Below are 115,343 nucleotides of genomic sequence, written 5' to 3'. Positions count from 1 at the left end.
TATTAAAATTTTTAGCATAAAAATTGACTGCCAAAAAGGCAGCCAATTCTTTAATCTCCATATGATAAAACATTCCGACTGTGTAAATGTGTTCGCCGAACCGATTTCCACATCCAATAATAAACAGTTGGAATAACTAAAAGACTTGCAAGGGTGGAAGTAATCATTCCGCCAACCACTACCAGTCCAAGAGATTGGGATATGAGCGTATCCGACTGTCCTGAGAATGCTAACGGTAAAAGAGTCAGGATAGTCGTTGCAGCTGTCATAAGTACTGGTCTCACACGGCTTGCAGTACCTTCAATGATGAAACTTTTTAATGGTTCTCCCTCCTCTCGCAGCCTCTCCAATCGATCGACAAGTACGATTCCATTTGTTGTGACAATACCGATCAGCATTACCATTCCTACTAATGCACCTAGATTCCATGATTGCCTAAAAATAAACAGGAATAAAACCGATCCGATTAAGGCAAAAGGCAAAGAGGATAATACCGCAACTGGACCTCTAATCCCCTTAAAAATACATGAGATAATGAACAGAACCAGAATAATAGACACAACTCCAGCTAAACCAATACTCCAAATCATTTGCTGAACCTGCTGAGGGATGCCTCCAAATTCAATCTGTATTCCTTTTGGCAGCTCAACTTTGTTTATTGTATCTTTAATCTGTTTCGTTACCCCTCCGATATCAGTGGTCAAAATATTCCCAGTTACAACTGCAATCGGCTGGCCATCTTTTTCACTCGTTAATAGTGGTGAATCCACATTCAGCTTTGCAAATTCCTGTAGTTTGACTGTTTCCCCATTCTTATTTTGGAAGGACAAGTGGCCCAATTGTGTAAGCCATTCCTGCTCAGAATCGGATCCTTGTGAATAGGAAAGTGAAACAGCAGAAGGCTTGCGAAGTTCCACTTGATAGGAAGACGCAGAATTCGCAACTTGAATATCAGTGCGCTTATCCAAAAAAGATTCCAACTTCACTAGTATCGCTTGCTTATCTAACCCTGAATCATTTATTTTGTCTTCGTTAAGTTCAATCGTAAACCTTTCCTGATCAGATTGTTCCGCGTCCCCATATATCTGTAAACCTTTAATTGTCTGCAATTTCCCTCTTAAGAGAGCTGCAGTTTTTGCCAGTTTGCTGGGATTATCCCCCGTTAACATCAAGTTCACTCTGGAATCATCCCCGGCAATTTTCTGATTTGTAATGGTATACTTGGAGCTTGTGGAAAGATTTTTGATATCCTGTCTTAATATACTGGTTAATTGAGCGATATCAACTCCTTTTTGGGGTGTCACATATACATTTGCAATGTTTGGCTGCTGGATCCATCCTCCCCCTTGATCGAACACGTCATCGAATGCTGGTGCAAATATGGATCCAACGGACGACGAATAAGCAGCTATCTCCTTATGTTTTTGCAATAAAGCTTCCAATGCCCTAACATCGGCATCAACCTGTTCAAGTGTGGCTCCTTCTTTCGCTTCGACTTGAATGTTAAGATCTTGTGCATGTGTCCGTGGAAGAACATTTACAGGTATAAAGAAAGCGCTGATGATAGCTAAGATAAGAACAACCGTCAACCCGCTAATCCATTTTCCTCGATGTACCCAAACCTTTTCCAGCAGGACTATAGCCGACTTTTCTGTTTTTGGTGCTTTTGCATAAAAACGCCCCCTCCAAGTATTTGCGACATAAGGCGGCAAAATAAGGATAGAGACTACTAATGAACAAAGAAGCGAAATGGTCACCGCCCAACCCAGTCCGTAAAATGCTTGACCGATCATGTTTTTTGTCATGGTTAATGGTAAATGGTAAATACACAGCAATGGTGGTCAAGGTCGAAGAAACAACAGCTGGAACCATTTCCTTTACAGCAGAAGCTAATAAATCTAATGAATAACTGCCATTCTTTTCAAGTCTGCGATAGATATTGTCTAGCACCACAATGGAGTCATCTACCACCCTACCCATAGAAACAATCAACCCGGATACGGTTAATAGATTCAAAGTGATTCCCATTGCTTGTAAAATGGATACCGCAACAAGAAAACATATTGGCAATGTCAGGGCAATTACAGCAGTAGACCTCCATTCACGAAAAAAGAAGAAAACACATAGCATCGAAAATAAACAGCCAAGTGCGCCCTCCTTCCACAATCCATTAATCGCATGGGATACTGTTTGTCCCTGATTAGATAGAATCGTAAATGTATCATCAGGATTAGACTGCTTAATCTTAGCCAGCTTTGTCATTACATCCTTGCTTACTTTTGTGACATCCGCTGAGTTCTTTTTATACAAATCTAGTATGACACTCAGTTTCCCATTTGTTCTTACCTTCGTTTGGACATTTATTGTTCCCTTCTCAATCTTGGCAATATCCTTTAATAAAACCTGTTTATTATTTGCTGTTTTAATAATCCTATTTTCAAGGTCCGCCTTTTGGTCTGCCGTCCCTTCTACCTTCAGCATCATCTGGAGATTTTTCGTCGCAACCGTTCCTTCAGGCCAAATATTCTTGTCATTCTGAAGCACATTTTGGACATCCTCAAAACGAAGGCCATTTTCAAGCAGCTTTTTATTGTCCAAATTAATGATTAATCCTTTTTGACCGTTCCCGGTTACATTTATTTTTTTTACGCCTTTTATTTCGTTTAATTGTTTTGCAAAACTTGCGGACGATGCGCTGATTTCTATAAAAGGAAAGGCATCTGAGCTTATCCTTTGGATCTCGGGCTTGTTAACATTTGCCGGAAAATTCACTTGCTGAATGGCGGCTTGGATATTTCTTTCTGCTTGTTCCACATCGAAGTTTTGTGAAAAGGTTAAACTTGCAAACAATCCCTGCGAGTAAATCGTTGATTGAATAGATTGCAGTCCATCCACTTCTTTTAATGAACGAACAAGATTATTATTCATTTGGTCAGTAGTGACACCATCAGTTTCGGCGGGTGATTTCCAAGTAACCATTAAAATCGGGTTATTAATTTGCGGAAGATACTCGGTTTTCATTTGGGAAGCGGAATAAATCCCCCATACAAATAACAACACCACCATAACGGAAAGAAGTACTAATCGCCTGGAAAAGAAACGAATGAACTTTTTCATAAATTTCTCCTCTCTATGTACGGATAGAGCCCCCGAGACAGGAGGCTCCCTACTAGATTATTTATGTTTGTTTTTCGGATACGGTTTGCCTTTCATTGTCTTTTCCCACAATACTTGGTTTAACTGATCCTCATTGGCGTGGTCTGCTCCGGAGAAATCCAGTTTGGCGGAAATTTGTGCTCCCGGTGTGTTGCTTCCGTTCTTTTCCTCCAATGAAGTACGCGGTTCTTCATATTGATAAGCAGTAAAATCAGGCTTATGTGTAAAGGCATTGTACATTGGAATACTTGATGCATCGTATTGGGACATCGGCTTCATTCCAAGGATTAATTCCATCGTACGAATCATCGAAGTTGTATCATAGAATGTACTATCTAATTTACCTGTTTGCGTATAAGGGCTAATGACCAACGCTTCCGTACGGTGAGCGTCAACATGATCCCAGCCGTTTTGTGCGTCGTCCTCGGTAATGAAAATAGCTGTGTCTTTCCAATATTTCGAGTGACTGACCGCATCCACAAGCTTTCCGACAGCAGCGTCATTTTGGGCAACCATCGCTTCCGGTGTTAATTTCCCGACTTTCGTTCCCTGTGTATGGTCATTGCCTAGTCGAACAATCTGCAGCTGTGGCAGGTTATCATTTTTCACAAATTCGTTGAATTCCCTTTTCCACTCTGCTTGTCGATCCAAATCGGAGATATCTAGATTATATCCGGGAAAGGCTGGATCAAAGTTGTCACCAATACTAGGATCTGTTGCCACCCATTGATTTTTTGCCTTGTCGAAGTTAATGAATTCACCATAATCGCGGAACGATACACCTGAACGCTGTGCATTATTCCATAGGAACCCAGCTTTCGGATAAGCAGCTTCATTGTCCCCTTCAAAATCATATGCCCGTTTTCGGCTGGAGTAGTTCGCCATCCAGTTCTTTTCTGTATAATCATTTGCTTTTGCAGCTGTAGCCCAGTTATGACCTTGAGCACTGATCTCGGCATCTGCATAAAAATTGTCGAACGTCACAAATTGATTTGCGAGCTTATGAAGATTTGGAGTAATTTTTTCACCGAAACTAGTTAAGCTAGGATCCCCATTTCCCTTTCCTAAATCACCAAACACCTGGTCATATGTACGATTCTCTTTGATGATATATATCACGTGTTTAATTGGTGATTTTCCTTCTGGGTTCATCGGAATGGGATTATTACCTGTTCTTTTCCCTTCTCCTTTATCCGTTAAGTTACTATATACCTGTTTTGTATATTGATTTAACTCATGCTCATTTGGTGAGTCGAAAACAGACAGTGTCCCTTCGATCATACTGCCGATATACTGACCTTGATCATTTGGTCCTGCCCCTAATCCTTTTGCATTCGTAACCATTACTTTATCCTTGTTCAGGTAAACGCCTGTAGGATACCATGCGGTTGGAATAAGTCCTTTTATTTTTGCTTTTTTCGAAAACAGATCAATCATAACTACATCATTGTTGCCTGCATTGGCGACATATAAGGTTTTTCCGTCTTTTGAAACCGTTAAGGCATCTGGCTGACTTCCAGTAGGAGATTGATTAAATGGCTTAACGGAAAGGGTCTGTACAACTTGTAGCGATTTTGAATCAATGATAGAGATGGAATCATCATCTGAATTAGAAATGTAAATATCCCCTGTTACCGGATTTTCCGCAATGGCATTCGGATGCAGCTCAGTCGGAATTGTTTTCTTTACTTCCATTGTTTCAGGATTCAGGAGTGTAACACTGCTTTCCCCCCAATTGCTGACGTACAATGACTTTCCATCCTTTGATAGAAAAGCAGTATATGGGTTCTTTCCAATGGAAACCGTTTGAACAATTTTTTGAGTTCCAAGATCAATTTTGGAAACGGAATGGTCTAAATTATTCGCTACATACAGATATGCACCATCCGGTGATACGGAAAGTCCAGCAGGATAGAAATTGCTATTTTTACTGTCTTTTAACAGGATGGCTGGTTTTTCGGATAATTGCCCATCCGTAAAAGTAAATTGACGGATCTTATTATTTCCTCCGGCTGACGCATACAATGTTTTCCCATCAGGACTAAATGCAACCCCCAAATATAAAGCCTCCGGAGATTTATATTCGATTGTCTGAACCACTTTATTCGTATTGGTATCGATTACCTGAAGAGATTGTGTTCCTTGACCATCATTTGAAATAACTAAATACCTTCCATCTGGGCTTAAAGCTCCACCCATTGGAAAATTTCCTAATGTAATTTGCTGGCCGGCGGGTGTCAGGGCGGTATTATACGGAGTAAAACCAGTATTCTCACCCACGGGTCCGGCTGTTCTGTTCAAGTTCATTGCAGCATAAGTAGAACCAGTTGTAATCATAAGAGCAGCAACAGCAGCAGTAATTGCAGTTTTTCTTTTCATTCCAACTCTCCCCTTCATTTATTTTTGTCTTACAAATAAAATGTTAGGAGAAATATATGAATATAATGTTTTGTTAAAGTTAAGAAAATAATAAGAATTTTGCGAAAATAGTCCTGTTCCTTTTGGCTTTTATTTTGTCTGTGTTTTAACAAAAATAAGAGAAAAGGAGGATTTACTTCACTAGATTTTAAGCGTTTTTTTATTATTCTATGATTATGTTCTTAGAAGGAGTTGAAATGGATGATTGTGGTCAAAATATGTAGAGAGTAATTAGTCCTAAAGCACAATAAATAATGTTTAAAAAATATTCCATACCAAGAGAGCAGGAATATAGTGAGTTTTACAGAATAAAATAATAAAATCCTATAAGGGGAGGTTCGGATTTGGGATATTTTTTTATACTAATCATTATTGTGGTAATTGGGGTTGTTTGCTTTCGATTTTTCAAAAGAAAATCAGCACCTTCCAACCAGTATACCCCTTACGATGATATAACTGTCGGGAAAAAGATAGAGATTAAAAGAGATAGCCCGCTTCATGACACCAAACACCAAATCGAATATGAAGAGAAAGATGTTTGAACTGTATTAACAAAGGGATTACAAAAAGATAAGAAGGATGATGAAAAATGAACAATCTTACCAAAATGAAAATTTTAAAACCTGCACATGATGTATTCGAGGCTTTCGCAGATCCTTCGAAAATCAAAAATTTCTGGTGGTCATCCAGCTCCGAAAGATGGGAACAGGGAAAAGCCATCACGCTTACATACGATGAGTACGATGCACAATTGGAAATAAAAATTGCAGAGGTAGATCCAGATAAAAAAATTGTTTTCTTATGGGGTGCACCAGGAGCCGAAAATGTGGTTACGATTTCGCTCAAAGAGCTAGATAGCTCTACTACTATTATTGAAGTGAACGAGGATGGTTTTAAGAGCGATGATCCTGAGCTACTTTATAAAATGATCGACAATAAAGAGGGCTGGGTTTACATGCTTACCTGTTTAAAAGGGTATTTAGAGCATGGTATAAATACATTGCGTGGCGGTTTAGTGAAGGATTAATCATTAAAAAAGCAGGGGATTTTGCTAAGTAGTTCGGTTCAGAGGTAATAGCAAGCAAATTAGCATATAAATCTGCTTGCTTTTTTTACTAAGTTTTAATATTGAAAATAGCATCAGATTTAGCACTGGATTTAACAAGTGGGCAATAGCCATTGGTCACACTATAAAATATGTCTTAAAAGCATTGCAAACTGTGTAATCAATTTATTAGATGTATCTAGTGAAATGAGGGTTTCTGTTAGGGGCAGGTCAAGTACATGATCTAATAAATAGACGGAAAAATTCCGCTTAATTCGTAATTATTATTATAAAAGGCATAAATAGACGGAGAGATTCCGCTTATTGTCTCGAAAAATGTATAATTAGGAGATTTTGCTTTGCATAATCGGAAAATCTCCCCTTATTTACCCCAAAAAGAGCTCCATTCTTCATTTAACGGAAGTATCTCCGCTTATTTTACTTTGTCTTGTTGCTCGTTTAAGAACAAGACATCTTATTTAAAAATAAGTGAGGTTTTTAACAGTGACGTTCTTTAGCAAAAATTGATTTGTCTTTGTGTTAGTTGAAAACTAGTCATTTGATTAAAAAAACATTGAATATTAAACCATATATTTCGGAGTTACAGGAACGGAAAAAATATTTTTTTGCACTTTTGACGATAGATGAATTATTAGAAATTCAGGAAAACTATTAAGAATAATGGCCCTTACGTTTTCTATTAATCATGTAATTTTTGCAGAGGAAGGGCCATATATGGATCCTTAACTTATTTCATAAAACAACCACGGAGAGATTTCCCCGCCCATCTTATTATATAGCGACTGCGCTGCCACATTATCCTTTGCCGTCTCCCAAGTCATAGAGCAAAAGCCATTTTCACGTATGTAATCAAGGCAATGTTGAAATAACTTTTCCCCCACCTTTTTCCCTCTGATATCCGTGTTTACAAACAAATCGTTTAATACTGCTTGCCTCTTTACCCTTAATGTACTAAATGTAAAATACAAAGTGGCAAATCCGACTAACCCGCCATCCAGCTCTGCAACAAATTGCTGCCCGCTGGCAGGATTTTTTAACAAATGCTCTATTAAACCTTTAAGTTCGCCTTCATCTGGTCTCGGCTGTTTATAGAAATCTACAATATATTCGATCATTAATTGGTAGAGTTCAGGAATGTCTTGATGGGTGGCTTTTCTGATTAATACTTCTTGGCTCAATGTTTTTTCCCCCTTAAATTAAAAATCAATCATTGCTCCTCTTTCGTCAAAAACAGCGGTTGGATTCCAAGCAACCTCCCAAAGATTATTTTCGGGATCGGCAAAATAAGCAGTCCTGCCTCCCCAGAAGGCATCACTTGGTTCTCTTAGAATTTCCCCATTGGATTGTCTAATATTACTTATTACCTCATCAACTTGATCGGGCTTATCTACATTAATAGCAAGAGCAGCCCGAGAGTATGCCTGTGATGCTGAAATATTGACACCTGCATCTTTCGCCAGCTCCTCGATTGGGAATAACGAAAGTAAAACCCCTGCTGTTTTAAATACAGCATAATCATCCGAACTTACACTGGTTTCTTCCCAGCCCAAGCTCTTATAAAAAGCACGCAAATTCGGCAAATCAATAGCACCAATTGTAATTAAGCTAACACGTTGTGGAATCATATTATATCCTCCTCCCAATGCTCTTATTGTGGTTCATTTTGTATTCATATCATTCAGCACAACCCTAATGCATGCTGAATCGCCCAGCTTTGATGTTCATGAATAAGCCTTTCTATTGCCACTTCTATTTCTACCATTTCATAAACATGATCTTCTTCAATTGGTTCCATTATTTTTTCACCTAATTGGCATGTATAGAAATGTCCGATGCTTAAGTAATAGTCATTGTAGTGTTGAGAATAAAAATATCTCTGTGCTTTTCCGATGAATTCATTAACTTGAACATCACATCCCATTTCTTCTAATACCTCTCTTTTAAGGCAATCCACATCACTTTCATTGCCTTCCTTTCCTCCCCCAGGAAGAAAATAGCGGTCATGAATATTCACAACACCTACCTTTGTTCTATCCTCGTTAAAAATAATTCCGTAGCACCCTACTCTTGGTTGATACTCAATCGATTCTTCTTTTTCGCCAAACGTTAACATTGCAGGCATCTCATCACCTCGCTTTTAAAATATTGTTTCCGCTTAAGACCCTAAAAATTCTGTTTGTAATTCTCTTTCCACCACTGTGTTTTCAAGCAATACTTGATATGCTTTTGCGTTCGGTCTTGAACTGACAATTTTAGCAATATCCTGTTCGACAAAATGAATCGCTACTCCATCGTCCGCCGCTATCCCCGGTTTAATTTGAGTTGTTTCTATAAGTCTATGATAAGCCGGTCTTCTTTCCAGTTCTGCATCGTAATGAGGGCAATGACTTCCTTTCAGGAATCCAAGCGCTTCAATAGGTTCAAGCTCATCGCCATAGGAATCCGTTACTCCTTCTTCAAACCAGCAGATAGACCCTGCACTAATTCCTGCAAGTACAACCCCTTGATCCCACGCCTTTTTTAACATTTGATTTAAGCCCCATTCTTGCCAAAGAATCAACAAGTTCTTTGTATTCCCGCCGCCTACATAAATAATATCCTTAGACAATATAAAATCCTCCAAATCTCTTGTTGGCGGCTTGAATAGCGATAGATGGGAAGGCTTGCAATTATGCTGATTAAAAGCATCATAAAACCTATTAATATAGTTTTCTGCATCTCCACTCGCTGTCGGCAAAAAGCAGATAGAAGGAGTGGCTTTTCTCGATTGTTGTAAAACATATAAGTCTAGTAACGGATTTTCCGGTTCCATTGAAAACCCGCCACCGCCTAGTCCGATGATTTGTCTCATCGTGTTATCCCCTCTTCTTCTTTTATTATCTCGCTTATTTCCATTAAATCATCAATGATGAAATCAGCATGGGCAAGCTCATCCTCCTGGGCAAAATCAAACCGGCAGCCAATAGCATATAGACCATTGGATTTTGCTGCTTTTATATCCGATAACCGATCTCCCACGACGGCTCCTCTTTGAATCTTGTATTTTTCCAAAATCATCTGAACAAGATCTGATTTATCCTTCGATTTAATTTGTTGAATACTGAAAACTTCTTGAACCCAGTTATCCAGGTGATAGTATTTAACAATGGATTCCAAATAATTTGGCAACCCATTGCTGGCGATAAAAGTAGGGATATTTCTATTTTTTAAATAGGTAAATAACTCCTCCACACGGGGATACAAATCGCCGTTGCCGTTTTGTATGTTATAGATTAATTGATCGTGAAAAAACTCATTTGCCATTGTGCGAATTTCAGATGGATGGGTTGGTAAAAGGGTTTCCCAGACTACGGACAATGGGACACCCATAATCTGACGGTATTTTTCAATTGGAGTTTCCTTTTCCCATAGACCCTTTTGCCGCAGCTCTTGGAATGTTTCTTCCAGACTTATTTCTAAAATCTTATCCGTTTGAAAGAGAGTTCCATCCATATCAAATATCATAGAAAAATTCATCGTTCTGACCTCATTTATTTTGTAATATACGTTATGTTTATTTTATTCCAAATGGACTTCCAGTTCTTCTTCTTAATCCGTTCCTCGTATATCCATGCACGTTCCTTTGTTACCGTAAAAAATGGTGAAGGTTTCACTTGTAAATGAAGCACATCCTCCAGTCCACAAGGAGCAGTTAAAATAAGCTGATCCTCTTCATCTAATTTTAGCCCCAATGCCGTTGCCGTTTCGGGAAATTTCGATATTGCGTCAACGGAGGAGGAATACGGCGGGATATTATTCTTCACATGCATTCTCGCTTCATTTTTTACAGACCATGGAACATTAGGATGTAAATGTCTCAAACTTTCTTCTAATCCCTTTTCCTCGGATTCGTCCGTGTTTTTTTCATCGAAATAGATGACATCAACATCCGGAATTGGTGTTCTTTCCTCGAATCCATGGAGGGTATCCCAAATTTTCGAACGAACAAAGCCTGCACACACCCACCAATCTGGCAGATTCAGTGTTTTAGCAGTCCGCAGAATATCCATCATCCATTTATCTTCTCTTACAAGCTGCAGAATATCATTTTCAGTCTGAATCATTTTTTTACTCCCTTTGCATGATAAATTTAGTCCTTCTGTGTCCACGAGTGGTGTTAAACACCAGATTATCATTACTCTAATCCGGTACCTAACACACGTGCTTTTATGATCATGAAGTGTGGATTTTTCATGAGCTTTTCATACGTTTCGGGATTCTTCTTTTCGAACTCCTTTGTTGGTTGGGGCTCTATCAATTTCTCCAGTGAAAAATGGGCAAGTGTTTCATTTAATATAAGGTGCAGGGGACGGCGATAGAAAGTCACCTCAATGAACTTCCCTTGTCTTTTCCACTGATCGACAATGAATTCGGTAGAAAAATAGTCTTGGTTTTGCGACATATTGATATCCATAAATGGGTGGTGGACTGAAAATAGCAGGATTCCATCCGGTTTTAATATCCTTTTAAATTCTTGAAATGTCGGTCCCCAATCCTTCACATAATGAAGAACAAGCGAGCTGACGATAAAATCAAATGTATTGTCTTTAAAAGGAAGCTTATCTGCAAGATCCAGACAGAGAACTTCCGCTTGATCTCCAACTCTCCTTTTGGTGGCTGCGACCATTTCCGGGCTGAGATCGATTGCGGTAACGCTTGCACCTAGTTTAATAAATTGCTCCGTATACCACCCGGCTGCACAACCGGCATCGAGAATCATTTTCCCCTTAAGGTCTTGTGGCAGAAGGTTCATCATCGCTGGCCGCTCATAGTCAATATTGTACAATGCATGCTTATCCACACGATGCTCATAGTCGTAGGAAAGCTCATCATATGCTTTTTGTACTCGATTCATCATCATCCACCTTTCATAAAAACATAATCTTCACAATCTATAAAAACATTCTTTAGAAAAGGGCAATAATCCTTTTTTATTTAGATTATTATCTGATATGATCGGTAACCAGACAAATACAAGAAAGATCAAGAAGATAAGCCTTGTTTTTATACACACGCTCTATTCCGCCATTTTATCCAATATTTTTTGCTTGTTTGTCTATGTCGAAAAATCAGATATCAACATTTACTAATAGATGTAATCGTTATTCTATATAGCTTCATCCACATAATTAGAATTTTAAAGGAGGACATATCATGGATAAAGGTACTCATGATAAATTCAAAGCTTTCACTATAAAATTTTTTGAAACAAATAAGATTACGGACTCTTATAAGGACGTTCAATGGGGAAGTACAGAAAGCCAAAACATTAGATTTCAATATTTATGTAAATTGTTTGAGGAGGACCAAACGAAGGAAATTACTTTACTCGATGTTGGCTGTGGATTAGGGCACTTATATGATTTTATTTTAGAAAAAAATTACGATAATATTCGATACTCAGGATTAGACATTCAAAGGGATTTTATCGAATTTGCTAAGAAAAAGCACCCTGATGGTCATTTCATGAACAAATCTCTTTTTGAGCTCGAAACGGACCAACAATACGATTATCTAGTCGCTTCCGGAACTTTTAGTGTTACCGTTCCGAATGAGGACATGAAAAAGTTTCTAGAAGAAAGCGTAGAAAAAATGTTTACATTATGCAATAAAGGGATTGCCTTTAATTTACTAACCACTAAAATGCCCAGCGAATATATAGGAACAACGGAAACACATTTTGATCCAGTAGAAATTCTCGATATGTGTTTTAAACTCACTAACCGAATTAATGTATATCATTCCTACAAACCTAACGATTTCACCATATTGATGTATAAATAAAGCAGAACTTATGAAGGAAGTATGCCAAAATATATCATCAAAAAGTGCCTAATTTTAAAAGAATGATAGAAGTTTCCCCCTTGCTCTTTAAAAACCTATAAAAAGACTTTACTTTATTGAAGGTGATATAAGTGCAAAAAACGATTACATTTAATTCGGAAGTTTCGGGTATGGCAGTTAACGGAAAGTTTCCAGCAAAAGTGGTGTTCGAAGCAGCCGAACCCGACACAGGAATCGTTTTTATTCGCGATGATTTACCAGATAAACCTGAAATAGAATGTCGCTTTGAATATGCGGTAATGAATAAACGATGGTCGTCTTTAGAAAAGAATGGAATACGTATCGAACATACAGAGCATATTTTAGCAGCAATTTCTGGATTAGGAATTACGAATATACGTATTCACTTAAATAGCCCATATATACCAGTAGTATCAACATTTAGCAGCTGGGAATTTATAGTTGCCCTTCTAAAAGCTGCTCCCATTGCTCAATCTGTTCCTTTACAATATAAAGTGGTGAAAGAACCACTTTGGGTGCTGGACGATTTCGAAACAATGAACGGCAAACGATATGACTCCTTCCTTCTTGGACTTCCATCAGACCATTTTTCCATCACCTATTTTCTCCAATATCCGGAGGAACAAATCCCAACTCAAGTTGCTCATTTTTCCACCATCAATGATGAAAACTTTATTTCAGAGTTGGCAATAGCACGGTCTTTTATTTTGGATGAGGATTATGACCTTATGCTTCAATATTTCGGCAAAAATATCGACAATTGTTTATCCGTCCCCAGCGGTAATGCAACTTTGCGGTGGAGCAATGAAATTGCAAGACATAAAGTGTTGGATCTAGTAGGAGATTTGATGTTGATCGGGCAGCAAATAAAAGGGCATTTTATCGGTTTTCGAAGCGGACACAACATGAATATTAAGATGGTACGCTTATTAAGCAAAGCTTGATCTCCGTTGTTTTTAGTAAAGGAAGTGTTATTCATCCATGATTGTAGGAATTCATCAGCCAAATTATATCCCCTGGTTTGGCTTTTTTCATAAAATGCTCTCCAGTGATATCTTTGTCATTTTAGATGATGTATTGTGTTCCAATAAAGAAGAAAGAAGAAATGTAATAAAGGGCTCGAATGGAATGATTTCGTTAGCTATTCCTATATTAAATAAAAAAGCGCAAATAAAAGATATTGAGATGAATAATCAATTAGATTGGAAACATAGACATATTTACACTCTGCAAGGTTGCTATCAAAAAGCAGATTATTGGGAAAGTCTTTCTCCTTCTTTCATTGATATATACCAACACTCCGGCAATAAATTAATAGATTTCAACTTAGCGCTAATCGAATTAATCCGGGAGCACTTAGATATAAAGACACCAATGATACGCTCATCCGAAATGAGTGGAGTATACGGGGAGAAGAATACAAAAATTATTAGTATCTGTAAATCTCTAGGTGCTGAAATTTATTTATCAGGTTCAGGTGCAAAATCATACATGAACGAGGAGGCTTTTGAAGACAATCATATAAAAGTGGTTTATCAGCATTTTAACCATCCTGTCTATCCCCAACGGTGGGGAACGTTCATCCATAATTTATCTATAGTAGATTTATTATTTAATTGTGGTCCTAATGCAAAACAATATCTAGAAAAACAAATTATTGTGTGAAATGGTGGTAATTTGGCTTAGACGGCAACTTTTCATAAATAATGTCTATCCTACACCACTGCCATGAAAAATTACTCCATTTCCGTAAAAAAGACTAATCAAAAAATTAGTCTTTTACATAGCTTTCATTTTCCTTTAAGTTAATCGCTTAATAAATAAAACCCTGCTTCCTCCACGTCCATCATAGTCAGAATGAATGGAAACCCCCTCTATTATTGAATCACCCTCCTCTACTTCAAAACCCAAGCGCGTATGAAAATCGATAGAGGTTTTATTGATAGGAGAAGTTACACAGCGCACTGTATCACACCCCTTTTGTTTTACCGTTTCAAAAAATACCTCGTACAATTTCCTCGCAACCCCTGCTTTTCTGTAGTTCGGATGAACTCCTATGAAATGAATATAAGCTTCATTTCCATGTGTTTGGGAAAGGAAACCTACTAGAAATCCAATGATATTTCCATCTTCCTCCGCTATAAAACTAGTAGACTGAAAATGCACAAAAAATAATTTAGGAAGCATATCAGACATTTGTCTGCCGCCCCACCATTCATCAATAACGGAAATAACATTTTTATAATCTGAAGCTTGGAGCTTCCTTATTAGCATAATAAGTAACCTGCCTTTTTTATTTTTATTATATAAGGATTCTTTAAAATAAAGGAATTTCCTTCTATTTCATCCATTTATAAAGTATTTGGGATAAAAAATGTTTGACAATAAATCGACTCCTCCCCATAATTGTCTTAGTAACTAAGATAATTAGTAACTAAATCTTTTCAAAGTTGTTTTATCTTAAATCGAAAGATGGGATTTATGTGACAGAGGAATCATTACTTAAGGAGGAATTTATCCCTTCCCTGATTCAGGAATTGAGAAAATTTAGTACGGTAAATCTGTTCTTTATTGAAGGGATTGCTGCTAAGCTTCATCTAAATGCCACAGATTTGAAATGCAGAGACCTTCTTAATTATACAGGGCCTATTTCCGCTGGAAAGCTTGCTAAATTAACAAATTTGACTACAGGAGCGATTACAGGAGTGATAGATCGTTTGGAGAAAGTAGATCTTGTGGAGCGCAGGGAAGATCCCAATGATCGAAGACGTGTGATTATTCACCCACTAACACACCGTGCTTCCGAAATTCGCGAATTATTCAAACCGTTATCCAATTCTCTTTCCGAATTATTTAAGAAATACAATGAAGAAGAATTAAAACTAATACTAGATATTTTAGTTCAGTTCAATGAGATATATCCGCAAGAGACAAGAAAATTAACAAACGATGAATAAGAAAAGTGAAAGCGCCTTGCCCATCTGCGTACGGATTTCGTAGTCTTCGACTGAGATAAAGGAAACACGGTGAGGTAGTTCACGAGCCGATGTTGACTTATCGTAGGGAGAAGACGTAGAAATCCGCTAGCCGATAGGCGCTGTAGCTAGACCAAGACCAAACTGGTGAAATAATTTAAGTGCTAAAAACTTATAAAAGTTTATAGCATAAAAAGGGGGATTTCTATGGTTTCAAATGAAAGCAAAATAGGCTTTGTGGTAGCAGGCCTGCTTTTAGGAATATTAATGGGAGCAATGGACAATACGATTGTGGCAGCTTCCATGCCAACCATTGTTGGAGAGCTTGGCGGACTCGATAAGTTTATCTGGGTTACTTCCGCTTATTTAGTGGCAACCATGGCGAGTATGCCGATTTTCGGTAAATTATCCGATATGTATGGCAGAAAGCGATTTTTCATTTTCGGACTTATTATTTTTCTAGTAGGTTCTGCACTTTGCGGAACAGCGCAAAGCATTACTCAGCTAAGTATTTACCGTGCCATTCAAGGGATTGGCGGAGGTTCTTTAATGCCAATCGCATTTACCATTATTTTTGATATCTTTCCACCTGAAAAGCGCGGAAAAATGACTGGTTTATTCGGAGCTGTGTTTGGTCTGTCCAGTGTTGTAGGTCCATTACTAGGCGCGTATATTACAGATCAAATTGATTGGCGCTGGATCTTTTATATCAACTTGCCTTTAGGTGTCATTTCGTTATTTTTTATTATTCAATTTTATAAAGAAAATCTCAATCTTAAGAAGCTTAAAATCGATTGGATCGGAGCGATTACGCTTATTGGTGCCGTTGTCAGCTTAATGTTTGCGCTTGAGCTTGGCGGAAATCAATATGCATGGGGCTCTACTATGATAATTTCTCTATTTGTCATTTTTGCTGTCCTATTTGTCATTTTTCTTATTGTGGAGAGAAAAGTGGCGGAGCCAATCATTTCTTTTAGCCTCTTTAAAAGCCAATTATTTGCTGCAACACAAGGGGCCGCGTTTTTCTATGGTGCCGCTTTTATCATTACAACGGTAATGATTCCGATATTTGTTCAGTCGGTTTATGGCGGTTCCGCTACGAACTCAGGAGTTATTTTGATTCCAATGATGATTGGATCTGTTATAGGAAGCCAAGCGGGAGGACAATCCGTGAGGCGCTTTAGTTATCGTGGCATTATGCTTGTTTCCGTTGTTTTATTTTTTGCAGGGATGTTCCTCTTGAGTACAATCGATGTGAATACACCACGATATCTTCTGACCATTTTCATGGTTCTTACTGGTCTTGGAATGGGATTTAATTTCTCTTTATTGAGCATGGCTACACAGCATAATATTGAACCGCAAAGACGCGGCATTGCAACATCAACGAATAACTTTTTTAGAACGCTTGGCATGACTCTTGGTGTTACAATATTTGGGACGATTCAAAATCATCTTTTAAACAGCAAATTGCAGGATGCATTTGGTCAAATGAAAGGATTTGCTGGACATATGGATTCACGTGCTTTGCTATCTACGGATGCAAGAGCAAAAATTCCACCGGAAATCCTTCATAAAATCACCGGTGCAATGGCCCACTCCGTCTCTACCACTTTCGGTTGGGCACTAATTCCGATTGGCCTGGGGTTTGTCGCTATTCTATTAATGGGTAAAGAACGGCTGATGGCTCCCGGTAAAGGAAAAGGCGCAGCATAGGGTGTCAGGCACCACTCGTGGACATTTGGACGTTTTGTCCTTGAGTGGCGGACACAACTTAATTGAAAAGCTCTAGTATATACAAAAGTAGTCGAGTGCTTAAACTCGACTACTTTTTTTGACTTTTAGTACAATTTGTAAATTTTTACGTTAAAATGTAATTATTCTTGCAAAAATTAGAGAGGTAAAGTAAATGAAGGAAGGAATAAATTACAAGTTTTGGACGGTTTGCATGGTACAAGATGGAGATTCCGTACTGCTATTGAATAGACAACATGATAATTTTAAAGGATACATTCCCCCTGGCGGAAAAGTAAAGTTTCCTGAAAGCTTTACAGAAGCCGCAATAAGAGAAGTGAAGGAAGAAACTGGGCTAGAGGTAAGCAACCTAATTTATAAAGGACTTTATGAATACGTTAATCCTGAAAAAAATGATCGATATATGATTTTTAACTATATTACGAATTGCTTTACCGGAACGTTGTTAGAAGATGCACCCGAAGGAAAACCTGTTTGGGTCCAATAAAAGAAGTCCCAAATCTTCCTATGCAGACTTCTATAAGAAGATTCCCATTGTTTTTTGAAGAAGGAACTTTTGAAATTCAGGTTGAATGGAACAATGAGAAAAACCAGGAAGGAAAAGTTACTATAAGGAAAACGTAAGAGTATAAATTAATATCAAAGAATGATTATAGAAAGCCCGCATCCACGCTGTCAGGCTTTCTTTTCTTTTATGTTATCCCCAAAGTTAGTACAATAAAAGTATCCCAAAATCAAAAGTGTCCATGAAGAAAAGACAAAACCACTGGTTCGGGAAAATACATAGGTGGTGGACCTTTTGAAACCATTAAGGTTATGTAAAAATGATAGCAAGGGGTTGAAGGCGTTGTTTAACGATTTTAAGCCTGTGGACGGTCGTCCTGTTTATATTCAGCTAAAAGAATATTTGAAGAAAATGATTACAAATGGGCATCTGCTTGAGCATCAGAAGTTGCCTTCCACCCGTGAACTAAGTACTTTATTATCCGTCAGCCGGAATACAGTTCTCACTGCTTATGCAGATTTGGAACAGGAAGGGCTCATTTACGCGATAAAAGGAAAAGGAAATTTTGTTGGGCGTGTTGAGACTTCAAAAGCTCCTTCCATTCAACTTAATTGGGAAGAAAAAGTTAGCGAGGTCACCTTGCTTGCTGAGGAAATGGACCTGATGAAGCACGGTGTTCGCTGGAACAAAGGAATGATTGCATTCAATAGCATTGCACCCGATGAAAAGCTTTTTGATGTCGAAAACTTTAAAAGAGCTTTTCTGACGAGAATGTCGATTGAAGGAGACATCGTCCTTAACTATGGATATGCAAAAGGCTTCAAGCCCCTAATCGATTACCTTTTACAGTATATGGAAATCAAAGGCGTGGATATTTCAAACAAGGATATTCTGATTACCAATGGTTTTACGGAGGGGCTGGATATTTTATTATCCTCACTTGCCAAAAAATCAGGTCGGATCCTTTGCGAGAATCCTACTCATCATTCTGCCCTTAAGCTTTTCCGTTTGCATGGGTTTGAAATCCATGGAATTGAAATGGAGGATGATGGAATAAACATTCCGCAACTAGAAAAATCCTTGTCTGAATCCAATTTTGATTTTTCCTATTTAATTCCGTCCTATCATAATCCAACCGGGATTGTCACCTCCTCTGAAAAAAGAATGGAAATGATGAGACTGATGTCGAAATATCAAATTCCAATTTTGGAGGATGGGTTTAACGAGGAATTGCGCTATTCAGGTTCCCACTTAGCCCCTTTTGCAGCCTTTGCCGGGAATGGCAATAATGTCATCTATTTAAGCAGCTTCTCCAAAATTCTTTTTCCAGGTTTGCGTGTCGGCTGGATTTTGGCAGACAAAGAACTGATCTATTATCTAGAGAGCATGAAGCGGGCACGAACTATTCACACTTCTACGCTAGATCAGGCTGTTTTGTATCAATATCTGCATGACGGACATTTTGAAAAATATTTAAAAAGGGCCAGAACTGTTTATAAGAAGAAATATGAATTAGCGGTTCATGCTTGTGAACAATACCTGCCTTTTAAAAGAATAACTGGTGATGGCGGCCTTCATCTTTTTATAGAATTAGAAAAACATATAAATGTGCGAGAGTTATTAAAAAAATGCTATCAAATGGGAGTCGTCTTTTCACCCGGAGATATTTTTTATACAAATGGAGGAGGAAGTAATACCTTCCGTTTGGGATTTTCAAGATTAAAAGAAGAAGAAATTGTGCGCGGCATAAAAATAATTGGTGATATATTAAAACGAGAATTTGGAGGTTCATAAAATGAAAGTTGGCGTTATCATGGGAGGTGTATCCTCCGAAAAGCAAGTATCCCTTATGACCGGGGGAGAAATGATTGCACATTTGGATAAAAGTAAATATGAGGTTATACCTGTTGAACTTAATAATAAGGAAGATTTGGTCGAAAAAGCGAAAAATCTTGATATCGCACTTCTAGCCCTTCACGGAAAATACGGAGAAGACGGAACCATCCAAGGTACGCTTGAAACCCTTGGCATCCCATATACCGGAAGCGGCATGTTATCCAGCAGTATTTGTATGGATAAAAATATCTCGAAAAAAATTATCCGTTATGAGGGTATTCCAACAGCAGATTGGATTTGCCTTTCAAATCTGGAAGAGCTTCATATGGATGAAATAGACAAAATGGGTTACCCTGTTGTGGTAAAACCTAATTCCGGCGGTTCAAGTGTGGGAGTAAAACTCGTGTATGATCAGGATTCCTTACTTTCCGCTGTTGCTGAAGTGTTCGAATGGGATACAGAAGTCCTAATTGAAAAGTATATAAAAGGTGAGGAGATTACCTGCGCGATTTTTGACGGTAAGCTTTTACCTATTATTTCGATTCGACATGCTGCTGAGTTTTTTGACTATAATGCAAAATACGACGATGTTGCTACCATCGAAGAGGTGGTGGAACTGCCTCCAGAATTAAATGAACGCGTTGCCGCTGCTGCATTGGCCTGCTACAAAGCACTTAAATGCAGTGTTTACGCAAGAATTGACATGATGGTCAAGGATGGAATCCCATATGTCATGGAGGTTAATACATTGCCAGGCATGACAAAAAATAGCCTACTCCCAAAGAGCGCCCAAGCGGTTGGCATCTCCTACAGCGAACTCTTGGATATGATTATTGAAACCTCGTTAAAGGTTAGGAAAATGGAAGGATTTTAATTGAAGCCTTTATAGAAAAAGAAGTATTCTAGTTCCTTAAAGTGGATTAGAATACTTCTTTATTTGGTTAAGCAAATGTTGTAGGGGTTCTATTTCAACAATAGTGGTCCTTTATTGTTTTGATGAAGGACACTTTTGGTTTCTGGCACACCCGGTTTGGACTTCATTGCCTTCATGAAGGACGCTTTTCGATTCTGGTACACCTAGTTTGGCCTTCATTGCTTTGATGAAGGACACTTTCCGATTTTGGTACACCTAGTTTGGACTTCATTATTGCGATGAAGGACACTTTCCGATTTTGGTACACCTAGTTTGGACTTCATTACCTTCATGAAGGACGCTTTCCGATTCTGGTACACCTAGTTTGGACTTCATTACCTTCATGAAGGACACTTTTGGTTTCTGGCACACCCGGTTTGAACTTCATTACCTTCATGAAGGACACTTTTCGATTTTGGTCCATCTAGTTTGAACTTCATTACCTTCATGAAGGACACTTCTCGATTTTGGTCCATCTAGTTTGGACTTCATTACCTTCATGAAGGACACTTTTGGTTTCTGGCACACCCGGTTTGGACTTCATTGCCTTCATGAAGGACACTTTCCGATTTTGGTACACCTAGTTTGGCCTTCATTACCTTCATGAAGGACACTTTTGGTTTCTGGCACACCCGGTTTGAACTTCATTACCTTCATGAAGGACACTTTTCGATTTTGGTCCATCTAGTTTGGTCTTCATTACCTTCATGAAGGACACTTTCCAATTCTGGTTCAACCATTTTGTCCTTCATTACCTTCATGAAGGACATTTTATGATTCTAGTTCATCCATTTTGTCCTTCATCGTTTTGATTATGAGTGGTGCCTGACAATAGGTCTAAATAATATTTGACCAGCTCCGGGTATTCTTTTATTTCTGTATTTCCTTTTTCCGTGAGCGTGTAAATTCCTCTGCTAACTTTTTCGAACCACCCGTAATAATTTTGGGTCAGGATGGATAAGGTTTTGTCGCCTGTGCCCATTTTACGGAGATTTTTTGGAGATAGCGGTCCTTCTCGCTCCATATAACAGGCAATCTGTATGCAATTTTCCTTATATGCGGTCATGATTTTTGTTTTGTTGCTGCCCCCGATATTATAATCCGCACTCCGTCCTTCTATTTCCTTCAGCAGATTCAGCCTTTTTTTCTTATTCATCTGCATGCTTCTCTTCCGATCAAAAGGAGCAGGTGAAAGAATGATTTCTGCCTTTGCCCCACTTTTCAAAAAAGATACTATGATTAATCCTAGCTCCAGTCTTTTAATCAAATGACACATATCATGCCATTTTTTGGAGTACATTTTATACTTCGGCTTCGGGATGGCAATATAGACAAGATCTGTTAAACGCTGTCTTTTCGCAGCTTGTATCAAAAGCTCCACCGTCAAATTCTTTTTCATTTCAACGATGATAAGCTCTTCTCCTTTAACAGCTGTTAAATCACAGTCCTTTACCTCGCCGTTCACCTCATATCCTTCCCGAACAAAAAGCTTCCTGATCGGCTCATATAAATCCGACTCATATAGTTTATCTTTTCCCATGAAAATCCTCTTCTCATTCGGCTTGCTCTTGTTTAATCAAACAAATGCTTAAACACACTTCTTCTTTTTTCCCGATTTATTCATAGTTGCTTAACCTGCTGGATTCCTCTAGTTAGTTAGAAACTAGAACTAATTTTTCTTTCCTATTGGTCTTTTGAAACCCCATAAAGACCTTTTCGATCTACTTTTTCCTTCCCCTTGGTCTTTTGAATCCCTATAAAGACCATCTCGACCTGATTTTACCTTCCTCTTGGTCTTTTGAAACCCCATAAAGACCTTCTCGACCTACTTTTTCCTTCCCCTTGGTCTTTTGAATCCCAATAAAGACCATCTCGACCTGATTTTTCCTTCCTCTTGGTCTTTTGAACACCCATAAAGGACAACTAGATCACAATTTTCCCTTCCCCTCGGTCTTTTGAATCCCTATAAAGACCATCTCGACCTGATTTTACCTTCCTCTTGGTCTTTTGAACACCCATAAAGGACAACTAGATCACAATTTTCCCTTCCCCTCGGTCTTTTGAACACCCATAAAGGACAACTAGATCACAATTTTTCTTCCCGTTGACCTTGAACCCCTATAAGGACCATCTCGACCTGCTGTTTCCTTTCCTTTAACCATTTGAATTCCCTAAAGGACAACTGACTCGGGCTTTCCATCATTTTTTATTTGTTTTACCCACTATTGTATTTTTCCGTTCCTCTAGTTTCCTCTTTATCTCTTTTATTTTATCTAAGTTCACCTCTTCTTGACCATATAATTCAACAAGCTCCATTTCTAGCAGGGATATTTCATTCTCTATTCCTTGGTTTTCAGGAGTCAGTTGATGGCTTTCCTCCCAATCCACATAGCTGCCTTTGTAATGAGAGATGTTGCCCGCCTCTATTTCCATAACCCGATTCGCAACCTTTCTGAGCAAATAAGGATCATGCGATACAATTACGACGGAACCGGGATACACCGCTAAAGCCTCTTCTATTTGTTCGCGTGTACTGATATCCAAATAGTTCGTCGGCTCATCCAACACAAGCAGATTCGCATCGGAAAAGTAGAGCTTTACAAACGCAACGCGGCATTTTTCTCCCATACTCAAGTCCTTAATTTTTTTAAAAACATCCTCACGGCGGAATAAGAAACACGCCAAAATCGTCCTTGCCTCTTCCTGAGTTAAATGGTCTAGCTCAAGCAGCTCATCAAGAATCGTATTTTCCATATTTAATTGATCCAGTTCCTGCATAAAATATCCGATTTTCAGCTGTGGATTCCGTCGAACCTCACCTTCCACTGGTAAAATAGTGCCTGTTAAAAGCTTTAATAAAGTTGTTTTACCAGAGCCATTTTTCCCTATAACCGCCAGACGATCTCCACGAGAAATCTCCATCTCCAGATTTTGAATAAAAGGAAAGTCCGGATTGTACGAAAAAGATACATTTTTCATTCCTATCATCCGTTTTCCTTCAAAAGCCTCCGCATCGAAAATGGCTTCAATCCCCTTATTCTCTTTGGGCCTTTCGATTTTCTTGTTTTCCAATCGTTCTAATGCCTTCTCCTTCACCTTCACTTGTTTCGCATGCCTGCCCGCTTGCTTTTTAGCAAACGGATTTCGTTCGCTCGCTGAATTCGACGCCTTCTGATACCACTGTTTATACGTTTGAATAACTTCTAGTAGCTTTTTTCGTTCCTGATTGTATTTTTTATATAATTCCTCTGCTGCATGCTGTTCCTGGTCATGCACCTCTTTATAAAAAGAATATCCTCCAGTGTACCGCTTAGTGCCTTTATCCGTTAATGCATAGGTAATAGAAGCAACTTTATCGATAAAATCACGTTCATGCGAAGTGAAAAGCACGGTCCCTTTATATTGCCGCAGCCAGCTAACCAACCACTCTACCGATTCGATATCCATATGATTCGTTGGTTCATCCAAAACGAGCATCTGCGGATCTTTAATGAGCAGCCTTGCCAGCTTCACACGAGTTTTTTGCCCTCCGCTTAACTCGGAAAAAGAAATATTCCACCATTCTTGGTTAATCCCGAGCTCTTTGGCAACACGCTCAATCTTCGCTTCCCATTCGTAGCCTTGGAGATCCATATATTGCTGTAAGGTATCGTTGTAATCCTCAACAAAACCAGTATCCTCGTTCCAAAGCTCCTGCATTTGCTCCAATCTATTTTTTAATTCATAACACTGTTCATTTCCCATGTAGATGTATTTAATCGTTGTGAGATCAGCGTTCACCTGTTCATCCATCATCCAGCCAATTTCATCGCGACCCAGACCAAACTCTAACTTTCCGCCTGTCTGCGAAATCTGCCCGCATAATACTTTTAACAATGTTGTTTTTCCAACCCCATTGTTTCCTATTAAAGCAACATGATCTCCCCGTTGAATGTCGAGGTTCACACCTTGAATAATGGTAATTCCGTTCAATTCCACACTTAGATTATCTGTTTTTAATACATGCATATTGATCCCTCCACCTAAAAAAATAAAACAAAAAAGCACAGACGACTGCCTGTGCTAAAATAGATGGATCAATATACAAACACAAATAAAATACCATTAGGAATTTTACTTCTTATAATCCGAATTGACATATAAAAATAGACATACTAATCCCATCACTCTGACCACGCACAGGCAGAGTCCTTTTTTGCTATAAAATTGCTTAGCGTAAAAGGTTATAGAATCATATCGTCTATTTTTGATGCCTCCTTCAAGAAATTACCTTTATTATAACATGTTTTTTAGTAATGGCAATATTCATTTTTTTCCTTTCTTTACCACCATCGATTGATAGCTATTAAACAATTTTAACGATAAATTCATTGTATATTCTTGTGTCTCATGAATAAAAGCGGTTACGGCAGGACTCATATAGTCTGATGATTTTACTTCAAGTCCTAAATTCTGATACACTTGCGGATTTAAGTAAGAGATATTGACATTAGTCAAACTGGGGGGAACAGCCATCTCCGGTAGTATCGTATTGCCGACCCCTTCTTGAACCATAGCGATGATAGTCGATATATCGCGGACTTCAAATGGAATCGTTGGAGACACTTCCTGTTCCTTAAAAATTTTATGAAGTATACTCTGACATTCCTTTGGCATGATAAATGGCTCGTTAGCGATATCTTTTACATGTATAGATGGTTGATTACTTAAGCGATGATTTTCTGGTACAAAGACGACCATTTTATCCTGAAGCAAGGGAATAAATTCAAATTCATGCTTTTCTTCTGTTACGACCCCAATATCAATAATCGATAATTTGATCCAATTTCTAACTTCTTCATAACTCCCTTCATATAGAATAACCTCCACACCAGGGAATCTTCTCTTAAAGGAGCTGATCATTCCCGGCAATAATTTGGCAGACATGTTTGAAATGCTGCCGATTTTTATCGTTCCTGTTTCTATTTCCGTGATTCCCGCCGCTTCATTCACTATTTTTGTTTTAATCATCAACAATTCTCGAATAAGACCGGTAATTCGTTCCCCTATTTTGGTTAAGCTTACACCATTTCTGTTTCGAATCAGCAATTTAATATTGAGCTCTGATTCTAAAGCAGCAACCGCTTGGCTGACGGCAGATTGGGAAAGACCGATTTGCTCCCCGGCTTTGGTAAAACTCCCTGTTTCCACCACTTTTATAAAAACCTCTAATTGAAATAAAGTCATAAAGCACCTCGTCATTACATTAGTAAAAACTTATCCAACTAATTAGAAACATTAATTTTACTTATATTAAATTTCATCATATACTACAATCAAAATCAAATAGAAAAAGGTGAGTAGCTTGATAATAAATGCAAATGGACAAGAAATTATGAAAGAAATCCAAACGAATACCCCCGTGCTTGTAGATTGTTGGGCTCCGTGGTGTCCAGCATGCAAAATGTTAGCTCCCATATTAGATGAAATTCATGAGGAGTTTGGATTAAAAATGATAAAGGTAAATGCTGATGAGAATGAGGATTTTATCAGTAAGTTTCAAGTACTGGGCTTGCCGACATTATTGCTTTTTCAAGAAAACCAGTTTGTAGAAAGAATAATTGGCTATCAATCTAAAGAAACACTTATCGGTATTTTAAAAAGCCAAGGGATGATAGTATAAGTAATGGCGGGATTAAACTGCTCCCGCCTTATATCGCGTTATAATCTAGGTCCGACGCACAGCATAAAAAGGATAAATCGAGTATGCGATTCATCCCCAAAATTTATCCACTTTCACAAAGCTGGTTTGATAAAAATTTGAATCTGTTTTTCATTACCAAATACATGAATAAAATGTATGGTGAAATAGACTAGCAATCCAGTAGTAATATGTGCAGCGCATGAGAACCAATATAATAATATCCCATTTTTCATTAATCCATAAAAATCTTTCCAGGATTCAAAATCCCTTTTGGATCCAATACGTTTTTTATCAATTTCATCACATTTAATGCCTCACCGTGTTCTTTTTGTTGATAAATAGCTTTTCCTACTCCTACCCCGTGTTCCCCGGTACAGGAACCGCCGCGACTGTGAGCATAATGTACAAGATGAGCATTTAACTTTTTGGCTTTTTCCAATTCTTCTTTATTATTGGGATCTATCATCACAATCGTATGATAGTTTCCATCGCCGACATGACCCAAAACGGCGCCATCCAAACCAATTTCGTCAATTGCCTTTCTCGCATCATGGACAGCCCCGCCCAATTCAGACATGGGAACTACAACATCCGTGACCATCATTTTTTTACCAGGAGATTTATGGACAAAGGCGTAGGCTAAATTATGGCGAACCTCCCATAGCCGATTTCGCGCCTTTGAATCAGTCTCAAATAAAAACTCTTCACATTGATTATCGAAGGCCAATTTTTCCGCAAACTCAACATCATACCGCATTCCAGCTTCACTTCCATGGAATTCCATAAATAAGGTTGGCTTCACGGGGAAGTCTGTGTTGTTGTATAGATTCACTTGTTGAACCGACCTTGCATCTACTAGTTCAATCCTAGCCATCTGAATTCCTGCAGACATAATGTCAGCTACAGCACTAACGGCAGTTTCAATACTAGGAAATACAGCCCTAGCTGCGGTTATTGCTTCAGGTATTCCATATACTCTTAGTGTTAACTCTACAAAAGCACCAAGGGTTCCTTCTGACCCGACAAACAAGCCTGAAAGCGAATAACCTGAAGAAGATTTAACCGTCATACTGCCGGTATGAATGATACTCCCATCTGCAAGCACCACTTTCAAATCCCGAACCTGATCACGCATTACCCCATAACGCACAGAAGTCGTTCCACTTGCATTCGTTGCCGCCATTCCGCCAATTGTGGCATCCGCTCCCGGGTCAACTGGAAAAAACAAGCCATACTTTTTCAGTTCCTTGTTCAATTGAGTTCTTGTCACTCCAGGCTGGATTCGAACAAGAAAATCCTCGGGACGGACCTCAAGAATTTGATTCATAAGTTGGAAATCGAGCGAAATACCGCCGTGATATGGAATAACATGACCCTCGAGACTAGATCCAACCCCAAATGGTGTCACAGGAATCTCCCGTTCTGAAGCAAACTTCATGATGCGACTTACATCTTCTTCATTTTTCGGAAACACTACTACATCCGGAAAATGCGGCGTATGATAGGATTCATCCTTGCTGTGCTGATCCAAAACCGTTGGATTTATGCTTACCTGATCTCCAGGGAGAATTTTTTTTAACTCTTCAAGCAATGCTGCCGACATCCCCATATGCTATCACTCTTCTTTCCTCTAAAAATCAGTATTTTAAAAATTCAATTACTATCATTATGATAAAATATTTGAAATCATCAAACAAATAATAAGATTACAATATAATTTAACTTCCATAAATGATACAATACACATATTAAGAACAAGGAGGACAATTATTTGAAAAAGAATCCCACGCAAGATATGTATGATTACAATGTTTGGGCAAATAAGGAAATAATCAATCATCTAAAAGAACTTCCTGAGGACATTTATCATCATGACTTACAAAGTGGCTTTTCTTCTATTTCACAAGTGTTAACCCACATTTATCTCGTTGAGCAATCATGGTTCGAAATTCTCGCAGGCAAAACAATGAAGGAAGCCTTTGCACTCGCAAATCAGTTACAAAAAGAGCTAGAATCAATAGATATTGAAGAAATGTTAAACCTCTATGACGATTTATCCCTCAAAAACAAATCATTTCTAGACCAACAAGAAAATATGGATCAAGTTATTATCGTTGATAATCCTTATGCTGGAGAATTGGAAACGTCTATTTATGAATCCGTTTTCCACGTTGTTACTCATGGAAATTACCATCGCGGTAATATCACTACAATGCTAAGACAATTAGGACACCCATCGGTTATGCAAGATTATGGACTTTATCTATATAAAAGATAAGCTCTAATAAATGATTAGGAGGCTTACCATTTGAAGATAAATAATGCAACTCAAAGCAATGAAAAATTCAAAGGAAAGCCTTCAGTCCTTAGTACCAGGGCCTTGAACCGTGCTTTACTCGCAAGACAAATGTTACTGAATCGTGTAGATATCCCTGTAATAGATGCAATTGAGCGCCTTGTTGGGATACAAGCTCAAGACCCGATGGCCCCATATTTTGGTCTTTGGAATCGACTTAAAGAATTCTGCCAAGAAGATCTTTCCAATCTCATTCTAGATAAAAAGGTCGTACGCCTCGCCTTGATGCGCTCTACCATCCACTTAGTGTCATCACAGGATGGCATGAGTTTGCGACCCTTAGTTCAGTCTGTCCAAGAAAGTGTTTTAAAAAATTCTTTTGGCAAGTACCTTAATGGTGTGGATACTTGTGCGATTGCAGAAGCCGGTCGTGCTTTAGTTGAGACAAAGCCACTTACATTCAGCGAACTTGGTAAACTATTAGGTAATCAGTGGCCGAATGTTGATTCAGCAGCCCTCGCAGCTGTCGTTCGGACAATGATTCCGCTTGTACAATTGCCGCCACGTGGAATATGGGGTAAGAGCGGGAAGGCGGTCCATACTTCCGCTGAAGTTTGGCTAGGCGCGCTCCCCTTCTCAAAATTAACTACTGAAGATATGATACTGCGTTATTTAGCTGCATTTGGTCCCGCTACTATTAAGGATATACAGGTTTGGTCCGGCCGCACTCGGCTTATTGAAAATGTAGAACATCTTCTACCGCAGCTCATCATTTTCCATGACGAAGAAGGAAATGAACTTTTCGATATTCCTAATGCTCCAAGACCTGAAGAGAACATTCCGTCTCCACCAAGATTCCTGGGAGACTTTGACAACATGTTACTGTCCTATGCCAATCGGAAACGAATTATGGATGAGTCCTATCGTAATAAAGTTTTTACGAAAAATGGAATCATCCGGCCAACCATACTCATTGATGGCTGCGTCTCCGGAATATGGAAATACGTAAAAGAAAAAGGTATTGTTAGACTCATTATCGAGCTTTTTAAAGAGGTTTCTGAGCAGGACCAAAACGAATTAACGGAAGAGGGAAACAGATTGTTAGACTTTATTGAAGGTATGGAAGGTCCCCGGGAAATAGCTTTTGTTTGAAATGATTCTCTATTTAGCTTTGAAAATGCAATAGAAACTTTTACGCTTATACGAATTAATAACGGAACAATGAACCTAACTAAAAGTCCATTATTATATTTAAAAACTAAAAAGGACATCTGCCTTTTTTGTGAAAATCCCCAAAAAATAGATGTCTATTTTTATTGGAAACCTTTAATTTTTGAATATTGTGTATAATCCAAGAAAGGAGAGATGGGGTATGTTGCATTTAAAAACGATTACGAAAGACAATTGGGTAAAGGCCATTTCGTTACGTGTCAGAGAAGATCAAGTGAAGTTTGTGGCTTCAAATGCGGTATCGCTGGCTCAATTAAATTTTCTAGACAATTTCCATGCAAAAGGAATCTATCAAGAAGAGGAAATGATTGGATTTGCACTTTATGGAATTGACGAAGACGACCATGAGTATTGGATTTATCGCATGATGATCGATCAAAAACATCAAGGAAAAGGGTATGGAAAGGAGGCAATTCAACTCGTCATAGACGATATCAGAAATATGAAAGAGGATTGCCATCAAACCATTACACTGTCGTATGAACCAACTAATGAACACGCAAAACGAGTTTACGAAAAAATAGGTTTTCAAGAAATAGACGGATTAATAATTGAAGGCGAACAAGTATCCCGGTTTACGTTTTAACAGTAGCTTCTATTAATTAAGTGGACATAGAATCCGTTATTTTTAATAAATCCCCCTAATTTAAAGACGAAGCGGACTCTAAGTACGTTATTTACGAAAAAACAGAAGGAATTTACTGCTTTTTTGCAAAATAGCAGAACCTCAGACCACAAAGATAAGAACCCAATTTGTAACCAATACGGTTCAGTTTTTCGCCAAAAGTGAAATTGATATAGTTTAAAGACAAAACCAAATCAGTATAGCGATTTGGTTTAGTTAATATTAATTATTTGGATTTTTTTGTGATTCTCTATAGATAATCTCAGAAAACTTTTCCTTCTCCTCAAATAACGGGGAATGTGCTGAATTCTCAAACCATATCCACTGTTTTTCATCTGCTTTAATGGATTGAAATAGTTCCCTTGTAGGTTCCGGCACGACTGTTAGATCATATTTTCCCATCAGAAAATAAATGGGGATCTTCACGGTTTTAATCATACTTTTTAAATCAACGGTCTTTAGTTCATTACGAAGAGCCTTTTTGCTGAAAACCTGACCTGCTAAAAAGCGATGATAATCATGAAATTTATATTCCGTACCTTGAATGACATGTTTTATCATCGATTTTAATAGCTTCCCATCACGCGACATACCTCCGCCTAATATATCCAAATATTTGTTTAGTACCCGTTGCTTTTTCAGTTGAGTCCACGGCGGTTGCCCTATTTTTATTAAATCCTTAATAGCTTTTTTATGGTTTTCCTTTTTAGCCTTTTCCAGCAAAACTTGGTATGAAGCTTTTTCGTTCTCCAGATAGTTGGCTATTTGGGCAATTCCAAAATATTGATAAAAGAGATCCGGTCGTTTATGAACCGCTAGTAACCCAATGATGGAACCCCATGAATGAGCCGCAATATAGATTTTATTTTTCTTAAATCGTTGACGTACATATTCTGTCAGCTCAATAATATCATCTACAAATTTCTGTACAGTCATTTCCCCTTTAGGAATGATTTGCGAATAGGACATTCCAGATCCCCTTTGATCCCAATTGACCACCACAAAATGCCGTTCTAATTCCTTTTGGAAATGTCGGATATAACCAATTTGACTGGCGCCCGGCCCTCCATGAACCATTAAAAGGACAGGTTTTGTCGAATCCTCTCCTCTGATATAGACCCATTGGTTCACTCCATTTAACGGAAGACCAAATAGCTCTGAGATGGAATTTTCTTTATTTATAGGAAACGCTTTTCCTCTATACATAGGTCCGCGACCTTTCTTTTTTAGTCATCCTCTCTATTTTAAAACGAATTTTTTTATTTTACCAAGGGAATGAAAACCATACTATCCAAACAGTCCCTTACCCTTTTATAAAGTTTGGGCTCGGAGAAAACCTTTTGAATTCATTTTTCAGGCATAATCACCAGTTTATGTTCGATTCCTCTTTTATTTAACTTCTATTTTCCTCCATTTCAGGGGAATTATGACTCTTATTGTTAAAGTTGTTCTGTGGTTTCCTCTGTTAATGGCACGTTCCTACTCTGATTGTTACCGTTGTCCCGAGATTTCCTCTGTTGCGGGCACTATCAGGCTCTGATTGTTACCGTTGTCCCAAGATTTCCTCTGTTACGGCACATTCCACCTCTGATCGTTACCGTTGTTCCGGCATTTTCTCCGCTACGGGCACATTCCACCTCTGATCGTTACCGTTGTCCCAAGATTTCCTCCGTTACAGGAACAATTCTTCCACTATCGTTACCGTTTCCTTGGATCCTCCTCTTTATTGGGCACCAATCCACAAACAACAATTTTCAATCACATTAAAAAGCCAGCCCCAGGCTGACTTTCCTTACTTCAACTCTATATAAAATCGCTTTTCTTCCGATATTTCCTTAAACCCAGCAGAGCGATAGAGGTTTAATGCCTTATCGTTATCTGTAACAACCTCCAGCTGGGCTTCTTTTAATTCAACTGATTGTAAATGCGTAAGACCAGCAGCAAGAAGATATCTTCCCAGACCTGATTTTCGATAAGCTTCTTTTACAAAGAGATCTTCAATCACCCCTGCTTGCTCACCTAAATCCTCCCACGCCATTACGCTTCCGACTATGTCCTCACCGTCGAAAGCCGTAATGGCAGTCCAATTTGGGTTCCTCTTAAACTCCAACAATCTTTCTAAGCCAAGCGGATTATCTGGCCAAATTTCTTTTTCTGCTCGCAGATACTTCAATTGTTCCTCTTCCTGATTCATCTGCCAATGTCGGACTTCAATACCTAACGGATACTCGCTTGCAACCATTTCCTCTGATAAATCTCTTGCCATTCCATATAAACTGTTCAGAGGTTTAAATCCATTCGCAAGATAGAATGCATTATTTTCCTCTTCTTCGCGAAAATTTCCGACACATAGTAAACAACCAAATCCAGTCGGCAACGAATCTTTAATTTTCAGCGCCTTTTTATACAATGATTCATACAATATTTGATAGATCTCTGTTTCCTTTTCATAATCAGGGTGGATTTTTATATTGATAAAAATTTTATGCTTTAAGTCGTGACTATCCCCTTCCTCCATGACAGCGATTGGTTGTACTTGTCCTTTTCCAATAAACTTGTCGCCTATAAAAGCACAGTCACAAAAATTCCATGTAAAAGATTCTTTTCCCGGCCACCAATAAATGAAATCCACGTATTTTTCCTTCAATGACTGATAGAGCTCAACCACTTTAGAATGATATGCCGGTTCATATTTTTTCAGAAAAAAATGATTCAATATTGTCCTCCATGTATATATAAAATTTAAAATTCTGAATACACTTACATTCTAACATTCAACTCAGACTTAAAACTAGACATTCGACCACATTTGGTTTAAATTTTCAGTATAGAAAGAAATTTCTAAAAGGGGTGGGTCAGTTTGGTAACGTTTAAAAAACCTGATATCGAAAATTTTTATCGTACTTTTAATGTGCAAGCCTTCACGGTGAGTCCAGATGAAAAGCAATTAGTTTTCAGCACCAATTTAACAGGTAAATACAATCTTTGGGCGATGGATTTACCGAATCAATATCCTTATCCACTCACATTTGTGGATCAAAATTGCCATGCGTTACGGTATTCGCATGATGGGCGTTTTCTGGTAGTTGGTTTTGATCAAGATGGAGATGAAAATGCACAGCTTTATGCGCTTCCTCCAGCTGGCGGTGAACTCGTTCCGCTTCGAACAGCAGAAGGTCATCGTCATATGTACCCGTTTTTATCAAAAGATGACAAGAGGCTTTATTATACTTCGACGAAAAACAATGAAACATTCCTGAATATATATCAATACGATATCGAAAATGATGAAGAAAAAGTGGTGCTGGAAGGTGCGGATGCTGCATGCTTCTTGTTGGCCGTCAATGAGGAGGAAACAAGCTTTGTCTATATGAAGCAATTCGCCAATACATATGCACCTGGATATGTTTATCAGAACGGGAAGTCCTATTCTCTTACACCTGAAACTGAGGAGCAATTTACGGTTGGAGATGGTGTATTTGTAGACAAGGAATATTATTTTGTCACGACATTTGGCGAAGACTTTTCTTACTTAGCCAAGTTTCATCTTGAAACACATGAATTCTCCAAGGTCCTTTCTCTTGAAAAAGAAGAGTTTGACGTTGTACGCTTTGACAAGCAAACAAATTCCCTATACTTGCTTACTTCAAAAGGTGTAAATGATTATTTATACCAGTATGATTTAGCAAGCGGTACTTTGCAAAAAGTAGAATTGCCTGCAACTGTGGTAACAGGAATAAAGGTGATGGAAAGCGGAAACGTTTATCTTTTGGCTGGAACGGCAACGAAGCCATATAATATTTTCTTAAAAGAAGCAGGAAGCACAGAATGGAAGCAGCTCACGAACCTATCTGTACCAGGGGTCAAAGAGGATGAGCTTGTTGTACCGGAAGTGTTCACATACCCTTCTTATGACGGATTAGCCATTGAAGCACTATTTTTCAAAGCTAAAGACGATGTAAATAACGGGCATGTGATTCTTTGGCCGCATGGCGGTCCGCAAGCCGCGGAACGAAATAATTTCCGTGCGATGTTCCAATTCCTTGTTAACAGAGGATACAGCATTTTCGCGCCAAACTTCCGCGGTTCCACTGGATATGGTTTGGCCTATACAAAAATGGTAGAAGGCAACTGGGGAGAAGGTCCTCGTCTAGATAATATTGCCGGCCTAGAATACCTTTACGAAAATGGTTTGGCTGACAGAGAAAAAACATTGTTGATGGGTGGAAGCTTTGGAGGTTATATGGCGCTGTTGTTGCACGGGCGTCATCCAGAGTATTTCAAAGCGGTCGTGGATATTTTTGGGCCGTCGAACTTATTTTCTTTTATCGAGTCCGTTCCAAATCATTGGAAGCCGATTATGAACCAGTGGGTAGGAGATCCTGAGAAAGATTTTGATAAGCTAACGGAATACTCACCTATCACTTATTTAGATAACATGACCAAACCAATGCTTGTTATCCAAGGCGCCAACGATCCAAGGGTTGTGAAGCAAGAATCCGATCAAATCGTCAAAGCGCTTCAGGATAATGGTGTTAATGTAAAATACCTTGTCCTCGAAGATGAAGGCCATGGATTCTCGAAGAAAGCGAATGAAATCCTTGTGAATCGTACAATCCTTGAGTTTTTTGATCAATTTGTTGTTGAAAAAGTGACAAACTGATAATAATAGAAAAAAAGGCTGAATGATAATTTCGCTCAGCCTTTTTCTTTCTTTAATATTTGATATAATTCAATCACGTTTCCTTCTGGGTCGCGGAGATGTACAACTCGTGATCCCCAACCAACCTGATCATGCGGCAGATTAATAAATCTTACGCCCTTGTTTACTAACCCACGATACGTTTCGTCAACATTATCCACTTCAAATTGAAGCAGGAATTTTGAATAGAAAGCCTCATTCGTAGGTTGTTCTTCACCGATAACATCCCTTATTTTTAAGTGAGAAAAAAGTGCCAGTTGCTGTTTTTCGAAATAAGCATACTCTTGTTCATCGTTGTGCCATTCGGAAAAACCTAGAACATCTCTGTAAAAGCTTAAACTCTTCTGAAAATCATTTACCAACAACCTAACTGCATGAAATTCCATACATATCCCTCCTCACATACCGAACAATTTTATATATTCTTCGTAAGAAGGAAATATCCTTTTTCTTAAAAAACCTGGGAGTGCGTGCACTTCTAAACCAGTTTAGAGCTTTTAACCGACTCTTTATTTGTTCCGTTGCGATGTTGCCAAGCTAATTGGATACTTTTCACTCTTGCTGCACTCCATCGATGAAGAAAATAAATGACCTCCACAACAGCGACACCGCCAATCAGGTCAAACAATACATGCTGCTTCACAAAAAGAATCGAAACCATGATAAGAAGCGCCATGAGGGAAACTCCGATTCGAATTGGACGAGGGATATTCTTTGCCGATTGGAATCCTTTTAAGATTAAATAAGAGGTTAGAACATGAGTGCTTGGAAAGCAATTGTACGGTTCATCCAAATGATAAACAGAGCGAACCATATTGGTTAGCAAGTCATGTCCTGTTAATGTTGGTCGCGGAACATGAGTTTGAAAGACTGAATAAATTCCGTAACAAATTAAAAGCCCTATATTGAAATATACTAAAGTCCGATAATAAACTTGGCGATTTTTTACACAAAGATAAATTAACGCGGCCAATATAAACAAAAACCATGATACATAAGGTATGATAAAAATTTTTATAAAAGGAATATGGCGGTCAAGATCTGTTACTAGGCTATATGCCTTGACGTTTTGGCGATTTAATATTACATACAAGGTTCCTAACAACGGAATCGATATTAACCAGCATAATGCCATCAAATGAGATGGAATGGATTTACGTTTCATCAGGGGTCACCCTCTCATTATTTTGTATATTAAGCATATCGAAAAGAAAAAAGTTCCCCAATTGAACCTTTTACATATTTTTCACTAAGGCTTGAGGTGTACTTTACCCCTTTTTTGCATTCTATTAATAATGGCCCGGTTTGTAGATAGGATACAGCCCGGTTTATCAAATAAAATTCAATACCATTACATTTTATAGGGCTAAAATTAAAATAACATTAAAGGAAAAAGAATAATTTATCATGGAGGGTAAGAACTATTTAAGGCATAGATACAAGCAGAATTTTCGTAAGCAAGCATTTTAATCGTTATTTGCTGCGAGGTTGAATTTTCATTTCGACTGGCAAAACAGGCATGATTGATTGCTTATTTCGTACTTTGATTCCAAATCAAACTCTAATCATCCATACCACCTCATATCGAACTCTAAACCAAGTGCCTTTCCAAACCGATTGCCAAACTCGACAAAGGCGCGGCCCGTTGCCGTAATAAGATTTGCATCCTGTATGATTTCCTTTCTGAATAATTATCCAGTTCTAATACGCCAAGCTCTCTCATGTCAGATTCGTTACCTCTAACTACCAGAATACTAAAATTATAACCAGCTCCATAAATGGACCGACTTAGAAGTTAAACAGCCCGAAAACTATTGCGTTAAATGGACCGATTTCGTCAAACAACGGACCAAATCGGGACTTTTCACCCATCTTCTATAACATAAAAAACCTTCCCCATCAGGAAGGCTTTAAATCCAGTGTGCAAACCAAGCAATATACAATGCTGCCGGTATAAAAATAACTTGTGCCAGTAAGGTACCAACTAATTTGGAGCTTACCATGGCAAAAGAATAGCTTTTTAAATAGACGTATTTATTTTGTTTTTTCACTACTTGATCCGCTAATACGGATGCTTTTGGGTCTACAAAGAGTGTTAATAAAATAGTAGCCACTCCGTTAATGATTCCGGAAGACATTATAGCTGCCGGTGCATACTCAGGAGGCACAATAACAGATGCATATAGTGCAGCCAACACTCCTACTGTATAAATAGCGGTAATGACGGCATTGATAACAAAAATCCGTTTCGGAAAAGTTCGCTTATTAATTCCTTTTAAATAGGATAAGCGCGGCAGACGAATGCAAGCAATAGCCTTCTGCAAGCCTTGTTTATTACTCCACTTTTTTATAACAGTAAAAATTGAGCCTTTTTCTAGCGAGAGCTGTGTGATGGCTCTGGAAAAAATCGCGATAAAAGTTGGAAATAGAAATATTCCTATACAAACGCCTAACGTCGTGACCCCAAGCAAAATGCGATATTGATCTTGGATAAAATCCAGAGTATTAACTTTAGGAGCTTCACCAATAAGCTTCCCCGTCATTGGCTGTTGAAACATAGTCGAGAATCTGGAGACAATAATCATCGTGTTAAATAAAGAAAGAGCAGATGCGATTAAACCAACTCTTGCCCCAGACAGCCTTGTAGAATAGGCCAGTGTTTCGATGGTAGTGACAATTAATAAAAATACGGAGATGATAATCAATTTTGTTGAAATTAAATCCATAGTTTTGATTTTTTCCTTTTCCATTATTTTAAAACTATTATATCTATTCCAGACAAAATAGAGATAGCATTTTTTTTAAAAGAGACGAGCAATTTAACTCGTCTCTAATAACTATAAGGCCAGTTTTTCCAATGATGGCCTCATTAATCCTTGCATATATTCTTTTCCGGTATACAGCTGACCGTTCATGGCTCTGAACATTAAATGTTCTTCCGTGAATTCTGTTGGTGAAGCTATACCTGCTGCACCGGCCAGGTTGAAAAGTCCTTCTCTTGTGGAGATAACATAGTTACAGACACGATACATTTTTTCTTCCACGACTAATGCCTTTTCTCGATTTGGATCTGTTGTGGCAACTCCTACTGGACAAGTATTGGAATGACATGTTTGCGCCATGATACAGCCTACCGAAATCATAAAGGCACGGGCAGTGTTGATTAAGTCCGCTCCTAAGCAAAGAGCATATGCCATTTTATCAGGAGTAATTAATTTTCCGGATGCAATAATCTTTACACGATCCCTAATTTGATATTTTTTGAGCATTTCATGCAGTATCGGTAGCGCAGTATAAAGCGGTAAGCCTGGTCCATCTGCAAGCTCTTGGTAAGTTGCTCCTGTTCCTCCTTCACCGCCGTCAACGGTGATAAAGTCAGGGTATTTTCCTTCCTCCGCCATCACCTTGACCATATCCTCTACCTCGTCACGGCTTCCAACAACGATTTTAAATCCAACTGGTTTTCCGCCAATTTCTCTCATTTGTTCTACGAAATCCAGTAACCCTTTCGTATCATGAAATTGGCGAAAACGATTTGGACTATCTATCGTTTTCCATGGTGTGACATTACGGATTTCTGCAATCTCTGGTGTTACTTTTTCCGCCTCGACGTGTCCACCGCGGATTTTTGCACCTTGCGCTAGTTTTAGTTCGAATGCTTTTACTTGTTCGATCTCACTTTTTTTCTTAAACTGCTCCCAAGAAAACTCTCCGTCTTCCGTTCGGTAGCCGAACAATCCTGGCCCAATTTGAGCAATAATATCCACATTCCCTGCCTGATGATGCTTGGAAAGCCCGCCTTCTCCAGTATTCATCCATGTACCGCCGGCAAGCGCAAGTCCTTTTGATAACGCGATTATCGCATTTTTCCCTAATGCTCCATAGCTCATTGCTGATTGGCCGATTAATCCTTTAACGTAAAAAGGTTTTGCACAAGTATCTTTTCCTATCACAATTTGGTCTTGTTCTGATAGGTAATAAGGGGCAACCTCCGCTTTTTCGGAGTGTTCCTTTCTACTAACAAGCTTTTCATTATCAATTTTATAAAGCATGGTCTGAACTTTTGGATTTTGGTCAATACGAAGCTCTTCTCTTTGCTTAGGAAACATGGAGTTCTTTAAATAAAAACCTGTATCCTCAAAATTCCGTTCCGATCCAAATGCCGTAATTCTCTGTTTGTATTTACCTGATTTGACGACACCTTCATACTGATTCCTAGAGAAAGGCTTTCCTTCATTGTTGTTTAGAAATAAATATTGCCGCAGCTCCGGACCAACCTTTTCCGCTATGTATCGAACTCGTCCGAGCACCGGAAAATTTCTTAATACTGCATGTTCTTTTTGACGCGAATCTCGAAATAATATGTAAAAATAAAACCCCAGCGGCCCTACGATAACCGCCACCAGCAAAACAAAAATCGCTAAAATTAACCCCTGTGTCCAACTCATCCTTTTCACCATCCTCCTCATTTTCTACTATTCTACCACTTGGTGTCAGGCACCACAAATGGACAATTCGGGCACTTTGTATTTACAGGGTGGACACTTAGTGGTTGGATAAACCCTCCATGCATTACCATGAAGGGTTCTCCATTTCATTCTATTAAAAAATTCTTAACGACTTTCATAAATTTTTCAGGTTCTTCTGCATTTGGAGCATGGCCCGATTCTGCAAATTCTACAAATGTCGAATGTGGAATCAGATTTGCTATTTCTCTTCCTAGTTTTGGCGGATTAAGACCATCGTGTTTACCGCTAATTACTAATGTTTCAGCAGTAATTTTATTCAGGGCAGGTCGGAAATCGAAGCCTTCCAATGCTTTATTGGCTGCTGCTTGTTCCTCCGGCGTTAATACGTGACCTTTCATCTGAGACTCCGCCAAGTATTTCCATGCGGCTTCAAGATTATAGAACATATACTTAGATAAATGGGCCATTGTCTCCTCTAGGTTTAACCCTATTAACTCCTCCGCATGCTGATCCATAAGTTCTTGTGTAGACGAGGTTTTTCCATGTGATTTTGCCACAACAAGGATCAACTTTTTAATTCGATTCGGAATAGCAATTGCCACTCCTTGTGCAATATAACTTCCCATTGATGCCCCAAGTATATGTGCCGAATCGATACCGAGAAAATCCATTAAAGCAATAACGTCCTCAATATGGTCATTCAAGGTATAATTCTTCGGCTTTTCTGAGTCGCCATGCCCCCTAGAATCCAAAGCAATGACACGAAAATGACTTTTGAATTTTTCTATAAATTCAAGATAACTATAGCGATTACCACCCAGACCATGCAGTAAAATAATAGGCGTACCTGCCCCATCATCGTCATAGGTTAAAGTAACTCCATTTGCAACAAACTCCGGCATTCCTATCACCTCTTATCGATTTCTCTAAAACTATTATGTTTGAAATAACTCCCCTTGCAGCGCCTTTATATACCTCTCCGCTGATTTTTGAACAGCCTCATTTGCGTTCTCGGCCACTACCCTATGAAAAGCATTATATAAACGATTAAGTTTCAGTTCCTTTACCCTGTTCGCCATTTCCGCAACTTTTTTTGCTGGCAAAGGAATGAGATTTGGGTAACTATACATGAAGCTTACCCACCTTGTATCTGCGACTACCTGAATAATATCTCCTGATAGTAAAATGCCCTTCCCGTTGTTTCCCTGCTCCCAATGTAAAACTGCCCCGCCTCTGTAATGACCGCCCAATCTATGGAGGGTTATTCCTTCAGCAAGTTCCAGTTCCTCCCCTGACCAAAATACTATTTTGTCACTTGGGCGCATGACCCATTCCTGGTCGTCTTCATGAATGTATATAGGGATATTTAGCTTTTCCGCCCACTCTACTTGGGTGGAGTAATAGTGGGGATGGGATAGTGCCATAGCATGGATTGGTCCGTTTTTCGTTAAGAAATCAAGTGTTTGCTCGTCAAGGTAAGTCACACAATCCCAAATGACTCCAAATCCATTTTGCTTTATAACATAAGCTGTTTGACCGATTGCAAATGAAGGATTCGTGGTGATACTGTATAAATTCTCTTCTTCTTTTAAAATCTCATTATGGTATTTTTGACTTTGCAGCATTTCTTCTAAGGTAGTCCAGGATTGTCCGTTCGGATGAACGTATTGACGCTCCTCATTACAGATGTGACATAAGTGAGGCGGTTCTTGTGTGTGAGGATATTGGGTACCACATGTAATACAAATATAATTTGGCATAAAATCTCTCCTTATTTGCTGTGTATTTGCTCCAACATTAATCATATGACATTCTACTGTAACCATGCATTTATTTTTTCAAAGATTTCAACCAATTCTTTTGCTTCCAACTGCAAATGATATAGGCAACCAAGGAAATTCCTGTAATCCCCAATGCGACATCTGTTATCAATGTTATTCTGGAATATATACCAAACAAGCTTCCGGTAATTCCTATAGCTCCCAAGAAGAATAGTTGCCTTTTCTGATTCTCCAGAACCGAAAAGTGAAATTCTCTATGTTGCTGAATTTCCTTTAATTCTATGAATCTCTTAGGTGATTCCAACAAATCTTGAATAGAATGAAAAACTTGAAATACAGGCTGGGCATTAATCCATTTCCAAATCAGCTTCCATTTACTTTGATTATTTTGATATAGCCACTTCAAAAAGGCCGGCTTCGCAATCTCTAATAATTCACTTCCTGGGCTAATCGTATGTAGCATTCCCTCAATCGTGATAAAGGATCTTCCTAAAAAAATGAATCGCGTCGGTACTTGTACAGGCAATGAACGGATTAAATCATTCAGTTCTTTTTTTACTGTAAATAGATCCATTTCTTTGTAATGTGCGAAATCAATCGATAATGCCTCTTTTAGAATCATCTCAATCTTTTTGGTATTGGCGTCTGGGTGAATAAATCCCAAATCCATTAGTACTTTTACAGCCAATGTATAATTTTTCAACAAAAAAGCTTGTAACAAATCTTGAAAGTTGGCGGCATCCTTTTTTGAAATTTCTCCAACCATTCCATAATCGAGTAGAACGATTGAACCTTCTTCCTTTACTAAAACATTTCCCGCATGAGGATCAGCATGGAAAATACCTGCCTCGAGCCACTGAGGAATAAATAGCTGTAAAAGACGTACGGATAATTCCTCTCTATTAATCCTGGATTGCACTAAAAAATCAACATCTGTAATCTTTCTTCCTTCTACCCATTCCATTACTAGTACTCTAGAAGTGCATAAATCTGGAAAAACCCTTGGAATGATAAGTCTATTAAACTTACTAAATCGTGTGCGAAAATGAAGGGACGCTTCCATTTCCAGATGAAAATCCAGTTCTCTTTTTATCACTTGTTTGAGCTCAAAAAAAAGCATTTTAAAATTTACGAATTGTTTTGGGACAGGTGCAAAATGGTGTGCAATCCAGATTATGATGGACAGGGATCGAAAATCTGTCTGGATAATCGATCGGATAGCCGGCCTTTGTACTTTAATCGCAACACAAGTTCCATCTTTCAAATATCCTTTATAAACTTCACCAATGGACGCTGATGCGATTGCAGTTGGATGGATCGATTCGAGTTTATCCTCAATCTTCCCTTCCCATTCTTTTTGTAATACATCTTTTATTTCCTCCCAAGATGAAGGGGGGACATGGTCGACTAAATCTTCAAGCTGTTTGACAAAGCTCCCTGGCAATAAATCAGAGCGGATGCTTAGAAATTGCCCTACCTTAATCAGGAGCCCCTCTAAGTCGAATAAGGTTTCCCGGAATTCCTGGCCAATTTTCGCCCATAATTTCTCCATCTCGGATTCCGGCTTTTTGCGGATCTGATACCAATAGATTCGAGCCAATATCGATATACCAAGCGAGATTATTTTCCACATCCTAGGCCACTTCTTGTTATATTTCATAAGAATCCCCTATTCTATTAGAGATTTAAAACAGCACTACTGTCCACTGGATATGTACAATACAGTATTTTGTCCATTTGTGGTGCCTGACACCAAAAGAAAAGCCAGCACCTCTAACGTATGGATTTCATAGTCACAGGCGAAACAGCAAGGCCTTACCTGAAAGAAAAATCTGCTAACCGATGGCTGCTTGCGTTAAAAACTTATACTTATTTCACAAAATAGAAGCTACACTAAAGTAGCTTCTATTCGATAATTGTTACCCGATCTTTACACGACATATTCTTGATATTTTTCAAAATCGGCAGTACGGCATTCCATTAACAGCTTTGTTCCTTCATTTTCATAGCTTGTTGAAAGAATCTCTGCGTTTTTATTAAAATAAGAGACAATATTTCCTTGATCATAAGGAATCAACATTTCACATTGAACATAATTTTTAAATATCTGCTGGCGAATCATTTCGACTAATTCCATGATTCCAATCCGTTGTTTCGCTGATAGATAAACTGTATTGTGTTGAACAGCAGGAAGCTCTATTTCCAGTAAATCTGCTTTATTATAGGCATAGATTGTTGGAATATCTTCTACACCTATCGCTTTTAATGTCTGTTCTGTAATATCTTTCATTTGCTTGTGATTCGTATTCGAATAATCAACCACATGAATTAGTAAATCGGATTCTGCTACTTCCTCTAACGTGGAGCGAAACGCTTTTACTAGATGATGCGGCAGCTTATCAACAAATCCAACCGTATCCGTTAATAAGAAAGACTTTGCATCCGGTAATGGTATATTTCTTACGGAAGTTTCCAAGGTCGCAAACAACATATCCTTTTCAAAAACTTGCTTATTTGCTGCAGGATTATATAATTCCACCATTGCATTCATAATGGTTGATTTCCCCGCATTTGTATAGCCAACTAGTGACACCACCGGAAGATTATTTTTCCTGCGCCTTTTTCGCTGTGTTTGCCGATGTGAAACAAGAACCTCTAATTCTTTATTTAGTGTAGTAATTTTTTCTTCAATTTTTCTACGATCCAGCTCCAATTTTGTTTCACCTGACCCACGATTTTTCAATCCTGAGCCTCCGCCCTGACGTCCAAGAGATTCCCGCAGTCCAATCAAGCGAGGCAGCATATACTGCAATTTCGCTACTTCCACTTGAAGCTGTGCTTCCTTCGTTTTCGCACGCTCTGCAAAAATATCCAGGATTAGGATGGTGCGATCGATTACCCTGCATTCCAGTTCTTTTTCGAGATTTCGAATATGGGAAGGGGATAATTCATCATTAAAAATAACGGTTCGCGCATTCGTTGCCGCTAACAAGGCAATAATCTCTTTAATCTTCCCTGTCCCTATATAATGAGATTTATTTATTCGTTGAAGGTTTTGAGTAATTATACCTGTCACTTCCATCTCACAGGCGGCTGTTAGATTTGCCAATTCCTCCATTGAATAATCAAAATTTTGTTGTGTTCCAAGATTCGCACCGACTAATATTGCTTTTTCACGTTCTGCCATCATATATTTGTATCCTCCTAAATAATAAATGTAAAAATAGTCCATCTACTACATACAGAGGGTTATCGGAAAAACGGACAGCAAATAAACCGATTCAGACTATGGTGAAAATGCCCACCATATGATCATGACACTACTTCGAATTATTTGAGAACACAAAAAAAGAGGGCTATTCGTCCTCCCTCTTTTATCATAAAAATATGAAATTTAACATGAGTTCCATAAAAATAGGCAGACCAATTCCGATTTACCCTGCTGCATGAGCAGAGTTTCAGCACACTATTCAATTAGCGGCGTAATAAATCGAATCGTAGTCGCACTTCGGAACCCCTCCGTTCATTATAGTTATTTGCATTTTAACACAACTACCTAAAATCGGCAACCTCATTTTAGGAATTTTCACTCTTTTTCCATTAATGTACACCACTGATGGACAATTTATCGTTTTGTCCACGAGTGGTGCCTGACACCATTACAAGTAGAATTTGAATCTGCTGCCCGCGTAGTGGGAGCGGACATATTCGAAAGGGGTTCCGTTCTTTAAAGTTGTAACCCTCTCAATTAAGAGAATTGGAGACCCTGTTGGGAGATCCAGTTGGTTTGCTGTTTGTTTATCTGCGCTGATGGCTTCGATGGATTGCCTGCCTTCTCCAAGATCCAGCCCCTTTTTCTCTTCGATAAATTCGTATAAGGAATGCTCCATATCTTCCACAGTAATACCTTCCGCAAATGGCCATGGAATGATGGTCGTTTCTATGGCAATCGGCGTATTATTTCCGAGACGAATTCGCTCGATTTGTAAAACCTCAACTGCCTGATCCATTTCCAGATGTTCTGCCTCCACATCGGATGGTTTCCTTTTCAAAAAAGAAATAATTTTGCTGGACGGTATCATTCCGCGCTGCTCCATTAGTTTGGTAAAACTTGTAACACCTCTTAATGGCTGCTCTACTTTTTCATTGCTGACAAAGGTCCCGCTTCCACGTTTGCGCGTGAGCACCCCTTCATCCACAAGACCTTGAACTGCCTGCCTGATGGTCATTCGGCTAACCTCGAACTGCTCCGATAAAATACGTTCAGAAGGAATGGCATCCCCAACGGACCATTCCCCCTTCTTAATTTGTTCCTTTATCACTTGCTGAATTTGATAATAAATCGGAACGGGCGAACCCTTATCGATCACTTGTTATCCCTTCCTTAAGCAAGACGGCCGCTTCTTCATCCGCCAACACAGTCACATTAGGATGCTTTTGCAAAATAGATGCAGGACATGAAGGATCAATCGCACCTTCAACCATCTCCTTAATTGCTTCTGCTTTGGAGCGGCCAAATGCTAACAAAATAATTTTTTTCGCTGCTAAAATGGACTTAATCCCCATTGAAATGGCGTACTTTGGAACATCCTCTTCTTTTTCAAAATAGCGTTTATTCGCTTCTCTTGTTGACTCTGTTAATTCCACAATGTGAGTTTCTGCGTCAAAAGAGGTTCCCGGCTCATTAAATCCGATATGACCATTCGCCCCAATGCCAAGGATTTGAATGTCAACAGCATGATTTTTCAAGATTTTCTCATATCTTCTGCACTCTGCTTCTAAATCTTTAGCCATTCCATTTGGTAAAAAAGATTCTTTAAAATTCATATGAGAAAATAGCTCTTTCTCCATATAATAATGATAACTGTTTGGATCATTTTTTTCTAACCCAACATATTCATCTAAATTAACGGTAGAAATAGAGGACACATCCAAATTAGATTCTCTCATCTTTTTATAAAATTCAACAGGGGTTCCTCCTGTAGCAAGTCCAAGTGTAGAAACACGTCCGCTTACCACACCATCGCGTACAATTTCAAATGCTTTTTGTGCTGCATCTTTATCTGATTTAAATGTTAAAATTTCCATTATGACTATTCCCCTCTCTGATGTTTCCTTCCTAACGAATAGGTTTCACATACGTGTAAGCTTTCATCCATGATGACGAAATCCGCGTCTTTTCCCGTTGTTAAAGTACCTTTCGAAGTAAGTCCAAATTCCTTCGCTTGATTAACAGAGGTCATTTGAACCGCATCACGAATGCTGCAGCCAGTAAACTGAATAATATTTCGGAAAGCTTGGTCCATCTTTAAAATACTTCCCGCAAGTGAGCCATTTTCCAAACGTGCCTCTCCGTTTTTCACATATACTTTTTGCCCGCCTAATTCCGATACTCCATCAGGCATACCTTTCGCTCTCATCGCATCGGAAATCAACACCATTCCGGATGCTCCTTTTACTTTATATGTTAAATTCACCATATCAGGGTGGACATGTATCCCATCCGCAATCATTTCAACTTGAATTTGCGGCGATAATAAAGCGTGGCCCGCTACACCTGCTTCACGATGATGCAATCCGCGCATCCCGTTATACATATGGGTCGCATGTGTGGTCTTACTTTGTAAAAGTTCCTCGCGAACAGCGTCCGAATGACCCATAGAAGGTACAATTCCACGTTCCATCATCACCTTTTCAAATTCACGTGCTCTTTCTTTTTCCGGTGCATACGTGACAAGTTTGATAAGGTTGCCGGAAGCTTCATGCCATTTTAAAAATAAGTCTATATCGGGTGCTTTGATAAATTCCAAAGGTTGTGCACCAGCTCTTTTTTCAGAAATAAACGGCCCTTCCAAATGAACGCCTTCAATAATAGTATTTCCGGATTCTTTTGCGGCTTTAACTGCACGAAGAGCCTTTTCAATCGCAGGATAATCTTGTGTAATTGTTGTCGCAAAAAAAGAGGTTACCCCTTCATCCAAAAGCTTGTCACTTAAAAATGCCAGTTTTTCAGGGTCGGCATCCATTACATCAACACCATATCCGCCATGAATATGGACATCAATCATTCCTGGTATAATAATTTTTCCTTTCGCATTGATGACCTCTTCGTCGCTTTGTTCTTGGAACCCGTCCATTGAGCCCGTCTCGATGATTTTATCCTGAAAACGAATATATCCATTTGCAATTTCTGTTTCACCTGTAAAAATCTTGGCATTGATTACAACCTTTTGTACCAATGCTGCCCACCTCGATTTCTAAATTTATATAGTTGTCTATACCAATTATCTATTGGAATAGATGATTTGTCAATATCGCTTTAACGATTTCATAAATGAAACTTTTTGTGGCTGTAAAACGTTTTTATTAAGAACAGCGCAGGAGTGTTAACCCTTTAAAGAAATGACTGATTCGTAAAATGGATATTATAGATTTATTTTTGTAAAAGTTGCATAAAATATTCATGACAGGCATCGACGAATTTTTAAAATTTTCTACACAACTTTTCCGAGTTTTGCTATGATATATTTAATAAATTTTTCCAATTTGGAGGAAAAAGATATATGCGTGCGGATAAATATAAAAAACGTAAAAAGAAACGGACATGGTTGAAGGCTGTTGGTATCATCCTCCTTCTCCTATTAATTGGCGGAGGAGTATTTGCATATAATATTTATCATTCCATGAGGGCTGCTGTAGACACGATGCATAAGCCTGTCAAAAGTAAGAATTCCCGTGCCGGAGAACTGAATTTCGGAAAGGAACAACCTTTCTCTGTATTATTGTTGGGTGTCGATCAAAGAAAAGGCGATGTCGGGCGGTCTGATACGATGATCGTCATGACGGTAAATCCGAATAAGGAATCGGTAGAAATGCTGAGTATTCCCCGAGACACACGTGTTGAAATCGTCGGAAGAGGTACACAGGATAAAATTAATGCTGCTTATGCATATGGCGGCGTAAAAATGTCCATGGATACAGTCCAAAATTTCCTCGATATCCCGATTGATTATTACATTAAAGTAAATATGGAAGGTTTTTCAGAAATTGTAGATGCATTAGGCGGTGTTACCGTAAATAATAATCTTGATTTCAGTTATGGCGGCTATCATTTTCCAAAGGGCCAAATTGATTTAAATGGTAAAAAGGCCATTAATTATGTCCGGATGCGAAAACAAGATCCACGCGGAGACTTTGGACGGGAAGAGCGCCAGCGTGCCGTCATTCAAGGGATAATCGACAAGGGAGCAAGCTTTTCTTCGTTAACACATTTCAGTGATGTATTTCAGGCATTAGGAAAAAACATCGAAACAAACCTCAGCTTCGATGATATGGTAAGCATTCAAAAGAATTATCGAAACGCACGAAAAAATATTGAGAAATTCCAGCTTCAAGGCCAAGGCCAAATGATTAATAAAATTTATTATTTTGTTGTGCCGGAATCCGAACGTCAAAAAGCGCATGACCGTTTGAAGACCCACTTAGAGCTTTAGAACATTTCTTAGTCTTTGACGGGACCCACGTAAAAACCAGGCATATTGATGCCTGGTTTTTTATTATGGTTTTAACACTACCTTGATACAGTTATCTTCCTTTTCATCAAAGATAGAATAAGCATGTTCCGCCTGATCCAACGGCAAACGATGAGTGATTATATCCGTTGGGTCAAACTTCTCTTCCTTAATCATTTTATATAATTCCGGCATGTAATGAATGACTGGAGCCTGTCCCATTTTCAAAGTGATATTTCGTGCAAATAGATCACCAAGCGGAAATTGATTATACCTTGTTCCGTATACCCCAACGAGTTGTATAGTTCCACCTTTTCTGACACACTGGGAAGCGATGACAATTGCCCCCATCGCGCCACCTTGCAGCTTTAAAGCGGATTCCACCATTTCTAAGGCTGTCTTTTTTCCATCCAGCCCTACACAGTCGATGACAACATCTGCTCCGCCTTTCGTTAGCTCATGCAAGTACTCACCTGTGTTTTTATATTTTGTAAAATCAACCACCTCCACATGATTGGTTTTTTTCGCATGATCAAGACGGTACTGAATATAATCAACAGCAATTACCCTTTTTGCACCCTTTAGCCATGCAAACTTTTGAGTGAGCAATCCAACAGGTCCACATCCCAGTACAATAACCGTATCCCCCTCTTTAACACCAGCATTATCCACCCCCCAATAAGCGGTCGGAATAATATCAGATAAAAAGAGAATCTTTTCATCCTCAAATTCACAGTCTTCCGGTACAGCAAATGGGGTAAAATTTGCAAATGGCACACGTAAATACTCAGCTTGTCCGCCCGGATAACCACCAAATGTTTCGGAGTAACCAAAATATGCTCCTGCTTCTCCATGCGGATTCGAATTATCGCATTGACTTTCCAAATCATGCTGGCAATACCAGCACTGACCGCACGATATGTTAAACGGAACGATAACACGGTCGCCTTTTTTGAGTTTTTTTACCTCTGGACCGACCTCTTCGACAATCCCCATCGGCTCATGGCCAATAATAAAATTATGAGGCATATTCGGCATCATCCCGTGAACAAGATGAAGATCCGATCCGCATATTGCCGTACTTGTAATTTTCACAATGATGTCATCTGGTTTGTGAATGGTAGGCTCTGGTACATCTTTCACCTTTACATCTTTTATCCCTTGATATGTAACAGCTCTCAAATGAAAAACCTCCTTTTTCTTACTCATTATGTGCAATTCCCTGCTTCTTCATCATTTTTAGGGAGTGGAATTTATTAAAATGATTTTTCGAATTTTAGCAATTTTTGAAGGGAATTGTTGGATGATTATCGAATACATTAAAAAAATGTGAAGTGAGTGATGAGGATGAATCCATTTGTATTTGCTTGCATTACGCCGCATGGCGGTGAAATTATTCCGGAACTCTCAGGCGACAAACCAGAAAGAATGAAACTGACTCGTGATAGTATGGTGAAGTTAGGAAAGAAAATGAATTCCGCAAATCCGGATACAATCATTGTCCTAACCCCGCATGGGACAAGAATCGACGGACAATTTTCGATTTCGGGCAGCGAAAGAATGTATGGGTCATTTGATGAAAATGATACCTATTATGAGATGGAGAGAATGGTGGATCGAGAATTAGCACTGGAAATTACGAAGGCTGCTAAGGAATCCGGGCTTGCTGCAGGATCCATTAATTATGCGACGTCTACCGGGCCTCTTTCTTGTTTGCCGCTTGATTGGGGTGCCATTGTTCCACTAGCTTTTATGCCGGAAGTTCCTGTTGTGGTGATCACTCCATCAAGAGAAGTAGCACTTGAGGATCACTATAAGTTCGGGGAAGTTCTCCGTGAAGTAGTTCAAAACTCATCGAAAAATATCGGCCTCATCGCCAGCTGTGATTGGGCGCATGCACATGACGAAAAAGGACCATATGGATATGATCCAGCCGCTGCAATGCTTGATGAGGAAGTAGTCGGTTTGTTCCGCTCTAATGAATTGGAGAAAATGGCAGAATTTGATCCGGAATATGTCGACGCTGCAAAGCCGGACGGAATTTGGCAAACAATGATTCTCGCGGGAGCCATTCCGAAAGAAAAGCGTAATATCCATTTATATTCTTATGAAGTGCCAACTTATTTTGGCTTGATTTGTGCTGAAGTTGGGAGTGCAGATGAATAGGTGAGTCTTTTTGTCTCACCTTTTTTACTCCTTCCATTTATAAAAACCAGTTTTCCATCCTCTAAAAAATAGGAATAAAGATGTTTGTTTCTTCAATCGCTTGTTGTAAGGTTTGGCGAGTTCCGCACACAAACGGATTTCCTTCTCTATCCTCTCTTGCCCCCGGATTATCAAGAATCACATAAATATCTCCATTTGGATTCCCTTCTCCCCAAATCATTCTGGAACCATGCTTATAAAGTCCTCATTTTTGGCAATCAGATACCTCTTTTGGAGTTATATCTTCTTTTAAGGTAATTGGTTTGAATACCATGGTTTTCACCTCCGGGATAGTATAAAAAAGCAGTGCACCCGTCAATATTGTGCACTGCTGATAAAAAGTTTATTTTAAAATATCTTCTATCTTTTCAAGAACATCATTAGAAAGCTCAATATCAATTGCTTTCACATTTTCTTCAACTTGCTCTGGTTTGCTGGCTCCGATTAGCGCACTCGCAACATTTGGCTGACGCAAAATCCAAGCTAACGCTAATTGAGAGAGCTTCACATCTAATTCTTTTGCTATACCATCAAGCTGTTTTACTTTCGTAAGTACATCTTCTGTAAGCATCCTTGATAAAGATCCATTAGACTTTGGATCTGTTGCACGTGTTCCTTCTGGAAGGTTTGCTAAATCAGTGTATTTTCCTGTTAAAATTCCTTGTGCAAGTGGCGAGAATACGATTTGGCTAAAGCCGGTTTTTTCGCCAAGCGGAATAATTTCCTTTTCAATATAACGATTGAACATATTGTATACAGGTTGGTTTACAACAATGCGATTTAATAAGTAACGATCTGAAGTTCCAAGCCCAAGCTGAATTTGCTGTGCCGTCCATTCACTGACACCAATATAGAGGACCTTCCCTTGACGAACAAGGTCATCAAGTGTTCGAAGGGTTTCATCAATTGCTGTTTCCGGATCAAAACGGTGGCAATAATAAATATCCACATAGTCTTTGTTTAGTCGCTTTAAGCTTGCATTAATCTGCTCGGTGATATGTTTTCTGGATAGACCTTGGTCATTCGGGCCGTCGCCCATTTTTCCGAACACTTTTGTTGCTAGCACATAAGATTCCCTTGGGTATTTTGCGAGGGCCTCCCCAACAATTTTTTCCGCTTCCCCGCGAGCATACACATTCGCTGTATCAAAGGAATTAATGCCTAACTCATAAGCTTTTTCAATCGTTTTCGTTGCTGTCTCTGAACCGATGGAATTACCATATGTTAGCCAGCTTCCTAAGCTGATTTCGCTAACCTTTAAGCCTGTTCTCCCAAGTTTACGATATTTCACTTTGATCGCCCCTGATTTTATAGATTATGTAACATAACTATTATAAAATTCTAAATAGACTAATTAAAATAAAATGCATTAAAATTGTGAATATGGGTAGTTTTTACTATAATGATTAAAAAAAGGATGTGGAACATGCTTATTAAACCTCGATATGAGTCCGTTGAATTAAAGCTTCTGCGATTTTTAAACACAAGGATGAATTTGTCACCTAAAGATGCAGGATATTTTTTAAACTTGGAAAAAGGATATGAAGGAGAATTAGTTTTTGATAAATGGTTAGAGAATCTTTCCGACAATTGGCTCATCATGAATGATTTATTGCTGGAAACCAATAATACCATCTATCAAATCGATTCCACCCTAATCTCTCCAGATACTATTTACCTATTCGAAGTAAAAAATTTTGAAGGTGATTATTACCTCGAGGACGACAAGTGGTATACCATTTCAGGAAAAGAAATTAAGAACCCCCTTCTTCAATTAAAGCGTGCTGAGTCTCTTTTTCGAAGATTGCTCCAGGATTTGCGATTTTCATTTTCTATTGAAGCATATGTAGTCTTCGTAAACCCCGATTTTTTCTTATACCAAACTCCTATGAATGTACCCATTATTTTTCCAAACCAGATAGATGGATTTATGAAAAAACTAAATATGCGATCACCAAGGCAAACTAATGGAACCTCGAAATTCGTAGAAAGGTTATCTTCCATTCTTTTAGAAGAATCCCCATATAAGAATTTACCTGGATATACCTATGACCAATTAAAAAAGGGAATAACCTGTTCGAAGTGTTTTGGGTTTGTTACTAGGATTAATGAAAACAATCTTATATGTAAACGGTGTGGCAAATTGGAGAAAATAAGTGAAGCGGTTTTACGAAGTGTGGAGGAATATAGATTTCTTTTTCCTGAAAAGAAAATAACAACTAATGCAATTCATGAATGGTGTGATTTAATTGAATCGAAAAAAACAATACGGAGGATTCTAAAAGAGAATTTTATCCTAATGCAACAAGCAAGATCTTCCTACTTTCAAATTCCTCCTTCCAAGGGTGATTAATCGTCGTAACCTAATTCTGTTACCGTTTTATATATAAATATTTCTAATTGGGGAATTGACCCGTAAGTTAATTAGCAATTTCTTTGAGTATCTATGTCTTTTTGCCAAGGCAATTCGGTTTTGTTACCAGTTTAATTGACTAGTAACTGTGATGGGCACAATTCTACTTCTATTGTTCCCGGGGGCACTGTTCTCTCTTGATTTCGGGCACGATTCTACAACTATTGTTCCCAGGGGCACTGTTCTCTCTTGATTTCGGGCACGATTCTACAACTATTGTTCCCAGGGGCACTGCTCTTTCCTGATTTCGGGCACGATTCTACAACTATTGTTCCCAGGGTCACTGCTCTCTCTTGATTTCGGGCACGATTCTACCTCTATTGTTCCCGGGGACACTGCTCCCTCCTGATTTCGGGCACGATTCTACTTCTATTGTTCCCGGTGTCGTTGCTCTCGCCTGATTTCAGGCACAATTCTACCTCTATTGTTCCCGGGGGCACTGCTCTTTCCTGATTTCGGGCACGATTCTACTTCTATTGTTCCCGGGGGCACTGCTCTTTCCTGATTTCGGGCACAATTCTACTTCTATTGTTCCCAGGGGCACTGCTCCCTCTTGATTTCGGGCACAATTCTACTTCTGAACTCGTGTTAACTCTATAACCATCTACCTCATTGCACAACACCTCCACAAAAAAACAAAACAAGGTGGTGCCAGGCACCACCCCATCTACATCTTATTTAATATAAAGTTTTCCAGCTGCAAGCTTAGTAGAAACGTTGCCATAATCATCTACAACTTTTACTTCGATTAAAGCTCCATCTGCTTTTGTCTTGTTCGGAACTGTCCAGTAGCCAACATAATGACCAGCAGATGTTTCCATCATTGGAAGTTCAGTTGTATTATCACTGGATGGAACATTCGTTAATGGCATGTGGATTGCAAATGTTGCTTTTAATCCTGGTTCACTGTCAAATTCGATTTTGACGGAGTCACCTTTTTTCAGATTCTTGTCTTTGTCAGGTAATAGATTTTGAATTTCTGGTGCTGTGTACTTTGCAAAGACGGTAACTTTCTTCGTTACTTTATTGCCTGCTTTGTCTTGTGCTACCACATTAATCACGTTTTCGCCTGTTTCAAGCAAGATACGTTTTGAATATTTTCCATTTGTTACAGTTGCTTTTTCGCCATTGACTTTAACAAAGTCCAGATTAGCATCGCTAACTGTTCCTTCAACAGTCACTGTTTCACGATTGGTCTTATCGTTATTTTTAGGACTGTCGATGGATAATGTTGGTTTTGTTTTATCATAAACCACTTTTACTGGTGCTGAAGCCTCAGTTGAACCGGAAGCAACGGAAGCTTTTGCTGTTAAAACATTATCCCCTTCTGAAAGGGTAACGTCTGCAGAGAATTTTCCATCTGCTGTTGCTTTTGTAGTTGCTACTTCTTTCCCATTATTATACACATGAACATCTGTTGTAGGAGAAGCAGTACCTTCAACCGTTACGGTTCCTTCATTCGTGAAGGAGCCATCTTTTGGAGAAGAGATTACTGGTACATCCGCTTCATAGCTAACGCGGGCACGGATCATGTAATTTCCTTCACTCGCAGGTGATTGTGACCATGCACCACCTACTAACTGCCAGCTGCGTTTTGCATTCGTACCGCTTTCATCTGTTGCAAGTCCCGGAGCATTTGGATTCGGATTCGATTGAATGTACACCATGTAGAAGTCTCCATTCACAGAAATTCCTTGAGAGGAGAGATCCACTACTGTCCATTCACCGTTACGAAGTGCCTTTGCATTAATAGGGCCTGCAATCTTCTTGCCTGGTGCACCATTAGAACCAGATGCATCCCAAACCTCTACTTTAAAATCTGTTCCGCCAGGAGTTGGCCAATCGGATGTCCAGAAGCGGAATACACCAGCTGTTACAATCGCAGATTTTTTGCCTTCTGGTAAGGACATTTTTACAGCCCAGCCATTGCCTGCATCATAGAAAGCATGTGCATTTTCTGCTGTTCCATCATCGTAGCCGATTTCACCGCCTGGGTAGCTGATGATTGGCACTAAATCAATATTTTTCTCTGTTGTTTCATTACCATTTACTGTTACAGCGATTTCTTGAGAATGATAGTACGGTGCTAAAACTTTTAACGTATAGTTTCCTGCATATGCGGTAATATCATAGTGACCGTTCGCATCTGTTTGAACAGGTGTTACGACTGCATCCTCTACAAGAAGAAGTGTTGCACCTTGTAAAGGCTCACCCGTAGATTTGTTTTTCACAGTACCGCTGATATGGCCTTTTGCTAATTCATGTAAAACAAAATTAGCAGTAGCAACGCCATCGCGTTCAATATTCACACGTTGTTGTTCAGACTGGAATCCATATGCTTCAGCTTGTAAAGTATACGAACCAGCTGCATGTGAAAATTGATATTCACCATTTGCCGGGTTTGTATAAACAGAGCGTCCTGTTTCTAGAACACTTACTTGCGCACCCATAGGCAATAGTGTAGGATTAACTTGTTCCTCTTTCGCTGGAGGAGCGTCCTTTTTAGGTAGTTCTGGCTTAATGGAAGCTGGATCTACCTTTTCTTTTTTAAGTGAATCTTTATCATCGCTTTGATCCACACCTAGATTTACTCCAGTCTTAGATCCTGTGCTGTTTAATGAAGTAGCCGAAAGCTTCACATCATCCAAATACCAGCCTGCTTTTTGAACACTTCCATCGGTTTTAACATTAAAGCCGATATAAATTCTTTGACCGCTGTAGTTGGAAAGATCCACTTCCTTATCTGTCCATCCACCTGATTGGCCATTTACTTGTAAAAGCTGTGTCCAGTTTTGAAGATCTGTCGAAACAAATACAGTACCAAAATCATATCTAGTCTCTAAGTCATACCAGTTTTTAAACTGTAAAAATGCATTTCCGGCAGGTAAATCGATAGGAGGCATCACAAGCGTCATGTTCGCACTATTATCGTAATTTCCTGCTAGATTTGTCGCATATACTTTTTGACCAGAAGCTGCACTGTTTGGTCCGGATGTTGGAACACCCCATTGCCATGAATCCTTTGTTCCATAGGAATACCAGCCAATTGGAGTGGATTCAAAGTCTTGGGAATAACCTACCGTGATTCCCGGTTTTACATTGACTTGATATTGCTCTGTAGTTACTTCATTATTACCAAAGTCATTGACTTTCCAACGATATTTTAAAGATGGTACAGCAATTTTATTCCCCGGAATTACTGCTTGATAATCACCGGATTTGTAGTCACCGGAAGTACGGGTAGCATCAACATTTTGCCAGTTTCCATCTTTATCTTGATATTGAAGCTTAACAGAAGAAACACTTACATTATCGGAAACACTAGCATTTAGCGTTAAATCCATGCCTGCATATGTTTCTGATGGTGCTTGATGAGTAATGGTTGGTGCTTCATTATCATTACCTTCTTTGGCAACTTGACCTTTCACTGTTCCTAGTCCACTTAAAACGGAAGAAACAGCATCGAATGCATTAACAAGTCCGTGTCCATACCCGTTGTTCGGAGATTGCGGGAAGGTGGAATCTGTTAATGGTGTTGCAGTATTCATTAAAATATCCTCGATTTGGTCTACTGTTAAGGACGCATTTGCTTGCCTTAATAATGCAACAACTGCCGAAACATGCGGACCTGCCATCGAAGTTCCATTCCAACCGCCTTCATATACTCCGCCTGGAACAGAAGAACGAATATTCACTCCAGGTGCAGACACTTCCGGCTTAATTTCACCGTATGGAGATGGTCCTTGTAAAGAGAAGTTGGCTAGTTTGTTGTTAATGTCTGTTGCACCAGTGGCAAATGATTCAGGATAGTTAGCAGGATTTGCTACTGAACCAGGTCCGCCAGGGTTGAACAAGTCTGTATTCCCCGCTGAAAACTCTGGGAAAATATCTGCTGCACGCCAGTTTCTCACCATATCGCGATACCATTCATCTAATCCCGGTCCGCCACCCCAAGAGTTATTTACAACATCAGGTGCCTTCTCAGGGTGAGGGTTACCTGCTGCATCCTTTGGAGCGATAATCCATTCACCTGCTCTAAGTAGATCTGCATCAGTTCCGCCAGCAGCTGTGAAAGCTTTTACAGCAATCCACTTTGCGCCAGGTGCCACGCCGATTTGGTTTGAACCATTAGGTTCAGAACCGACCATTGTTCCCATAGTATGTGAACCATGTCCTTGGTCATCATATGGAGTTGAACGCCCTGCAGTTGCATCAAACCAGTTCATTTCATTGTTTGGAGTATTTGGATTTGCCGGGTTATAACCACGGTATTTTTCTTTTAATGCCGGATGATCCCACTGCACCCCAGTATCGATATTCGCAATGACAGTTCCGGTTCCATCGATGCCCATTTCCCAAACTTGCGGTGCACCGACTCGCTCCACATTCCATTCAATACTGCTTGTTTTTGCTTTTGGCGCATCCGCCGTTTTTCCTACTGTTACAGATTCCTTTTTAGCCCCGGTTTTGGTTGCTGTTCCTCCATCAAACAACTGACGAGTTTCATTTGGAAGTATTTTTTCTACTCCTTCAAAATTAGCAATCTTTTCGGCAACTTCTTTCGTCGCGGTAACCGCAATACCATTTACGATGTAAAAGGATTCAAAATCCTTTACATTACCATTCTTTTTCTCTTTTTCTAAGTAGCTAAGTACATCATGCTGTGTTTCCATCGCAGTCGATCTTAATTCGGAAACAACCGCTGATCTTTTTGCAAGCTTTGCCTTTTGGGCGGTTAGTTTACCCTTTGAGGCCTTTTCAGACGCGTTTTTTGCGGCCTTAACCGTATCTGCCTGTTCTTTGAACTTGATTAAGAATGTTACCTTTTCATCCGCCTTAGTGAATTGCTTTAAAAGCCGGTCACTTAGCTTCACGCTGGATACATTCTTTCCATCGGAAACCGACGTATACGGTTTTCCATTCACTGCTGCCGCATTGGAAAAGCTTGGCGTGAGCAGTGAGGCAGATAGTAAGACTGTTGCTAGGACACTAGTAGTCTTTTTGAGACTTTTCTTTCTCAACATCTTTTTTCCTCCCCTCTATTTTTGAAAAAAGGTCAAAAAAATGACAACCCCAACCCTCCTTTTCTTTTTCTCCAATGATGAAGGTCATTGTTGTCTCTTTAAATGTATAAGTTTTGGCGAAAAAAATGTGTCAAAACAAGTCGCATTTTGTCAGACTTTTTATAAATGGTAAATAGGATGTAGCTTTAAATAATTTTATTAGACTAAAGAACTACTATCCTATTTTGGAAAACCACCATACTTTTCCACTTTTTTGAGTATTCACCCAATATTCCCCATTTGCATTCAACTAGTTCTAAACCTCCATTAATGGGAAAAATTAAATACATAAACAAAAAAATACTAATTTATACCTATATGTCTTTTGATTCATTAATAGAAATATGGTCTATTTAGGGGTATAGTCCCTCTTTTTGCACACAAATTTCATTAAGAAAATAGGGCTTTTTTCATCCATTGCATCGAATATGACAATGCTATTGTCACAACTTTCCGAAAATCAACACTATTATGCACATGGGAATAGTTATATTCAAAACATTTGAACGTCAACTAATTTATTTAACAAAGCTTTCCAAAAAATAATTGACATGTACGATAAAATAAAAAGATACTTATATTCATAAAGATTTAACTTAACGGAGGTTTAGAATGCACACAACTAATATACGTTCTGTAACGATTGCCCTATTCGTTGCGACCTTTTTAACGGCGATTGAAGGTACAATTGTCAGTACGGCAATGCCTACGATTGTCAGTGATTTAAAAGGAATTGAGCTCATGAACTGGGTATTCGCTATATACTTACTTACATCTGCGGTAACTGTACCTGTTTTCGGGAAGTTATCGGATTTGTTCGGAAGGAAGTTTATTTTTATTGCCGGAACCATCGTCTTTTTGATTGGTTCAGGGCTCTGCGGGTTATCACAGACCATGGAACAGCTTATTATTTTTCGGGCGATTCAGGGAATCGGCGCCGGAGCCGTAATGCCTGTTACAACCACGATTATCGGTGATATTTATCCTCATGAAAAACGTGCGAAGGTACTCGGATTTATGGGGGCGGCTTGGGGAATCGCCGGTGTTATTGGTCCTTTAATCGGTGGATTTTTCGTAGATCAGCTGTCCTGGCATTGGATTTTTTATATTAATGTGCCATTTGGCTTACTGTCTATTTTGATGGTCGTTGTCTCTTTAAAGGAAAAGATTGAAAAAACGAAGAAAAGTATTGATTTTGCAGGCTCGCTAACTTTTACCATTGGTATGCTTGCATTGTTATTTGCCCTGCAGCGAGGCGGGGAAACACATAACTGGACATCACCATCTATTATTGGAATTTTTGTCATTGCTATTGTATTTATCTTGGCATTTCTTTTTATCGAATCAAAAGTAAAGGAACCGCTAATCCCACTTGCCCTTTTCCGAATTCGTTCGATTTCTGTTGCCAACGCTGTTGCTTTACTAGGGAGTGCGGTCCTTATTGGTTTAACCGTTTATATCCCAATGTGGGTGCAAGGAGTTCTTGGGCATGGTGCGACGATTTCAGGTCTGATGCTTGCGCCATTGTCGATTACATGGATGATTGGTTCGTTCGTAGGAGGAAGACTCCTCGTTAAATATGGAGAACGGGTGACAGTTGCCATTGGTACGCTCATCATCCTTCTATCATCCATTTGGTTAATGATGTTTACGATTCACACTTCCGAGTTAATGTTTTATCTAATGTCCGCACTTGCAGGACTCGGTTTCGGGATGGTTATGACAATCACTACTGTTACCGTCCAATCATCTGTTGATTGGTCAATACGTGGTGCAGCAACTGCTTCCAATACCTTTTTCCGGACATTAGGTCAGTCAGTAGGTGTTGCTTTATTAGGAACCTATTTTAATTCCATTGTCACAGGAAAACTGCTGACTCATCGTGCAAATCCAGATGTCAATGCGGTCAATCTTAATAAGCTAATTAACCCAAATAGCGGGCAAGCTGTTCCTGAGGCTGCGCAAGCACCTTTGAGAGCTGTTATCGTGTCGGGACTTCATCATTTATTCATTGTCATGGTGGTGATTGCCATAATCGGTTTATTGGCCTCGATGTTTCTGCCAAGGGTAAAAGCAGTCGCGAAGCACATTGATAAATAACAGGTCAGTCCATTTGGATTGGACTTTTTTCAGTTACTCTTGAATCATGAAAGAACGATGTATATATGAATACAGCTTACTCAGGTCCCCCTGAGTAAGCTCTACTATTTACACCCAGATTTTCAGTTTCATCTTTTTAATCATTTCTCCATCTATATATCTTTCCTCATGTCCATTTAGTTCCTTCATCACACGCTCTTACTACAATACTAGTTGACGCGAATAATCCCGATGAGCTTGTACGTGGTTAAATTATAGAGAAACTTGCTAATTCAGCGGATTTTCCATTAATTCAGTTGAATTAATGAGGAATTCAGCCAAATTCGGCAATAATCCCGTCAGTTCCGATGATAATCCCGCCAATTAAAATTCGAACCACCCACTGCCACAAAAACCAATTAAAATTTGTCCACCACAGATGTACACTTCACCTTTTTGTCCATTCGCGGTGCCTGACACCACATCATTTTTGATATTCCCTATTCTTCTCTAGCGCACAATGCAGCGCACCTTGAAGGCCAGCATCCCCTTTATAGTGACTGGGCTTTAGGCGAGTGCTCATGCCCTTTTGAATAGGATTATCTGATAAGTGCTCCAGCTCTTTTTGAATTAGCTTTAAAAATTGTGGCTGGTTATTGATGACCCCTCCACCAACAACGATGACATGCGGGTCTAATACGGTAAAAAGTTGGTGTAATCCACGGGCAATATATTTCGCCGCTTGCTGAACTACAATTGCCGCTTTTGGATCAAGTTCTTCATATAATTCCATCAGTTTTTTTGTTGTCATGGTAGGATCCCCAAATACTCTTCTTGCTTTTGCTTCCATTGCAGGTCCAGACGCAAGGGATTCTAAAGTTTGCACTTCATCCTTATCCTCCATGACGGAAAATCCAACTTCACCTGCTAAACCACGCCCGCGAATAAATTTGCCTTCATGTAAGATACATCCCGATATCCCTGTGCTAATAGTGACATATGCAAAGGTTTCCTTCTCCAGCATCTGTGCCTTCCATTCCCCAAACGCAGCCATATAAACGTCGTTATCCATGATAATGCTTGCATTGGGAAAAGCGGATCGAAGTCTGTTCGCCAATGGGAAGTTTCGCCATGGCAGATTATTTTGAAACACCGCTACTCCATTTGCAGCGTCTACTACACCCGGTACACCTAGTGAAATCACATCAATCTCCTCATATGTGATTTTTCCCTGGTTTAATACATCAAAAAACGCTGTATGCAGGCTTTCAAACATTGCCTCTGCATCATGAGAAGCACTTTTCACTTCCACCCGGCAATTAATCCTGCCACTTCCATCAGAAAACCCTGCAGCAATTTTCGTTCCGCCAATATCTGCTACGAGTACATTCACCAATATCACACCCTTCCTTCACGGAAAATTCCAATAATTCATTCGACATGAGCATCTTTTCGTGACTTAACCTTCCTTTACGAAATTATAAGCATGCAGTTCCTATCTCTCCGAGCAACCCTTTTTATGACAAAAATTATTTAATAAGTTTAGTCACTATTTAGCAAGCAACCTGCGGGTAGAACATCACTCGCGAATTATTTCGCTGTGTTACTAAAATCTTGCATCGACATCTACGAAATCCGTACCCTAGAGCTGCCTGCGATTCCGCTTTTCTTACTTAATTAGAACCAACCTTAGATTGAAGAATCTCATTATAATAGTCTTTCAGTTCAATAGATTTACCCTTTTGCAGGCGTGAATCTTCTGCTGCAAACGCCATTAAATGACTCTGTAAAGATACGCTAGCCGAAGATAAACTTTGTCCATCCGTATAATTTTTAACCTCGTTTATGAAGTTTTTTACAATAGCTGTATCTCCGCCACCATGTCCGCCAACAGGTTCATGTAATTTAATAACGGTTTCCTGTTTGGTTAAAAAATCATAGATGGAGATTTCATTATCCTCCATATTGCCGATGATTTCGCCTTTCGTTCCCATTACTTGCACTCTTCTAGTCTGGATTCTTGTGAAACCGCACATGCTAAAATTCGCTGTGATTCCGCCTTCAAATTCCATATTGACCACTTGATGATCGACAACATTATTATCCGAGCGGTACACACATTTTCCGTATGGAGTTGTTTTTAGAGCCTTGATAATTCCTTCTTTTGTAAAGTCTTCTGTAAATTTGCGTGCCCAGCCTTTCCCTTCACCTAAATAATACTTTCCAGCATGGAATGGGCACACATCTTCGGCCGGACATCCATCCAAACATCTTTCCGGTGCTCCTTCAGGTGCATTTTTTTCATTAAAATGCATTAAGGATCCATAAGAGCTTACCCGTAAGCAAGGCTTGTCAATAATATACGAAAGAATATCCATATCATGACAGGATTTTTGCAGTATCATTGGACTTGATTTCTCTTTGTTATTCCAATTGCCCCTGACAAAGCTATGTGACATATGCATAACTTCTACATTTTCACTTAATTGAACGGATGCTATATCGCCAATTTTACCTTCTTTAATTACCTCTCTAATTTTTGACCAAAAATCGGTATAGCGAAGGACATGACAAATCGTTAGCAACCGGTTCTGCTCTTTCGCAACTCTTTCCATCTCAATACATTCCAAAGGATCGGGAGACATCGGCTTTTCCAGCAAAACATGATAACCAGCCTTTAACGCCGTAATCGTTGGATGAAAATGATAACGGTCTAGTGTACAAATAATCGCTACATCTGCACGTTTCGGGCCATTTAAAAGCTCCTCCCAAGATTCAAAACAATTCTCATCGGATAAATGATGTTTGGCAGCAAAATCATTGCGGCGCTCTTTATTAGGTTCCGCAACTGCGATAATTTCTAATTCATGTGGATTTTCTAAAGAATAAGGAGCATATGCTCTTGCACCTCTATCCCCCGCTCCAATTAATACCGCTGTAATTTTTTTCATTTGTTACACTCCTTTTATAATGTTTAGTTGGGTTTCGGCTCGCCCCTGAATTTATTTAGTAGATTGCATTAAAGCCGCCGAATTTCCCTCTTTTTTCCACACATATATCCAATAAGAAAGAAGGGGCACGATGATGATTACCGTTAACCAGAAAAGCCACTTGATCCCATAAGCATCAATAATGACATATCCCAGTAATGGTCCTAAGGCAGAACCAACATCAACGAATAATGTGTAATAGGCGATGACGGTAACTTGCGATTTTCCTGATGCTACATCTGTTGCAATGGAATCACTCATCGTTATTAACAAAGTGGTTGTCAGTTGAAATAAAAATAAGATGAATATAAATATAGACATGGATATTTTTAATGGAAAAATAGTGAAACAACATGCCGCTGAAAATAGCGCAATGATCAATAATGGAATTCTGCCCCATCTGCTATCCGAACATCTTCCAAGATAAGGTGCTAGGAATGGCTCCCAGCTGGTTCGAATTGCTTGAATGATACCGGTAATAGAGCTTGCTCCTATAGCTAAACCGAACACTAGCCACTTTTTCTCCATATGAAAATCCATGAGTTTACTTAAAGTAGATGCAAACACTCCGTATACAATAAACGCAGATATTAATCCCGTTGCAAAGGAAGATAGGATTCGTCTATTTCTCCAAATCAATGAATCTTTCTTCTTCTCTTGTTGTACTTCCACACTCTTTGTATTTGGAATAAACCCTAAAATAAACGGGATACTGCAAATACCTGCAATAGAAAACAATGTGGTGATAGTCCGGATGCCGATAAGATCTGCAGATAACCCACCAAACAGCATTCCAAACAATGTTCCAAGACCCCAGAGTCCATTATATAGTCCTACATTTTGACCCCTAGTTCGGGAATTACTGCAGGATATTACCGTTAAATAGCCTCCTAATCGGAAGAAAGACCAAGCTATCCCCCAAAAAAAGCGAGTCAGAAGAAGTGGCCAAAAGCCTTTTAATACACCATATGAAAAGGTGGATATAACAGCTAGCATAACCGCAATTAATATACCCGAACGTTTTCCGATTCTTTTGTAGCACCATCCGACAGATGAATTAATCGGAATCCGAATTAGGCGATTAGCTGATAATAGAATACCCACTTGCCATAAAGACTCTAGTCCGAAAAACTTCCAATATAAAGGTAAAACAATAAAAAGCATTTCGTTGCCCAACATACAGACAGCTGTTACTAATGCAATGACAACAATCGGCTTTTTGGAAGACAGTGTCTCACTCATGGTGTTTTTGTCCCTTCTTCCATAGCAAAATAAAACTATAGTGGAATATTATGCTGATATTCCGAAATCCATTGCTTTTTTGTAAAATCTCGTCCCTTGATCACAACTTTATCTGTATAGACCTGTAAATACAGTCCTTGACTGCCAGTAGAGTCAATGACTTTTTCATGCCCTTCTCCATCTGGCCCCCATATATCATAAATAGCCCCTGTGTTAATCATTGTAAAAGGTTCTTTTACTATGCTATTCGGGAACCGAAGATCAAAATGAGAGTGGCCGGAAAAATAAAAAACATTGTCTATTCCCGATAAAATATTCTTTAATTCATCGGATTGAATAATTCCTTTTTGGTAGTATTCTAAAAGATCGGTACCATATAAAGAATATGGGAGAGGCTGATGTAAAAATACAAATACTGGCATATCGCCTTGCCTGTGTTCCTCCATCCTCTCAGACAACCAGTCTAATTGTTCCTCACTTAATACGGCTGAATCCTTTGTGATCGTGCCAACAGGTCCCCAACTCTCAGAACCTAAAAAGATAAATGGATGCCCTGCTATCTTTCTTTCATAATAAACCTTATCCAATTTACTAAATTCTAAGAATCGTTGAATAGAAGGCACGTTCCCATCATTTTGGAAAAATTCATGATTTCCAATCGTAAAATACATTTCTTGCGTGTGTGGGCAGCTTTCCAAAACTTCCGATAATTTTTCATAGCTTTGTTTTTTGCCGTCAGCCACCAAATCCCCATTCATAATTAGAGCAGAAGAATTTTTATCAAGTTCATAAAGATCCTGTAATGCATGTGCTAATTTTTGATGGGACAGTTCATTTTCATTAGTTAATTGAATATCACTAATCACAGTAAAGGAAAATAACGGTGTTTCAGATTTCATAGTGCCCTCCCAAAACTAAACCAATTTGCAATGCTCTTGTTTGCTATTAATTTGTTCTGTTAAAATTACGTTTTAAAAGAAAGGATATGTGAGCGATTACAAATCAATTCTAATCATCCCCCTTTATCTAAATGAAAAATACAATTCTTTAATTAAGCCAAACGTTTTCCAAAAATACACCTTTTATTGTTATAAATAGTTGCAAATTGATTTTCCTGATTTTATCCAAACGTTTTCCCGAAAGACAAGATATTTACTTTCCAATAAATATCCTTCACTGAATAGTGGATTCACGTTTTACTAATTGGTAGGGTAATAAAATTCTGATTGGGAGTTTTACCCTTTTCTCTACTTGGTCAATAATAGTTTTAGCAGCCATTTCCCCAAGTTCATATTTAGGAATGTCTATGGTGGTGAGAGGCGGTGTTGAATACTTGGACATTTCTATGTTATCAATACCTATAAAGGCGATATCATTTGGAATTTCCATATTATTTTCTATTACAGCTCTCATCGCTGCAATCGCCATCATATCACTTGCACAAAACATGGCTGTGGGAAGATGTTTAGGACTTTCCTTAATAAGCTTGTTCATACCATTATAGCTTTCATCAATGATCCATTTCGTATTAATAGTCCATTCAGAACGAACTTCCAGTCCCGCAGCTTCCATCGCTGTTTTAAAACCTTTGTAGCGCTTTTCACCATCTAAATGCTCAAAATAGTTTCCAATACCACCACCAACAAATCCAATTTCACGATGTCCTTGTTGGATAAAATAATTAACAGCCATTTTCGCTGCAGCCTCACGATCATAGTCAATAACCGATATATTTTTGTCCGTATAAAAGAAATCTAAGCCGACAACAGGCAAGTATTTCATAATATAATCTAAAATACTTGTTTCAATCGGATCAATTAAAATGAAACCTTCTATTCCTGATTCGTGAATTATCTTTATAAGCGAAGTTTCGTTATGAAGCTCTTCTTTATAAATGTTAATCAATGTATAGTTGGCATTGGCTAAAGTATCCCTGATTCCGGAATATATTCTCGAAAAATAAGGATTAAACTCTGCAAACTTCGGGTCTGCAACCCAACCGATTTTCATTGTTCTTATTTTTTTCTTTTGATGATTATTTGTTACTAAATTACGTGCATTTTGGTTAGGAATATAACCTAATTCTTTTACCGCATCCCATATTTTCTTTCTTGTTTCAGGATTCACATTGCGAGTAGGATCATTCTGGATCACTCTTGATACGGTAGATATCGATACACCTACATATTCTGCAATATCTTTAAGTCTTGCCACTTGTCTAACTCCCCTAGAAATAAAATAATCCTTTTCAATAGAATACCAAAAGTATTGGCATATTGTTATGAATTGACACTAAATTTTTAAGGCAAATATCCCATTCTAGGGTTAATATTTTTTACATCTGCTGGCTATCTTTATATGTTTGAAAATTTCAATTAGTTAAAATATACCTTTGTCTATATTTGGCTGTCAACAGTTTTTTCGAAAAGGAAATATGCCAAAAACGTTTAGCCCTTTTATATCCATTAATTATGGTCAAGTTTTTTTCATCAATTTACACGAGTTAATGCTGCTTCCCCGTTTAAAACACAAATCAAGTTTTCTGCCGCTAAGTCAGCCATTTTTAATCTTGTTTTTTCACTTGCACTGCCGATATGCGGCAAGGTGACGACATTAGGCAATGTGAGAAGCGATGAATCTAAGTTTACCGGCTCTTGTTCAAATACATCCAAACCTGCAGCCCATATTTCCCCGGTCTTTAACGCATCAAAAAGGGCAGCCTCATCTACAATTCCCCCTCGGGCAGTGTTAATGAGAATTGCTGATTTCTTCATTAATTTCAATTCTTTTTCACCAATGAGATGATGCACTTCTGAACTATAAGGGATTAAGATACTGATATAATCCGATGCTTGAAGCAATTCCTTAAGCTCCATATACTGGATCCCCATTTCTTTTTCCATAGCAGGTTTACGAGAGCGATTATAATAAATGATATTCATATCAAATCCTTTTGCCCGTTTCACAAGTGCCTGCCCAATTCTGCCCATTCCGATAATTCCTAAAGTAGCACCGTATATATCCTGTCCGGTTAATTGCATCGGTGACCACGTCTTCCATTCACCGTTTCGCAGATAATCAGATGCCTCCACTACTCTTCTCGCGGTTGCCATTAATAGTGCAAAAGTGAGGTCCGCGGTTGTTTCCGTTAAAACTCCTGGCGTGTTGGTTACAATGATGCCTTTTTCTGTGGCGGCTTGAATATTGATATTGTTATAGCCGACGGCCATATTGGCAATTACTTTTAATTTCGGTGCGTTTTCGATTACTTCCTGATCAATAGTCTCTGTTAGTAGACAAAACAAACCATCCATTTCTTTGACTTCCTCTATTAAAATCTCTCTTGGAACTGGTTGGTCCGTTTTATCCCACATTTTCACCTCAAATTTATCTGCGAGTTTTTTATAGATGACCTGGGGGAGTTTTCTAGTAATATATACTTTCTTTTTCACCGTTTTTCACCTCAAAAGTTGGATAATTTAGTCTTTTCAGCAAGTATACTCCCTAACCCGGATCGTGGAAACTAGAAAATTACTCTTTGAATAACAATCATTACATTAGTTTTAAAGAAATGGACCGATCTCTTTGGGAAATAGCCCGAAACTCACTTCAAACGGACCGAAATCAATAGTAAACAGCCTGACTTAAGTCTATTGAACAATAACTCTAGTAACTTCCATATGCATAAGGCAATGTACAAAAAAGACAGGATCCTATCCTGCCCTAAAAGCTCAACGCTTGATTTAAATCCTCCCAAATATCCTCCCATGCTTCAAGCCCAACAGATAAACGAATTAATGTATCCGATATTCCCATTTTTAAACGTTCCTCCTCAGGGACAACCGCATGTGTCATCGTAGCAGGATGCTGAATGAGCGTCTCTGAATCTCCTAAACTGACGGCAATTTTGATAAGCTTGCAGCGATTTAAGAAGCATTGTGTGTCCTGCTTTGTACCGTCCACCTCAAAGCTGATCATCCCGCCTGGATATCGCATCTGTTTCTTTGCTAACTTATATTGAGGAAATGATTCATCCCCTGGATACAGCAACGTTTTCACCTTTGGATGTTCTTTCAGCTTTTCAGCAATTTTCCTTGCATTGTCACAATGGCGGTCCACCCGAACCGGCAATGTTTTCAATCCGCGCAGCAGCAACCAAGCATCAAAGGGGCTCATGACTCCGCCGATATCCTTAAGGGTTGTCATCGCCATTTTATCCATCTCCGCTTTACTTCCAATCACAAGGCCCGCAATGACATCGCCGTGACCGCCAATATATTTTGTCGCACTATGAATGACGTAATCACAGCCTAAAGCAAGTGGTTGTTGAAGATATGGCGAGCAAAATGTGTTATCCACTACCACAGGAATATTTTTCTCCTGTGCAACCCTAACCACCATTTCAAGGTCCACCAATTTCATCGTTGGATTTATCGGAGTTTCTATATAAATACAGGTTGTGTTTTCTTTAATATATCCTCTCACTTCCTCTTCGTTTTCAAAGGAAACAAGATCATGACCGATTCCAAATTTCTTTTCCATCAGTTGAAGCAGTCCAAATGTACAACCGTAAATTCCTTCTGAGCATAAAATATGGTCACCGGTTTTCGTTAAGTGAAAAAGAGTCGCTGAAACAGCCGCCATTCCCGATGAGAATGCAAGTGCAGCCTCCCCGCCTTCAAGAGCAGCAATTCTTTCCTGTAAGACGCTAACCGTCGGATTTCCTAATCTGGAATAAATATAGCCTTCCGTTTCACCGGCAAACCGTTTCTCCCCAACTTCTGCAGTTGGAAAAGTAAACGTGGACGTTTGAAAAAGCGGCGGAACAAGACTGCCTTGAAAATCTAATGACTCATATCCAGCATGAATAACCTCTGTTTCAAATCGCTTTTTATCCTTCAAACTCATAACCTCCTATAATACTTCCTATATATCTATAATATGTTAAAAAATCCGGAAATGAAAGCGTTTTCAATAATACGAACTTTTTTAACGAAACATAAATTAATCTTCGTTTTTTTAAAAACATAAAAAACAGCTAGCAATCTCGCTAACTGTTTCTTTGTTACCCTTTCACTGATCCTGCCAATAGTCCTTTCACAAAATACTTTCCTAAGAAAATATAAACCAATAAGGTTGGAAGTGCTGCGAGCAAGGCACCCGCCATCTGGACATTCCATTGGACAATTTGACTTCCGGATAGGTTTTGCAGAGCAACCATGATAGGCTGTTGATCCGAGGTTGTGATCGTAACCGCGAATAAGAACTCATTCCAAATATTCGTAAACTGCCAAATGGCCACAACAACGAATCCTGATAAAGATAATGGTATCATAATGTAATAGAAAATCCGCAAGAAACCTGCGCCATCTATTTTGGCTGATTCAATCATCGAAAATGGTATATTAGCATAAAAATTCCGGAACATCAGTGTGGTAATCGGAATTCCGTACACGACATGGACTAAGACCAATCCTGGGATCGTATTATATAAGCCAATATTTCTTAAAAATTGAATCAGTGGGATTAATATACTTTGGTAAGGGATAAACATCCCAAATAAAATGGCTGTAAATAAGATTTCCGAGCCTTTAAATCTCCATTTAGATAGGACATAGCCATTAAGTGCTCCTAACAAAGCAGATAAAATAGTTGCCGGAATTACTAGATATAGAGAATTCATAAAATTTGGCGCCAGTTTTTCAAAAGCTATCCTGTAGCTGCTAAAATCGAGTGCCGTTGGGAGCTTCCACATGTCACTTAATGTAACCTGATCAAGCGGCTTGACACTTGTCACCAGTATGACGTAAACGGGCATAAGGAAAAGTAAACATAGAACGATTAAAATTAAATACAGCATTGGTTTGGATAATCGTCTAAGAGCCACTTGAATCACCCCTTCGACTTAGGATTAAATATGGAACAATGAAAATCGCAACCGTCAGAAGCATGATAATCGCAATAGCAGCTCCATTTGCATAAAAATTGCCGCGGAATGTCGTTTCAAACATATAGACTCCAGGGACATCGGTTACGAAGTTTGCACCCGGCCCTGTCATCGAATAGATAAGATCAAAGATTTTTAATGAAATATGCGCCATAATAATAATGACACTCACCGTAATAGGGCGTAATAGCGGAATGATGACCTTCCAATATACTTGAAATTCCGTCGCCCCATCCATTCTTGCAGCCTCTTTTAACTCATCGGATATCCCACGAAGTCCTGCTAAATACATCGCTAAGGAGAATCCGGTCATTTGCCAAACTGCTGCAATGACAACCGCAATAATGGCGACTGGCGCACCAACTTCTATTTGCCCGAGCTTCACACCTGCTAAAACATGTGTGTCTGTATACCATAACGGTTCGATTCCGAATTTTTTTAAAAACAAGTTCACACCCGTAGATGGGTTTAAAATCCATTGCCAAACAACACCCGTAACGACAAAGGATAGAGCCATCGGAAAGAATAGGATGTTTCGGAAAATCGATTCACCGCGAATTTTTTGATCAAGAAAAATCGAAAGAACAAGACCTAGAATAAGAACTATTCCAATAAATAAGATGGTAAAAACAACGGTATTGCGTACATCTGATAGGAACCTGAAATCATGAAATAAGAATATAAAGTTCTTCAGTCCAGCAAATGAAAAATCAGGAACGAGTGTATTCCAATTACTTAAAGATACATAACCCGTCCAACCGATAAATCCGTAGACAAAAATGGCGATTAAAATAATCGACGGTAATAAAAATAATAATGCTAAAGTGTGATCCACCGAAAATCGCTTTTTTCGCTTCGGCTTCGTTTTAATGACGGGAGAAGCATTTCCCCGGGCAACACTAGGTGATTCCATACTCTACCCCCTTATTCACTAATGAAAAAGAGGGAGAGTTACCTCATCCTCTTTTTCGCAATTACTTGATATGATCAAGCTCCAGTGCCATTGGCAAGCAAATTTCTCCCTACGATAAGCCAACATTGGCTCCTTTATCTAGCCTGACGGGAAATCCGTACGCTGGAGCTGCAGCGCTAATGCTTTTCTTATTTCAAATCACCAGAAGCATTTTTCAAGCTGCTGATAAATGCATTAACATCCTTTTGTGTAACGAAAATATTCACTGCTTGGTTTACCTTTGTAAGGAATCCCTCTGGAGCAGCTGAACCGTGTGCTAAGCTTGGCGCAAGCTGTGCTGATTTGAAGTCTTCCATAGTAGCCTTACCATAGTCATCATATTTTGAAGCGTCCGCATCCACTCGAGCTGGAATGGAGCCTTTTAATGGGTTGAAAGCATCTTGACCTTCAACAGATCCAAGCAGGCCTAAGAATTTCTTCACGTCTGCTACATTGTCTACGCCTTTAGGCAAGCCAAATGTATCGGAAATAATCATAAACATTCCTTGAGATTCAGGAGTTGTTGTATAACCAAAGTCTTGATTTAATTTCAATTTTAAATCGTTAACAAAATAACCTTTTGCCCAGTCTCCCATCACGTTCATAGCCGCTTCGCCTTTTGCGACTAGCTGTGAAGCATCTTGCCAATTGCGAGAACTATGGTCCTTGTTCACATAACCCATCATCTTTTTAAAGATTTCCGCTGATTCCTTTACCTTTGCATCATCTAAAGGAATTTCACCTGTCCAAAGTTTTTTATAGTCATCTGCTCCAAGCTTGGCAACGAGAATATTTTCAAAAATCATCGTTGCTGCCCATGGTTCTTTATCCCCTAAAGCAAGTGGAGTAATGCCCTTCGCTTGTAAAGCATCTGCAACCTTGAAGAAATCATCAAATGTTTTAGGCGGTTGTAAGCCATTATCATCAAAAACTTTTTTGTTGTACCATAAAACGTTTCCTCTATGAATATCCACTGGAACGGAATAGATATTTCCATCTTTGCTGATCATATCAATCAAAGATTGCGGAAATTTATCGTCCCAACCTTGTTCTTTATACAAATCATTTAATGGTTCCATTTTTCCCGCTGCTACCCAGCTCGCATTCAATTCTGCCCCAGCATGAACCTGGAAAGTAGATGGCGGATCATTTCCTTGCATTCTGCTTGCAAGAACCGCTTTCGCATTTGTCCCTGCACCACCTGCAACAGCAGCGTTATTCACTTTAATGTCTGGATATTTATCACCAAATAATTTCAATAATGCTTTCAGACCATCTTCCTCACCAGCACCTGTCCACCAACTGAAGATTTCAAGCTCTTGTTTCTTGTTCTTTTTGCCGCCGTCACTGTTCGATTTGGAGCTACAAGCAGCAAGTGCAAAAACAAGAACCATTGCCATTGCAATGAGAAGCCCTTTCTTTTTCACTTCATTTACCCCCTTTGATTTTGCAAGCGTTATCTTACTCTTTTAATTTATCAAATTATTTAAAGGAAAATATTTGTAAGCGCCTTCACTATTTTGCGAATGTCTGTATTTTTTTGTGGTCGGTTTCGTTAAAGTTTATGGGAAGTACTGGGGAATTTTGTGAATATGCCAAACTTTCTGGAGTGAGCGACGAACTTTTAGTGGATTTCACCCAACTTTTTCGGATATCCTCCGAATTCCTGTAAGGAGCTGAGGTTTTCTGTAAAAACATATACTTTCCTTCCATAAGAAAGGCGTAAGTGTAGAGGCCCGTATTAGTAGTTTTCAATCACTATTAGCCGTCACTCTCGGTCTATTAGCCGTTATCCTATTCTATTAGCCATCACGCCGCTCTATTAGCCGTTATCCTTTTCTATTAGCCATCACGCCGCTCTATTAGCCGTTATCCTTTTCTATTAGCCATCACTCTCGGTCTATTAGCTGTTATCCTTTTCTATTAGCCATCATACAAAGTTTATCTTTTTTACACTTAGTCTTGAATTTCTCATAAATCACATATCTAAGAGTTTTCGAAGCTGCTCTACACTCAATTCATATTCCCTATGCCTAAGCTCGCCTTTATATGGGAGATTGAGGGACTTTAGCATTTTTGAAGCCATATGAACGGATGATACTCCCGTGAGTTCCCTAAACTTTTGATTCGTAATTTTAGAATCTTGAAGCAAGGTATAGTCCATTAAGAGTTTGAATAATGCCTTTTTATCTGTTTTTCCGCAGATAGTGCAGGTCCAATTTCGTCTGATTCTTTTAATAGATAAATGGTTACAACCCTCACAGTAAATACCGGGCAAAAGTTCTTCTTCACTAATTTGAAATTTCTCCATTACCTTAGGCCAAGCGGGTGTGTGCAGTTTTAACAGCAGACGTGTAACTTTCTGTATGTCTTTTTTGTCTAAAATTGGATTCCGGAATTTTTGTTTAACCATATCTAACTTGGATCGAATCGCGGCAGGGCGTATAACTTTTTGGGAAACGGCAGGATAATCCGGATTAGGTTTGATGATGGAATTCGGGCTGGTGATCACTACAAAGGAGGTATTCGGAACTCGAGGTATAGAGTATTTTTCCAACAAAGCTGATAAAAAATATTGTTGATTTTCCGCCTGAACAATCGGATTGGGGAATATGTCTACTTTGCCATCCAATGTTCGCTCTAGCTGATTTGGATCGAAAAATAGCTCTCCTAAAATGTATTTGCCCTCCAAAATGGTAAAAAAGCTAGGGCTTAGGATAAGGGTATCAATTTGAAAGAATGCTTCGTTTGAGATCGGAAGACGCAAATCATGAAAAACTGTATACTCTTCACGATTAAAAAGACTTTCAACATAGTAATCTAGACTTTGCTCTCCACGAAATCCCGCCCATCGCCTAGATAATTCCTTTTCGATGTCATTTCTTTTAGGATGAGTTTGTGGGATTCTCCTTAATAGAGCCTCAAGCATAAAAATAATAATAGGAATGGTTCGTAGTTTCTTAACCAATCCATCACCTCCAAAATAATAGTATATAATAGGTCTTCTACGAAACATCCCTTTTTCCTCTTTTTTTAAAACAAAAGCTTTGTTTATGATGATTGTTGATTCCAGCCTATCGTGTACACATTAGGCGGTATGTACGCCAACAACATTATTTAACAGAGCCAAAACAAAAAAAGACACTCCCTATCGGAATGCCCGCATCTATAATCTCACAATGACCTCTGTTCCATCTTTATCTTTCACATCAACGATTGTTAAACCGCGATATCGTTTGAGTTCTCTCAATAAGTGTTTAACTTCTTTACGATCAATGGATGCGGGAATAAACGATTTTGCGTTTTCCTCCGCATTTTTCCGGATAAACGTATTATTCACATATTTCCACAGCAAAGGTGAAGAGGCAACCCATCCACCTGCCTGTAAAAGCGCATAAGGTAGTGGAACCGTGAATTCCTTCTTGTCTTTAAGTTTCACTTTCACTTTTAGCATGGTAATCACTCAATAACGACAGAGACTTTTTCGCCCTTCTCAGTCTCGATATCGACAATCTGACCGGACAATTCATTTTCAATTGCTTCTAAAATCAATTCCACATCAAGAACGTTGATATCTTTCACGTACTTAGCGGATTCAGGTATTGCCGATGCGATGCTAAGTCCTGTTTTTAACGCAACTTTGATTAGCCGTAATGGCAAGTTTACATTTACTTTGTCGCCTTCCTCGGAGAGTACACGAATTTTCAACATTTTATCGAGGTAATTCGACCCTTTGACCGTAGCCGGAGTGGAGTCTTTTTCCTTTAATGCTTGAATTAGTTCCGTAGCCTCATTCGAATCAAGTTTTCCTTCTTGAACCATTGTAAGTACCTTTGTAATTTCTTCTTTCATCATCTAGTTCCCCCTTTAATTCCCCTTTATGATTTTTAATGCTTCCTCTGGAGAGATTTCTCCTTTTTCAAGCATGGTAATTACTTTCTTATCATCTATATCGCTTTTCTTTTCTACATACCCAAGTGCAGAAACAACTTCGTTCAACTTACCGCGTACAGTTGGGTAAGAAATCCCCAATTCTTTTTCAACTTCTTTAATATTTCCGCGGCTCTTGAGGAATATTTCTATAAAAAATAGCTGTTCTTGACTAAGGGCTGCAAACTTGGATAGCTCAAATTCATTCTCAATGGTTGTATGACAATGCGTACACTGTAATTTTGTAATTTTCAACGCTTCGCTGCAAACAGGGCAATTGGTGATTAGTGGGTAAGCCATTTTTATCCCCTCTCTTAATATTATTAATATGATATTACATATATTAAAAAATGTAAACAAAATTTATTAAAATTATCAAGTTGCGAATTAAAATAATTAACTAACCCTGTGCTATTCTTTTAAAACATGTTTGATTATCCCATTTTTTGTCTTCTACTTATAAGAAATACAACAAAAAAAAAGACGACCCACCAAAAGGGTCATCCCAAAAATTAATATATACTTACTTTCCCACTGGATGCAGTGACATTAATCTTATACTTTCCTGTTCCATACGAACCACTTATTCTATGTCTACTGTCAAACCCATTTTCGAGCGGAAACTTACATGATAGGATTCCGCTGCTGACATTTCCATTCAATGTAAAATCGGAGTCCTTAGGGAGATCCAGATTCAGAATACCCGAGCTAATTTTAACATCAATCTGATCATTTAATTGGTCCATTTGGGCTTTAAACCTTCCAGACGATAATCTTGCATTCAACTTTCCTTGGTAATGATTTATGTCGACATTTCCTGAGCTCATCTTAATCGTGGCATTTCCGGCAGTCACATAATCTAGATTAGCATTTCCTGAAGAACCTTCATGATGATACGATTCAATATGGAGTTTTTCCAAATCTACCATACCCGATGACATATCAAGGTTTAATTCCTTTAAATTCATGGGATGTTCTTTAGAAGGGCCAGAAAAATGCAATTTTCCCGAACCAATGTTAACAGCCATTTTTTGATTAAAATCCTTAGGTATATAAATTTTTAGCTTTTTCTTATCAAAAAAATTAATACCTTCCAACCAGCTGCGCACTAATGACACTTTTACAGTATCTCCACTTTTTGTTACCTTCAGTTTTCCTTTGCCCTTATATTCTGCTTTAACATCCTCCCGATTGACCGGAATAACGGAAACGTCGGCAGCTGATGCATGAATATCAATTACCTCAATATTGTGCATGGACGCTGCCTGTGTTTCTTTACTACCAAACGGAAACCAAGATACCCTTTGCAGACTCAACGCAATGATATAAAAACAAGCAAGAACAGCTAAAAATGCAAGTAACTTTTTCATAATAGTTCTCTTCCCCTCTAATATTATCTTAACTATTATGGTAAATGGTGTATTAGTTTTCAACAATGCACCGCAGTATTAATTTCTTCTAAGACCAGCGACTTACTAGAAAAGCGGGGACGCCTTGCCCATCGGCGTATGGATTTCGTAGCCTTCGACTGAGATAAAGGAAACCGTGCTGAGGTAGTTCAGGAGCTGATGTTGACTTATCTTAGGTAGGAGACGGAGAAATCCACTTGCCGATAGGCGTTGGAGCTAGAAATATATAATCCGTATTTACGTGAATGGGGTTTGTGTACTCCGATATGCAGTAGGAGCAACACCGGTTTTCTTTTTAAATACACGGCTAAAATAGTTCGGATCCTTATAACCGACACTGAAACAAATTTCCTTCAAGCTTTTATTCGTATTGAGCATTTCCTTCTTTGCTTGTTCAATGCGCAAATCCGTCACATAATCGATAAAATTTACCCCGTATTTTTCTTTAAAAAGCTTACTAAAATGAAATGGGCTAAGCTCTACATACTCCGCCACTTCCTCTAAAGTAATCGTTTTATGGAAGTGCTCCGTAATATATTCCTTTGCCTTCAATAAATATCCTTTTGTATGACTATTTCTCCATGCTTGAACAAGCTCTGCAGATTCAACTACATATTGTCTTGTCGCTGCAATCATTTGATCATATGAACCATTTTGCTGGAAAGTGTATGGATCTGTTTGGATTCCTATTTCATACAAGGCTCTTGAAACGACAATCCATAATTCCTCCAACATTCTTTCCGCTTTTTGCTCCGATTGGGATTCCAGCTCGCTGACATAGAGTTCAAATACCTCCAGCACATGCTGGCGGTCACCCATTTTGATGAGATCAATCAACTCTTTCTCTTTTTCTAATGATAAAAATTCTTCGTTCCTAGTTTCTGTTGGAAACGCATAGGCTACTTCATGTTGATGATTTCGCTGCTCCAACGCACGTAATGCTTCATGATAAGAGTTTGGCAAATCTTCTATTGTTTGAAAGGGATGCCCCATCGCTGCGAATAGCGATAAATTTGATTCTCTCAGTTTGGTTACAACATTTCTAACCAGTTTAATTGCTTGTGATTTCATGCGATTTTTCTCCTGAGTAGAATTAAATAATATAAGTACAGGAATCTTATTTTCTACCATAGGGCCAATCATGCATTCACTTTTTGTTTTTAACTGTTCCTTCAGTTTTTGATAGATATAATGCTTCTGCTCTTTTAACAATTGCCCATTTTGTTCTTGGATAATAAAAATAACAATAATTCCCGATTTCACCTCAACGCCAAGAAGCTCACTCCATGCCTCAAAGCTTATATGGTCATTTAATATCGATGAAAGCCATTCTGTCTCAATAACAGAAAGGGCCCGTTTCAGACTATCTTGCAGTAATTGTTTCTCCGCTTGCAGCTGTCTTTCTTCCTCAATCTCTCGCATAACCCTCGACAATGCAGCAATCACTTCTGATTGTTTACTCGGTTTTAATAAATATTCCTTTACACCTTGCTGCATGACTTCTTTTGCATACTCAAAGGTATTGAAAGCGGACACCATAATAAATTTGATTTGTTTATTTTTCTTTCTAATTTCTCTTACAGCCTCGACACCATCGATCCCCGGCATTTTGATATCCATCATCATGATATCCGGTTTGAGCATATCTGCCAGCTGGATCGCCATTCTCCCATTAACCGCTTCCCCAATCAAATCGATGTCAGGTATTTCTTTTTCAATCATTTTCGACAATGCTTTTCGTTCCAACATTTCATCATCGGCTATTACTAGACGCATAACCTATACCCCCTTGATTTTTAAGCGAAAAGTAGTCCCTCTCCCTAGCTCCGATTCAATCTCCACTACATCCTTTTCTTGATAAAAAAGCTGCATGCGCTTAATCACATTAATTACGCCGATCCCTGTGGAATGCCCGGATCGCTTATGTAATTCATTTGGATGCATATCTTCTGCGTTCACATAATTTAATAGTCTCTGTTTTGTCTCCTGATCCATTCCTAAACCGTCATCCATCACCTCAATGAAAATCTGATCCGCTTCTTTAAAAATGGATAACGTAATGGACCCGCCTTCCTCCTTTGACTCCACCCCATGGATAAAAGCGTTTTCGACAATCGGCTGCAAGGTAAGCCTGGGAACTGGTGCCTGCATACAACTTTCATCAATATGAGTATAAAAGGAAATACGATCTCCAAACCTTGTTTGTTGTATGTAAAAATATTCTTTTACCACATTGATTTCATCTTTCAAAGATGAAGGCTTATCGATATTTTCCAAATTATATCGCAGTAATGTGGATACCGATTCTATCAGTCTCGTAGTCTCAGGCGCCTCCTCTAAATACGCCATTTTCGCAATGTTATTTAAGGTATTAAACAAAAAATGCGGGTTTATTTGATTTTGGAGGTTTTTCAGCTCCAGCTCCTTTAAAAGCTTATCCAGTTCCGATTTATCTTTAATTTCATTAACTAATTCAATGATATTTTTTCGCATTTGGTTAAAGGTTTCCGTTAAAAGCTTCAATTCATCCTTACTAGTAACCATTATGTCTTCACCAGTCAAATGCCCTGCCGAGATTTCCTTGGCAGCTAGCGAAAGACGCCTTATTGGATTCGTAATTCCTCCTGATATACGGATGGCCAATATCGTACAGAGGATAAACACCGCGCTTAAAAATAAACCGGCAGTTATCCGATAATAATGATTTCGTTTTACCATTTGATTATAAAAAAGCTGGTAGGAGGTTAGTTCCTGATTAATTAAGGACAACGTGTTTTCCTGTATATATCCCGAAATATCTGTTGCCTCATTAAAATAGGAAGAGTACTGATTGATATCATTGTCTTGGAAAGCACTGATAGCAATATAGCTGTCATCCAGAAAGCTTTCGAGCATATTTTCATAATTCGTTAAAACGACGTAGTTAGATTTGTTTTGAATTTCACTGTCTAATCTTTTTTTATTTGACCGCAACTTTATATTGGTTTTATTGAACTCGTTTAAATAGACAGGATCCTTTTCCACAATATAGGCATTCATTTTTTCCACAAGGGTATTCGTTTGCTGAGAAATTTCATTTAATAATAAAAAACGCTGAAAGCTGCGGTCATATTCCCGCATAATTTGCTCACTGCTGCTGTACAAATAAAAAGCGACACCATTCACAAGAACAACTAGAATAATAAAGTATAGGATTAGTTTTGTGCGAATACGAATCATGACGGCGACCTCTTTTGCTGTTCGATTGCGGCAATCGGCAAATCACTTCGGTGAATGACCTTAGTTTCCGTATAATTTAACTTCGGCACTCTAATTCCTTCTTCGATTGCTACCATCATCTCTACCGATTTGTAGCCCATTTCATAAGGCTCTTGCATTACAGTTGCATCAATAATTCCTTTTTCCATATCATTGATTGTATCTTTAATGGTATCAAATGCGATGATGTACATGGAGTTCTGTCTATTTAGGTGAACGACCGTTTGGGCAATTCCGATGCCATCTAATGCACTTGTTCCAAAAAAGGCATTCGTCTCCGGATGCTCGGTTAAAATTTTATTTGCCTTCTCTGCCGCTCTTATTCTCGTAATTTTCGATTCTTCTATTGCGATTATTTTCACTCGTTTTTCCTTCCGAATCGCATCTTTAAATCCTTGGACGCGAAGCTGCTGGTGGCTTGCCTGAAAACTCCCTGTGATAATGGCAACATTTATTTTCCCTTTCGTATCAGTAAGCAATGCCTGTCCAGCGATATATCCGGAATAGTAATTATCGGAACCAATATAAGCCCTTCGATTGCTGGACGGAGCATCCGTATCAACCGTTATTACAGGAATCCCTTTATTTTCAAGATTATCGATAACTGGAGAAAATTGTTGATCATTGTATCCCTGCGTTAAAATTCCGTCAACTCTTGAGGCACCTGCTATTTTCAGTTCTTTTAGATGCTCATCAATGTTGGATTGCTTTGGTCCTCTGTATTCAAGCAGAACATGCAATCTTTTCGCGGCAGCCCTCGCCCCTTTTTCTACTAATCTCCAATAATCATTATCCATTTCCTCCGGGACAAGGACAAAATGATACTTATATTGTGGTATGGGACCATCATTTGTTTTTTTGCTAACTTCATTCATTTTAAAAGCATAAAAAATGGCTGCGGAAAACAAACCTACAAATAAGATGAAACCGATTACATAAAAAAGTCTTGTCCATCGAACCACATGCTTTCCCCCTTACTTATGTAATATATTATCATGGGAAAGTTTAGAAATGGTATCAAATATTAACGGAAAATTAGAAATAATCGTTTGACAAGCAACCAAATGGTTGCGTATAATCAATATATGGATAAAGTATTTAAAGCTCTAGCAGATGAAAGCCGCAGATTATTATTAGATCAGCTATATATGGAAAATGGACAAACCTTAAGTGAGCTCTGTACACATCTGGATATGTCTCGCCAAGCAGTGTCTAAGCATTTAGCCATTCTTGAAGAAGCTAATCTTGTTGTCGTGATTCGAAATGGACGAAACAAATTCCATTATCTTAATGCCGCACCTATCGGCGAAATTTATGAACGATGGATCGGTAAATATGAACGACATCAGGTGAAGGCTCTGTACGAACTAAAAAGAAAACTGGAGGAGGAAAATAATGACTAAGCCATCATTTGTTTATGTAACTTACATTGCAAGTACACCTGATAAAGTATGGAATGCATTGACATCAGAGGAATTTACGGAAAAATATTTTTTTGGAAGAAGAATTCAATCTGATTGGAACGAAGGATCAGACGTTACCTTCCTTCGCGAAAGAGATGAATTAGATGTTTACGGAAAAGTCCTTATTAGTGAACCCTACAAACGACTATCCTATACTTGGTTCCATGCAGATGAAAAGCCTCAGCGTGAAGAACCATCCATCGTTACCTTCGAGTTGCAGCAATTAGAGGATACTGTTAAATTAACCCTTAAACACGAAAATGTTGCAGAAGGAGATATCGTTGATAAAGAAAATACCTTCGAGGGGCTAAATAACGGTTGGCCGGCGATCATAAGTAATATGAAAAGTTTACTTGAAACAGGGAAAACCTTGCCTGCTGTGGTGGTTTGATGTCGTGTCAAGCACTACACGATTAGGAAGTCTCGCTCTACTAAAAGAAAAAAGGCTGCTTCAATCGAAGCGGCCATTTTCATTATGGATGAGACACAATCAAGCTTAATTTCCCTTCAAAAGCATACTCTCCAGTTCCTGCAGGAAGGATAAAATGATCCCCTTTACGGACCGGATATGATTGTCCACCAACCATAATAGATCCTTCTCCATCTAACACACTGAACAATTGAAAGGCTTGATCCTGCGTAAATGTTGCTTGTCCATGAATGTCCCATTTAAAAACGGAAAAGTACTCTTCTTTTACAAAAGTGGTGATGTCAGCACCTGTTACGTTTGTTGTCTCAATATGTAATTTCGCATCTGTATGTGGAACCGTGGAAACATCAATGGCTTTTTCTAAATGTAGCTCCCGCTTATTCCCTTTATCATCCGTGCGATCATAATCATATACACGATAAGTCGTATCCGAGCTTTGCTGTGTTTCCAACACTAACGTCCCTTCACACAAAGCATGGATGGTTCCGCTTGGTACATAGAAAAAGTCGCCGGGTTTCACAGGAACTCGCCGAAGCAGCTTATTCCACTCCTCATCTTCAACCATTTTGACAAGTTCTTCTTTCGTATGTGCATTATGCCCGTAAATTAGCTCTGCCCCTTCTTTACAGTCAATAATATACCAGCATTCTGTTTTGCCAAGTTCGCCATTTTCATTTTTATTGGCATATTCATCATTCGGATGGACTTGAACAGATAGGTCTGTATTCGCATCTAGAATCTTCGTCAGCAAAGGAAATACCTTTGTCTTATAGCCTCCAAATAACTCGCGGTTTTCATCCCATAACTGGATCAAGGTTTTTCCCGCAAATTGGCCATTTTTTACAACAGATGGTCCATTGGGGTGAGCAGATATTGCCCAGCATTCACCCGTATGGTTTGATGGAATCTCATATCCGAATTGTTCTTTAAGTGCAGTTCCTCCCCAAATTCGTTCTTGAAAAACAGGTTCTAAAAATAATGGTTGTATCATATTAATTTCCTTCTTTCCTTATTGCTCCGATTGTTTTGCTAAAATAAGTGCCCCAGTAATTCCTGCATTATCACCAAGACTAGGCGGTACAATGTATTCTTCCAGTGGAGGAAGCTCTACATAACCATTAATGAAACTCGCAACGTTCTCCCGTATTAACGGAAATACTTGCTGCTGTTTCATTACGCCTCCGCCTAAAATAATTTTTTCAGGAGAAAGAACTAAAATATATTGCATTAAGGCTTGTGCGATATAGTATGCTTCCATCTCCCAGACCTTTGAATTATTCTCTAGCTCTATGCCCTTCTTACCCCAACGTTCTTCAATTGCAGGGCCGGCTGCTAAACCTTCTAAGCAATCCTTATGATATGGGCATTTCCCTGTATAGGAATCCTCTTCATGCCTTCTAACCAAAATATGTCCCATTTCCGGATGTGAAAATCCTTGCAGAAGATTTCCTTGAACAACGGCACCCGCACCAATCCCGGTTCCAACTGTAATGTATAAGCAGTTTTCCATTCCTTTTGCCGCGCCTAAAGTAACTTCCCCTAATGCAGCAACATTTACATCTGTGTTGAATCCGATTGGAATATTCAGCTCCTTTTGTAAGGCTTGTAAAAACGGATAGTTAGTCCAAGCTGTTTTTGGAGTAGAAGTAATGTATCCGTATGTATTGCTTTTTACATTAATATCAATTGGTCCAAATGAACCTACACCTAAAGCACGAATCTCATGCTTTTGAAAAAATTCTAGTACCTTGGGGATTGTTTCTTCAGGTGTAAGAGTCGGAAACTGAATTCTCTCTATGATATTTCCATTCTCATCCCCAACTGCGCAAACAAACTTAGTGCCTCCCGCTTCAATTCCTCCGTAGTGCATATGCTCTCCTCCTTTTTTATGAGTGTATTTCTATACCTCATATATCTCAAGTGGCAAATTATCAGGATCCCTGAAAAAAGTAAATTTTTTATTTGTAATCAGATCTACACGAATATCCTCGCACTCAATTCCCCTTTGTTCCAATTCCTTTTTAGTTTGTTCAACTGAATCCACCTCAAATGCAAGGTGCCTTAGTCCTGCAGCTTCTGGTTTCGTTTGCCTATCAGGCGGATTCGGAAAGGAAAATAATTCAATCTGATAATGCCCGTTTATTGCCAGATCTAGCTTATAGGATCCGCGATCATTTCTAAAGACTTCATTCATGATCGAAAACCCTAATTTATTTACATAAAAATCCTTAGAAGTCTCATAATTGGAGCAAATAATCGCGACATGATGAATCCGTTTGAATAGCAATGTTTCCACCTCTTTTGCGATTATTGTACCATAACATGGGAATTTAACGTCCGTTGATCTACTTTCATTTGTAAAAATATTGATTCAGCATATGAAGGACATCTCGGCTCTATTTTGTCTCGGCACCGGTCTTCATCATGCATATGAAGGACATCTCGGCTCTATTTTGTCTCAGCATTGGTCTTCATCATGCTTATGAAGGACATCTTGGCTCTATTTTGTCTCGGCATTGGCCTTCATCACGCATATGAAGGACATCTCGGCTCTATTTTGTCTCGGCATTGGTCTTCAGCATGCTTATGAAGGACATCTCGGCTCTATTTTGTCTCGGCACCGGTCTTCAGCATGCTTATGAAGGACATCTCGGCTCTATTTTGTCTCAGCATTGGCCTTCATCACGCTATCCAAATGCGTGTTACTCCCATTTTAAAAGCCCCTTTCAAAAGGGGCAATGTTTATTCATCTTAGAACTTATTTACATAAAAAAATGTGAAGCAATTTACTCCACATTTTTACTATTTAATATTGTTAACGTTGGATACCGTTTTATGCAATACCATACATATAAAAACTACTTAAAATAGCTCCAGCCCTCTTTCTGATACACTTTTCCTTCCTTCATGAGCTTTCCAAGTGCCCTTTTAAAAGAAGCTTTGCTCATGTGAAAGCGTGCATCGATATCCTCGGGAGCGCTTTTATCCCAATATGGCATCTTCCCACCGCGGCTTTCCATATAACGATAAATAATATCGGAATCGTCTTCCATTGCTTCATGGCTTCTTTTTAGAAGGGAAACATTGATGGATCCATCGGGCTTCACATCGATTATCCGTCCCTCTACTTTTTGCCCTAAGCGAGGTTCTTGCATTCGCTGCGATTCATGAATGAAGCCAATATAGTTTTCTTCGGTAAGGATAAAGGAACCTATTTTCAACAAACGATATGCCCTTCCGGAAACATTTTTATTAAAATCTTTACGAGTGGCAGGTACTGCAATGGCTCGCATAATATCCTCTGTCGCAAGTCTGCCAAACAAACGATTATGCTTATCCGTTTTTAATGTGCAATATAACTTGTCTCCTATAGCTGGCCATAGGGTAAGTAGTGCTGGCAGGTCATCCTTGGATACAAGAATATCCTTGCTGATTCCTATGTTTACGAACACTCCCAGTTCTTCTTTTACTTCTACGACCTCTACCCAATCGTATGTACCTATTTTAATTGTTGGGATGGTCATCGTTGCACTTAATCTTCCTTGATGATCTTGATAAAGGAACACAGTTTGCGGTTCCTCTGGATCAAAGGATTCCAGAATTTCACTTTGATGAAGAAGAACATCCTCTTCCCCATTGGATAAAAAATATCCAAATGGCGCTTCCCGCTCTACATGCAGCTGAGCAATCGTTCCTGGCTGTAATCCTGTCATATATAAAAAATCCTTTCCATCTTAATGGTATTAGTTTTTATTCGTTTCATCATAACTATTCAACTATTTTATCCTTTCTATTGTACACCAAGGCTGTTTTCAAATAAATTGTTGTTTATCGTTCTTTGTATTAATTTCTAAAACTGACTAGGTTCGGAGCACCTAAAAATTTATGGTTTAAGTGGAATACAGTTAAAAGATGCCTTCATCAAACCACGAATAAAGGAACTATTTAAGTGAAGAATATGTATGAACTACCTATTTTGATTTGAGAGAAAAGGGTGAAGACATGGACCGAGACCGTGATTATCATGACAGAGATCCCCATCCAATTTCCCCTTATGAGGGTGTGGAGACAGATCCCTTTGGCGGGCCAAACATGGGATTGATGATTGATTTACCTTATAAGAACCCCTTTCATGTTACTTCTCTTCGAAAAGATGAAGAACTAGAAAGATTTTCAAAATACTTCGATGGAAAAATAGATAACGATACAAATGGAAAGGATGAACCGCATGACACAATCTAAAGGACAAAAAAAGCGTCAATGGAATGTAAGAAAGCAATCGCAAAATCCCCATGGAAAGATAAAATCTTTAGAAGAAATTGCGGATGAAATTACACCTAATGATGCTAATAATCCATCCAAATAAGCACCATTGAAACTATTTTGCATTTGTATTAAAAGCAATTGGAAATAAAGGATTTTTTCTATTTGTGGAAGGGTCTAAAAGCTGGTATAGCTTTAGGCCTTTTTTGTAAGATACTCTCACTTATGTGCCGTAAACGCTTTGATTTGTATTTCGTAAAGGACAATTAATTTCTCCTTTTTCCCCGGCTGGTCTTTTGATTCCTTATAAAGGACAATCTCCTTCTCTTTTTTACCTTAACTGGTCTTTTGTATCATCCATAAAGACAATTTGCTTCTTCTATACTCAAGCTGGCCTTTTGTAGCATCGTTAAGGACAACCTTTACCTTTTGAACAAAACAAAGGAGCCGCACCATGTCGGCTCCCTCTCTACTAAATTGCCTCTTCGTATTGTACAGTTGTTACAGACGAACTAATTAATAGATCCGCAAAATCGGCATCAATTTTCTTACCTTTTTGCGCGTTTACTTCATTTACAAAAGCATGAATCATGTTTTGTTTTACTTTTTCACTATTGGCATTTTGAATATTTTTTACTTTTGCTTGTAAGCTGTTGTATATGCCGTGATTTGTAATTTTACCGTTATCATAACCAATTGCTAGCAGCTCATCTAAATGGTCTGTATCCATCATTACTTGAATCACAAAGTCTCGTGTACTTATATTTCCAGCATAATCCTCTGCTGTTACAGATATCGTATGCTGCCCTAACGCAAGCTGAAGTGGTTCTATTTGGATTGGATTTTGAACTTCTTGACCATCAAGAGTAATTTTTACGCTTTTTACACCTGTACCCTCATCTGTCACATTAATGTTTTCTGCAATTTTATCTGTTAAATAGAAAGAAAGTGTATCCAGATCGTGAATGACTGGCGGTGTTTTATCTGCTAATTCAAAGTTGTTTAAGCTTAAAGGCTTTAATTGATAGATACCTTTAAAAATGGAAGAAACACCGGACATGTTAACTACATCACCATTTTTGTATTGGGAGGTAAACTGACCGTATGTGAGACCCGTTCTTTCATCCACGCGTACTCTAGTTATTTTTCCATCCTTAACCGCATCAAATTCAAAGGCTCCTTTTAAGGAAGTTAGATTTTGAATTTGTACATTTTCTAATTTTACAAGTTTACCTTGATTGTCATCGTTTAGTTCACTTACCGTTATAGGATTTGGGATATCTCCTGTTCCTGTTTTTTCAATTGCCAACGGATCGGATAATTCCAATTCCGTATTAAAAACAGAAAGAGGTGCAGTGATTTTTACTTTATCCCCTGGTTTAAAATCACCATCATTTAAGAACACATAGATACCAGCAGTATCATCCTGTAAATAGAACCCTTTACCACCGAATATTCCCGGTGTAGTAGTTACAATTCCTTCTACTGTTACTACGGAATCCGCGCTTAACGCTCTCGCTTCCTTTACAGTAATTTGATCTGGCAGATTTGGTTTATCTTCTGGAAGTGGTTCGGCTGGTACATTGTCGATATTTACTGGTTCCGTTAACACAGCATTTTTTGCTAAACGCAGGCGAAGATTTGCAGCGCCCTTTGTTCCAGACTTAATTTTCACCGATAAATCCTTACTGGCATGCCCTGTTGCATCTGCCGTAACAGAGAAATCTGCACTGTAATTGTACGCTGTCGGCCATGTTCCATCAGGATTTTGAATCATCGCGACCTGAGTTCCACCGGTGAGATAAATTCCCAGACTCAAACCGCTAACTGTTTGCCCTGGTGCTAAATTATCCAGTTTAACGCGAATCTGGAACGCCTGCGCATTTGGTAAAGTAGCTTGGTGCACAAATGAATATGTTGGGTTTACCGGCGCCGATTTAGTAGATCCATATGATCCAGCAGCAAAAGTAGATGAATCATACCATTTGTATCCGCCAGATGGTTGAGACCATGGCTCCGGTTGTGGTTCCGTTGAATTTTGCGGTTGCTCCCAATCATATAACTTAGTTACTGGGCTAAGTTCTAGTCCTGGAACTTTATCAAAACTAGTATAATCTTCTTGATTCGCTAACCAATTAATTGTATTAATTAAATAAATTGCATCTTGACCTTCTGTTAAAAAACCATCATAAGTTGTTTTCTTTTTCCCGTTATCTTCACGTACATATTTTGGTGTAGAATCTTCTACCGGAGAAGAATCACCTAAGAAAGCTGCTTTCCCTTTGCCTACCTTTGAAATGGCCGCAAAAGCACCTTCTTCAATGCCACCATTATTATATACACCCTGGTCTACTGCACTTCCCCATCTAGGTGGGTTTTTTGGCATATAAATTAAACCTTTTGCTTTAGTAGGATCCAAGATAGCAAGAGTAGCGCCAGCATGCATTTCGACTGTTGTAACACCTTGTATAATTCCGAAAGATTGGTCCGGCTTAACTACCGTTTCCCCTCCCGTAATATCTCCTAATGCATTAGTACGAAAACGTATACCAAAATTTTCCCCTAACCAGTCTGAGCTTACCACACCTTGCATAGCTTGAGAGGATGCTTCTTCTTTTGTCATCCCTTTAGTAGGATCGCTCCATGCCCCGCGTCTGAAACCATTGAAAACTTCTCCTGAATCCCAACGATTTAAGTTGCGGTCGGAATTATAATGGTCTCCAATAAAAAAGATACTTCCACCATTTTGCACATATTGCAACATGGCATCTTGTTCCGATTTTTTAAACGGAATATTGGATTCACCAAGAACAAATACATTGTAACCCTTTAAATCATCATACGTAATTGGCGTTGTTTTTCTTAGTTCTTTTACATAATACCCCTGGTCCGCAATAGCATTTGCGAAGTCGGAAAACGCTCCATCAATAACCCAATCCGCAGCACCCGCTGTTTCACCGTGAGTATTATCAAACAATACCTTTTTCCCATTCGGATTTTTTGGATTAATAAATGGGGCTGGATCATTTGCTCCTTCTGCCTTGGCAACATGCAAGCCAGATAGGGATGGAATGGTTCCAGCAATAAGAATGACTGTTAATACTTTTACAAACAAGCTTTTTAATTTCCCCATATTTGCCTCCCCTAAAAATAGTAATATGCCACACTTCTTTTAAGATTTTAATAGAAATGTGACATACTCATAGAAATAGTATCATCCCTCTGTCATTCATTATATAGGTCAAACAACCTAAAAAAGTAAAGGGGAGATTAAGATTATGTAAACTTTATATATTAAAACTTCTATATTTTCGCAGTATTTCGTCAAATTATCCGACCATTACCAAAGTCCTATTGATGTAATTAGTAAGTAAAATAATTTGGCTGTTTTCACAATGCTTTTCGTCATTGTTTATAAATCCTAAGTAGGATTGGTTTCGCCTTAATAAGATTGTTACTTTGCATTTCGTATACAAAAGCAACAAAGCATAACAAAAGAGCCAATTAATTTCTCTCTACCTTTTAACAATAAAAAACAGCTACCTCTTTAAGTAGCTGTAAATTACTCTTTCTTTATTCTATTACGGGTAAAATTTTCGTTCCCTTTTCCATTTCAGAATTACATAATGGGCATTTAGGAGTATCCTCAAGAGAGAATGCTTCCCTCATCCATCCAAAACAGTCGTCATTGGTGCATGACCAAATAGATGTTTCTACTTCAGGTACTGGTTCCTTCTGGCCTCTAAAATATGCCATAATAGATCGCATCCCTTCTATGAGTTACCTTTAGTATAACATTGTTCTAGGAACTAAGATATACTAATGGCTAAAAAGAAGATGAGTTACTCATCCCTCTTTATGTACATACTCAATTATTTTATGCTGGAAGGTTCGGTTTTACTCCAACTTTTTGAAAAAAGGGAAGGAACCCACTCCATATGAAATAGGTTCCGTTTTTAGTTCTATGCCATCGCCCGGTGGTATGAAACTATACTTTTTTAATAAAAGCAGGCTGCTCCAACAATGATAAGGAGGATAAATAAGACAACAATTAATGCAAATCCTGCGCCAAATCCCCCTACCGGTGCGGCATAACCATATCCACCGCAGCATCCATATCCAGGGTGTCCGTAAAACATGATCATACACTCCTTTTTGATTTTTTCTCAAATTGCATTAACATACGAATGCGGAACCGACAATAATCAATAGTATAAATAGTACAACGATTAGCGCGAATCCGCCGCCAAAACCAACTGCACTCATTTATAACACCTCCTACTGTGTTATCACTATTAGAATATGAGATTCCCCTAAAAGTGGGTGGGTGAATGACCATTTTTTGAAAAAATAATAAACTAGCCGTTCTGGTATATAGTAAAATGCCTACCAGGGATAGTTACTGCTGGAAGTGTGATGTGGGGATCTTGCCGGACACTGGTTCCGTTATCTGTGACAAAATGGGGTTTTTCTTTATGTTTGAGGACATAGGTTCCGTTATCCGGTAAAAAAACGGTTATTTTCCTGTTTTTTTACCGGATAACGGAACGAGAGTCCGCTTAACCCTTACATTAGGGTCATTTATGAAAAATAGCGGATTCTGTGTCCGCACTAATTATTAAATATGATTTTACACCCGTTTCGCTAATTGCATTAACGTCATATCGTCCATTGGAGGATTGTGAAGTCCTGCCCGAACGTCGCGATAATACCTCTGTAATGGGCTTTTTTCTGATAAGCTTCTTGCCCCGACGATTCTCATTGCAAGGTCTACAATCTCAACTGCCTGATTGGTAACCGTTAATTTCACTGCTCCAAGCTCAGGATTCATGTTGTTCCGAGACTCCGTCGTTCCTTCATCCCACATTTTCGCCACAGAATATAGAAAATGTCTGGATTGTATTAGCTTTAATTCGATTTCCCCGAACTTTTGCTGAATCGCTGGCAATTCAAAAATTGGATGGTTTAAACTGTTAGGAGTATAGCTTTTCGCGAAAGCAGCTGCTTCCCGCTTAGCTGCCTCGGCAATACCTAAGTAGCATGCCGGAATATGCAAGAGCCAGCCATTCGCAGATTTACTTCTAGGTCCGCTCTTTTCTGTTAAAAAGTGTATTGGAATCTCGACATTTTCCATCACTAAATCGTGGCTACCAGATGCTCTCATCGCCACACTGTCCCATGTTTCATCAATGGAAAGCCCTGGTGTATTGCGGGGAATTAGAAAAAAAGCTACATCATCGGAATCCTCGATGGTTGCGGATACGATAAAAAAGTCTAGGACAGGAGACATCGTTGTAAATGACTTTCTTCCATTAATCACCCATACATCACCTTGTTGCTTGGCAGTTGTAGTCGGTTTTCCTCCTCGTGTTGGACTACCCGTTTGCGGTTCTGTTGCACAGACATTGAGTAATGCGCCTTTTCGAACTTCTTCACTAACATAGGAAAAAAGCTTTTCATCCCAATTTCTTTTGTCCGTTAAATTCATCATATTTCCCATATGCCATCCTATAGATAAAGCTGTGGCACCATCACCAATTGCAATGGTTTCTTGAAAACGAACAAAATCAAATAAGGAAATTTCTGCTCCGCCATATTCCTTCGGCAAAGTCAGCCTGGTATAACCAATCCTCTTTAAATCCTCGATATTTTCAAAGGGAAAACGCCCTTCTTTATCATTCTTTGCCGCACGATCATGAAATGTTTTGACTAATCCTTCAAGAACTTGTAGACGGTCATCAAACGTATGTAAGCTTAACAGCTCCATCTTCTTCCCTCCAACATAATAAACTCTTCCTTTATTTTAGCGAAAATCATTTTTAATTTCTAGTAAACAACTCGGAATTGCAATTACGAAACTTTTAGGACTGATTATTCGTAAAATTTAAAAACATGAGGTGTTCATATGTTTTTCTTTTTATTAATTCTTATACCAGCTCTAGGCGTCTTATGGTTCTTGAATCTTACTAATTTCCTCATTCGACTGAAAAAGGACCAAAACACACATAATCAAAAAGTTTTAGGTGCAATTTTAACGTTTCTCCTAGTATTTGCATTTGCGTACGGTTTCCTAGGCTTGATAGAATAATACACTCTACTTCCCTTCATCGAATGTTAAAATAAAAATAAAAAGGTATCTGGTTATGATTATTATTTGGTTTCTTTTATTTATTGCCCCCCTTACCTTGTTCATTCATGAATTTGGGCATTCTATAGGGGCTTATCTTGTTAAATCGGATAAAATTCAATTATTTATTGGTGTTGGAAAAAGGCTTTTTTTCTTTCGTATAAGTACAATATCCTTTCATATTCATACTTTTTACATGCTTGGCGGACACACAGCTAGTGAACGGGACCCTTACTATTCAAAAGTGGAACAAATCATTATTTCACTATTTGGACCGTTGCTAAATGGAGTGGTGGGTATCCTTAGTACACTTATATTTTCCGCCAGTAATTCTAGTGTTCTCCTATTCTTTAATCTTTTTAATATTTGGTTATGTGTCATTAACCTGATTCCGTACCGAATTGGCGACAAACAATCAGATGGATATGTGATTTTGAAAATCATGTTTGGAAGGCAAAATAAGCGTAAATCCATGTAAATGAATAAAAAAGTGACTGTCTGCATGCATCCAAAGCGCACCATTCCATATAGTGCGCTTTCTTTGTATAATCACTATCCAACTATTTCTCCATTGCTTCCCATTCTTTTTCAAATTCACTTAACTGCTTATCCACATAAGCTTGACTAGGTATGTGCTTTAATATTTCTTCTTGGCTGTACACTTTTCCACCCTTAATGACATAATAGATGTCCTGTGTATGTTGAATATTTTCGAGCGGATCATTATTTAAGAGGACAAGATCGGCGATATTTCCTTTCTTTATGGAACCGACATTCTCTAATTGTATAGATTTAGCCGCATTAACAGTTGCTGCCTGCAAGGTTTCCATTTCTGAAAATCCCATTTCTACAAACAACTCCATCTCACGGTGTATAGCCATTCCTGGGAATGTCCAAATCAGTGCTGGGGAGTCTGTCCCCGTAACTACCGTGCCTCCTAAATCAAAATAAGTCTTCGCGACAACTTTTGTAAACTGATTTAATTTAGCAAATTGCTGCTTCAGCTGTTCTTGATATTCAGACATATTACGCCAATGCCCAATCAGTATATGCTCTTTTTCAAGTGACTCCGTTATTATATTTTTCGGATCCCAAACCTGAGGTGATTTATCTATTTGATCAAAGATAATTAGGGTTGGACAGAGTTTTACATTATACGCAATCATTTGTTGGCAAAGGTCTTTAATCTTCCGTTCATCTGGTTCTTCCCAATTAAGATGCTCCCATTGAGTTTGATCTGCCCTTGGGTACCATCCCTGATATAAGGCTTGAGCAAACCCGGATGCATGTTCAAACCAGGTAACACCGATTTGTGCTGCATCTAAAGCATTCAAATCCTTAGAATGAATTAAGTCACAGCTCACTTCTAAATCATATTTTTTCGCCTCATTCACTACCGCTTCCATAACATTTCTGTTGATCCAGCCATATGCTTTTATAAACTTTACCCCAGCTGCAGCCTGCCTCCTGACTTCCATTCTTGCCTCTTCCGGATCATCGGTGACAAGATTTCCAGAACTCGTTGGTCCCCATTGTCCAGGGGTTCCATCAATCATTCTATCTGCTGAATATACTCGTGGTGTCGGTGCATCAATAGGTGCATCTATTAAGTTTTTTATCATGAATACATTTCCTGCTGTATTGCGTACCGTTGTTACCCCGGATGCAAGAAAATGTGGTGCATACAGTTCTTGAATATGACAATGCATATCAATTAAACCAGGAATAATAAATTTCCCCTTTGCGTCAATGACCGGAATCCCTTCTGGTAACACTTGATTTGGTAGAAAAATGGTCTTTATTTTACTTTCTTGAATTTCGATAGATCCCGTAAAAGAATTACTATTTTCTACATCGATAATTGTTCCGTTTGCCACAATATAATGTTTTTGTTCCCTCATATTTTTTATCCCCCTTAAATCATTTCCGTTATAATGAAAGCAACTTATTTTTGGTAATTTCATTGTATATTGGACTTTTAATGGTCCTTTTAAAATTTTCATATAGTGGAATAGAGGGATGTGGATGGTACCTTACGGTGAAACGTTGCGGCAAATCCGTGTACAGAAGGGATTGACCATGAAGGAACTTGCAGATGGAATTTGTTCGGTTTCTTTTTTGTCGAAGTTTGAACGAGGTGATTCCGATATTACCCTCGGACTTTTTACAAAAATATTGGAAAAATTAATGCTAAGTTTTGATGAGTTTTTATACATACATAACGACTACATGCCTGATCAGCTTGAACAATTTTTCAAAAATGTAAGTACAGCATACTTCAATCGAAATTCTGCTCAACTGAAGCATTTAAAAAAACAAGAAATAGAAAAATGGGAGAAATATAGAATAGATATCTATTATTGTAATGTTTTGATGCTCCAGGTTTATGAACGGATTGTCGACGCAAAGGAAATCGATGAAAATGTTGATAAAGAGGATGTAAAAATTTTATCGAATTATTTATTTAGTGTTGAGGTATGGGGGTATTATGAATTACAGCTTTATAGCGCTACTATGCTGTTTCTTGAGCCTATCATGGTCGTACATTTATCTAAAACAGCCTATGAAAAAAGTATCCGTTACCGAAGTTTAAAAAAGGTGAACGAAGCTATCATTGCCATCATTATGAATACCATTGTCTATTTATTAGGACCCGTAAATCGTTTTAATGAAAAAATGGAGTATCGAAAGGAAATCAGTGAGTTCTTTTCCTATCTTGAAACGATTGCATTGCCGGAAAGCAGTTTGTTGGAACGGGTAGAATTACTTCATTTAAAGGGTGCGTATGAATTAAGAATTGGAAACAGGGAAGAAGGAATTGCTAAAATACAACATGCAATTCAAATCCTTTCCGATTTAGGTTCCTACGGAAATGCAACTAGGATAGAAAAATATTTGCAGCAAATCTTGGATTGCACTAAATAAAAAAATGCGGACAGATTTGTCACTCGAGGGAAATTCATTTCTTAGTTAAATTTTTTTCGATAGTCGATAGTGTTGTCTAAATGAAGGACACTTTTCTTGTTTTACTATCCGGGTTTGCCCTTCATTAACAAGATGAAGGACACTTTTCCTATTTTACTATCTGGGTTTGTCCTTCATTAACAAGATGAAGGACACTTCTCTTATTTTACTATCTGGGTTTGTCCTTCATTAACAAGATGAAGGACACTTCTCTTATTTTACTATCTGGGTTTGTCCTTCATTAACAAGATGAAGGACACTTTTCCTATTTTACTATCGGGTTTTGTCCTTCATTAACAAGATGAAGGACACTTTTCCTATTTTACTAGATTAAGTCCATATAATTGTGTAAAAAGAATAGGTCATCATCATGACCCGTGTTACAATGTTTTCGACCAAGAAACCATTTACGGAGGACATGATGATGACCCAAATAAATATTACTATAAATTTAGAAGATCTCAAAGAAAAAATTGAAAAAAGCTCACTTGAATCACCCGTAAAAGCCTCTTTGACATTAATTTTAAATTCTTTGATGGAGAAAGAAAGAGACGAATATATCAATGCTCTTTCCCATGAAAGAACAGAAGAACGTAGAGGGTATCGAAATGGTTATTATGAGCGTGAATTAATGACTGATGCGGGCTCACTTACGTTAAAAGTTCCTCGAACTAGAGACGGTGAATTTTCTACGACTATCTTTGAAAAGTTTAAACGCTGCGATCAAGCATTAATTCTATCCATGATTGAAATGGTAGTAAATGGTGTTTCCACACGTAAAGTGACTAAAATTGTAGAAGAATTATGTGGGAAAAGTGTGTCTAAATCACTTGTTTCTAACCTAATTAAAACATTGGACCCTGCAATTAATGAATGGAGAAACCGACCACTAAACGTAAGTTATTACCCATATATTTACGTTGATGCCATGTACATTAAGGTTCGCGAAAACAAACAAGTCGTTTCAAAGAGTGTCCACATTGCTGTTGGAGTGACCGAAGGTGGCCATAGAGAAATCATTGGCCTAAAAATTAACCATACGGAGTCCGCAGAAAGCTGGTCTTTCTTCTTTGAGTATTTAAAATCCAGAGGACTTCAATCTCCTAAAATGGTTATTTCAGATGCTCATAGTGGCTTAGTTTCATCTATTAAAGAGACATTTTTAGGTACTTCATGGCAACGCTGTACGGTCCATTTCATAAGAAACCTCCTGGATTCGCTACCTAAAAAAGGAACAGCTGAAGCTAGGCAAGAGCTAAAATGTTTATTTAAAAACTCAGATATGGATGTTGTGAGAGATTTGAAAAATCGTTTTGTAGAAAAATATCAAGATACCAAAGGTTTTTCCAAAACCATTGACATCTTAGACAGTGGTTTTGAAGATGCAATCCAGTTTCTTGCACACCCGGTTGAGTATCATATAAGTTTACGTACAACCAACATGCTAGAACGATTAAACCAAGAGGTCCGTAGAAGAGAAAGAGTCATTCGTATTTTTACCAATGATCAGTCTGCCATAAGGATTATTGGCTCAGTATTGATGGATATTAATGAAGAATGGACGTCAAAGGATTACCCATATTTAAAAAAATCAAAAGATAATTAACTCTATCATACAGAGTGTAAAAGCCTAATTTCGAATTGACTTTGAGCCTCCAGTAGGCATGATAAAAAGCCAGGAAGCCAGGAGTTTACAACACCTGGCTTACCCTCCAGGCTATCATGCCCACCCTCAAAGTAAATTCGAAATAATATAGTTCATTACACAAGTTGAATTAACTCGAAAATATTGTTAACACTTTTACACAATTAAATGGACTTGACTTTTTACTATCTGGGTTTGTCCTTCATTAACAAGATGAAGGACACTTTTCCTTCTATGCATTCACATTCCCAAGTACACCATTCGTTGCAGTAATCGCAATAATAACACAGCCCCACATATGCTTGTAGGCAGTAACCATATCGTCGCACGTAAAACGAATCGTTTTTGGATCGACCGCTTCAACCGTTGGCAAAGTGGTCGTCATTTTTGCCTGTTGAGGACCTTTAAACTGAATCTCAAAGGTCACGGGGCCATCAATAGTAAGCGGTTTGATTGTTTTCGCTTTTTTAACAGCGATTTCTGCTTTTTCTCGAATTTGCTCTGCCACTACGGTTGGATGAATCAGTTCAGCTGCAAAGCGATCTACCGCACGCTTCACTACCACTGCTTCTACTTGCGGCAGCGTTTCCTTGACCTCTTTTACATACGCATCATCCCCGCTTATAAATACAGCCGGAACGCCAAATGAACCGGCAACGAAAGCATTCATTTCCGTTTCACCGACCACTTTCCCATTAATCTTCATTTCGTTCACACATATCCCTGCTAATGTATGGCTAATAACCGCATCTGATCCGCCTTCACGGCCGTGATGTCCGACAAACATAATCGCATCAAAGCTTTCATCTAATCCCTCTAACTGGCACATTACGCGATTGCTTCCGGAAATTAGTCTCGCCCGAGGATCTAAATCCTCAATCAATATATTGGACATATTTCCATGACCATCTGCGACCACTACCTCTGTTGCTCTGCCATTAAAAGCTCCCTCAACAACTGCATTGACTTCAGCTGTCATAAGCTTTCTAAAACGTTGATACTCACTAGGTGTTTTTAGCTGTTGATTAGTCGCAACACCAGAAATTCCTTCAATATCTGCTGAAATAAAAACTTTCATTTAACACAGCTCCTTTTTAAAAATTACCATTCAAAACTAGTATCTTCTGCCAAATTTAATACAAATGCCTTCACTAAATCCTTCGTCGCCTCTAAATCTGCAACACTCACCAGCTCAATCGGCGAATGGGCATATCTTGATGGGATAGACAATACTCCCGTAGGAACACCGTTATTGGCTAACGCAACGGCACCGCCATCTGTTCCAATACCAGGAAAGATCTCTAACTGATACGGAATCCCTTTTTCCTTTGCGAGATTTACTAAATGATTCTTCATTGTTTTATGTACAATTAGGCTGAAATCCATCACTTTAATTCCGGTTCCTTTTCCTAAAAACAACGTCTTGTCCATCGTTTCTTCCGGTGTATCACTGACAGCTGTTGTATCAAGGGCGATAGCTGCATCAACGTCTAATGTTTTGATGGCTGTTTCCGCCCCTCTTAAGCCAACCTCCTCTTGAACGGAAAATAAAAAGGTGACAACGCCTGCAAATGTTTCATCCTGTAATTCATTGACCAATTGCAGTAAAACGGCACAGCCTACCCGGTCATCCAATGATTTGGCCATAATCATTTCTTTTCCCTTTGGTCCCAATACCTTCATTTCGGTTGCCCATGTTACTGGCGCGCCCACCTCTATCCCCATCTTCTCCACTTCCGCTTTGGAGGATGCACCGATATCGATGTACAAATGCGTATGTTTGCGTACTTTGGATGGATCATCAAATTTTACAAAGTGGGCTGACATGGTTCCGATTACTCCGGATATTTCCCCTGAATTTCCTAAAACCTTTACCTGCTGGGCAAGGAGGATGCGGTCGTCATGTCCGCCAAGCTTTTCAAAGCGAATAAGGCCGTTCTCTTCGATTTTTTTTACGATAAAGCCGACTTCATCCATATGTGCTGTTAATAGAATTTTGGGTCCTGGAAGACTTCCTTTTTTTGTTGCAATGACATTCCCGATTCCATCGATGCGCACCTCATCCACCAGATCCTTTACATAATCACGAATATAGTAGGAAACATTGTGCTCGTAACCACATGGGCCGTTTAAGGAAGTTAACTTTTTTACAATATCTAACATGAACATTCTCCTTCTCTAAATATATTCGAAAGTATTTTTATAGACTTGCAATTGAATCATTGATTTATATTCTTTAATACATGGAATTTGATCCAGCTTATAAAGGATATTTGTAATTTCATCCTGATTTTGCACAGTGATTTGGGCGAGCAGTGGGTAATCTCCGGATGTCATAGTGATAAAACGAATTTCACGGATGTTTTTTAACTCCTCAATTGCTGTTTGCAGCATACCAGATTGAATTTTCATCTGAATAATCGCTTCTGCCTTTAATCCAAGCGCAATCGGATTCACCACTCCTACAACACTTAAAATATCGTTTTCTATTAAGTTCTTATACCTTGCTCTCACTGTTTTTTCTGTAACATTTAATCGGGAAGACAACTCGGTAAAAGACATGCGCCCATCCCCTGAGAGCAATTTAATCATGGCACGGTCTAATTCATCGATTTCATATTTCATAAATTTCCTTCTTCCGACAAAAAAATTTCTCTTTCCCAACTGAAATCAGTAGTAATTCTTAAATCTATAACTCTTTTTCAATACTAAAAATATACTTTACTATCTAAAAATGATATATTATGAATAATTATATAGTTGAAATCTTCTGAAATCAACCGTTAACAAGGAGGATGTCCATGTTATCTATTATCAACGCAAAAGTGTTTGATGGCACTGGAAATGTTATAGACAATGGGAAAATCGTTATTGAAGATGGAAAGTTTTCGCAAATCGGAACATCACTTTCTATTCCGGAAGGGTGTAAAGTCATCGACGTCGAAGGGAAAATTGTCACCCCAGGTTTAATTGATGTACATACACATCTTGGGGTACATGAAGAAGGTGTCGGAAAAGCAGGTCAGGATGTAAATGAAACAAGTTCAGAAGTTACATCACAGGTCCGTTCCCTTGATGGAATTAACCCTTTTGAGCCTGGTTTTGAAGTTGCCAGAAAATCAGGGATAACCACTGTGCAAATTATGCCTGGAAGTGCTAATGTGATCGGCGGTGAGATGGTGGTTGTCAAAACGAAAGGAACTGTTGTGGATCAAATGGTTTTACGGGAGCCATCAGGAATGAAAGCCGCTACTGGTGAGAACCCTAAAAATGTCCACGGCGGTAAAGGAAAAATGCCGACAACCAGAATGGGCGTAGCCGCAAGATTGCGGGAAAAGTTCATGGAAGCAGAGCACTATAAAATGCAGTTTGAAAATGGGAAGGTTGCCCGCAATCTTGGACTAGAAAATCTTTGCAAGGTATTAAATAAAGAAATTCCACTTCGTGTTCACGCCCACCGCGCAGATGATATTGCCACTGTTTTAAGACTGAAGCGGGAATTCAATATTGATATCACGATTGAACATTGTACAGAAGGACATCTGATTGCTGATTTTATTGCCGAGCACGATGTTATGGTTTCGGTCGGACCAACCATGTCCTCCAAATCCAAGGTAGAGCTTGCTAATAAGGGCTGGCATACTCTTGTTGCTCTTACAAATGCTGGTGTTTCCGTATCGATTACAACAGATCATCCGGTCGTAGGAATTGAACACTTAATGACTAGTGCCATAATGGCGGTGAAGAACGGATTGTCAGAAACGGATGCTTTAAAAGCCATCACCATCAATGCGGCAAAGCACTTAGGTGTCGAGGAAAGGGTTGGAAGTATTGAAGCAGGAAAGGATGCAGACTTCGCTATTTGGAGTGGAGATCCTTTTGATTTACGTTCCTCTGTTGTAAAAACATATATTCAAGGGGAATGTGTATTTGAAAAGGGTTCTGATTTTTAAGTCGGTAATACTGGAAGTGTGTCTTCTATATTCTAATTCAAAATAAATGAACTTGAAGCAGGCACATAAAAAACGCGAAGATCACTTGTATCTCGACGTTTTTTATGTGCCTTACCGTTTAATTATTTTCCCCATACCGATCGTAATCAACAGAAGAAGTATTAGCGAAAAAGATGTAGCCTAAATAATGCTCCCATCCCCAAATATTGCAGTCAATACATCAGCATAGGAAGGCATACCCAGTGCATATAGCAAGGGCAATAGTAAAAGGGCCGTAAACAAGCCCATTACAAAATATAATAGTCTACTCTTTTTGCTCATAGTCTCACCCCCCACCTAATTTTAACATAATATTCAAAATAGATGTTCTTTTTATGAATTTAGACATATTATTTCCGTTTACCTTTCAGCTTAGACTCTGGAATACTCAGATTAAGCACAATCTTAGTTAGAAATGATTTAAGGTCATTCCTGCCTAATCATCATAAAATATATAAAAACATCTTTAGTAGAGGTCGATAGGTGTGGGATAAGGACCTGTCCCCTTGAGCATCGTAAGATAAAAGCAAAACATCATCTGCTGAAGTCGGTTGCAATGGGACGAGGGACCTGTCCTTTCATCCTGAAAAGGAGGAATTATTTTTGTACAATGTTTTAATGTTTGTGGATTCGGGTGTGGATGATGCGTTTGCGCTTATGTATGCACTTTTGCACCCCGAAATAAAAGTTGTCGGAGTCGTAAGCGGGTATGGAAATATTACGAAGGAGGAATCGGTGGCGCATACTGCCTATTTATTGAATTTAGCAGGGAAACGGGATATTCCGATTATTGCCGGATCATCGGGACCTTTATCAGGAGAACCAGCTCAATTTTATCCAGAAATCCATGGAAAAGGCGGATTTGGACCGATACAGCCTCCAAACAATTCAAAGGAAGTAAATGTTTATGATATAAATAAAATTATTGAAATTGTAACTACCTATCCGAAAAACTTGATTATTGTTGGCGTGGGTAGGCAAACAGATGTGGCATTGCCGCTAATTATCTATGGATCAGAGGTTTATCAGAATATAAATGCCTTATATATTATGGGCGGTGCATTCCTCGGTCCAGGCAATGTAACTCCAGAAGCAGAAGCTAATTTTTATTCGGACCCTATTGCAGCCAACCAAGTGATGGAAAAAGCGAAAAACATCTACTTACACCCATTAAACATAACAAGCAGAGCCCTTATACCTCCCAAGGTAATAAGCTATATTGCAGAAAAAGGCAAGTCACCTTTTAATCATATCATTAAACCCGCTTATGATTATTATCTTAATGCCTATAAAAAAAATGTACCGGGAATTAAGGCGGCACCTTTACACGATGTCCTTGCGGTTAGTGCGATTGTGAATCCGAATCTCGTCACTTATGTGCCCCGGAGAGTAACAGTGGAGCAATTCGGGTCAGCACGCGGCAAAAGCATTGCTGATTTCCGGCCTAAGCCAACACAGGAACCAGAGGAAACCCTTGATTGGATTGGGATGGATGCGGATATTCCTGCGTTTATTGAAGATTTTACTTTAACTTTTATGAGAGAAATTACAAGCAAATAATTAGGAAGGGAGTACATATGGAAGACAAATTGTGCTTCCTTTTTTAGATTACTAAAGACATTTGCTTTCTGGTTATCAATAAAGGGGGGGCCATCATCGATGCTTAGAATAAAATTGTTTTTACTCTCTTGATTACGGGCACAATTCTACCACTATTGTTCCCTTTTCCTTGTACTCTCTTGATTTCGGGCACAATCCTGCTACTATTGTTCCCTTTTTCCTTGTACTCTCTTGATTTCGGGCACAATTCTACCACTATTGTTCCCTTTTTCCTTGCACTCTCTCGATTTCGGGCACAATTCTACCACTATTGTTCCCTTTTTCCTCGCACTCTCTTGATTTCGGGCACAATCCTACCACTATTGTTCCCTTTTTCTCAGCACAATCCCGATTTCGAGCACAATTCTACTACTATTTTGTTTTCTTTTTCCCTACACTTTGAATAATTCAAAGTGTCCTTCATCAAGGTTCAAATCCGAGTTGGCTTACGAAAATCTGCTGTGCTGGAAATACTTTTTTCAACCTATCTACAACAATCTTATATGCATTGGGTTCATACCATTCCTGTAATCCAAGCTCCTCATACTTCTTCTCCATCCCTAATCTTTTTGTCCGCTTCCCTCCGCTGCCATCACCCATAAAATAATCATCCACACAGACACGTTGCACTAATGTTTTTAATATTTCTGGGAAGGCCTCACTGCTTGGTAACACCGGCGCAATCGTTGCTTGAGTTGGGATACCGGCGTCCTTTAACATCTGAAGTGTTTTCAGGCGTGCATTCACAGGTGGAGCACCAGGAGTAAAATGTTTCCTAACGCTTTCCAAATCGGTCTCAATGGTCATACTGATTCGCACTTTCTCCCCCATTTGTTGAAACAAATCAATGTCCCTGCGTACAAGAGGACTTCTCGTTTGTACCAATAAAAAATCAGGTGGATCCTGGACCATAACTTCCAATAAAGAACGAGTCACTTTTTCCTTATATTCTATTGGCTGGTACGGATCTGTACTGGATGACATAAAAATAGTAACGTCGCCCTTCTTTTTTGCTCTTTGTAGCTCCTTTTTTAACAAATCTGCTGCTCCATTTTTCACATCTACCCACTCCCCCCATTCCCCTTCCCGAAAAAGAGAGACGGGCATTTGCCGAACATAGCAGTAGGAGCAGCCAAATGAGCAACCCGTGTACGGATTAAGTGAATGGGTGTATCCCGATAGATAACCCGTGCCTTTATTCAAAATCGTTTTCGGATTTTTATAGAGAATATCTTTATTCACACTCTCACCTCCGCAAAAATTATCGTTTAATCCTCCAATTGCTCCACATAATTAGAAACTTCAATCAAGTTTTGATCCGGGTCCCTAAAGTAAACAGAATGGATTTTCCCTAATGCACCAGTTCGATATACTGGACCTTCTATTATGGTTATATTATTTTTTGCTAATTGATCTAGAATATCTTCCATTGGCGACTCGCTAATAAAACACAAATCCGCCGATCCGGGTGTTGGATGCTTTGCTTTTGGTTCGAATTCCTTTCCAATTTGATGTAAATTTATTTTTTGCTTACCAAATTGCAGTGCTTTCCGTCCCTCACCAAATGTTACGACCTTCATACCTAATACATTTTCGTAGAAATTACATGTATGTTGGATATCCCTTACTGTTAAAACAAGATGGTCCAGTTTACTAATTTTCATTTTTTTCCTCCTTATCATAAATCTCTTATATCTCCTACTATAATTCCTTCATTTTCCTCCATAATATGTCTAAAAAGCAACTAAGAAATAGAGCTGCCAAAGATTTTTAATGGCAACCCTTTCAGTACTCTTATAAAATATCCATCCAAACCTTAATAGCGGTGATACAAATTAACACAGCTAAAATCACTTGGAGGATTTTAGTGTTCATTTTTCTGCTGACTTTTGCGCCGATTGGTGCGGCAATTAAGCTTGCCACAATCATAATAATGGCTGGTGCGTAATCAATTTGACCAGTCGTAACTTTGCCTATCGTGGAACCGATGGACGAAATAAAGGTAATAGCTAACGAAGAAGCGATCGTCATTCTCGTTGGTATTTTTAATACCGTTAACATGATTGGCACTAACAGGAAGGATCCGCCTGCTCCTACAATACCAGCACCTATTCCTACAATTAACGCAAGAATCGCGGCGAGCCATCCATTAAATTTCACTTGATCGAAGGGAATATCATCAATACCTTTTTTCGGAATAAACATCATGACTACTGCTATCACTGCTAAAATTCCATAAATTACATTAATCCCGCTTTCCGGCATATGATTAGAACCAAAGCTGCCAACAAAGCTCCCAATTAAAATACTTATGCCCATGTAGACAATCAGCTTTTTATTTAAAAACTCTCCTTTGCGATAAGTCCAGACACCGCCAATGGTTGCAAATAACACTTGAATGGCAGTAATTCCTGAGACCTCGTGTGATGTAAAATGAGCTACACCTAAAAATGTCGGAATATACAATAGCAATGGAAAATTGATAATCGCGCCGCCTATCCCCAACATACCTGATATAAAGGAACCGATAAAACCAATAATAAATATAGTAACAATGAAGCTAATATCCAAAGAGAAAACCTCCTTAATAAGGGAACCTTTTCCGGTCCCCTTATTTTTAAGCCTTTTTAATCCAAAACTTCATTACATCATTCTCTTCTTCCAATTTTAAAAGCTCATGACCACCAGATTTTGCCCATGCAGAAAGGTCGTTTTTTGCCCCTTTATCTGTCGCATGAATTTCTAATACTTGACCGGAATCAAGATCCATCATCGCTTTCTTCGTTTTTACAATCGGCATTGGACATGCAAGTCCTTTTGCGTCTAACACTTTGCTTACTTCCATTATAATATTCCTCCTCTATTATTGTAGGCTGTTTTCAATTCTTGTGTTCCGTCACTATTTATAGGCTTTGCGTCGTAGGCCAAATAAAAGGCTTTTCGATTACAAAAGACTTCAAAGTTTAAGAAAAGAGCCTTTATTGTTAGCGAACGGCACATCGGTTTGGACCGATTTCCATTTCACGCTGTTTTTCTTCTTCAGGACTGATTTTTCCCATGTTTGTTTCCCGAATTTCCTGGTATGAATTCGGCTGCGGTGGTAAATTCTCTGTCACTAATTTCCGAAATTCATGCTCATCCTCTATCTTTAATCCATGATTTTTTGCAAATAATGTACCTAGCTTTGCCGCTACAGTTCCATCATCATTTAATTCATCAATAATCATAAAATGGGCAGGAAGAACCATGAGCTCCTCCGATAATTCACGATACTTCTTGTACAGTGTTTCTCTCAAATCTTCTACCCAATCCTCTGCTTTCCCCGCTAAATCAGGTCGTCCAATGGAATCAATAAATAGAATATCCCCAGATAATAAATATTTTTCATCCACAATAAAAGAAGTAGAGCCAATGGTGTGACCTGGTGAATAAAGAGCCTGAATATGGATTGCAGTATTTCCTATAATTACTTCATTCCCATCTTCTAATGGCTGATATTCAAAGGTTACCTCCGTTGCATCCTTTGGCGGTAGCATGTAAATGGCACCCGTTTTCTCAGCAATATGGCGTCCACCTGAAATGTGATCTGCATGGAGGTGGGTATCAAATACATATGTGATTTTGGCCCCAATGCTGTCAGCAAAATTCAGATAAATATCCGTCATCCGTGTAGCATCAATCAACGCTGCTTCACCGTTAGAGACAACCATATAGGATAGACAGCCTTTTCCGATTCGGACGAATTGATAAATTTCCCCTCCATCTTTTAAGTCGCCTACTTTAATAGGTTCTAAATGCTCACTCCAAGCCTTCATTCCACCTTTTAAATAGGATACCTCCGAAAGCATATTCGCCACCATAACAGATGATCCTTCTTTTGCACATACTACTAATATCTCTTTATCAGAAGGCAGTTTATTTAAAATCTCCTCTACACCATCCAGCAATTCAAAATAAGGAACATTTAAATAATCAAAGTTCTCGCCTTCAATCTTCCAATCGTGAAAATCACTTTCATTTCTTACATCTAATATAAATAATGGTTCTTTATTAAATATTTTTTGTGTAACTGCTTTTGATGTCATTTCGCTGATTGTCATATACTTCATTACCCCCTACGGTATAGTAAATGATAAAAAATTATTCAATATTACTTTCTGTTTTACCGGACCACTGACTCATACCCGGAATAACGTTTACCACCTTTGTAAATCCTTTTTTCACTAACATTTGTGCTGCAAGATCACTGCGATTGCCAGAACGGCATACCACATAAATTTCATCTTCTTTATTAAGTCCGTCCACATGATCCTCCAGCTCTCCTAAAGGAATCGACATAGCGGTTGGAATATGATTGAAAGCATATTCAGCAGTTTCTCTTACATCAAGAACAACGATGTTTTCGGCCGCATCCAGTTTCTTTAAAAGCTCATCATTATGGATTGTATTTGCATGCACTTTTTCTTGTTCTTCTTCATTGGAAGCTTTTCTTAAGTAATGCTTTAATACATCTCCTTCTTCGATGGTACCTAAATATTGGTGACCGGTACTCTCTGCCCAAGCCTTCATGTCTGCTTTTGATCCTCTATCAGTGGCTTGCACCTCCAAAACCTGTCCTGGCTCAAGTGTTTTCAGAGCTTTTTTTGTATTTACAATTGGCATCGGACATGCTAATCCTTTTGCATCTAAAATAGCATTTGTTGTTATGCTTTCCATATTGATTCCTCCTGTTTTATACCTATATGGGTATATACCCAATTAAAAAAATTTATTCCACTTTGCCTTCCCAAGCTAGCATTCCGCCAGTCATATTCACAACTTGAAACCCTTCACTTTCTAATAATTGTGCAGCACGGCCGCTTCTGCCACCGGAACGGCATACCATGATATATTCTGTATCCTTGTTCAACTCGTCCATTCGTAATTCAATGAAACCTAACGGAATATTTACAGCACTAGGTATTTTTCCGGCTGCTACTTCATCTACTTCGCGGACATCAATAATATTAAGCTTTTTCCCTTCTTCTAAAAGTTTTTCAACCTCTCTTGGTGTGATTTCTTTCATTTTTCATTCCTCCCAATTAAATAAACAAATTAACATTTCCATCTTGTGCATCCGCCAAATAGGCAGCTACACCTGCATATTCAAGGTTATCTACAAACTCTTCCTTTTGTAGCCCTAAAAGGTCCATTGTCATCGTGCATGCTACCAACTTTACGTCTTGTTCCTGTGCCATTTCGATAAGCTGCGGCAAAGTTAATGCATTGTGTTTTTTTATAACCCCTTTTATCATTTTAGGACCCATTCCAGCAAAGTTCATTTTCGACAGGCCCATTTTATCTGCACCTTTTGGCATCATTTTCCCAAACATTTTTTCCATAAAACCTTTTTTCACTTGGATATTTTCAGTTTTTCGTAATGCGTTTAACCCCCAGAAGGTATGAAAAATCGTTACCTCATGATCATAAGCTGCCGCGCCGTTTGCAATGATATAAGCTGCCATTGCTTTGTCGTAATCACCGCTGAATAATACGATGGTTGTCCTTTTTGTCATAAAAGTTTTCCTCCTTCTAATTATTTACTCATACCCGTATAGGTATATAAAAATTTTAAAAATATATTACCCCAAAGGGTATTATAGAAATCAAAATGAAAGGGGTTGATTTCCCCCAAGATTTAACGGCTTTTTACAAGAAGATTAACCGCCTCTTTTACTAGTTCTTCTGCGCTTCCATCCCCTTTTTCCGTAGCCTTTTGAACGCATTCTACCAAATTAGAGCTTACGATAACGCCAATCGTTCGATCAATGGCAGTTCGGGATGCGGATAACTGTGTAATTACTTCTTTGCAATCCTTGTTCTCTTCCATCATTTTTAAAATTCCTCGCAGCTGCCCCTCAATCCGCTTTACACGATTTTTCATTTGATCGTCATAGTACATAATCTCGCCTCCTTGTAACATACATTTTCTATTTCTACTATCTTACATTAATCTAAAGTGGTATATCCAATTTCGTTATAATCCCCTTTACATATGCCTGCGAATTGCATTCCGTAAAAGGAATAACTTTAACAAGATTCATCATATACCCTACAGGGTATAATGTCAATGAATTTATTTTCTCCTCTAGTTTCCAAACAAATGGCCGTTTATCAGGATAACGACTACTGCTTTGTCTACACTATTATCTTTTAATTGTATGCCCTCTAATATAGTTCGACTAATTGTTTTTTTATTATTTCATGTTTAAAGCTTTACTTTTATACATATCCATATTATAATCAATTACGAAGTTAAACTTACTTACTTTTTAATAGTAAGATTAAATTTGTAAGGGAAGGTTAAATAATGGGTTTCTTAAACAAATTATTTGGAAATCAATCTAAGGAGGAAGAAATCATGTCAAATACAAAATTAAATATAGGTATTATTTTAGGCAGTACACGTCAAGGAAGAGTAAGTCCTCAAGTAGGCGAATGGGTTAAAGGAATCGCTGACAAACGTGAAGATGCAAACTATGAAATCGTTGATATTTCTGAATATAAATTGCCTTTCCTAGGTGAAGGTACTGGGGAAGAAGCAGGTGTTCAAGCTTGGAAGGAAAAGGTAGCAAACCTTGATGGATATGTATTCATTACTCAAGAATATAATCATAGCATTACTGGCGCATTAAAAAATGCATTAGATTCTGCATATCAAGAATGGAACAATAAAGCGGCTGGAATCGTAAGCTATGGTTCAACAGGCGGAGCACGTGCGGCTGAGCATTTACGCGGAATTTTAGCGGAATTACAAGTAGCAAGTGTTCGTACACACCCAACACTATCCTTATTTACTGACTTTGAAAACTTCAGTAATTTCAAACCAGCTGACATGCACACAGATAATGTAAATGCGATGCTTGACCAAGTTATTGCATGGAGCGGCGCATTTAAAACATTAAGATAATAAGAACTATGTAGTTACCGATGCCTGATAGAGACTTAATAAAGAAATCTATAATACAAAAGGACTGATGGATCCAAACATCAGTCCTTTTATCTTTCCGGCAATGTTAAAGTTTTCTTCATCTTCTGCTGCAACGAATAAAAGGTCTCTCTTCCAAAAAACGCATCGGCTCTTTGTTGTATTTCCTTTAACCTTTCATCATTTTCAACTAATGTCTTTCTAATCCTATTAACAATCTGCAATGCTTCCTGATCTTTAATATTATTTGCTACCAGTTCGAGCAGTACTTTCATATCCTCTGAAAATCTTTCGGCAAAGCTATGACACTTTACCATATTCATCCGAAGACCATCTCCATATTCTTCTGTAAAAGCTCTCCTGATACATCCTCTAACACCGGCATATCCATAGGAAACTTCCGAAGCAGCACGGTAAAAAAGGATAATACCATTTGCATTGCTTGACGCTGGATGTACGCGCAGCTCAGTCGTTAAAGACATTAATGTACGCACCATTGGTTTGGCTGCCTCCATTGTATTCCACCAATCTAGCAGCCGTTTTCTCTCATCATTATCCATTGATTTTGGTGGATTGAGCATTTTCTCCCCCTCCCTAAAGACGCGGGATTGCTTGAATATTTTGGATGCGGGCATGTATTTTATACCATTCTTTGCCCAAAAGCTCTTGACCCAGTCTATTTGCTTCGTTAATCATTTGCCCTATTTGCCTATTTAAATTTCGGCTTAAATTCACTAAATAATACACATCTGGTGTCGCACCTTTAACAGCCATTTCAAAGTTGGGGCTTAACTGTTTTTCACTAATTCTTAATGTATCTAAATCAAAAACAAGCATTTCCAGCATATGTTGACTAGTTTCCTCTTTTTTTAAACGATTGATAGTTCCCTGTACCGCATCAAACCCATAGCCTATATCTGCCACAGAAGCATGATAAGGGTTAAGTCCTGGGTTCGTCCGCAGAGCTAGGACCGACCTGAAGCCCGTTGTAATCGAACATACAACCTCTTTCGCAGCCATTCCCCGCTCGATAACATCGTATATTGCATCAAGATTGCTGTTCCATTGACTAACGTTAGTGTTGTTAAAAGTATATGCCATACCTTAATCTCCTTACATACTCGTTAATTAGGTGAACTATTCCACTACCTTTGTTCCATTATATTTTTAGTAAAAGAAATTTATATTTTGTACAAAAATTTCACTTACCAGTACAAGGAGAAAACTCAAGTATTTTTAAAAAAATGTATGGTAAAAAATGATTATGCACAATATAAAATATGCCAAATCAGAGTAAATCTTCAAGGAATGTAAATGGTGGTGGCTCAAAGAATGCTTCGTAAACTTTTCCACAAAAAGATAGACAAGCCAGTTGAAAATAAAGATATAAAAGGAAAAATAACCGGCATTTACAGTGAAGACTTACAATTTTTCCAGAATACTTATAAAGATTGTTTCGACATTGTTTTTCATTGTTTTGAAACGATTGAGCAAAGGAAAGCGGTCATCATTTACATTCAAGGTTTATCCGATCCAGAGGAATTAAATGAAAACGTCATTAAGCCCCTTTTAACGACAGAAGGGGCCTCAGGTGAGAGATTTTCAATGATTCCAGTTTCCCAAATGAAAACTCTGAAAACATATGAGGAATGCATCCAATCGATTAGTGCAGGGCTCCCTGTACTAATTATGGATGGCGATGAATCGGCACTTTCAGTAGGACTTGCGAAATCGGAAAAGAGAAGTATTGAGGAACCAGTTGGTGAATCTGTTATACGCGGACCTCGCGAAGGATTTACAGAGGTACTAGCAGTCAACACCTCCCTATTACGAAGAAAAATACACAGTCCTAAATTAAAAATGCTTCAAATGTCCATTGGAAAGTATTCGCAAACATCTGTGGTTCTAGTATATATTGAAGACCTTGCAGCTACTCAACTCATTGAGGAAGCAAAGCAGAGATTGGAAGGAATCGATATTGACGGCATTTTGGAAAGCAGTTACATCGAGGAATTCATTGAAGACACACCGCGATCTCCTTTTCCGCAATTACTATCAACGGAAAGGCCAGATACGGTTGTAGCTAATTTGTTGGAAGGACGAATCGCCATCTTAGTTGATGGAACACCTTTTTCCATAATAGCACCAGCTACCTTGTTTTCTTTTATTCAATCATCTGAAGACTATTATCAACGATATATTATAAGTACCATGATTAGATGGATTCGGTATCCATTTTTTTTAGTATCTCTGCTGCTCCCTTCATTTTATATAGCACTAACGACATTCCATCAGGAAATGATTCCTACTGACTTGATTATTTCAATGGCTTCAGCTAGAGAATTTGTTCCTTTTCCGACATTTATTGAGGCATTTCTTATGGAAATTACATTCGAGGCATTGCGAGAGGCAGGGTTGCGACTTCCAAAACAAATTGGTTCCGCAGTTAGTATTGTTGGAGCACTCGTCATCGGAGAATCCGCCGTTCAAGCTGGAATCGTCTCACCTGCAATGGTTATCGTAGTATCGATAACGGGAATCGCTTCCTTTATGATTCCAAGATATGCTTTTGGATTTTCTCTGCGAATATTACGATTTCCAATGATGATTTTGGCAGGAACCTTAGGAATTCTTGGAATTATGCTTGGCATTTGCGGAATAGTCATTCATTTATGTAAACTACGCTCCTTTGGGGTCCCTTATCTATCCACATTAGCCCCTGCCCATGCGGATCAATTTAAGGACTCACTTGTTCGTGCCCCTTTTTGGAAATTCAATACACGTCCGCGACTAACTGGAAAGTATAATCAGTATCGACAATCTAGCAATCAAAAACCTAAACCACCGACAAATGAGTAGTTTTTATGGTAAAACGTGAAAAAAACAAACTGTTGACGATGAAAAATCCAGGTAAGGTGTGAAAAAAAGAATAAGAATGGATGAACAACCCCGGGTAGAAGGAGAATCAAATGCATAAATTAATTTTGCCATTATTCTTGACCTCATTTTTATTAAGCGGTTGTGGAAATAGTCGAGAGCTGAATCAACTAGCGATTATCTTAGCTGCTGCTATTGATTTAACGGAAAATGGGGAAATTGAATTATCCGCACAAGTATTAAATCCTCATAGTACTAGTAACAGCGGAGGTGGTGGAGCTGGGGGTGGTGGAGGAAAATTTACTATCGTTCGAACAGCGAAAGGGTTAACGGTTGCCGATGCAGCCTCCAAGCTACAGGAAAAGATTCCCCGCAAAATATTTTGGGGACATTGCAATGTCTTTGTATTCGGAAAAAAATTAGCAAAGAAAGGAATTTATGATGCAGCCGATTATATCGTTCGTGCTCCCCAAACACGGGAACAAGCTCTTTTGTTTGTTAGTGATGGAGATGCAAAAGAAGCTTTAAATGTTGAGCCGCCAATGGAGAAACAGTCCGGACGAGTATTATCTTTACTAAGCAAACAACATGTATTAATGTCCATTACTGTAAAAGATTTTATGGAGATGAAGCTAGGTCCATCCAATGCCATCTTTCTGCCATATGTAAGTATATTGCCGCCCAATCCAACAGATTCTCCAAAAGAAACGATCCCCTATATTAATGGGACGGCTATCTTAAAAAAAGGAAAAATGATCGGTATTTTAAATGATTCTTTAACACGCGGCGTCATGTGGCTGAGAAATGAGGTGAAAGAAAGCCAGGTGGTTGTGAGAGATCCTCTTGGAGAGAAAGGCACCATTACATTATCCCCCTTTCAAGCAACCATCCGATTGATTCCCGTTATTAAAAATGGCCAATGGAAAATGATTGCAAAAGCTTCAGCGAAGGGGGAAATAGTCGAAAATGTAACCAATCTTGACATAATGAACCTTACTACTGTTCGAAAAATTGAAAAGGAAATGAATATCGATATTAGCAAAAGAATAAAGCAATCCTTTACCAAATTACAGAAAGATATGGACTCCGATGTTGTCGGTTTTGCAGAAGAATTCCATCGTAAATACCCAAATGAGTGGAAGAGAGAACGAAATCATTGGGATGATATTTTTCGAAATATGAAGCTGGATGTTGAAATAGACTCCCATATTATTGGACCGGGGCTTTTGACTATTCCAACGGATTAAGGGAATCAGGAGTGAAGAGTAGTGGTTTTTCTAAAATTAATTGGAGTCATCCTCTTTACCATCATAGCCACACTATTACAGCGACCCTATTTAAAGACCAAAACAAAAAGGGAAAAATGGATATATGCTATTTTTATATTCTTTTGTTTGGCTATCGCTGCTCTTCTTATTGTTAAACCCGATTTCCCTGGGCCTACTCAGCTAGTAGGAAAACTATATCCCCCACTATTAAGGACACATAAGTAGGTATTTTAGGAGTGAATAACAATATGACGAAAAAAATACAAATATCTGCTTTACAAACCGGATTTGTCCTATATCCAACCGTACTTGCTACTGGAATCATTAATATGCCTCTATTAACCGGGCAGGTGGCAAAACAAGATTCTTGGATTTCCCCGCTTTGGGCATCTTTAGCTGGGTTTATTGCCATCATTATCGCGTATCAATTATATAAAAGCTTCCCTGACAAAACATTTATCCAATATTCTGAAATAGTGGCTGGGAAATTTTTAGGAAAAATAATCGGTTTTGTTTATTTGCTATTTTTCCTTCATTTTAATGGAATCGTTATAAAAGAATATGCAAATTTTGTTTGGGGAACTTTTCTTAATGAAACACCGATGATCATCATTTCGGTCATTATTATGGTTTTTAGTGCCTATGCCGTTCATGGTGGCTTAGAGGTAATTGCCCGACTAGGACAGATCTTTTTTCCGTTCTTTTGCATTCCGCTTTTTCTATTCTTATTTATTATGCTAATCTACATGAATCCAAAAAATATATTACCAATCATGGAGAATGGTGTGATGCCTTCCATGAAAGGTGGTGTGGTTCTTACCTCTTGGTTTTGTGAGTTATTTCTTATATCTTTTTTCCTTCCGCATCTAAAAAACAATTCAAAAGGATTAAAATGGGGAGTATACACCGGAATTGCTATTACCGTTACATTAATGTTCGTTAATCTTGTCGTTATTTTTGTTTTAGGGAGGTTTTCTTATTATGCATTAACACCATTACTTACTGTAGTCCGATATGTAAGTATAGGGGAATTTTTTGAACATATAGAGGCAGGGCTTTTAGCCGTTTGGATACTAGGTACATTTGTTAAGATTACAACTCTGTATTACGTCGTCACAAAGACTGCCGCTCAATGGCTAAACTTATCAGATGAAAAACTCTTGATTTTCCCTTTAGGCTTTTTACAAGTGTTGTTCAGCATGTGGATTGCAAAGAGTTTTCAGCAACTGTCAAGCTTCTTTCTTAGCATATTGCCCAGCTATTTTATTACCTTTTTTATTGTCATTCCACTAATTATTCTTCTTATTAATGTGATTAAAAACAAAATAGTAAAGGCGGGAAGTTAACACAAAAAAGTGCATTCCTTTTACGAAGGAACACACTTTTTTTCTATAAATTCAACTTCTCCATTAGTAATTCCTTATTTCTTTCCATTTCATATTGAGAATTATTGATTTTTTGCTTTTTCATTTTTAAAAGATCAAAAACTTCTTTT

General features: G+C 38.6%; 106 protein-coding genes and 2 pseudogenes (1 of these 108 cut by a window edge). 32 read left to right on the top strand and 76 right to left on the bottom strand.

Annotated elements, in window-relative coordinates:
* Positions 1-50: 50 nt before the first annotated feature.
* The 3 genes and pseudogenes from NSQ59_RS03770 to NSQ59_RS03760 all read right to left on the bottom strand — a co-directional run bounded on the left by NSQ59_RS03770 (position 51) and on the right by NSQ59_RS03760 (position 5,535).
* Positions 51-1,793: an efflux RND transporter permease subunit gene (locus tag NSQ59_RS03770; RefSeq protein WP_340829364.1), complete on the bottom strand. Its 1,743-nt coding sequence runs from the start codon at positions 1,791-1,793 to the stop codon at positions 51-53.
* A pseudogene (locus NSQ59_RS03765) lies at positions 1,738-3,117 on the bottom strand (efflux RND transporter permease subunit); the annotation flags it as partial. The pseudogene NSQ59_RS03765 and the gene NSQ59_RS03770, both read right to left, overlap by 56 nt.
* A 57-nt stretch (positions 3,118-3,174) precedes the next feature.
* Entirely contained in the window at positions 3,175-5,535 is a 2,361-nt protein-coding gene (locus tag NSQ59_RS03760) for a bifunctional YncE family protein/alkaline phosphatase family protein (RefSeq protein WP_340829362.1), read from the bottom strand.
* 383 nt (positions 5,536-5,918) lie between these two features.
* Here NSQ59_RS03760 and NSQ59_RS03755 point away from each other — a divergent pair, with 383 nt between their 5' ends.
* Both NSQ59_RS03755 and NSQ59_RS03750 read left to right on the top strand, forming a co-directional pair.
* Complete coding sequence (locus tag NSQ59_RS03755) at positions 5,919-6,116, top strand: DUF3951 domain-containing protein (RefSeq protein WP_055738326.1); 198 nt, start codon at positions 5,919-5,921, stop codon at positions 6,114-6,116.
* 47 nt (positions 6,117-6,163) lie between these two features.
* Complete coding sequence (locus tag NSQ59_RS03750) at positions 6,164-6,601, top strand: SRPBCC family protein (RefSeq protein WP_055738325.1); 438 nt, start codon at positions 6,164-6,166, stop codon at positions 6,599-6,601.
* A gap of 761 nt (positions 6,602-7,362) precedes the next feature.
* On the opposite strand, the gene NSQ59_RS03745 is transcribed toward NSQ59_RS03750, so the two are convergent.
* From NSQ59_RS03745 to NSQ59_RS03715, 7 genes are all read right to left on the bottom strand, one after another.
* Positions 7,363-7,818: a GNAT family N-acetyltransferase gene (locus tag NSQ59_RS03745; RefSeq protein WP_340829357.1), complete on the bottom strand. Its 456-nt coding sequence runs from the start codon at positions 7,816-7,818 to the stop codon at positions 7,363-7,365.
* Between the two features lie 18 nt (positions 7,819-7,836).
* On the bottom strand, positions 7,837-8,265 hold the full coding sequence (locus NSQ59_RS03740) for a VOC family protein (protein ID WP_340829355.1): 429 nt from the start codon (positions 8,263-8,265) through the stop codon (positions 7,837-7,839).
* 53 nt (positions 8,266-8,318) lie between these two features.
* A complete protein-coding gene (locus NSQ59_RS03735; RefSeq protein ID WP_321198671.1) occupies positions 8,319-8,762 on the bottom strand; it encodes an NUDIX hydrolase in 444 nt (147 codons plus the stop codon).
* Between the two features lie 33 nt (positions 8,763-8,795).
* Positions 8,796-9,491 (bottom strand): Type 1 glutamine amidotransferase-like domain-containing protein, encoded by a 696-nt coding sequence (locus NSQ59_RS03730; RefSeq protein WP_126649309.1) that lies wholly within the window; start codon positions 9,489-9,491, stop codon positions 8,796-8,798.
* Entirely contained in the window at positions 9,488-10,156 is a 669-nt protein-coding gene (locus NSQ59_RS03725; protein ID WP_340829350.1) for an HAD hydrolase-like protein, read from the bottom strand. Before NSQ59_RS03725 ends, NSQ59_RS03730 begins: the two co-directional genes overlap by 4 nt.
* Before the next feature lie 14 nt (positions 10,157-10,170).
* Positions 10,171-10,743, bottom strand: a complete 573-nt coding sequence (locus tag NSQ59_RS03720; RefSeq protein WP_340829347.1) for a nucleotidyltransferase family protein — start codon at positions 10,741-10,743, stop codon at positions 10,171-10,173.
* 71 nt (positions 10,744-10,814) lie between these two features.
* Positions 10,815-11,534: a class I SAM-dependent methyltransferase gene (locus NSQ59_RS03715; RefSeq protein WP_340829346.1), complete on the bottom strand. Its 720-nt coding sequence runs from the start codon at positions 11,532-11,534 to the stop codon at positions 10,815-10,817.
* 299 nt (positions 11,535-11,833) lie between these two features.
* Between NSQ59_RS03715 and NSQ59_RS03710 the strand changes: the two genes are divergently transcribed.
* The 3 genes from NSQ59_RS03710 to NSQ59_RS03700 all read left to right on the top strand — a co-directional run bounded on the left by NSQ59_RS03710 (position 11,834) and on the right by NSQ59_RS03700 (position 14,149).
* Positions 11,834-12,463, top strand: a complete 630-nt coding sequence (locus NSQ59_RS03710) for a class I SAM-dependent methyltransferase (RefSeq protein WP_340829344.1) — start codon at positions 11,834-11,836, stop codon at positions 12,461-12,463.
* Between the two features lie 131 nt (positions 12,464-12,594).
* Positions 12,595-13,428, top strand: coding sequence for a UDP-3-O-acyl-N-acetylglucosamine deacetylase (locus NSQ59_RS03705; RefSeq protein WP_055738316.1), 834 nt, complete (start codon positions 12,595-12,597; stop codon positions 13,426-13,428).
* A 37-nt stretch (positions 13,429-13,465) separates the two neighbouring features.
* The gene (locus tag NSQ59_RS03700; RefSeq protein ID WP_055738315.1) at positions 13,466-14,149 is read left to right on the top strand and encodes a WbqC family protein; all 684 of its coding nucleotides are present in this window, start codon (positions 13,466-13,468) and stop codon (positions 14,147-14,149) included.
* 135 nt (positions 14,150-14,284) lie between these two features.
* Here the strand turns inward: NSQ59_RS03700 and NSQ59_RS03695 are convergent, their stop codons facing one another.
* Positions 14,285-14,758, bottom strand: a complete 474-nt coding sequence (locus tag NSQ59_RS03695; RefSeq protein ID WP_055738314.1) for a GNAT family N-acetyltransferase — start codon at positions 14,756-14,758, stop codon at positions 14,285-14,287.
* Between the two features lie 209 nt (positions 14,759-14,967).
* Between NSQ59_RS03695 and NSQ59_RS03690 the strand changes: the two genes are divergently transcribed.
* The 5 genes and pseudogenes from NSQ59_RS03690 (at position 14,968) to NSQ59_RS03670 (ending at position 20,429) form a co-directional block, all read left to right on the top strand.
* Positions 14,968-15,441 (top strand): MarR family transcriptional regulator, encoded by a 474-nt coding sequence (locus tag NSQ59_RS03690; protein ID WP_055738313.1) that lies wholly within the window; start codon positions 14,968-14,970, stop codon positions 15,439-15,441.
* Between the two features lie 225 nt (positions 15,442-15,666).
* Positions 15,667-17,175, top strand: a complete 1,509-nt coding sequence (locus NSQ59_RS03685) for an MDR family MFS transporter (RefSeq protein WP_340829337.1) — start codon at positions 15,667-15,669, stop codon at positions 17,173-17,175.
* Between the two features lie 193 nt (positions 17,176-17,368).
* Positions 17,369-17,838, top strand: a pseudogene (locus NSQ59_RS03680) (8-oxo-dGTP diphosphatase).
* 223 nt (positions 17,839-18,061) lie between these two features.
* Positions 18,062-19,513, top strand: coding sequence for a MocR-like pyridoxine biosynthesis transcription factor PdxR (pdxR, locus tag NSQ59_RS03675; RefSeq protein WP_126649311.1), 1,452 nt, complete (start codon positions 18,062-18,064; stop codon positions 19,511-19,513).
* 1 nt (position 19,514) lies between these two features.
* On the top strand, positions 19,515-20,429 hold the full coding sequence (locus NSQ59_RS03670) for a D-alanine--D-alanine ligase (RefSeq protein WP_340829336.1): 915 nt from the start codon (positions 19,515-19,517) through the stop codon (positions 20,427-20,429).
* Positions 20,430-21,252: 823 nt separating this feature from the next.
* Here NSQ59_RS03670 and NSQ59_RS03665 read toward each other — a convergent pair.
* From NSQ59_RS03665 to NSQ59_RS03655, 3 genes are all read right to left on the bottom strand, one after another.
* A complete protein-coding gene (locus NSQ59_RS03665; protein WP_055738309.1) occupies positions 21,253-22,008 on the bottom strand; it encodes a DUF2161 domain-containing phosphodiesterase in 756 nt (251 codons plus the stop codon).
* Between the two features lie 659 nt (positions 22,009-22,667).
* Positions 22,668-24,476: a ribosomal protection-like ABC-F family protein gene (abc-f, locus tag NSQ59_RS03660; protein ID WP_340829331.1), complete on the bottom strand. Its 1,809-nt coding sequence runs from the start codon at positions 24,474-24,476 to the stop codon at positions 22,668-22,670.
* A 297-nt stretch (positions 24,477-24,773) separates the two neighbouring features.
* Positions 24,774-25,694: a LysR family transcriptional regulator gene (locus NSQ59_RS03655; protein ID WP_340829328.1), complete on the bottom strand. Its 921-nt coding sequence runs from the start codon at positions 25,692-25,694 to the stop codon at positions 24,774-24,776.
* Positions 25,695-25,812: 118 nt separating this feature from the next.
* On the opposite strand from NSQ59_RS03655, the gene NSQ59_RS03650 reads away from it, so the two are divergent.
* Positions 25,813-26,130, top strand: coding sequence for a thioredoxin family protein (locus NSQ59_RS03650; RefSeq protein WP_340829326.1), 318 nt, complete (start codon positions 25,813-25,815; stop codon positions 26,128-26,130).
* Positions 26,131-26,383: 253 nt separating this feature from the next.
* On the opposite strand, the gene NSQ59_RS03645 is transcribed toward NSQ59_RS03650, so the two are convergent.
* Positions 26,384-27,760 carry an FAD-binding oxidoreductase gene (locus NSQ59_RS03645; protein WP_340829322.1) on the bottom strand — a complete coding sequence of 459 codons (1,377 nt, stop codon included), beginning with the start codon at positions 27,758-27,760 and terminating at the stop codon, positions 26,384-26,386.
* Positions 27,761-27,946: 186 nt separating this feature from the next.
* Here NSQ59_RS03645 and NSQ59_RS03640 point away from each other — a divergent pair, with 186 nt between their 5' ends.
* The 3 genes from NSQ59_RS03640 to NSQ59_RS03630 all read left to right on the top strand — a co-directional run bounded on the left by NSQ59_RS03640 (position 27,947) and on the right by NSQ59_RS03630 (position 30,263).
* A complete protein-coding gene (locus tag NSQ59_RS03640; protein ID WP_340833127.1) occupies positions 27,947-28,429 on the top strand; it encodes a DinB family protein in 483 nt (160 codons plus the stop codon).
* A 30-nt stretch (positions 28,430-28,459) separates the two neighbouring features.
* Complete coding sequence (locus tag NSQ59_RS03635) at positions 28,460-29,599, top strand: winged helix DNA-binding domain-containing protein (protein WP_340829321.1); 1,140 nt, start codon at positions 28,460-28,462, stop codon at positions 29,597-29,599.
* 220 nt (positions 29,600-29,819) lie between these two features.
* Positions 29,820-30,263: a GNAT family N-acetyltransferase gene (locus NSQ59_RS03630; RefSeq protein WP_055738305.1), complete on the top strand. Its 444-nt coding sequence runs from the start codon at positions 29,820-29,822 to the stop codon at positions 30,261-30,263.
* 261 nt (positions 30,264-30,524) lie between these two features.
* Here the strand turns inward: NSQ59_RS03630 and NSQ59_RS03625 are convergent, their stop codons facing one another.
* Positions 30,525-31,508, bottom strand: a complete 984-nt coding sequence (locus NSQ59_RS03625; RefSeq protein ID WP_055738304.1) for an alpha/beta fold hydrolase — start codon at positions 31,506-31,508, stop codon at positions 30,525-30,527.
* A gap of 586 nt (positions 31,509-32,094) precedes the next feature.
* Positions 32,095-33,018, bottom strand: a complete 924-nt coding sequence (locus tag NSQ59_RS03620; RefSeq protein WP_340829316.1) for a GNAT family N-acetyltransferase — start codon at positions 33,016-33,018, stop codon at positions 32,095-32,097.
* Positions 33,019-33,162: 144 nt separating this feature from the next.
* Between NSQ59_RS03620 and NSQ59_RS03615 the strand changes: the two genes are divergently transcribed.
* Positions 33,163-34,965 carry a S9 family peptidase gene (locus NSQ59_RS03615; RefSeq protein ID WP_340829314.1) on the top strand — a complete coding sequence of 601 codons (1,803 nt, stop codon included), beginning with the start codon at positions 33,163-33,165 and terminating at the stop codon, positions 34,963-34,965.
* Between the two features lie 35 nt (positions 34,966-35,000).
* Here the strand turns inward: NSQ59_RS03615 and NSQ59_RS03610 are convergent, their stop codons facing one another.
* The 11 genes from NSQ59_RS03610 to nagA all read right to left on the bottom strand — a co-directional run bounded on the left by NSQ59_RS03610 (position 35,001) and on the right by nagA (position 47,493).
* On the bottom strand, positions 35,001-35,390 hold the full coding sequence (locus NSQ59_RS03610; protein WP_340829311.1) for a glyoxalase superfamily protein: 390 nt from the start codon (positions 35,388-35,390) through the stop codon (positions 35,001-35,003).
* A gap of 92 nt (positions 35,391-35,482) precedes the next feature.
* Positions 35,483-36,169, bottom strand: coding sequence for a phosphatase PAP2 family protein (locus NSQ59_RS03605; RefSeq protein WP_340829308.1), 687 nt, complete (start codon positions 36,167-36,169; stop codon positions 35,483-35,485).
* Positions 36,170-36,914: 745 nt separating this feature from the next.
* Positions 36,915-37,730 carry a lipid II flippase Amj family protein gene (locus NSQ59_RS03600; RefSeq protein ID WP_055738299.1) on the bottom strand — a complete coding sequence of 272 codons (816 nt, stop codon included), beginning with the start codon at positions 37,728-37,730 and terminating at the stop codon, positions 36,915-36,917.
* 111 nt (positions 37,731-37,841) lie between these two features.
* Complete coding sequence (locus NSQ59_RS03595) at positions 37,842-39,452, bottom strand: FMN-binding glutamate synthase family protein (protein WP_340829305.1); 1,611 nt, start codon at positions 39,450-39,452, stop codon at positions 37,842-37,844.
* Positions 39,453-39,598: 146 nt separating this feature from the next.
* On the bottom strand, positions 39,599-40,375 hold the full coding sequence (locus NSQ59_RS03590; RefSeq protein WP_340829303.1) for an alpha/beta fold hydrolase: 777 nt from the start codon (positions 40,373-40,375) through the stop codon (positions 39,599-39,601).
* 33 nt (positions 40,376-40,408) lie between these two features.
* On the bottom strand, positions 40,409-41,233 hold the full coding sequence (locus NSQ59_RS03585) for a hypothetical protein (protein WP_340829301.1): 825 nt from the start codon (positions 41,231-41,233) through the stop codon (positions 40,409-40,411).
* A 70-nt stretch (positions 41,234-41,303) separates the two neighbouring features.
* Positions 41,304-42,887: an ABC1 kinase family protein gene (locus tag NSQ59_RS03580; protein ID WP_340829299.1), complete on the bottom strand. Its 1,584-nt coding sequence runs from the start codon at positions 42,885-42,887 to the stop codon at positions 41,304-41,306.
* 297 nt (positions 42,888-43,184) lie between these two features.
* Positions 43,185-44,444, bottom strand: coding sequence for a GTPase HflX (gene hflX, locus NSQ59_RS03575; RefSeq protein ID WP_340829296.1), 1,260 nt, complete (start codon positions 44,442-44,444; stop codon positions 43,185-43,187).
* A 469-nt stretch (positions 44,445-44,913) separates the two neighbouring features.
* Positions 44,914-45,624 carry a GntR family transcriptional regulator gene (locus NSQ59_RS03570; RefSeq protein WP_055738293.1) on the bottom strand — a complete coding sequence of 237 codons (711 nt, stop codon included), beginning with the start codon at positions 45,622-45,624 and terminating at the stop codon, positions 44,914-44,916.
* Positions 45,614-46,342: a glucosamine-6-phosphate deaminase gene (gene nagB / locus NSQ59_RS03565; protein ID WP_055738292.1), complete on the bottom strand. Its 729-nt coding sequence runs from the start codon at positions 46,340-46,342 to the stop codon at positions 45,614-45,616. The genes NSQ59_RS03570 and nagB overlap by 11 nt, the downstream gene beginning before the upstream one ends.
* A gap of 5 nt (positions 46,343-46,347) precedes the next feature.
* Positions 46,348-47,493, bottom strand: a complete 1,146-nt coding sequence (gene nagA / locus NSQ59_RS03560) for an N-acetylglucosamine-6-phosphate deacetylase (protein WP_340829293.1) — start codon at positions 47,491-47,493, stop codon at positions 46,348-46,350.
* 324 nt (positions 47,494-47,817) lie between these two features.
* On the opposite strand from nagA, the gene tagU reads away from it, so the two are divergent.
* A complete protein-coding gene (tagU, locus tag NSQ59_RS03555; RefSeq protein WP_055738290.1) occupies positions 47,818-48,747 on the top strand; it encodes a polyisoprenyl-teichoic acid--peptidoglycan teichoic acid transferase TagU in 930 nt (309 codons plus the stop codon).
* Positions 48,748-48,810: 63 nt separating this feature from the next.
* On the opposite strand, the gene NSQ59_RS03550 is transcribed toward tagU, so the two are convergent.
* The gene (locus NSQ59_RS03550; protein WP_340829289.1) at positions 48,811-49,947 is read right to left on the bottom strand and encodes a zinc-dependent alcohol dehydrogenase; all 1,137 of its coding nucleotides are present in this window, start codon (positions 49,945-49,947) and stop codon (positions 48,811-48,813) included.
* Between the two features lie 165 nt (positions 49,948-50,112).
* Here NSQ59_RS03550 and NSQ59_RS03545 point away from each other — a divergent pair, with 165 nt between their 5' ends.
* Positions 50,113-50,931, top strand: coding sequence for a DODA-type extradiol aromatic ring-opening family dioxygenase (locus tag NSQ59_RS03545; protein WP_083489198.1), 819 nt, complete (start codon positions 50,113-50,115; stop codon positions 50,929-50,931).
* A gap of 61 nt (positions 50,932-50,992) precedes the next feature.
* Here NSQ59_RS03545 and NSQ59_RS03540 read toward each other — a convergent pair whose 3' ends face one another.
* Together NSQ59_RS03540 and NSQ59_RS03535 are read right to left on the bottom strand one after the other, a co-directional pair.
* Positions 50,993-51,151, bottom strand: a complete 159-nt coding sequence (locus NSQ59_RS03540; RefSeq protein WP_340829285.1) for a uracil-DNA glycosylase family protein — start codon at positions 51,149-51,151, stop codon at positions 50,993-50,995.
* Positions 51,152-51,313: 162 nt separating this feature from the next.
* Positions 51,314-52,261, bottom strand: coding sequence for an aldo/keto reductase family protein (locus NSQ59_RS03535; RefSeq protein ID WP_055738287.1), 948 nt, complete (start codon positions 52,259-52,261; stop codon positions 51,314-51,316).
* A 135-nt stretch (positions 52,262-52,396) separates the two neighbouring features.
* Between NSQ59_RS03535 and NSQ59_RS03530 the strand changes: the two genes are divergently transcribed.
* Positions 52,397-53,323 carry an NERD domain-containing protein gene (locus NSQ59_RS03530; protein WP_183102095.1) on the top strand — a complete coding sequence of 309 codons (927 nt, stop codon included), beginning with the start codon at positions 52,397-52,399 and terminating at the stop codon, positions 53,321-53,323.
* A 734-nt stretch (positions 53,324-54,057) separates the two neighbouring features.
* Here NSQ59_RS03530 and NSQ59_RS03525 read toward each other — a convergent pair.
* Positions 54,058-58,407 carry a S8 family serine peptidase gene (locus NSQ59_RS03525; protein WP_340829278.1) on the bottom strand — a complete coding sequence of 1,450 codons (4,350 nt, stop codon included), beginning with the start codon at positions 58,405-58,407 and terminating at the stop codon, positions 54,058-54,060.
* Between the two features lie 651 nt (positions 58,408-59,058).
* On the opposite strand from NSQ59_RS03525, the gene NSQ59_RS03520 reads away from it, so the two are divergent.
* Positions 59,059-60,546: an MDR family MFS transporter gene (locus tag NSQ59_RS03520; RefSeq protein ID WP_340829276.1), complete on the top strand. Its 1,488-nt coding sequence runs from the start codon at positions 59,059-59,061 to the stop codon at positions 60,544-60,546.
* 463 nt (positions 60,547-61,009) lie between these two features.
* On the opposite strand, the gene NSQ59_RS03515 is transcribed toward NSQ59_RS03520, so the two are convergent.
* From NSQ59_RS03515 to NSQ59_RS03430, 18 genes are all read right to left on the bottom strand, one after another.
* Positions 61,010-61,918 (bottom strand): ROK family protein, encoded by a 909-nt coding sequence (locus tag NSQ59_RS03515; protein ID WP_126647556.1) that lies wholly within the window; start codon positions 61,916-61,918, stop codon positions 61,010-61,012.
* 280 nt (positions 61,919-62,198) lie between these two features.
* Positions 62,199-63,476, bottom strand: coding sequence for a Gfo/Idh/MocA family protein (locus tag NSQ59_RS03510; protein WP_055738283.1), 1,278 nt, complete (start codon positions 63,474-63,476; stop codon positions 62,199-62,201).
* Between the two features lie 51 nt (positions 63,477-63,527).
* Entirely contained in the window at positions 63,528-64,757 is a 1,230-nt protein-coding gene (locus tag NSQ59_RS03505) for an MFS transporter (RefSeq protein ID WP_055738282.1), read from the bottom strand.
* 35 nt (positions 64,758-64,792) lie between these two features.
* Positions 64,793-65,656 (bottom strand): metallophosphoesterase family protein, encoded by an 864-nt coding sequence (locus NSQ59_RS03500; RefSeq protein ID WP_340829270.1) that lies wholly within the window; start codon positions 65,654-65,656, stop codon positions 64,793-64,795.
* Positions 65,657-65,930: 274 nt separating this feature from the next.
* The gene (locus NSQ59_RS03495) at positions 65,931-66,971 is read right to left on the bottom strand and encodes a LacI family DNA-binding transcriptional regulator (protein WP_340829267.1); all 1,041 of its coding nucleotides are present in this window, start codon (positions 66,969-66,971) and stop codon (positions 65,931-65,933) included.
* A 275-nt stretch (positions 66,972-67,246) separates the two neighbouring features.
* The gene (locus NSQ59_RS03490; RefSeq protein WP_340829265.1) at positions 67,247-68,209 is read right to left on the bottom strand and encodes a 2-hydroxyacid dehydrogenase; all 963 of its coding nucleotides are present in this window, start codon (positions 68,207-68,209) and stop codon (positions 67,247-67,249) included.
* 271 nt (positions 68,210-68,480) lie between these two features.
* Positions 68,481-69,665 carry a methionine gamma-lyase gene (gene megL, locus NSQ59_RS03485; RefSeq protein ID WP_340829262.1) on the bottom strand — a complete coding sequence of 395 codons (1,185 nt, stop codon included), beginning with the start codon at positions 69,663-69,665 and terminating at the stop codon, positions 68,481-68,483.
* Positions 69,666-69,822: 157 nt separating this feature from the next.
* Complete coding sequence (locus tag NSQ59_RS03480) at positions 69,823-70,617, bottom strand: carbohydrate ABC transporter permease (protein WP_055741110.1); 795 nt, start codon at positions 70,615-70,617, stop codon at positions 69,823-69,825.
* A 16-nt stretch (positions 70,618-70,633) separates the two neighbouring features.
* A complete protein-coding gene (locus NSQ59_RS03475; RefSeq protein WP_055738278.1) occupies positions 70,634-71,617 on the bottom strand; it encodes a carbohydrate ABC transporter permease in 984 nt (327 codons plus the stop codon).
* Positions 71,618-71,805: 188 nt separating this feature from the next.
* Positions 71,806-73,056, bottom strand: a complete 1,251-nt coding sequence (locus tag NSQ59_RS03470) for an ABC transporter substrate-binding protein (protein ID WP_340833126.1) — start codon at positions 73,054-73,056, stop codon at positions 71,806-71,808.
* A gap of 578 nt (positions 73,057-73,634) precedes the next feature.
* Positions 73,635-74,624 carry a nuclease-related domain-containing protein gene (locus tag NSQ59_RS03465; RefSeq protein ID WP_340829259.1) on the bottom strand — a complete coding sequence of 330 codons (990 nt, stop codon included), beginning with the start codon at positions 74,622-74,624 and terminating at the stop codon, positions 73,635-73,637.
* A gap of 198 nt (positions 74,625-74,822) precedes the next feature.
* On the bottom strand, positions 74,823-75,110 hold the full coding sequence (locus tag NSQ59_RS03460; protein WP_126647512.1) for a hypothetical protein: 288 nt from the start codon (positions 75,108-75,110) through the stop codon (positions 74,823-74,825).
* A gap of 5 nt (positions 75,111-75,115) precedes the next feature.
* Positions 75,116-75,508 carry an SHOCT-like domain-containing protein gene (locus tag NSQ59_RS03455; protein WP_126647557.1) on the bottom strand — a complete coding sequence of 131 codons (393 nt, stop codon included), beginning with the start codon at positions 75,506-75,508 and terminating at the stop codon, positions 75,116-75,118.
* 15 nt (positions 75,509-75,523) lie between these two features.
* Positions 75,524-75,886, bottom strand: coding sequence for a DUF2089 domain-containing protein (locus NSQ59_RS03450; RefSeq protein WP_126647513.1), 363 nt, complete (start codon positions 75,884-75,886; stop codon positions 75,524-75,526).
* A gap of 212 nt (positions 75,887-76,098) precedes the next feature.
* Positions 76,099-76,956, bottom strand: a complete 858-nt coding sequence (liaG, locus tag NSQ59_RS03445; protein WP_340829255.1) for a LiaG family protein — start codon at positions 76,954-76,956, stop codon at positions 76,099-76,101.
* A gap of 276 nt (positions 76,957-77,232) precedes the next feature.
* Positions 77,233-78,771, bottom strand: a complete 1,539-nt coding sequence (locus NSQ59_RS03440; protein ID WP_126647515.1) for a response regulator — start codon at positions 78,769-78,771, stop codon at positions 77,233-77,235.
* 3 nt (positions 78,772-78,774) lie between these two features.
* The gene (locus tag NSQ59_RS03435; protein WP_340829250.1) at positions 78,775-80,214 is read right to left on the bottom strand and encodes a sensor histidine kinase; all 1,440 of its coding nucleotides are present in this window, start codon (positions 80,212-80,214) and stop codon (positions 78,775-78,777) included.
* Positions 80,211-81,215, bottom strand: coding sequence for a sugar-binding protein (locus NSQ59_RS03430; protein WP_445669194.1), 1,005 nt, complete (start codon positions 81,213-81,215; stop codon positions 80,211-80,213). The genes NSQ59_RS03435 and NSQ59_RS03430 overlap by 4 nt, the downstream gene beginning before the upstream one ends.
* 87 nt (positions 81,216-81,302) lie before the next feature.
* Between NSQ59_RS03430 and NSQ59_RS03425 the strand changes: the two genes are divergently transcribed.
* Positions 81,303-81,656, top strand: coding sequence for an ArsR/SmtB family transcription factor (locus tag NSQ59_RS03425; protein WP_235950643.1), 354 nt, complete (start codon positions 81,303-81,305; stop codon positions 81,654-81,656).
* Entirely contained in the window at positions 81,649-82,107 is a 459-nt protein-coding gene (locus tag NSQ59_RS03420) for an SRPBCC family protein (protein WP_340829246.1), read from the top strand. The genes NSQ59_RS03425 and NSQ59_RS03420 overlap by 8 nt, the downstream gene beginning before the upstream one ends.
* Positions 82,108-82,189: 82 nt before the next feature.
* Here the strand turns inward: NSQ59_RS03420 and manA are convergent, their stop codons facing one another.
* The 4 genes from manA to NSQ59_RS03400 all read right to left on the bottom strand — a co-directional run bounded on the left by manA (position 82,190) and on the right by NSQ59_RS03400 (position 85,859).
* On the bottom strand, positions 82,190-83,137 hold the full coding sequence (manA, locus tag NSQ59_RS03415) for a mannose-6-phosphate isomerase, class I (RefSeq protein WP_340829244.1): 948 nt from the start codon (positions 83,135-83,137) through the stop codon (positions 82,190-82,192).
* Positions 83,138-83,155: 18 nt separating this feature from the next.
* Positions 83,156-84,016, bottom strand: a complete 861-nt coding sequence (locus NSQ59_RS03410) for an ROK family protein (protein ID WP_340829241.1) — start codon at positions 84,014-84,016, stop codon at positions 83,156-83,158.
* 30 nt (positions 84,017-84,046) lie between these two features.
* Positions 84,047-84,433 (bottom strand): SMU1112c/YaeR family gloxylase I-like metalloprotein, encoded by a 387-nt coding sequence (gene gloA2 / locus NSQ59_RS03405; protein ID WP_340829238.1) that lies wholly within the window; start codon positions 84,431-84,433, stop codon positions 84,047-84,049.
* A 571-nt stretch (positions 84,434-85,004) separates the two neighbouring features.
* On the bottom strand, positions 85,005-85,859 hold the full coding sequence (locus NSQ59_RS03400) for a CvfB family protein (RefSeq protein WP_055738264.1): 855 nt from the start codon (positions 85,857-85,859) through the stop codon (positions 85,005-85,007).
* A 289-nt stretch (positions 85,860-86,148) separates the two neighbouring features.
* Here NSQ59_RS03400 and NSQ59_RS03395 point away from each other — a divergent pair, with 289 nt between their 5' ends.
* Positions 86,149-86,388, top strand: a complete 240-nt coding sequence (locus NSQ59_RS03395) for a hypothetical protein (protein ID WP_055738263.1) — start codon at positions 86,149-86,151, stop codon at positions 86,386-86,388.
* Complete coding sequence (locus tag NSQ59_RS03390) at positions 86,375-86,512, top strand: DUF6254 family protein (protein WP_163258641.1); 138 nt, start codon at positions 86,375-86,377, stop codon at positions 86,510-86,512. Before NSQ59_RS03395 ends, NSQ59_RS03390 begins: the two co-directional genes overlap by 14 nt.
* Before the next feature lie 369 nt (positions 86,513-86,881).
* On the opposite strand, the gene NSQ59_RS03385 is transcribed toward NSQ59_RS03390, so the two are convergent.
* From NSQ59_RS03385 to NSQ59_RS03365, 5 genes are all read right to left on the bottom strand, one after another.
* Positions 86,882-89,542 carry an endonuclease gene (locus tag NSQ59_RS03385; RefSeq protein ID WP_340829231.1) on the bottom strand — a complete coding sequence of 887 codons (2,661 nt, stop codon included), beginning with the start codon at positions 89,540-89,542 and terminating at the stop codon, positions 86,882-86,884.
* A 440-nt stretch (positions 89,543-89,982) separates the two neighbouring features.
* Positions 89,983-90,165, bottom strand: a complete 183-nt coding sequence (locus NSQ59_RS03380; RefSeq protein ID WP_055738261.1) for a cold-shock protein — start codon at positions 90,163-90,165, stop codon at positions 89,983-89,985.
* Between the two features lie 242 nt (positions 90,166-90,407).
* On the bottom strand, positions 90,408-90,548 hold the full coding sequence (locus tag NSQ59_RS03375) for a YjcZ family sporulation protein (protein WP_083489196.1): 141 nt from the start codon (positions 90,546-90,548) through the stop codon (positions 90,408-90,410).
* A 37-nt stretch (positions 90,549-90,585) separates the two neighbouring features.
* The gene (locus tag NSQ59_RS03370) at positions 90,586-90,675 is read right to left on the bottom strand and encodes a YjcZ family sporulation protein (protein WP_055738260.1); all 90 of its coding nucleotides are present in this window, start codon (positions 90,673-90,675) and stop codon (positions 90,586-90,588) included.
* 364 nt (positions 90,676-91,039) lie between these two features.
* A complete protein-coding gene (locus NSQ59_RS03365; protein ID WP_055738259.1) occupies positions 91,040-92,176 on the bottom strand; it encodes an acyl-CoA dehydrogenase family protein in 1,137 nt (378 codons plus the stop codon).
* A 376-nt stretch (positions 92,177-92,552) separates the two neighbouring features.
* Here NSQ59_RS03365 and NSQ59_RS03360 point away from each other — a divergent pair, with 376 nt between their 5' ends.
* Positions 92,553-93,014, top strand: a complete 462-nt coding sequence (locus tag NSQ59_RS03360; RefSeq protein WP_055738257.1) for a site-2 protease family protein — start codon at positions 92,553-92,555, stop codon at positions 93,012-93,014.
* An 82-nt stretch (positions 93,015-93,096) separates the two neighbouring features.
* Here the strand turns inward: NSQ59_RS03360 and NSQ59_RS03355 are convergent, their stop codons facing one another.
* Entirely contained in the window at positions 93,097-94,437 is a 1,341-nt protein-coding gene (locus NSQ59_RS03355) for an amidohydrolase family protein (RefSeq protein WP_055738256.1), read from the bottom strand.
* Between the two features lie 124 nt (positions 94,438-94,561).
* On the opposite strand from NSQ59_RS03355, the gene NSQ59_RS03350 reads away from it, so the two are divergent.
* Both NSQ59_RS03350 and NSQ59_RS03345 read left to right on the top strand, forming a co-directional pair.
* Positions 94,562-95,461, top strand: coding sequence for a helix-turn-helix domain-containing protein (locus NSQ59_RS03350; RefSeq protein ID WP_055738255.1), 900 nt, complete (start codon positions 94,562-94,564; stop codon positions 95,459-95,461).
* A 463-nt stretch (positions 95,462-95,924) separates the two neighbouring features.
* Positions 95,925-97,106, top strand: coding sequence for an IS256 family transposase (locus NSQ59_RS03345; protein ID WP_126647527.1), 1,182 nt, complete (start codon positions 95,925-95,927; stop codon positions 97,104-97,106).
* A 271-nt stretch (positions 97,107-97,377) separates the two neighbouring features.
* Here NSQ59_RS03345 and NSQ59_RS03340 read toward each other — a convergent pair whose 3' ends face one another.
* Genes NSQ59_RS03340 through NSQ59_RS03330 form a run of 3 tightly spaced genes read right to left on the bottom strand, consistent with a single transcriptional unit; the run spans position 97,378 to position 99,770 of the window.
* Positions 97,378-98,223, bottom strand: coding sequence for a M55 family metallopeptidase (locus tag NSQ59_RS03340; RefSeq protein ID WP_340829216.1), 846 nt, complete (start codon positions 98,221-98,223; stop codon positions 97,378-97,380).
* 23 nt (positions 98,224-98,246) lie between these two features.
* Positions 98,247-99,308, bottom strand: coding sequence for a M42 family metallopeptidase (locus NSQ59_RS03335; RefSeq protein WP_340829214.1), 1,062 nt, complete (start codon positions 99,306-99,308; stop codon positions 98,247-98,249).
* Positions 99,309-99,323: 15 nt separating this feature from the next.
* Positions 99,324-99,770 (bottom strand): Lrp/AsnC family transcriptional regulator, encoded by a 447-nt coding sequence (locus NSQ59_RS03330; RefSeq protein WP_055738251.1) that lies wholly within the window; start codon positions 99,768-99,770, stop codon positions 99,324-99,326.
* A gap of 176 nt (positions 99,771-99,946) precedes the next feature.
* Between NSQ59_RS03330 and NSQ59_RS03325 the strand changes: the two genes are divergently transcribed.
* Positions 99,947-101,098 (top strand): amidohydrolase, encoded by a 1,152-nt coding sequence (locus NSQ59_RS03325; protein ID WP_340829208.1) that lies wholly within the window; start codon positions 99,947-99,949, stop codon positions 101,096-101,098.
* A gap of 180 nt (positions 101,099-101,278) precedes the next feature.
* Here NSQ59_RS03325 and NSQ59_RS03320 read toward each other — a convergent pair whose 3' ends face one another.
* On the bottom strand, positions 101,279-101,419 hold the full coding sequence (locus NSQ59_RS03320) for a hypothetical protein (RefSeq protein ID WP_340829206.1): 141 nt from the start codon (positions 101,417-101,419) through the stop codon (positions 101,279-101,281).
* A 321-nt stretch (positions 101,420-101,740) separates the two neighbouring features.
* Here NSQ59_RS03320 and NSQ59_RS03315 point away from each other — a divergent pair, with 321 nt between their 5' ends.
* Positions 101,741-102,697, top strand: coding sequence for a nucleoside hydrolase (locus NSQ59_RS03315; protein WP_340829202.1), 957 nt, complete (start codon positions 101,741-101,743; stop codon positions 102,695-102,697).
* Positions 102,698-103,159: 462 nt separating this feature from the next.
* On the opposite strand, the gene NSQ59_RS03310 is transcribed toward NSQ59_RS03315, so the two are convergent.
* From NSQ59_RS03310 to NSQ59_RS03270, 9 genes are all read right to left on the bottom strand, one after another.
* Positions 103,160-103,978, bottom strand: coding sequence for an SPL family radical SAM protein (locus NSQ59_RS03310; protein ID WP_340829200.1), 819 nt, complete (start codon positions 103,976-103,978; stop codon positions 103,160-103,162).
* Positions 103,979-104,004: 26 nt separating this feature from the next.
* A complete protein-coding gene (locus NSQ59_RS03305) occupies positions 104,005-104,400 on the bottom strand; it encodes a VOC family protein (RefSeq protein WP_055738246.1) in 396 nt (131 codons plus the stop codon).
* Between the two features lie 130 nt (positions 104,401-104,530).
* Entirely contained in the window at positions 104,531-105,307 is a 777-nt protein-coding gene (locus tag NSQ59_RS03300) for a sulfite exporter TauE/SafE family protein (protein WP_055738245.1), read from the bottom strand.
* Positions 105,308-105,353: 46 nt separating this feature from the next.
* Positions 105,354-105,581 carry a sulfurtransferase TusA family protein gene (locus NSQ59_RS03295; protein WP_055738244.1) on the bottom strand — a complete coding sequence of 76 codons (228 nt, stop codon included), beginning with the start codon at positions 105,579-105,581 and terminating at the stop codon, positions 105,354-105,356.
* 139 nt (positions 105,582-105,720) lie between these two features.
* Positions 105,721-106,836 (bottom strand): MBL fold metallo-hydrolase, encoded by a 1,116-nt coding sequence (locus NSQ59_RS03290; protein WP_340829195.1) that lies wholly within the window; start codon positions 106,834-106,836, stop codon positions 105,721-105,723.
* Between the two features lie 40 nt (positions 106,837-106,876).
* The gene (locus tag NSQ59_RS03285; protein ID WP_340829193.1) at positions 106,877-107,452 is read right to left on the bottom strand and encodes a sulfurtransferase TusA family protein; all 576 of its coding nucleotides are present in this window, start codon (positions 107,450-107,452) and stop codon (positions 106,877-106,879) included.
* Positions 107,453-107,504: 52 nt separating this feature from the next.
* Positions 107,505-107,801, bottom strand: a complete 297-nt coding sequence (locus NSQ59_RS03280; RefSeq protein ID WP_340829190.1) for a rhodanese-like domain-containing protein — start codon at positions 107,799-107,801, stop codon at positions 107,505-107,507.
* 16 nt (positions 107,802-107,817) lie between these two features.
* A complete protein-coding gene (locus NSQ59_RS03275; RefSeq protein WP_055738241.1) occupies positions 107,818-108,291 on the bottom strand; it encodes a DsrE/DsrF/DrsH-like family protein in 474 nt (157 codons plus the stop codon).
* 122 nt (positions 108,292-108,413) lie between these two features.
* Positions 108,414-108,677 (bottom strand): metal-sensitive transcriptional regulator, encoded by a 264-nt coding sequence (locus NSQ59_RS03270; protein ID WP_055738240.1) that lies wholly within the window; start codon positions 108,675-108,677, stop codon positions 108,414-108,416.
* A 408-nt stretch (positions 108,678-109,085) separates the two neighbouring features.
* Between NSQ59_RS03270 and NSQ59_RS03265 the strand changes: the two genes are divergently transcribed.
* The gene (locus tag NSQ59_RS03265; protein ID WP_340829187.1) at positions 109,086-109,685 is read left to right on the top strand and encodes an NADPH-dependent FMN reductase; all 600 of its coding nucleotides are present in this window, start codon (positions 109,086-109,088) and stop codon (positions 109,683-109,685) included.
* An 89-nt stretch (positions 109,686-109,774) separates the two neighbouring features.
* Here NSQ59_RS03265 and NSQ59_RS03260 read toward each other — a convergent pair whose 3' ends face one another.
* Both NSQ59_RS03260 and NSQ59_RS03255 read right to left on the bottom strand, forming a co-directional pair.
* Positions 109,775-110,284, bottom strand: coding sequence for a hypothetical protein (locus NSQ59_RS03260; protein WP_340829183.1), 510 nt, complete (start codon positions 110,282-110,284; stop codon positions 109,775-109,777).
* Between the two features lie 13 nt (positions 110,285-110,297).
* Entirely contained in the window at positions 110,298-110,804 is a 507-nt protein-coding gene (locus tag NSQ59_RS03255) for a hypothetical protein (RefSeq protein ID WP_126647540.1), read from the bottom strand.
* A gap of 231 nt (positions 110,805-111,035) precedes the next feature.
* Between NSQ59_RS03255 and NSQ59_RS03250 the strand changes: the two genes are divergently transcribed.
* The 3 genes from NSQ59_RS03250 to NSQ59_RS03240 all read left to right on the top strand — a co-directional run bounded on the left by NSQ59_RS03250 (position 111,036) and on the right by NSQ59_RS03240 (position 115,194).
* Entirely contained in the window at positions 111,036-112,562 is a 1,527-nt protein-coding gene (locus NSQ59_RS03250; protein WP_340829180.1) for a spore germination protein, read from the top strand.
* Positions 112,563-112,672: 110 nt separating this feature from the next.
* Positions 112,673-113,827: a Ger(x)C family spore germination protein gene (locus NSQ59_RS03245; protein ID WP_055738235.1), complete on the top strand. Its 1,155-nt coding sequence runs from the start codon at positions 112,673-112,675 to the stop codon at positions 113,825-113,827.
* A 269-nt stretch (positions 113,828-114,096) separates the two neighbouring features.
* Positions 114,097-115,194 carry a GerAB/ArcD/ProY family transporter gene (locus NSQ59_RS03240; RefSeq protein ID WP_340829174.1) on the top strand — a complete coding sequence of 366 codons (1,098 nt, stop codon included), beginning with the start codon at positions 114,097-114,099 and terminating at the stop codon, positions 115,192-115,194.
* Positions 115,195-115,237: 43 nt separating this feature from the next.
* Here the strand turns inward: NSQ59_RS03240 and NSQ59_RS03235 are convergent, their stop codons facing one another.
* A protein-coding gene (locus NSQ59_RS03235; RefSeq protein WP_340829170.1) for a hypothetical protein crosses the window boundary here: on the bottom strand, positions 115,238-115,343 show its 3' portion. 731 nt of this gene lie beyond the right edge of the window; only the last 106 of its 837 coding nucleotides appear in the window; its start codon lies off the right edge, out of view; the stop codon is at positions 115,238-115,240.

The organism is Margalitia sp. FSL K6-0131, from assembly GCF_038008735.1.
Taxonomy (GTDB): Bacteria; Bacillota; Bacilli; order Bacillales; family Bacillaceae_C; genus Margalitia; species Margalitia shackletonii.
Note: the sequence above shows the minus strand (reverse complement) of the source record. Positions and strands in the feature narration are given on the sequence as shown.

Excerpts from the sequence above, each read along its gene's own strand:
- NSQ59_RS03295 (WP_055738244.1), bottom strand. The coding sequence starts at position 105,581 with ATGGAAGTAAGCAAAGTGTTAGACGCAAAAGGACTTGCATGTCCAATG.
- tagU (WP_055738290.1), top strand. The coding sequence starts at position 47,818 with ATGCGTGCGGATAAATATAAAAAACGTAAAAAGAAACGGACATGGTTG.
- liaG (WP_340829255.1), bottom strand. The coding sequence starts at position 76,956 with ATGAAAAAGTTACTTGCATTTTTAGCTGTTCTTGCTTGTTTTTATATC.
- NSQ59_RS03460 (WP_126647512.1), bottom strand. The coding sequence starts at position 75,110 with ATGCTAAAAGTGAAAGTGAAACTTAAAGACAAGAAGGAATTCACGGTT.
- NSQ59_RS03715 (WP_340829346.1), bottom strand. The coding sequence starts at position 11,534 with ATGAATCGAGTACAAAAAGCATATGATGAGCTTTCCTACGACTATGAG.
- NSQ59_RS03440 (WP_126647515.1), bottom strand. The coding sequence starts at position 78,771 with ATGCGTCTAGTAATAGCCGATGATGAAATGTTGGAACGAAAAGCATTG.
- NSQ59_RS03280 (WP_340829190.1), bottom strand. The coding sequence starts at position 107,801 with ATGAAAGAAATCACACCAAGAGAGGTTGAAAAACTTTTAGAAGAAGGG.
- NSQ59_RS03285 (WP_340829193.1), bottom strand. The coding sequence starts at position 107,452 with ATGGAAAGCATAACAACAAATGCTATTTTAGATGCAAAAGGATTAGCA.
- NSQ59_RS03645 (WP_340829322.1), bottom strand. The coding sequence starts at position 27,760 with ATGGGGATGTCGGCAGCATTGCTTGAAGAGTTAAAAAAAATTCTCCCT.
- NSQ59_RS03600 (WP_055738299.1), bottom strand. The coding sequence starts at position 37,730 with ATGGATTTAATTTCAACAAAATTGATTATCATCTCCGTATTTTTATTA.
- NSQ59_RS03395 (WP_055738263.1), top strand. The coding sequence starts at position 86,149 with ATGGACCGAGACCGTGATTATCATGACAGAGATCCCCATCCAATTTCC.
- NSQ59_RS03480 (WP_055741110.1), bottom strand. The coding sequence starts at position 70,617 with ATGCTGTATTTAATTTTAATCGTTCTATGTTTACTTTTCCTTATGCCC.
- NSQ59_RS03590 (WP_340829303.1), bottom strand. The coding sequence starts at position 40,375 with ATGCCGGAGTTTGTTGCAAATGGAGTTACTTTAACCTATGACGATGAT.
- NSQ59_RS03520 (WP_340829276.1), top strand. The coding sequence starts at position 59,059 with ATGCACACAACTAATATACGTTCTGTAACGATTGCCCTATTCGTTGCG.
- NSQ59_RS03255 (WP_126647540.1), bottom strand. The coding sequence starts at position 110,804 with ATGGCATATACTTTTAACAACACTAACGTTAGTCAATGGAACAGCAAT.
- NSQ59_RS03350 (WP_055738255.1), top strand. The coding sequence starts at position 94,562 with ATGGTACCTTACGGTGAAACGTTGCGGCAAATCCGTGTACAGAAGGGA.
- NSQ59_RS03240 (WP_340829174.1), top strand. The coding sequence starts at position 114,097 with ATGACGAAAAAAATACAAATATCTGCTTTACAAACCGGATTTGTCCTA.
- NSQ59_RS03320 (WP_340829206.1), bottom strand. The coding sequence starts at position 101,419 with ATGAGCAAAAAGAGTAGACTATTATATTTTGTAATGGGCTTGTTTACG.
- NSQ59_RS03725 (WP_340829350.1), bottom strand. The coding sequence starts at position 10,156 with ATGAATTTTTCTATGATATTTGATATGGATGGAACTCTCTTTCAAACG.
- NSQ59_RS03290 (WP_340829195.1), bottom strand. The coding sequence starts at position 106,836 with ATGACAATCAGCGAAATGACATCAAAAGCAGTTACACAAAAAATATTT.
- NSQ59_RS03500 (WP_340829270.1), bottom strand. The coding sequence starts at position 65,656 with ATGAAATCTGAAACACCGTTATTTTCCTTTACTGTGATTAGTGATATT.
- NSQ59_RS03365 (WP_055738259.1), bottom strand. The coding sequence starts at position 92,176 with ATGGAGCTGTTAAGCTTACATACGTTTGATGACCGTCTACAAGTTCTT.
- megL (WP_340829262.1), bottom strand. The coding sequence starts at position 69,665 with ATGAGTTTGAAGGATAAAAAGCGATTTGAAACAGAGGTTATTCATGCT.
- NSQ59_RS03275 (WP_055738241.1), bottom strand. The coding sequence starts at position 108,291 with ATGACAAAAAGGACAACCATCGTATTATTCAGCGGTGATTACGACAAA.
- NSQ59_RS03760 (WP_340829362.1), bottom strand. The coding sequence starts at position 5,535 with ATGAAAAGAAAAACTGCAATTACTGCTGCTGTTGCTGCTCTTATGATT.
- NSQ59_RS03655 (WP_340829328.1), bottom strand. The coding sequence starts at position 25,694 with ATGACTTTATTTCAATTAGAGGTTTTTATAAAAGTGGTGGAAACAGGG.
- NSQ59_RS03525 (WP_340829278.1), bottom strand. The coding sequence starts at position 58,407 with ATGTTGAGAAAGAAAAGTCTCAAAAAGACTACTAGTGTCCTAGCAACA.
- NSQ59_RS03630 (WP_055738305.1), top strand. The coding sequence starts at position 29,820 with ATGTTGCATTTAAAAACGATTACGAAAGACAATTGGGTAAAGGCCATT.
- NSQ59_RS03510 (WP_055738283.1), bottom strand. The coding sequence starts at position 63,476 with ATGAAAAAAATTACAGCGGTATTAATTGGAGCGGGGGATAGAGGTGCA.
- NSQ59_RS03710 (WP_340829344.1), top strand. The coding sequence starts at position 11,834 with ATGGATAAAGGTACTCATGATAAATTCAAAGCTTTCACTATAAAATTT.
- NSQ59_RS03625 (WP_055738304.1), bottom strand. The coding sequence starts at position 31,508 with ATGTATAGAGGAAAAGCGTTTCCTATAAATAAAGAAAATTCCATCTCA.
- NSQ59_RS03505 (WP_055738282.1), bottom strand. The coding sequence starts at position 64,757 with ATGAGTGAGACACTGTCTTCCAAAAAGCCGATTGTTGTCATTGCATTA.
- NSQ59_RS03400 (WP_055738264.1), bottom strand. The coding sequence starts at position 85,859 with ATGACAGGATTACAGCCAGGAACGATTGCTCAGCTGCATGTAGAGCGG.
- NSQ59_RS03585 (WP_340829301.1), bottom strand. The coding sequence starts at position 41,233 with ATGCCAAATTATATTTGTATTACATGTGGTACCCAATATCCTCACACA.
- NSQ59_RS03375 (WP_083489196.1), bottom strand. The coding sequence starts at position 90,548 with ATGTTTTACGGACACCCTGGATATGGATGCTGCGGTGGATATGGTTAT.
- NSQ59_RS03545 (WP_083489198.1), top strand. The coding sequence starts at position 50,113 with ATGAATCCATTTGTATTTGCTTGCATTACGCCGCATGGCGGTGAAATT.
- NSQ59_RS03580 (WP_340829299.1), bottom strand. The coding sequence starts at position 42,887 with ATGTGGAAAATAATCTCGCTTGGTATATCGATATTGGCTCGAATCTAT.
- NSQ59_RS03270 (WP_055738240.1), bottom strand. The coding sequence starts at position 108,677 with ATGTACTATGACGATCAAATGAAAAATCGTGTAAAGCGGATTGAGGGG.
- NSQ59_RS03380 (WP_055738261.1), bottom strand. The coding sequence starts at position 90,165 with ATGGCATATTTTAGAGGCCAGAAGGAACCAGTACCTGAAGTAGAAACA.
- NSQ59_RS03670 (WP_340829336.1), top strand. The coding sequence starts at position 19,515 with ATGAAAGTTGGCGTTATCATGGGAGGTGTATCCTCCGAAAAGCAAGTA.
- NSQ59_RS03665 (WP_055738309.1), bottom strand. The coding sequence starts at position 22,008 with ATGGGAAAAGATAAACTATATGAGTCGGATTTATATGAGCCGATCAGG.
- NSQ59_RS03325 (WP_340829208.1), top strand. The coding sequence starts at position 99,947 with ATGTTATCTATTATCAACGCAAAAGTGTTTGATGGCACTGGAAATGTT.
- NSQ59_RS03750 (WP_055738325.1), top strand. The coding sequence starts at position 6,164 with ATGAACAATCTTACCAAAATGAAAATTTTAAAACCTGCACATGATGTA.
- NSQ59_RS03360 (WP_055738257.1), top strand. The coding sequence starts at position 92,553 with ATGATTATTATTTGGTTTCTTTTATTTATTGCCCCCCTTACCTTGTTC.
- NSQ59_RS03770 (WP_340829364.1), bottom strand. The coding sequence starts at position 1,793 with ATGATCGGTCAAGCATTTTACGGACTGGGTTGGGCGGTGACCATTTCG.
- NSQ59_RS03540 (WP_340829285.1), bottom strand. The coding sequence starts at position 51,151 with ATGATTTGGGGAGAAGGGAATCCAAATGGAGATATTTATGTGATTCTT.
- NSQ59_RS03410 (WP_340829241.1), bottom strand. The coding sequence starts at position 84,016 with ATGCACTACGGAGGAATTGAAGCGGGAGGCACTAAGTTTGTTTGCGCA.
- hflX (WP_340829296.1), bottom strand. The coding sequence starts at position 44,444 with ATGATGGCAGAACGTGAAAAAGCAATATTAGTCGGTGCGAATCTTGGA.
- NSQ59_RS03335 (WP_340829214.1), bottom strand. The coding sequence starts at position 99,308 with ATGTTAGATATTGTAAAAAAGTTAACTTCCTTAAACGGCCCATGTGGT.
- NSQ59_RS03640 (WP_340833127.1), top strand. The coding sequence starts at position 27,947 with ATGTATGATTACAATGTTTGGGCAAATAAGGAAATAATCAATCATCTA.
- NSQ59_RS03385 (WP_340829231.1), bottom strand. The coding sequence starts at position 89,542 with ATGGGGAAATTAAAAAGCTTGTTTGTAAAAGTATTAACAGTCATTCTT.
- NSQ59_RS03530 (WP_183102095.1), top strand. The coding sequence starts at position 52,397 with ATGCTTATTAAACCTCGATATGAGTCCGTTGAATTAAAGCTTCTGCGA.
- NSQ59_RS03605 (WP_340829308.1), bottom strand. The coding sequence starts at position 36,169 with ATGAAACGTAAATCCATTCCATCTCATTTGATGGCATTATGCTGGTTA.
- NSQ59_RS03355 (WP_055738256.1), bottom strand. The coding sequence starts at position 94,437 with ATGAGGGAACAAAAACATTATATTGTGGCAAACGGAACAATTATCGAT.
- NSQ59_RS03455 (WP_126647557.1), bottom strand. The coding sequence starts at position 75,508 with ATGAAAGAAGAAATTACAAAGGTACTTACAATGGTTCAAGAAGGAAAA.
- abc-f (WP_340829331.1), bottom strand. The coding sequence starts at position 24,476 with ATGCATGTATTAAAAACAGATAATCTAAGTGTGGAATTGAACGGAATT.
- nagB (WP_055738292.1), bottom strand. The coding sequence starts at position 46,342 with ATGGAAATTTTAACATTTAAATCAGATAAAGATGCAGCACAAAAAGCA.
- NSQ59_RS03740 (WP_340829355.1), bottom strand. The coding sequence starts at position 8,265 with ATGATTCCACAACGTGTTAGCTTAATTACAATTGGTGCTATTGATTTG.
- NSQ59_RS03250 (WP_340829180.1), top strand. The coding sequence starts at position 111,036 with ATGCTTCGTAAACTTTTCCACAAAAAGATAGACAAGCCAGTTGAAAAT.
- NSQ59_RS03720 (WP_340829347.1), bottom strand. The coding sequence starts at position 10,743 with ATGATTCAGACTGAAAATGATATTCTGCAGCTTGTAAGAGAAGATAAA.
- NSQ59_RS03470 (WP_340833126.1), bottom strand. The coding sequence starts at position 73,056 with ATGGCAATGGTTCTTGTTTTTGCACTTGCTGCTTGTAGCTCCAAATCG.
- NSQ59_RS03595 (WP_340829305.1), bottom strand. The coding sequence starts at position 39,452 with ATGAGTTGGACACAGGGGTTAATTTTAGCGATTTTTGTTTTGCTGGTG.
- NSQ59_RS03260 (WP_340829183.1), bottom strand. The coding sequence starts at position 110,284 with ATGCTCAATCCACCAAAATCAATGGATAATGATGAGAGAAAACGGCTG.
- NSQ59_RS03245 (WP_055738235.1), top strand. The coding sequence starts at position 112,673 with ATGCATAAATTAATTTTGCCATTATTCTTGACCTCATTTTTATTAAGC.
- NSQ59_RS03330 (WP_055738251.1), bottom strand. The coding sequence starts at position 99,770 with ATGAAATATGAAATCGATGAATTAGACCGTGCCATGATTAAATTGCTC.
- NSQ59_RS03305 (WP_055738246.1), bottom strand. The coding sequence starts at position 104,400 with ATGAAAATTAGTAAACTGGACCATCTTGTTTTAACAGTAAGGGATATC.
- NSQ59_RS03345 (WP_126647527.1), top strand. The coding sequence starts at position 95,925 with ATGACCCAAATAAATATTACTATAAATTTAGAAGATCTCAAAGAAAAA.
- NSQ59_RS03735 (WP_321198671.1), bottom strand. The coding sequence starts at position 8,762 with ATGCCTGCAATGTTAACGTTTGGCGAAAAAGAAGAATCGATTGAGTAT.
- NSQ59_RS03475 (WP_055738278.1), bottom strand. The coding sequence starts at position 71,617 with ATGGAATCACCTAGTGTTGCCCGGGGAAATGCTTCTCCCGTCATTAAA.
- NSQ59_RS03340 (WP_340829216.1), bottom strand. The coding sequence starts at position 98,223 with ATGAAAGTTTTTATTTCAGCAGATATTGAAGGAATTTCTGGTGTTGCG.
- NSQ59_RS03390 (WP_163258641.1), top strand. The coding sequence starts at position 86,375 with ATGACACAATCTAAAGGACAAAAAAAGCGTCAATGGAATGTAAGAAAG.
- NSQ59_RS03420 (WP_340829246.1), top strand. The coding sequence starts at position 81,649 with ATGACTAAGCCATCATTTGTTTATGTAACTTACATTGCAAGTACACCT.
- NSQ59_RS03450 (WP_126647513.1), bottom strand. The coding sequence starts at position 75,886 with ATGGCTTACCCACTAATCACCAATTGCCCTGTTTGCAGCGAAGCGTTG.
- NSQ59_RS03435 (WP_340829250.1), bottom strand. The coding sequence starts at position 80,214 with ATGATTCGTATTCGCACAAAACTAATCCTATACTTTATTATTCTAGTT.
- NSQ59_RS03685 (WP_340829337.1), top strand. The coding sequence starts at position 15,667 with ATGGTTTCAAATGAAAGCAAAATAGGCTTTGTGGTAGCAGGCCTGCTT.
- NSQ59_RS03265 (WP_340829187.1), top strand. The coding sequence starts at position 109,086 with ATGGGTTTCTTAAACAAATTATTTGGAAATCAATCTAAGGAGGAAGAA.
- NSQ59_RS03730 (WP_126649309.1), bottom strand. The coding sequence starts at position 9,491 with ATGAGACAAATCATCGGACTAGGCGGTGGCGGGTTTTCAATGGAACCG.
- NSQ59_RS03695 (WP_055738314.1), bottom strand. The coding sequence starts at position 14,758 with ATGCTAATAAGGAAGCTCCAAGCTTCAGATTATAAAAATGTTATTTCC.
- NSQ59_RS03700 (WP_055738315.1), top strand. The coding sequence starts at position 13,466 with ATGATTGTAGGAATTCATCAGCCAAATTATATCCCCTGGTTTGGCTTT.
- NSQ59_RS03370 (WP_055738260.1), bottom strand. The coding sequence starts at position 90,675 with ATGAGTGCAGTTGGTTTTGGCGGCGGATTCGCGCTAATCGTTGTACTA.
- NSQ59_RS03610 (WP_340829311.1), bottom strand. The coding sequence starts at position 35,390 with ATGGAATTTCATGCAGTTAGGTTGTTGGTAAATGATTTTCAGAAGAGT.
- manA (WP_340829244.1), bottom strand. The coding sequence starts at position 83,137 with ATGATACAACCATTATTTTTAGAACCTGTTTTTCAAGAACGAATTTGG.